Source organism: Aminobacter carboxidus (genome assembly GCF_014863355.1).
In the GTDB taxonomy this organism is placed as follows: domain Bacteria; phylum Pseudomonadota; class Alphaproteobacteria; order Rhizobiales; family Rhizobiaceae; genus Aminobacter; species Aminobacter carboxidus.
The window spans coordinates 278,355-389,974 of the sequence record NZ_JACZEP010000004.1 but is presented as its reverse complement, the minus strand read 5'-3'; the positions used below and the strand labels follow the sequence as shown (position 1 = coordinate 389,974).

Annotated in this window: 112 protein-coding genes (2 of these 112 cut by a window edge); 58 read left to right on the top strand and 54 right to left on the bottom strand. The window is 63.9% G+C overall.

Annotated features, from left to right (window positions below; translation table 11 throughout):
- The 4 genes in view from kdpB to IHE39_RS16170 are tightly spaced (at most 55 nt apart) and all read left to right on the top strand, a layout consistent with a single transcriptional unit that may run on beyond the window.
- Positions 1-1,993, top strand: partial view of a potassium-transporting ATPase subunit KdpB gene (gene kdpB, locus IHE39_RS16185; RefSeq protein ID WP_184770056.1) — the 3' portion only. The gene continues 80 nt to the left of window position 1, outside the view; only the last 1,993 of its 2,073 coding nucleotides appear in the window; the start codon falls outside the window, past its left edge; it ends in the stop codon at positions 1,991-1,993.
- 12 nt (positions 1,994-2,005) lie between these two features.
- On the top strand, positions 2,006-2,575 hold the full coding sequence (gene kdpC, locus IHE39_RS16180; RefSeq protein ID WP_192567151.1) for a potassium-transporting ATPase subunit KdpC: 570 nt from the start codon (positions 2,006-2,008) through the stop codon (positions 2,573-2,575).
- 55 nt (positions 2,576-2,630) lie between these two features.
- Positions 2,631-5,414 carry a DUF4118 domain-containing protein gene (locus IHE39_RS16175; protein WP_192567150.1) on the top strand — a complete coding sequence of 928 codons (2,784 nt, stop codon included), beginning with the start codon at positions 2,631-2,633 and terminating at the stop codon, positions 5,412-5,414.
- Positions 5,411-6,103: a response regulator gene (locus IHE39_RS16170; protein ID WP_184770059.1), complete on the top strand. Its 693-nt coding sequence runs from the start codon at positions 5,411-5,413 to the stop codon at positions 6,101-6,103. Before IHE39_RS16175 ends, IHE39_RS16170 begins: the two co-directional genes overlap by 4 nt.
- Here IHE39_RS16170 and IHE39_RS16165 read toward each other — a convergent pair.
- Together IHE39_RS16165 and gyrB are read right to left on the bottom strand one after the other, a co-directional pair.
- Positions 6,079-6,732, bottom strand: a complete 654-nt coding sequence (locus IHE39_RS16165; protein WP_192567149.1) for a Pr6Pr family membrane protein — start codon at positions 6,730-6,732, stop codon at positions 6,079-6,081. The two genes, IHE39_RS16170 and IHE39_RS16165, sit on opposite strands and share 25 nt — an antisense overlap.
- 270 nt (positions 6,733-7,002) lie before the next feature.
- Positions 7,003-9,447, bottom strand: a complete 2,445-nt coding sequence (gyrB, locus tag IHE39_RS16160) for a DNA topoisomerase (ATP-hydrolyzing) subunit B (RefSeq protein WP_192567148.1) — start codon at positions 9,445-9,447, stop codon at positions 7,003-7,005.
- 502 nt (positions 9,448-9,949) lie between these two features.
- Between gyrB and IHE39_RS16155 the strand changes: the two genes are divergently transcribed.
- Positions 9,950-11,848, top strand: a complete 1,899-nt coding sequence (locus IHE39_RS16155) for a PAS domain-containing sensor histidine kinase (RefSeq protein WP_184770062.1) — start codon at positions 9,950-9,952, stop codon at positions 11,846-11,848.
- 71 nt (positions 11,849-11,919) lie between these two features.
- Here the strand turns inward: IHE39_RS16155 and IHE39_RS16150 are convergent, their stop codons facing one another.
- Both IHE39_RS16150 and IHE39_RS16145 read right to left on the bottom strand, forming a co-directional pair.
- On the bottom strand, positions 11,920-12,366 hold the full coding sequence (locus tag IHE39_RS16150) for a response regulator (RefSeq protein ID WP_192567147.1): 447 nt from the start codon (positions 12,364-12,366) through the stop codon (positions 11,920-11,922).
- A gap of 136 nt (positions 12,367-12,502) precedes the next feature.
- A complete protein-coding gene (locus tag IHE39_RS16145; RefSeq protein ID WP_184770064.1) occupies positions 12,503-13,072 on the bottom strand; it encodes an NADPH-dependent FMN reductase in 570 nt (189 codons plus the stop codon).
- Between the two features lie 262 nt (positions 13,073-13,334).
- Between IHE39_RS16145 and IHE39_RS16140 the strand changes: the two genes are divergently transcribed.
- Both IHE39_RS16140 and IHE39_RS16135 read left to right on the top strand, forming a co-directional pair.
- Positions 13,335-14,705, top strand: a complete 1,371-nt coding sequence (locus IHE39_RS16140) for a cytochrome P450 (RefSeq protein WP_184770065.1) — start codon at positions 13,335-13,337, stop codon at positions 14,703-14,705.
- Positions 14,706-14,826: 121 nt separating this feature from the next.
- Positions 14,827-15,111 carry an acylphosphatase gene (locus tag IHE39_RS16135; RefSeq protein ID WP_184770066.1) on the top strand — a complete coding sequence of 95 codons (285 nt, stop codon included), beginning with the start codon at positions 14,827-14,829 and terminating at the stop codon, positions 15,109-15,111.
- A gap of 41 nt (positions 15,112-15,152) precedes the next feature.
- Here IHE39_RS16135 and IHE39_RS16130 read toward each other — a convergent pair whose 3' ends face one another.
- From IHE39_RS16130 to IHE39_RS16115, 4 genes are all read right to left on the bottom strand, one after another.
- Positions 15,153-15,383, bottom strand: coding sequence for a DUF3297 family protein (locus IHE39_RS16130; protein WP_115729434.1), 231 nt, complete (start codon positions 15,381-15,383; stop codon positions 15,153-15,155).
- A 132-nt stretch (positions 15,384-15,515) separates the two neighbouring features.
- Positions 15,516-15,887, bottom strand: a complete 372-nt coding sequence (locus IHE39_RS16125) for a YraN family protein (RefSeq protein ID WP_192567146.1) — start codon at positions 15,885-15,887, stop codon at positions 15,516-15,518.
- Positions 15,880-16,779 carry a 16S rRNA (cytidine(1402)-2'-O)-methyltransferase gene (gene rsmI, locus IHE39_RS16120; protein WP_192567145.1) on the bottom strand — a complete coding sequence of 300 codons (900 nt, stop codon included), beginning with the start codon at positions 16,777-16,779 and terminating at the stop codon, positions 15,880-15,882. The genes IHE39_RS16125 and rsmI overlap by 8 nt, the downstream gene beginning before the upstream one ends.
- 216 nt (positions 16,780-16,995) lie before the next feature.
- On the bottom strand, positions 16,996-17,397 hold the full coding sequence (locus tag IHE39_RS16115) for an EamA family transporter (RefSeq protein WP_434781321.1): 402 nt from the start codon (positions 17,395-17,397) through the stop codon (positions 16,996-16,998).
- Positions 17,398-17,539: 142 nt separating this feature from the next.
- On the opposite strand from IHE39_RS16115, the gene IHE39_RS16110 reads away from it, so the two are divergent.
- Positions 17,540-18,001, top strand: coding sequence for a GNAT family N-acetyltransferase (locus IHE39_RS16110; RefSeq protein ID WP_246485504.1), 462 nt, complete (start codon positions 17,540-17,542; stop codon positions 17,999-18,001).
- 6 nt (positions 18,002-18,007) lie between these two features.
- On the opposite strand, the gene IHE39_RS16105 is transcribed toward IHE39_RS16110, so the two are convergent.
- From IHE39_RS16105 to rph, 5 genes are read right to left on the bottom strand one after another with little or no spacing between them, the layout of a single operon-like run.
- A complete protein-coding gene (locus tag IHE39_RS16105) occupies positions 18,008-18,328 on the bottom strand; it encodes a low molecular weight protein tyrosine phosphatase family protein (RefSeq protein ID WP_184770070.1) in 321 nt (106 codons plus the stop codon).
- Between the two features lie 12 nt (positions 18,329-18,340).
- Complete coding sequence (gene hemW, locus IHE39_RS16100) at positions 18,341-19,507, bottom strand: radical SAM family heme chaperone HemW (RefSeq protein ID WP_192567144.1); 1,167 nt, start codon at positions 19,505-19,507, stop codon at positions 18,341-18,343.
- Positions 19,507-20,154, bottom strand: a complete 648-nt coding sequence (rdgB, locus tag IHE39_RS16095) for an RdgB/HAM1 family non-canonical purine NTP pyrophosphatase (protein WP_184770072.1) — start codon at positions 20,152-20,154, stop codon at positions 19,507-19,509. Before rdgB ends, hemW begins: the two co-directional genes overlap by 1 nt.
- On the bottom strand, positions 20,154-20,564 hold the full coding sequence (locus tag IHE39_RS16090; RefSeq protein WP_184770073.1) for a VOC family protein: 411 nt from the start codon (positions 20,562-20,564) through the stop codon (positions 20,154-20,156). Before IHE39_RS16090 ends, rdgB begins: the two co-directional genes overlap by 1 nt.
- Before the next feature lie 10 nt (positions 20,565-20,574).
- A complete protein-coding gene (gene rph, locus IHE39_RS16085) occupies positions 20,575-21,291 on the bottom strand; it encodes a ribonuclease PH (RefSeq protein WP_184770074.1) in 717 nt (238 codons plus the stop codon).
- A gap of 148 nt (positions 21,292-21,439) precedes the next feature.
- Here rph and hrcA point away from each other — a divergent pair, with 148 nt between their 5' ends.
- Both hrcA and IHE39_RS16075 read left to right on the top strand, forming a co-directional pair.
- Positions 21,440-22,510, top strand: coding sequence for a heat-inducible transcriptional repressor HrcA (gene hrcA, locus IHE39_RS16080; RefSeq protein WP_192567206.1), 1,071 nt, complete (start codon positions 21,440-21,442; stop codon positions 22,508-22,510).
- Positions 22,511-22,534: 24 nt separating this feature from the next.
- The gene (locus IHE39_RS16075) at positions 22,535-22,732 is read left to right on the top strand and encodes a hypothetical protein (protein ID WP_192567143.1); all 198 of its coding nucleotides are present in this window, start codon (positions 22,535-22,537) and stop codon (positions 22,730-22,732) included.
- Positions 22,733-22,744: 12 nt separating this feature from the next.
- Here IHE39_RS16075 and IHE39_RS16070 read toward each other — a convergent pair whose 3' ends face one another.
- The 3 genes from IHE39_RS16070 to IHE39_RS16060 are packed head-to-tail and all read right to left on the bottom strand — an operon-like array spanning position 22,745 to position 24,999.
- On the bottom strand, positions 22,745-23,542 hold the full coding sequence (locus IHE39_RS16070; RefSeq protein WP_192567142.1) for a YiiX/YebB-like N1pC/P60 family cysteine hydrolase: 798 nt from the start codon (positions 23,540-23,542) through the stop codon (positions 22,745-22,747).
- 51 nt (positions 23,543-23,593) lie between these two features.
- Positions 23,594-24,526: a CHAD domain-containing protein gene (locus IHE39_RS16065; protein ID WP_192567141.1), complete on the bottom strand. Its 933-nt coding sequence runs from the start codon at positions 24,524-24,526 to the stop codon at positions 23,594-23,596.
- A complete protein-coding gene (locus IHE39_RS16060) occupies positions 24,523-24,999 on the bottom strand; it encodes a CYTH domain-containing protein (protein ID WP_192567140.1) in 477 nt (158 codons plus the stop codon). The genes IHE39_RS16065 and IHE39_RS16060 overlap by 4 nt, the downstream gene beginning before the upstream one ends.
- Positions 25,000-25,078: 79 nt before the next feature.
- Here IHE39_RS16060 and IHE39_RS16055 point away from each other — a divergent pair, with 79 nt between their 5' ends.
- The 5 genes from IHE39_RS16055 (at position 25,079) to IHE39_RS16035 (ending at position 29,768) form a co-directional block, all read left to right on the top strand.
- Positions 25,079-25,762, top strand: a complete 684-nt coding sequence (locus tag IHE39_RS16055) for a CerR family C-terminal domain-containing protein (protein WP_184770078.1) — start codon at positions 25,079-25,081, stop codon at positions 25,760-25,762.
- A complete protein-coding gene (locus tag IHE39_RS16050) occupies positions 25,759-26,715 on the top strand; it encodes an HlyD family secretion protein (RefSeq protein WP_192567139.1) in 957 nt (318 codons plus the stop codon). Before IHE39_RS16055 ends, IHE39_RS16050 begins: the two co-directional genes overlap by 4 nt.
- 80 nt (positions 26,716-26,795) lie before the next feature.
- Positions 26,796-27,713 (top strand): ABC transporter ATP-binding protein, encoded by a 918-nt coding sequence (locus tag IHE39_RS16045; RefSeq protein ID WP_192567138.1) that lies wholly within the window; start codon positions 26,796-26,798, stop codon positions 27,711-27,713.
- Positions 27,710-28,858 (top strand): ABC transporter permease, encoded by a 1,149-nt coding sequence (locus tag IHE39_RS16040; protein ID WP_192567137.1) that lies wholly within the window; start codon positions 27,710-27,712, stop codon positions 28,856-28,858. The genes IHE39_RS16045 and IHE39_RS16040 overlap by 4 nt, the downstream gene beginning before the upstream one ends.
- An 88-nt stretch (positions 28,859-28,946) precedes the next feature.
- Complete coding sequence (locus IHE39_RS16035; protein WP_192567136.1) at positions 28,947-29,768, top strand: DUF8605 domain-containing protein; 822 nt, start codon at positions 28,947-28,949, stop codon at positions 29,766-29,768.
- 201 nt (positions 29,769-29,969) lie between these two features.
- Here IHE39_RS16035 and IHE39_RS16030 read toward each other — a convergent pair whose 3' ends face one another.
- Complete coding sequence (locus IHE39_RS16030; protein ID WP_184770083.1) at positions 29,970-30,293, bottom strand: hypothetical protein; 324 nt, start codon at positions 30,291-30,293, stop codon at positions 29,970-29,972.
- A 184-nt stretch (positions 30,294-30,477) separates the two neighbouring features.
- On the opposite strand from IHE39_RS16030, the gene mbfA reads away from it, so the two are divergent.
- Positions 30,478-31,461, top strand: coding sequence for an iron exporter MbfA (gene mbfA / locus IHE39_RS16025; protein WP_184770084.1), 984 nt, complete (start codon positions 30,478-30,480; stop codon positions 31,459-31,461).
- Between the two features lie 176 nt (positions 31,462-31,637).
- Here the strand turns inward: mbfA and IHE39_RS16020 are convergent, their stop codons facing one another.
- The 3 genes from IHE39_RS16020 to IHE39_RS16010 all read right to left on the bottom strand — a co-directional run bounded on the left by IHE39_RS16020 (position 31,638) and on the right by IHE39_RS16010 (position 32,638).
- Entirely contained in the window at positions 31,638-31,982 is a 345-nt protein-coding gene (locus IHE39_RS16020) for an antibiotic biosynthesis monooxygenase family protein (protein ID WP_192567135.1), read from the bottom strand.
- The gene (locus tag IHE39_RS16015) at positions 31,979-32,365 is read right to left on the bottom strand and encodes an NIPSNAP family protein (RefSeq protein WP_184770086.1); all 387 of its coding nucleotides are present in this window, start codon (positions 32,363-32,365) and stop codon (positions 31,979-31,981) included. The genes IHE39_RS16020 and IHE39_RS16015 overlap by 4 nt, the downstream gene beginning before the upstream one ends.
- Positions 32,366-32,434: 69 nt before the next feature.
- Positions 32,435-32,638: a DUF1127 domain-containing protein gene (locus IHE39_RS16010; RefSeq protein WP_184770087.1), complete on the bottom strand. Its 204-nt coding sequence runs from the start codon at positions 32,636-32,638 to the stop codon at positions 32,435-32,437.
- 85 nt (positions 32,639-32,723) lie between these two features.
- Here IHE39_RS16010 and IHE39_RS16005 point away from each other — a divergent pair, with 85 nt between their 5' ends.
- On the top strand, positions 32,724-33,404 hold the full coding sequence (locus tag IHE39_RS16005; RefSeq protein WP_184770088.1) for an ArsR/SmtB family transcription factor: 681 nt from the start codon (positions 32,724-32,726) through the stop codon (positions 33,402-33,404).
- Between the two features lie 287 nt (positions 33,405-33,691).
- On the top strand, positions 33,692-33,844 hold the full coding sequence (locus tag IHE39_RS16000; protein WP_184770089.1) for a hypothetical protein: 153 nt from the start codon (positions 33,692-33,694) through the stop codon (positions 33,842-33,844).
- 233 nt (positions 33,845-34,077) lie between these two features.
- Here IHE39_RS16000 and IHE39_RS15995 read toward each other — a convergent pair whose 3' ends face one another.
- A complete protein-coding gene (locus tag IHE39_RS15995; protein ID WP_192567134.1) occupies positions 34,078-34,698 on the bottom strand; it encodes a glutathione S-transferase family protein in 621 nt (206 codons plus the stop codon).
- A 224-nt stretch (positions 34,699-34,922) separates the two neighbouring features.
- Here IHE39_RS15995 and IHE39_RS15990 point away from each other — a divergent pair, with 224 nt between their 5' ends.
- The gene (locus tag IHE39_RS15990; protein ID WP_184770091.1) at positions 34,923-35,273 is read left to right on the top strand and encodes a YciI family protein; all 351 of its coding nucleotides are present in this window, start codon (positions 34,923-34,925) and stop codon (positions 35,271-35,273) included.
- A 2-nt stretch (positions 35,274-35,275) separates the two neighbouring features.
- The gene (locus tag IHE39_RS15985) at positions 35,276-36,538 is read left to right on the top strand and encodes an RNA polymerase sigma factor (protein WP_192567133.1); all 1,263 of its coding nucleotides are present in this window, start codon (positions 35,276-35,278) and stop codon (positions 36,536-36,538) included.
- On the opposite strand, the gene IHE39_RS15980 is transcribed toward IHE39_RS15985, so the two are convergent.
- The 5 genes from IHE39_RS15980 to IHE39_RS15960 all read right to left on the bottom strand — a co-directional run bounded on the left by IHE39_RS15980 (position 36,528) and on the right by IHE39_RS15960 (position 41,936).
- Complete coding sequence (locus IHE39_RS15980) at positions 36,528-36,902, bottom strand: DUF1850 domain-containing protein (protein ID WP_184770093.1); 375 nt, start codon at positions 36,900-36,902, stop codon at positions 36,528-36,530. The genes IHE39_RS15985 and IHE39_RS15980 overlap by 11 nt on opposite strands.
- Before the next feature lie 2 nt (positions 36,903-36,904).
- Positions 36,905-39,025: a TRAP transporter permease gene (locus IHE39_RS15975; RefSeq protein ID WP_192567132.1), complete on the bottom strand. Its 2,121-nt coding sequence runs from the start codon at positions 39,023-39,025 to the stop codon at positions 36,905-36,907.
- 83 nt (positions 39,026-39,108) lie between these two features.
- Positions 39,109-40,065 (bottom strand): TAXI family TRAP transporter solute-binding subunit, encoded by a 957-nt coding sequence (locus IHE39_RS15970; RefSeq protein ID WP_184770095.1) that lies wholly within the window; start codon positions 40,063-40,065, stop codon positions 39,109-39,111.
- A 118-nt stretch (positions 40,066-40,183) separates the two neighbouring features.
- On the bottom strand, positions 40,184-41,164 hold the full coding sequence (gene cysK, locus IHE39_RS15965; protein WP_184770096.1) for a cysteine synthase A: 981 nt from the start codon (positions 41,162-41,164) through the stop codon (positions 40,184-40,186).
- Between the two features lie 154 nt (positions 41,165-41,318).
- Positions 41,319-41,936, bottom strand: a complete 618-nt coding sequence (locus tag IHE39_RS15960) for a LysE family translocator (protein ID WP_184770097.1) — start codon at positions 41,934-41,936, stop codon at positions 41,319-41,321.
- A 214-nt stretch (positions 41,937-42,150) separates the two neighbouring features.
- Here IHE39_RS15960 and IHE39_RS15955 point away from each other — a divergent pair, with 214 nt between their 5' ends.
- Positions 42,151-43,407, top strand: a complete 1,257-nt coding sequence (locus IHE39_RS15955; protein WP_192567131.1) for an Hsp70 family protein — start codon at positions 42,151-42,153, stop codon at positions 43,405-43,407.
- On the opposite strand, the gene IHE39_RS15950 is transcribed toward IHE39_RS15955, so the two are convergent.
- The 3 genes from IHE39_RS15950 to IHE39_RS15940 form a co-directional block, all read right to left on the bottom strand.
- Positions 43,404-45,131 carry a SulP family inorganic anion transporter gene (locus IHE39_RS15950; protein ID WP_192567130.1) on the bottom strand — a complete coding sequence of 576 codons (1,728 nt, stop codon included), beginning with the start codon at positions 45,129-45,131 and terminating at the stop codon, positions 43,404-43,406. The genes IHE39_RS15955 and IHE39_RS15950 overlap by 4 nt on opposite strands.
- An 81-nt stretch (positions 45,132-45,212) precedes the next feature.
- Positions 45,213-45,458 (bottom strand): helix-turn-helix domain-containing protein, encoded by a 246-nt coding sequence (locus tag IHE39_RS15945; protein WP_192567129.1) that lies wholly within the window; start codon positions 45,456-45,458, stop codon positions 45,213-45,215.
- Positions 45,459-45,536: 78 nt separating this feature from the next.
- A complete protein-coding gene (locus IHE39_RS15940) occupies positions 45,537-46,235 on the bottom strand; it encodes a phosphatase PAP2 family protein (RefSeq protein ID WP_184770101.1) in 699 nt (232 codons plus the stop codon).
- A 245-nt stretch (positions 46,236-46,480) separates the two neighbouring features.
- On the opposite strand from IHE39_RS15940, the gene IHE39_RS15935 reads away from it, so the two are divergent.
- Complete coding sequence (locus IHE39_RS15935) at positions 46,481-48,466, top strand: PhoX family protein (RefSeq protein WP_192567128.1); 1,986 nt, start codon at positions 46,481-46,483, stop codon at positions 48,464-48,466.
- Between the two features lie 49 nt (positions 48,467-48,515).
- Here IHE39_RS15935 and IHE39_RS15930 read toward each other — a convergent pair whose 3' ends face one another.
- The 8 genes from IHE39_RS15930 to IHE39_RS15895 all read right to left on the bottom strand — a co-directional run bounded on the left by IHE39_RS15930 (position 48,516) and on the right by IHE39_RS15895 (position 53,421).
- The gene (locus tag IHE39_RS15930; RefSeq protein ID WP_184770103.1) at positions 48,516-48,854 is read right to left on the bottom strand and encodes a hypothetical protein; all 339 of its coding nucleotides are present in this window, start codon (positions 48,852-48,854) and stop codon (positions 48,516-48,518) included.
- A 163-nt stretch (positions 48,855-49,017) separates the two neighbouring features.
- Positions 49,018-49,323, bottom strand: coding sequence for a hypothetical protein (locus IHE39_RS15925; protein ID WP_192567127.1), 306 nt, complete (start codon positions 49,321-49,323; stop codon positions 49,018-49,020).
- 81 nt (positions 49,324-49,404) lie between these two features.
- Positions 49,405-50,148: a hypothetical protein gene (locus IHE39_RS15920; protein WP_192567126.1), complete on the bottom strand. Its 744-nt coding sequence runs from the start codon at positions 50,146-50,148 to the stop codon at positions 49,405-49,407.
- Between the two features lie 70 nt (positions 50,149-50,218).
- The gene (locus tag IHE39_RS15915) at positions 50,219-50,815 is read right to left on the bottom strand and encodes a GNAT family N-acetyltransferase (RefSeq protein WP_192567125.1); all 597 of its coding nucleotides are present in this window, start codon (positions 50,813-50,815) and stop codon (positions 50,219-50,221) included.
- 99 nt (positions 50,816-50,914) lie between these two features.
- Entirely contained in the window at positions 50,915-51,418 is a 504-nt protein-coding gene (locus tag IHE39_RS15910; RefSeq protein WP_192567124.1) for a DoxX family protein, read from the bottom strand.
- A gap of 16 nt (positions 51,419-51,434) precedes the next feature.
- Positions 51,435-52,181 (bottom strand): HvfC/BufC N-terminal domain-containing protein, encoded by a 747-nt coding sequence (locus tag IHE39_RS15905; RefSeq protein WP_192567123.1) that lies wholly within the window; start codon positions 52,179-52,181, stop codon positions 51,435-51,437.
- Between the two features lie 2 nt (positions 52,182-52,183).
- Positions 52,184-53,071 carry an MNIO family bufferin maturase gene (gene bufB / locus IHE39_RS15900; RefSeq protein ID WP_192567122.1) on the bottom strand — a complete coding sequence of 296 codons (888 nt, stop codon included), beginning with the start codon at positions 53,069-53,071 and terminating at the stop codon, positions 52,184-52,186.
- Positions 53,072-53,133: 62 nt separating this feature from the next.
- Positions 53,134-53,421 (bottom strand): BufA1 family periplasmic bufferin-type metallophore, encoded by a 288-nt coding sequence (locus IHE39_RS15895; RefSeq protein ID WP_184770110.1) that lies wholly within the window; start codon positions 53,419-53,421, stop codon positions 53,134-53,136.
- 192 nt (positions 53,422-53,613) lie between these two features.
- Between IHE39_RS15895 and IHE39_RS15890 the strand changes: the two genes are divergently transcribed.
- From IHE39_RS15890 to lepA, 3 genes are all read left to right on the top strand, one after another.
- Positions 53,614-54,150 carry a sigma-70 family RNA polymerase sigma factor gene (locus tag IHE39_RS15890; protein ID WP_184770111.1) on the top strand — a complete coding sequence of 179 codons (537 nt, stop codon included), beginning with the start codon at positions 53,614-53,616 and terminating at the stop codon, positions 54,148-54,150.
- Between the two features lie 11 nt (positions 54,151-54,161).
- Positions 54,162-54,800, top strand: a complete 639-nt coding sequence (locus IHE39_RS15885; protein ID WP_192567121.1) for an NrsF family protein — start codon at positions 54,162-54,164, stop codon at positions 54,798-54,800.
- Between the two features lie 91 nt (positions 54,801-54,891).
- Positions 54,892-56,700, top strand: a complete 1,809-nt coding sequence (lepA, locus tag IHE39_RS15880; RefSeq protein WP_184770113.1) for a translation elongation factor 4 — start codon at positions 54,892-54,894, stop codon at positions 56,698-56,700.
- 121 nt (positions 56,701-56,821) lie between these two features.
- Here lepA and IHE39_RS15875 read toward each other — a convergent pair whose 3' ends face one another.
- Complete coding sequence (locus tag IHE39_RS15875) at positions 56,822-57,235, bottom strand: hypothetical protein (RefSeq protein WP_246485503.1); 414 nt, start codon at positions 57,233-57,235, stop codon at positions 56,822-56,824.
- A gap of 503 nt (positions 57,236-57,738) precedes the next feature.
- Between IHE39_RS15875 and IHE39_RS15870 the strand changes: the two genes are divergently transcribed.
- A complete protein-coding gene (locus IHE39_RS15870) occupies positions 57,739-59,505 on the top strand; it encodes an FAD-dependent oxidoreductase (RefSeq protein ID WP_210327586.1) in 1,767 nt (588 codons plus the stop codon).
- A 220-nt stretch (positions 59,506-59,725) separates the two neighbouring features.
- On the opposite strand, the gene IHE39_RS15865 is transcribed toward IHE39_RS15870, so the two are convergent.
- The gene (locus tag IHE39_RS15865) at positions 59,726-60,337 is read right to left on the bottom strand and encodes an SLATT domain-containing protein (RefSeq protein WP_192567120.1); all 612 of its coding nucleotides are present in this window, start codon (positions 60,335-60,337) and stop codon (positions 59,726-59,728) included.
- A gap of 111 nt (positions 60,338-60,448) precedes the next feature.
- Here IHE39_RS15865 and IHE39_RS15860 point away from each other — a divergent pair, with 111 nt between their 5' ends.
- A complete protein-coding gene (locus IHE39_RS15860) occupies positions 60,449-62,329 on the top strand; it encodes a reverse transcriptase domain-containing protein (RefSeq protein ID WP_192567119.1) in 1,881 nt (626 codons plus the stop codon).
- Positions 62,330-62,382: 53 nt separating this feature from the next.
- On the opposite strand, the gene IHE39_RS15855 is transcribed toward IHE39_RS15860, so the two are convergent.
- The gene (locus IHE39_RS15855) at positions 62,383-62,847 is read right to left on the bottom strand and encodes a hypothetical protein (RefSeq protein WP_192567118.1); all 465 of its coding nucleotides are present in this window, start codon (positions 62,845-62,847) and stop codon (positions 62,383-62,385) included.
- Between the two features lie 148 nt (positions 62,848-62,995).
- On the opposite strand from IHE39_RS15855, the gene IHE39_RS15850 reads away from it, so the two are divergent.
- From IHE39_RS15850 to trmB, 15 genes are all read left to right on the top strand, one after another.
- Positions 62,996-63,175 carry a hypothetical protein gene (locus tag IHE39_RS15850; RefSeq protein WP_192567117.1) on the top strand — a complete coding sequence of 60 codons (180 nt, stop codon included), beginning with the start codon at positions 62,996-62,998 and terminating at the stop codon, positions 63,173-63,175.
- A gap of 250 nt (positions 63,176-63,425) precedes the next feature.
- Positions 63,426-64,064 carry a CDGSH iron-sulfur domain-containing protein gene (locus tag IHE39_RS15845; RefSeq protein ID WP_192567116.1) on the top strand — a complete coding sequence of 213 codons (639 nt, stop codon included), beginning with the start codon at positions 63,426-63,428 and terminating at the stop codon, positions 64,062-64,064.
- 214 nt (positions 64,065-64,278) lie between these two features.
- Positions 64,279-66,312: a hydantoinase/oxoprolinase N-terminal domain-containing protein gene (locus tag IHE39_RS15840; protein ID WP_192567115.1), complete on the top strand. Its 2,034-nt coding sequence runs from the start codon at positions 64,279-64,281 to the stop codon at positions 66,310-66,312.
- Positions 66,313-66,459: 147 nt separating this feature from the next.
- The gene (locus tag IHE39_RS15835) at positions 66,460-68,622 is read left to right on the top strand and encodes a malate synthase G (protein ID WP_192567114.1); all 2,163 of its coding nucleotides are present in this window, start codon (positions 66,460-66,462) and stop codon (positions 68,620-68,622) included.
- 259 nt (positions 68,623-68,881) lie between these two features.
- A complete protein-coding gene (tsaB, locus tag IHE39_RS15830; protein WP_192567113.1) occupies positions 68,882-69,568 on the top strand; it encodes a tRNA (adenosine(37)-N6)-threonylcarbamoyltransferase complex dimerization subunit type 1 TsaB in 687 nt (228 codons plus the stop codon).
- Entirely contained in the window at positions 69,565-70,053 is a 489-nt protein-coding gene (locus IHE39_RS15825; RefSeq protein ID WP_184773199.1) for a GNAT family N-acetyltransferase, read from the top strand. The genes tsaB and IHE39_RS15825 overlap by 4 nt, the downstream gene beginning before the upstream one ends.
- Before the next feature lie 192 nt (positions 70,054-70,245).
- Positions 70,246-71,046: a lyso-ornithine lipid O-acyltransferase gene (gene olsA, locus IHE39_RS15820; protein WP_192567112.1), complete on the top strand. Its 801-nt coding sequence runs from the start codon at positions 70,246-70,248 to the stop codon at positions 71,044-71,046.
- A gap of 82 nt (positions 71,047-71,128) precedes the next feature.
- Positions 71,129-72,529, top strand: a complete 1,401-nt coding sequence (gene miaB, locus IHE39_RS15815) for a tRNA (N6-isopentenyl adenosine(37)-C2)-methylthiotransferase MiaB (RefSeq protein ID WP_192567111.1) — start codon at positions 71,129-71,131, stop codon at positions 72,527-72,529.
- A 74-nt stretch (positions 72,530-72,603) separates the two neighbouring features.
- The gene (locus IHE39_RS15810) at positions 72,604-73,596 is read left to right on the top strand and encodes a PhoH family protein (RefSeq protein WP_434781320.1); all 993 of its coding nucleotides are present in this window, start codon (positions 72,604-72,606) and stop codon (positions 73,594-73,596) included.
- 18 nt (positions 73,597-73,614) lie between these two features.
- The gene (gene ybeY, locus IHE39_RS15805) at positions 73,615-74,124 is read left to right on the top strand and encodes an rRNA maturation RNase YbeY (protein WP_192567110.1); all 510 of its coding nucleotides are present in this window, start codon (positions 73,615-73,617) and stop codon (positions 74,122-74,124) included.
- A gap of 26 nt (positions 74,125-74,150) precedes the next feature.
- Positions 74,151-75,224, top strand: a complete 1,074-nt coding sequence (locus tag IHE39_RS15800) for a hemolysin family protein (protein ID WP_192567109.1) — start codon at positions 74,151-74,153, stop codon at positions 75,222-75,224.
- 84 nt (positions 75,225-75,308) lie between these two features.
- A complete protein-coding gene (gene lnt, locus IHE39_RS15795) occupies positions 75,309-76,901 on the top strand; it encodes an apolipoprotein N-acyltransferase (RefSeq protein WP_192567108.1) in 1,593 nt (530 codons plus the stop codon).
- Positions 76,902-77,042: 141 nt separating this feature from the next.
- Positions 77,043-77,462, top strand: a complete 420-nt coding sequence (locus IHE39_RS15790; RefSeq protein ID WP_184773211.1) for a helix-turn-helix domain-containing protein — start codon at positions 77,043-77,045, stop codon at positions 77,460-77,462.
- A 213-nt stretch (positions 77,463-77,675) separates the two neighbouring features.
- On the top strand, positions 77,676-78,983 hold the full coding sequence (metK, locus tag IHE39_RS15785) for a methionine adenosyltransferase (protein WP_192567107.1): 1,308 nt from the start codon (positions 77,676-77,678) through the stop codon (positions 78,981-78,983).
- A gap of 16 nt (positions 78,984-78,999) precedes the next feature.
- Entirely contained in the window at positions 79,000-79,701 is a 702-nt protein-coding gene (trmB, locus tag IHE39_RS15780) for a tRNA (guanine(46)-N(7))-methyltransferase TrmB (protein WP_192567106.1), read from the top strand.
- A gap of 589 nt (positions 79,702-80,290) precedes the next feature.
- Here trmB and IHE39_RS15775 read toward each other — a convergent pair.
- Positions 80,291-81,679: a sensor histidine kinase gene (locus IHE39_RS15775; protein ID WP_192567105.1), complete on the bottom strand. Its 1,389-nt coding sequence runs from the start codon at positions 81,677-81,679 to the stop codon at positions 80,291-80,293.
- On the bottom strand, positions 81,679-82,353 hold the full coding sequence (locus IHE39_RS15770; protein ID WP_184773216.1) for a response regulator: 675 nt from the start codon (positions 82,351-82,353) through the stop codon (positions 81,679-81,681). The genes IHE39_RS15775 and IHE39_RS15770 overlap by 1 nt, the downstream gene beginning before the upstream one ends.
- Before the next feature lie 128 nt (positions 82,354-82,481).
- Here IHE39_RS15770 and IHE39_RS15765 point away from each other — a divergent pair, with 128 nt between their 5' ends.
- The 4 genes from IHE39_RS15765 (at position 82,482) to IHE39_RS15750 (ending at position 86,827) form a co-directional block, all read left to right on the top strand.
- Positions 82,482-83,546, top strand: coding sequence for an ABC transporter substrate-binding protein (locus tag IHE39_RS15765; RefSeq protein WP_184773217.1), 1,065 nt, complete (start codon positions 82,482-82,484; stop codon positions 83,544-83,546).
- A gap of 309 nt (positions 83,547-83,855) precedes the next feature.
- Positions 83,856-84,800: a Bug family tripartite tricarboxylate transporter substrate binding protein gene (locus tag IHE39_RS15760; RefSeq protein ID WP_192567104.1), complete on the top strand. Its 945-nt coding sequence runs from the start codon at positions 83,856-83,858 to the stop codon at positions 84,798-84,800.
- Complete coding sequence (locus IHE39_RS15755; RefSeq protein ID WP_184773219.1) at positions 84,797-85,285, top strand: tripartite tricarboxylate transporter TctB family protein; 489 nt, start codon at positions 84,797-84,799, stop codon at positions 85,283-85,285. Before IHE39_RS15760 ends, IHE39_RS15755 begins: the two co-directional genes overlap by 4 nt.
- Before the next feature lie 27 nt (positions 85,286-85,312).
- A complete protein-coding gene (locus IHE39_RS15750; RefSeq protein ID WP_192567103.1) occupies positions 85,313-86,827 on the top strand; it encodes a tripartite tricarboxylate transporter permease in 1,515 nt (504 codons plus the stop codon).
- Between the two features lie 198 nt (positions 86,828-87,025).
- Here IHE39_RS15750 and IHE39_RS15745 read toward each other — a convergent pair whose 3' ends face one another.
- Positions 87,026-87,190, bottom strand: coding sequence for a hypothetical protein (locus IHE39_RS15745; protein WP_184773221.1), 165 nt, complete (start codon positions 87,188-87,190; stop codon positions 87,026-87,028).
- A 273-nt stretch (positions 87,191-87,463) separates the two neighbouring features.
- On the opposite strand from IHE39_RS15745, the gene rimP reads away from it, so the two are divergent.
- From rimP to IHE39_RS15695, 10 genes are all read left to right on the top strand, one after another.
- The gene (gene rimP / locus IHE39_RS15740; RefSeq protein WP_184773222.1) at positions 87,464-88,096 is read left to right on the top strand and encodes a ribosome maturation factor RimP; all 633 of its coding nucleotides are present in this window, start codon (positions 87,464-87,466) and stop codon (positions 88,094-88,096) included.
- 51 nt (positions 88,097-88,147) lie between these two features.
- Positions 88,148-89,740, top strand: coding sequence for a transcription termination factor NusA (gene nusA, locus IHE39_RS15735; protein WP_184773223.1), 1,593 nt, complete (start codon positions 88,148-88,150; stop codon positions 89,738-89,740).
- Between the two features lie 32 nt (positions 89,741-89,772).
- Positions 89,773-90,423 (top strand): RNA-binding protein, encoded by a 651-nt coding sequence (locus IHE39_RS15730; RefSeq protein WP_192567204.1) that lies wholly within the window; start codon positions 89,773-89,775, stop codon positions 90,421-90,423.
- Complete coding sequence (gene infB, locus IHE39_RS15725; RefSeq protein WP_184773225.1) at positions 90,420-93,116, top strand: translation initiation factor IF-2; 2,697 nt, start codon at positions 90,420-90,422, stop codon at positions 93,114-93,116. Before IHE39_RS15730 ends, infB begins: the two co-directional genes overlap by 4 nt.
- A gap of 220 nt (positions 93,117-93,336) precedes the next feature.
- Positions 93,337-93,744 carry a 30S ribosome-binding factor RbfA gene (gene rbfA, locus IHE39_RS15720; RefSeq protein WP_184773227.1) on the top strand — a complete coding sequence of 136 codons (408 nt, stop codon included), beginning with the start codon at positions 93,337-93,339 and terminating at the stop codon, positions 93,742-93,744.
- A 1-nt stretch (position 93,745) separates the two neighbouring features.
- Positions 93,746-94,693: a tRNA pseudouridine(55) synthase TruB gene (truB, locus tag IHE39_RS15715; protein WP_184773229.1), complete on the top strand. Its 948-nt coding sequence runs from the start codon at positions 93,746-93,748 to the stop codon at positions 94,691-94,693.
- 26 nt (positions 94,694-94,719) lie between these two features.
- Complete coding sequence (gene corA / locus IHE39_RS15710; protein ID WP_246485502.1) at positions 94,720-95,847, top strand: magnesium/cobalt transporter CorA; 1,128 nt, start codon at positions 94,720-94,722, stop codon at positions 95,845-95,847.
- A 163-nt stretch (positions 95,848-96,010) separates the two neighbouring features.
- Positions 96,011-96,280, top strand: coding sequence for a 30S ribosomal protein S15 (gene rpsO, locus IHE39_RS15705; protein WP_184773233.1), 270 nt, complete (start codon positions 96,011-96,013; stop codon positions 96,278-96,280).
- Between the two features lie 366 nt (positions 96,281-96,646).
- On the top strand, positions 96,647-98,794 hold the full coding sequence (gene pnp, locus IHE39_RS15700) for a polyribonucleotide nucleotidyltransferase (RefSeq protein ID WP_192567102.1): 2,148 nt from the start codon (positions 96,647-96,649) through the stop codon (positions 98,792-98,794).
- 239 nt (positions 98,795-99,033) lie between these two features.
- Positions 99,034-100,047, top strand: a complete 1,014-nt coding sequence (locus tag IHE39_RS15695) for a class I SAM-dependent methyltransferase (protein ID WP_184773237.1) — start codon at positions 99,034-99,036, stop codon at positions 100,045-100,047.
- A gap of 33 nt (positions 100,048-100,080) precedes the next feature.
- Here IHE39_RS15695 and IHE39_RS15690 read toward each other — a convergent pair whose 3' ends face one another.
- The 4 genes from IHE39_RS15690 to fabA form a co-directional block, all read right to left on the bottom strand.
- On the bottom strand, positions 100,081-101,619 hold the full coding sequence (locus IHE39_RS15690; protein WP_184773240.1) for a putative bifunctional diguanylate cyclase/phosphodiesterase: 1,539 nt from the start codon (positions 101,617-101,619) through the stop codon (positions 100,081-100,083).
- A gap of 91 nt (positions 101,620-101,710) precedes the next feature.
- On the bottom strand, positions 101,711-102,523 hold the full coding sequence (gene fabI, locus IHE39_RS15685) for an enoyl-ACP reductase FabI (RefSeq protein ID WP_184773241.1): 813 nt from the start codon (positions 102,521-102,523) through the stop codon (positions 101,711-101,713).
- 10 nt (positions 102,524-102,533) lie between these two features.
- Complete coding sequence (fabB, locus tag IHE39_RS15680) at positions 102,534-103,757, bottom strand: beta-ketoacyl-ACP synthase I (protein WP_184773242.1); 1,224 nt, start codon at positions 103,755-103,757, stop codon at positions 102,534-102,536.
- 31 nt (positions 103,758-103,788) lie between these two features.
- On the bottom strand, positions 103,789-104,307 hold the full coding sequence (gene fabA / locus IHE39_RS15675) for a 3-hydroxyacyl-[acyl-carrier-protein] dehydratase FabA (RefSeq protein WP_184773243.1): 519 nt from the start codon (positions 104,305-104,307) through the stop codon (positions 103,789-103,791).
- Positions 104,308-104,521: 214 nt separating this feature from the next.
- On the opposite strand from fabA, the gene irrA reads away from it, so the two are divergent.
- Positions 104,522-104,980 (top strand): iron response transcriptional regulator IrrA, encoded by a 459-nt coding sequence (gene irrA / locus IHE39_RS15670; protein ID WP_192567101.1) that lies wholly within the window; start codon positions 104,522-104,524, stop codon positions 104,978-104,980.
- Between the two features lie 36 nt (positions 104,981-105,016).
- Here the strand turns inward: irrA and IHE39_RS15665 are convergent, their stop codons facing one another.
- Complete coding sequence (locus IHE39_RS15665; RefSeq protein ID WP_192567100.1) at positions 105,017-105,574, bottom strand: SH3 domain-containing protein; 558 nt, start codon at positions 105,572-105,574, stop codon at positions 105,017-105,019.
- A gap of 160 nt (positions 105,575-105,734) precedes the next feature.
- On the opposite strand from IHE39_RS15665, the gene IHE39_RS15660 reads away from it, so the two are divergent.
- Positions 105,735-106,736, top strand: coding sequence for a 2-hydroxyacid dehydrogenase (locus IHE39_RS15660; protein WP_115729295.1), 1,002 nt, complete (start codon positions 105,735-105,737; stop codon positions 106,734-106,736).
- Positions 106,737-106,973: 237 nt separating this feature from the next.
- Here the strand turns inward: IHE39_RS15660 and IHE39_RS15655 are convergent, their stop codons facing one another.
- The 6 genes in view from IHE39_RS15655 to dnaN are tightly spaced (at most 52 nt apart) and all read right to left on the bottom strand, a layout consistent with a single transcriptional unit that may run on beyond the window.
- The gene (locus tag IHE39_RS15655) at positions 106,974-107,402 is read right to left on the bottom strand and encodes an aconitase X swivel domain-containing protein (RefSeq protein WP_192567099.1); all 429 of its coding nucleotides are present in this window, start codon (positions 107,400-107,402) and stop codon (positions 106,974-106,976) included.
- A complete protein-coding gene (locus IHE39_RS15650) occupies positions 107,402-108,652 on the bottom strand; it encodes an aconitase X (RefSeq protein ID WP_192567098.1) in 1,251 nt (416 codons plus the stop codon). Before IHE39_RS15650 ends, IHE39_RS15655 begins: the two co-directional genes overlap by 1 nt.
- Complete coding sequence (locus IHE39_RS15645) at positions 108,649-109,131, bottom strand: GNAT family N-acetyltransferase (protein WP_192567097.1); 483 nt, start codon at positions 109,129-109,131, stop codon at positions 108,649-108,651. Before IHE39_RS15645 ends, IHE39_RS15650 begins: the two co-directional genes overlap by 4 nt.
- A 3-nt stretch (positions 109,132-109,134) precedes the next feature.
- The gene (locus tag IHE39_RS15640) at positions 109,135-109,893 is read right to left on the bottom strand and encodes a molybdopterin-synthase adenylyltransferase MoeB (protein WP_192567096.1); all 759 of its coding nucleotides are present in this window, start codon (positions 109,891-109,893) and stop codon (positions 109,135-109,137) included.
- Positions 109,894-109,945: 52 nt separating this feature from the next.
- A complete protein-coding gene (gene recF, locus IHE39_RS15635) occupies positions 109,946-111,097 on the bottom strand; it encodes a DNA replication/repair protein RecF (protein WP_192567203.1) in 1,152 nt (383 codons plus the stop codon).
- Positions 111,098-111,144: 47 nt separating this feature from the next.
- A protein-coding gene (gene dnaN, locus IHE39_RS15630) for a DNA polymerase III subunit beta (protein WP_184773253.1) crosses the window boundary here: on the bottom strand, positions 111,145-111,620 show its 3' end. The gene runs 643 nt beyond the window's last position; only the last 476 of its 1,119 coding nucleotides appear in the window; its start codon lies off the right edge, out of view; it ends in the stop codon at positions 111,145-111,147.

Here is a 111,620-nt window from a genome sequence, read left to right as displayed (position 1 = left end):
CCCGCGCAGCCTGGCCAAGAGCCCCGTGATGTTCGTCGTCGCCGTCGTCACGGCGCTGACATCAGTGCTGTTCGTCAAGGACTTGATCACTGGCGCCGATGGCCTCGGCTTCTCGTTCCAGATCATCCTGTGGCTGTGGTTCACGGTGCTGTTCGCCAATTTCGCCGAAGCCGTCGCCGAAGGCCGCGGCAAGGCTCAGGCCGACTCGCTGCGCAAGGCGCGCACCGAAACGCAGGCCAAGCTGCTCGAAGGCGAAAGCCGCACCGCCTACAAGATGGTGCCGGGCACCAGCCTCAAGGTCGGCCAGGTCGTGCTCGTCGAGGCCGGCGACATCATCCCCTCGGATGGCGAAATCATCGAAGGCGTCGCCTCGGTCAACGAAGCCGCCATCACAGGCGAATCCGCGCCCGTCATCCGTGAATCCGGCGGCGACCGCTCGGCTGTGACCGGCGGCACCCAGGTGCTCTCGGACTGGATCCGCGTCCGCATCACCGCGGCTGCCGGCTCGACCTTCCTCGACCGCATGATCTCGCTGGTCGAGGGGGCCGAGCGCCAGAAGACGCCCAACGAAATCGCGCTCAACATCCTGCTCGCCGGCATGACGCTGATCTTCGTGCTCGCCGTTGCCACCATCCCGAGCTTCGCCACCTATGCCGGCGGCTACATCCCGGTCATCGTGCTGGTGGCGTTGTTCGTCACGCTGATCCCCACCACCATCGGTGCGCTGCTCTCGGCCATCGGCATCGCCGGCATGGATCGTCTGGTGCGCTTCAACGTGCTCGCCATGTCGGGCCGTGCCGTCGAGGCCGCCGGTGACGTCGACACGCTGCTGCTCGACAAGACTGGCACCATCACGCTCGGCAACCGCCAGGCCACCGAGTTCCGCCCAGTCAGGGGCGTCACCGAGCAGGAGCTGGCCGACGCCGCCCAGCTCGCCTCGCTCGCCGACGAAACGCCGGAAGGCCGCTCGATCGTCGTGCTCGCCAAGGAGCGTTACGGCATCCGTGCCCGCGACATGGGCTCGTTGCATGCCCATTTTGTGCCCTTCACCGCCCAGAGCCGGATGAGCGGCGTCGATTTTGACGGCTCCTCGATCCGCAAGGGCGCAGTCGACTCGGTGCTGAACTATGTCAGGTCAGGTGCTGCCTCGGCCTCGGGCACGCGTGTCGACACCGAAGCCATGCGCGGCATCCAGGCGATCTCGGACGAGATCGCCAAGCTCGGCGGCACCCCGCTCGCCGTTGTCCGCGATGCCCGCCTGCTCGGCGTCATCTACCTCAAGGACATCGTCAAGGGCGGCATCAAGGAGCGCTTCACCGAGCTGCGCCGCATGGGCATCCGCACGGTCATGATCACAGGCGACAACCCGATGACGGCGGCCGCCATCGCCGCCGAAGCCGGCGTCGACGACTTCCTCGCCCAGGCAACACCTGAAAACAAGCTCAGCCTGATCCGCGAGGAGCAGGCCAAGGGCAAGCTTGTCGCCATGTGCGGCGACGGCACCAACGATGCCCCAGCGCTTGCCCAGGCCGACGTCGGCGTCGCCATGAACACCGGCACTGTCGCTGCCCGCGAAGCTGGCAACATGGTTGACCTCGACTCTGACCCGACCAAGCTCATCGAGATCGTCGAGATCGGCAAGCAGTTGCTGATGACGCGTGGCGCGCTCACCACCTTCTCGATCGCCAACGACATCGCCAAGTATTTCGCCATCATCCCGGCCATGTTCCTGGCCTTCTACCCGCAGCTCGGCGCACTCAACGTAATGGGGCTTGCGACCCCGCAGAGCGCCATCCTGTCGGCGATCATCTTCAACGCGCTGATCATCGTCGCCCTCATCCCGCTGTCGCTGAAAGGCGTCAAATACCGGCCGATCGGTGCCGGCGCGTTGCTCCGCCGCAACCTGCTCGTCTATGGCCTTGGCGGCATCATCGTGCCCTTCATCGGCATCAAGGCCATCGACATGGCGATCAACGCCATCGGCCTCGTGTAAAGGACATCAATCATGTTGAAGCAACTCAGACCTGCCATCGTCATGATCGCGGCACTCACCGTTATCACCGGCCTAGCCTATCCGCTCGGCATGACCGGCATCGCCCAAGCGCTGTTCCCGCACCAGGCCAATGGCAGCCTGATTGTCAAGGACGGCACGGTGATCGGCTCCGAGCGGATCGGTCAGGCCTTCACCGGCGAGCGCTATTTCCACGGCCGTCCCTCGGCTGCCGGCGACGGCTACAATGCGGCCGCCTCCTCGGGCTCCAATCTCGGGCCGACAAGCGCCAAGCTGATCGACCGCATCAAGACCGAGGCGGACGCGCTCAAGCAGAGCGATCCCGGCGCGCCTGTGCCGATGGAGCTGGTCACCGCTTCAGGCAGCGGCCTTGATCCCCATTTGTCGCCCGAGGCCGCCTACTTCCAGGTGGCGCGCGTCGCCAAGGCCCGCGGTGCCGATGAAGCCTTCGTCCGCAAGCTCGTCGACAGCCATGTCGAGGCGCGAGAACTCGGCTTCATGGGCGAACCGGTGGTCAACGTGCTCAAGCTGAATTTGGCCCTCGACGCAGCGGTTGCGCCCTGACAAGGTCGCGCCGGAGTTCCAGCAGAACTCCGGCGCGCCAGACTGTAAAGAACAGATGCCAGACGATATCAGGGACAAGGAAGGCAGGCCTTCGCCGGACGCGCTGCTTGAGACAGCCGAGCGCGAAGGACGCGGCCGTCTGAAGATCTTCCTCGGAGCTGCCCCCGGCGTCGGCAAGACTTACGAGATGCTGATGTCGGGCCGCGCCCGGCTCGCCGACGGCACCGACGTCGTTATCGGCGTCGTCGAGACCCACGGCCGGCGCGAAACCCAGGCATTGGTCGAAGGCTTCGAGGTCGTGCCGCGCAAGGCGGTCGACTACAAGGGCCGCGCCCTCGACGAGATGGACCTCGACGCCATCATCGCGCGCCGGCCCGCTCTCGCGCTCGTCGACGAGCTCGCCCACACCAACGCGCCGGGCAGCCGCCATCCCAAGCGTTATCTCGACGTCCAGGAACTGCTGACCCAGGGCATCGACGTCTACACCACGCTCAACATCCAGCATGTCGAGAGCCTCAATGACATCGTCGCCCAGATCACCCGCGTTACCGTTCGCGAGACGGTGCCGGATTCCATCATCGACCGCGCCGACGACGTCGAGATCATCGACCTCACGCCAGACGACCTGATCAAGCGCCTGCATGAGGGCAAGGTCTACGTGCCGACCACGGCGCGCCGCGCCATCGAGAACTATTTTTCGCCCGGCAACCTGACCGCCCTGCGCGAGCTGGCGCTGCGCCGCACCGCCCAGCGCGTCGACGAGCAGCTGCTTACCCACATGCAGGCCCACGCCATCGAAGGACCATGGGCGGCCGGTGACCGCGTGCTTGTCGCCGTCGACGAGCATCCGCGCGGCGCTTCGCTGGTTCGTTATGCCCGCCGCCAGGCCGACCGCCTGCGTTGCCCATGGGCAGCACTCCATGTCGAGACATCGCGCTCGGCCAATCTGCCCGACGCCGACAAGGACCGGCTCGCCGCGACCATGCGCCTGGCCGAGCAGCTTGGCGGTGAGGCGATCACCATTCCCGGCCAGTCGGTGGCCGAAGACATAGTCCGCCATGCCGGCACGCATAACTTCACCCACATCGTCGTCGGCAAGCCGGTTAAGTCGCGTTGGCGCGAGTATTTCGAGGGCTCGGTCACCCATGACCTGATCCGCCAGGCCGGCAACATCAGCGTGCATGTGACATCAGGTGCCGATCCGGACGCAGCACTTGCCTCGCAAGGCGTGAAGACGGCGCCCCAGCGCCGTCGCGTCGATCCCTGGCCTTATCTGACCTCGGCACTGCACGTCGTCGGGGCGCTTGTCGTCGGCATGGCGCTGCGGCAGTTCCTCGACGTTCGCAACATCGCGCTGGTCTTTCTGATGGCGGTGTTGAGTTCGGCGGTCACGCTTGGCTTGAGGCCGGCGCTGTTTGCCTCGCTGCTCAGCGCGTTTGCCTACAACTTCTTCTTTCTGCCGCCGCTCTACACGCTGACCATCGCCGATCCTGAAAGCGTGGTCGCGCTGCTGTTTTTCCTCATTGTCGCGGTCATTGCCTCCAACCTGACCGGCCGCGTCCAGCGCCAGGCCGCAGCCGCCCGCGAGCGCGCCCGGATGACCGAGGACCTCTATCTCTTCTCCAAGAAGCTCGCCGGCACCGGCACGCTCGACGATGTCTTGTGGGCGACCGCCTTCCAGATAGCCTCGATGCTCAAGGTCCGCGTCGTGCTGCTCTTGCCGGAAGACGGCAGCATCGCCGTCAAGGCCGGCTATCCGCCCGACGACACGCTTGTCGATGCCGACATCGCCGCCGCCAAGTGGGCCTGGGAGCACAACCGCGCCGCCGGTCGTGGTGCCGACACGCTGCCTGGCGCCAAGCGCCTTTACCTGCCGCTGCGCACCGGGCGAATGGCCGTCGGCGTCGTCGGTCTCGACAACGACCGCCAGGGTCCGCTGCTGACGCCCGAGCAGCAGCGCCTGTTCGATGCACTCGCCGACCAGGCAGCTGTCGCCATCGAGCGCATCCAGCTCGTTGCCGACGTCGACCGTGCCAAGCTTGCCGTCGAAGCCGACAGGTTGCGCTCGGCGCTGCTGACCTCGATCTCGCATGACCTCAAGACCCCGCTCGCCAGCATCATGGGCGCGGCCGGCGCCTTGCGCGAGTTCGGTGTGTCGTTGCCCGAAGAGGGCAGGGCGGAACTGGTCTCGACGGTGCTCGACGAGTCCGAACGGCTCAACCGCTTCATCGCCAACCTGCTCGACATGACCAAGATCGAGTCGGGCGCGATGGAGCCCAATTCGGCGCTGCATTATGTCGGCGACATCGTCGGCTCGGCGCTACGCCGCGCCGCAAAGATCACCGCCAGCCACAAGACCGAGCTCGACATGCCGTCCGACCTGCCGATGCTGAAGCTCGACCCGGTGCTGTTCGAGCAGGTGCTGTTCAACCTGCTCGACAATGCCGCGAAATACGCGCCTGAAGGCTCGACGATCCGTATCCGCGGCTGGGCCGACGGTGCCTCGGTGGCCATCCAGATCATGGACGAAGGCCCGGGCATTCCGCAGGCCGATCTGGAACGGGTATTCGATACCTTCTACCGTGTCCGCAAGGGCGACCATGTCCGCGCCGGCACCGGCCTTGGGCTGTCGATCTGCCGCGGTTTCGTCGAGGCGATGGGCGGCACCATCATTGCCTCCAACCGGGCCGACCGGCCCGGCGCGGTCTTCACCATCACCTTGCCGGTGCCGGCCGAGCGACCAAATCTTGGCGAACCAAATCTTGGCGAACCAAATCTTGGTGAACCAAATCTTGGTGGGCCAAACCTCGACGGACCAAACCTGGACGGAATTGCATGACCAACGCGTCGGTGAAGATCCTGATCGTCGATGACGAGCCGCCGATCCGCAAGCTGCTGCGTGTCGGGCTATCGACGCAAGGCTATGCCATTTCGGAGGCACCGGCGGCCAAGCCAGCGATGGTCATGGTCAAGGCGGAGAAGCCTGACCTGATCCTGCTCGACCTCGGCCTGCCCGACATCGGCGGCCACGACCTGCTTGCCGCTTGGCGGCAGGAGGGCCTCCAGGTGCCTGTCATCATCCTGTCGAGCCGCACCGACGAGGCCGGCATCGTCAAGGCGCTGGAACTCGGCGCCGACGACTATGTCTCAAAGCCCTTCGGCATGAACGAGCTGGCCGCGCGCATCCGCACAGCCCTTCGCCACCGCCTGCAGCAGCAGGGCGAAAAGCCGGTGTTCCAGACCGGCGAGCTGTCGGTCGACCTGGTCAAGCGCATCGTCAGGCTGGGCGGCCAGGAAGTTAAGCTGTCGCCCAAGGAATACGACATCCTGCGCGTGCTGGTGCAGCACGCCGGCAAGGTCCTGACCCACCGTTTCCTGCTCGAGCATGTTTGGGGCGGTTCGGCCGACGTGCAGTATCTCCGCGTCTACGTCCGCCAGCTCAGGCAGAAGATCGAAAAGACCCCCGACGAGCCGCAATACATCACCACCGAAACCGGCGTCGGTTACAGGCTGCGCGAGCCTGACTGACGCACTGCCTCACTGCGGCCGCGCGCCAAGAAGCGGTCGACCGCGACCAGCGTCACTGCGATGACGAGGAAGGCTGCAGTCAGCAGCACGATGCTGGCCGACAGCTGCTTGATGTTCAGCGCTTCGGGGTTGAGAAACCAGTAGGCGTACCAGCCGTCGGCAGCACCCCTGGCAAATGCATAGGCGCAATAGGCCAGCGGCGGTATTGCCGCCCAAAGCGCATCCCGCCATTTGAGCCCGCCATGCTCCCAGGCGAGCCAGGTTACGAAGAACAGCACCGGCGTGGCGTCGTGCAGTGCATGGTCGGCAACCGCCTGCCAGCCGGTCGGCTGCCAGATCGCCCTTAGCGCCACGGAATAGACCAGGCCCCCGAAGACGATCGCTGCCGCCGTCACCAGCCGCGGCCGAGGGCCGGCCACTGCGCTCGATGGCTTTAGGCTCATCGCGCTGGCCACCACTGCCACCATCAGGTTCATGATGATCGTGAAGAAGCCGAAGAACCGCCACACCGCCTCGACGACGGACGCGCCGTTGCCCGTCATCTGTCCAATCAGCAAGACAAGCTGCAGTCCAAGTGCCGCCCAGGCGGCGACGGCGGTGATGAAGGCCATGCTGCGTCGAAGAGACAATGAGGCTTTCCCGCACGGATGATATTCGCCGCCAAGCTACATCAACGCGCCATCAGCGCAATGTGCCCGAACCTTCCCTTCTCCTGTGGGAGAAGGTGCGCGAAGGTGCGGTGAGGCGTGTTGGAAGGAATGAGCGCTGCAGAACAGAACGCAGTCCTTCTCGATCAAATGAGAAGACGCGGTCCTTCCAACATCCCCTCATCCGTCTTGGCGCAACGCGCCAAGACACCTTCTCCCGCAAGGAAAAGGTGTCGTCACTAGGTCGCTGCCTTAGACGTCCAGATTGGCGACGCTGAGCGCGTTTTCCTGGATGAAGTCGCGGCGCGGCTCGACCTCGTCGCCCATCAGGCGCGAGAACAGCGCGTCGGCGTCGGTCGCGTCGTTGACCTTGACCTGCAGCAGCGAGCGCACATTCGGATCGAGTGTGGTTTCCCACAGCTGCTCGGCGTTCATTTCGCCGAGGCCCTTGTAACGCTGCATGGTCAGGCCCTTGCGGCCCGAGGCGAACACCGCGCTCAACAGCGCCAGCGGTCCTGCCAGGGTTTCCGAGCTCTCCTTGCGGCGCAGCACCGGCGGCTGAGCGTAAAGCTCGGTGAGACGGCCGGCAAACCGGTCGAGCGCGCGCGCGTCGGCCGAGTTGATAAGCGCCATGTCGAGATGCACGCTCTCCTTGACGCTGCGCAGCGTGCGTTCGAACACATAGCCGCCGGAGCCGTCATTATCGGTCGAGATGTGGCCGGTCCAGCCGCGCTCGATGTCCTCCGAAATCAAGTCGAGGCGCTGGGCTATCGATTCGGCCATCGCCTTAGCGCGGCCGAGGTCGTTGAAGATGTCGGGGTTGAGCGCCCCGGCGATCGCCGCCTGCTCGACCACCGAGCGCGAATAGCGTGTGTGCAGCCCCTCGATCAGCGTGCGCACGCCAAGTGCGTCGGTCACCGCCGCGCGCAAATCCTGGCCGGTCCGCACTTCGCCCGACGACAGCGTCAGCGAGGCCTCGTCGAGGCCGACGTCGACGAGATATGCCTCGAAGGCGCTTTCGTCCTTGAGGTACTGCGAGCTCTTGCCGCGCGCCACCTTGTAGAGCGGCGGCTGGGCGATATAGAGGTGCCCGCGCTCGATCAAGACAGGCATCTGTCGGAAGAAGAACGTCAACAGCAGCGTACGAATGTGAGCGCCGTCGACGTCGGCGTCGGTCATGATGATGATCTTGTGGTAACGCAGCTTGTCGGCGTTGAATTCGTCCTTGCCGATCGAGGTGCCGAGCGCGGTGATCAGCGTACCGATCATCTCCGACGACAGCATGCGGTCGAAACGCGCGCGCTCGACGTTCAAGATCTTGCCGCGCAAGGGCAGGATCGCCTGGTTCTGGCGCGAGCGCCCGCTCTTGGCGGAGCCGCCTGCCGAGTCACCCTCGACGATGAAGATTTCGGACTTGGCCGGGTCGCGTTCCTGGCAGTCGGCGAGCTTGCCGGGCAGCGAGGTGATGTCGAGCACGCCCTTGCGGCGGGTCAGCTCGCGCGCCTTGCGCGCGGCTTCGCGCGCGGCGGCGGCTTCCACCACCTTGGCGATCAGCGTCTTGCCTTCCGTCGGGTGTTCCTCGAGCCAGGTGCCGAGCGCCTCATTGACCAGGCTTTCCACCACCGGGCGGACTTCCGACGAGACCAGCTTGTCCTTGGTCTGTGACGAGAATTTTGGGTCGGGAACCTTGACCGAAAGCACCGCCGTCAGGCCCTCGCGGGTGTCGTCGGCGGTGATCGAGACCTTTTCCTTCTTGGCGATGCCCGATGAATCGGCATAGCCGGTCACCTGGCGCGTCAGCGCGCCGCGGAAGCCGGCGAGATGGGTGCCGCCGTCGCGCTGCGGGATGTTGTTGGTGAAGGCCAGCACGTTCTCGTGGTAGCTGTCGTTCCACCACATCGCCACTTCGACGGTGATGCCGTCACGTTCTGCCTTGATGGCGATCGGCGCTGTGATCAACGGCTTCTTGGCGCGGTCGAGATATTTCACGAACTCGATCAGGCCGCCGTCATAGAGCAGTTCCTGGCTCTTGATGTCGGCATGGCGCTTGTCGGACAACAGGATGCGCACGCCCGAATTGAGGAAGGCGAGTTCGCGCAGCCGGTGCTCCAGCGTGCCGTAGTCGAAATTGGTCATGGTGAAGGTTTCGGTCGAGGGCAGGAACGTCACCTCGGTGCCGGTCTCGTCGCCGGCAACACCGGTCACCTTCAGCGGCGCATCGGCATTGCCGTGCGTGAAGCTCATCTCGTGGATCTGGCCCTTGCGGCGGATCTTGAGCTTCAGCCACACCGACAGCGCGTTGACAACGGAAACGCCGACGCCGTGCAGGCCACCTGAAACCTTGTAGGAGTTCTGGTCGAACTTACCGCCGGCGTGCAGCTGCGTCATGATGACCTCAGCCGCCGACACGCCCTCTTCGTGCATATCGGTCGGAATGCCGCGTCCGTTGTCGGTCACCGTCACCGAACCGTCGGGATTGAGCGATACGGTCACCAGCGTCGCGTGGCCGGCCAGCGCCTCGTCGATGGCGTTGTCGACCACTTCGTAGACCATATGGTGCAGGCCCGAGCCGTCGTCGGTATCGCCGATATACATGCCAGGGCGCTTGCGGACAGCGTCCAACCCCTTCAAAACCTTGATGGAATCTGCGCCGTACTCGGCTTCTGCGCCGGGAAGGTTCTCGGACTGGTCGCTCATGAAAAACTTTCGTCTGACTGCCGCAGGAGGACGCGGCAAAATCGGCCCCGAATCGCACGCCCGTTGGTACCCAAGATATAGGCGTTAAGTGTGGTTTTTCCAAGTTTTACGGGTCTTTTGCGAGGGGATAACGCCACGCCGAGCGGCGTTGCTTCGCCTCACCCTCCGGCTTGACGATTCGGGCCGTTCGGGGCGCGCCTGCAGCGCACTCCGAAAACCACTACAGGCCGTCTAAGCGAGACAAATGCCGGCCCGCTGCTGCCGGGAACCGGCCGACGGCATCGTCTTGCCGAACTTACCTTGGATGCCGTCGATTGTTGGCAGAGAAGCGAAACCTATGCGATTTTCTCGTCTGTTCATCTAGTCGGAGTTCGGAACAAACGTCGTCCTGACGCATTCAGGCTCATCAATACTGCTGTCTCACTTCCCTTACATGCTATGGGCCTGATTTTTGCTGGCCTACACTTTTCACAACAGCTTTCAGTCGAGAAAATTCTCATCCATGCCAACCACAAGACCATTGAAAGCCGACGACAAGGTTTCCAATCCGATCGTTTCAGGCGAACTCGCCGGGCTCATCGAGGCCCTGGACTGGACCTCTACGCCGATCGGTCCGATCGGTTCCTGGCCGGCAGTCGTGCGCATGACGATCCGCATCATGCTGGCATCGGCGATGCCGATGTGCCTGCTCATCGGCCGCAAGGGCGTGATGATCTACAACGACGCCTACCGCGATATCGCAGGCGCCAGGCATCCGGGTTGCCTCGGCACGTCGGTCTTCGACAGCTGGCCCGAGGTCGCGCAGTTCAACCGTACCGTCATCGACCGCATCTTCGAGGGTGAAACGCTGACCTACGAGGATCAGGAACTCGTGCTGTGGCGCAATGGTGCCGCCGAACGCGTCTGGCTCGAGCTCGACTACAGTCCGTTGCTCGACGACGATGGCGAGGCGGTCGGCGCATTTGCCATCTTGGCTGAAACTACCAAGCGTGTGCGTGCCGAAAAGGCGCTTGCCCGCAGCGAGGAACGGCTGTCCCTGGCGCTCGAGGCGTCGGGCATCGTCGGGGCCTGGGAACTCGATCTGACCAGTCGGATCGTCACCGCCGACGCGCGTTTCGCCGAGATGTTTGGTGTCGGGCTCGCCGACGCCGAACAGGGCATTTCGGCTGAACGTTTCTTTAGGCGCATCCATGCCGCGGACCGCGACTTCGTCGCGCGCAAGACCGACGAGGCAATTGCCAACCGCGGCGGTTTCCGGGCCGAGTATCGCCTCGTCGACGACGATGGCCATATCCGCTGGGTACTTGCCACCGGTAAGTTTTTCGACACAGTCGGCGGCAATCCGCGTCTGCCGGGGGTCGTCATCGACATCACCGAGCGCAAGGCGGTCGAGGCGGCACTGACGGCAAGCGAAGCCGGCTTCCGGACGCTTGCCGACACCATGCCGCAGATGGTTTGGTCGACCCGGCCCGACGGCTTCCATGATTATTACAATGCGCGCTGGTACGAATTCACCGGCATGCCGCTGGGCTCGACGGATGGTGAGGCATGGGCAGGGATGTTTCATCCAGACGACCGGGACCGCGCCTGGGAATTGTGGCGGCATTCGCTTGCCACCGGCGAGCCTTACCAGATCGAGTACCGGCTTCGTCACGCCAGTGGCGAGTACCGCTGGACGCTTGGCCGGGCGCTGGCCATCCGCAACGAGGCCGGCGAGATCATCCGCTGGTTCGGCACCTGTACCGACATCCATGAAACCAAGCAGGTTGCCGAAGAGCGAGAGATCGTCGCGCACGAACTCAGCCACCGCATCAAGAACATCTTTTCGGTGCTTAACGGCATCATCAGCCTATCGGCGCGCTCCTATCCCGACATCAAGCCTTTGGCCGATCAACTCAGGCAGCGCATCAGCGCGATGGGCAAGGCGCATGATTTCGTCCGGCCGCACAGCCAGGCATCGCGGCCGCAGAACAAACAGTCTTCGCTGCGCGCCTTGGTTGAACTTCTGCTCGACCCGCATGTCGGCGACGATTCCAGCCGTTTCGCCTTCAACGGCGACGACGCCACCATCGACGACGGCGCGGCCACTCCGCTTGCGCTGCTGTTCCACGAGCTTGCCACCAATGCGGCGAAGTATGGCGCCTTGGCGGAGGCAGAGGGCCGCGTGGTCGTCGATGCTGTCGTGAACTGCGACACGTACCACATGGTCTGGAAGGAAACAGGCGGCGCGCCGGTGTCGGGGCCCCCTGCAGGCGAAGGTTTTGGCAGCCGGCTGATCACACTTAGCGTCCAGGGCCAGCTTGGCGGTACGCTGCAGCGGCGGTGGAATGAGGCCGGACTTGAAGTGGAACTGACCGTGCCCGTGGCACAACTCAACCGCTCCGTGACGCTCCGGCGCTAGATCGCGGAAACGACAAAGGGCGCAACGGCGTCTGCCGGCGCGCCCTCAAATCTCGAGCAGCCGCGTTTCTGTCAGGCCGTCACGCCAAGCCCATCCTCGCTGTCGTTGCAATTGTCTGCCGCAAACAGCTTCAGCCGAACTGGCGGATCGGCAGGCAAACGGCGTCGGCGCGCCACGGCATATCGCACCGCCTCGCGTAATTCTTCGTCCATCACCGGCTTGGGCAGTACACCGATCGTGCCGGGTATGCCGTCGCCCAGTTGCGAAGGATTGGCGGTCATGAACAGCACTGTCACCCCAAACTGCTCGGCTAGGATCTTGCCCAGCGAAGGCCCGGTCGGGCCGTCCCGCAAGTTGAGGTCGACAAGCGCTATTTCGGCATGCTGCGCCAGGTCGAGCGCGCTCGCCGAGTCCATGGCGATGCCGATCGGGTGGTGCCCGAGCTCTTCCAGCATGCTTTCAATTTCGGTGGCAACGAAGATCTCGTCCTCAACCACCATCACCTTGCAGTTCATCATATCACTCTACACGTGTATTCCCTGTTGGTTGCATGGGACCAAACGTCACCGTCAGGGATAGGTTGCATGCCAAGTGGTTGAAGTTCCACAAAGACAATATTCGTCGCCTCAGCTGTGGTCCTGAGGCGAGGCACCTTCAGCCAGCCCGCAGCGGCTTCAGCGCTTCGCTCCAGCGGAACAGCTCGTTGAGCATCGTCTTGGCGCTGTCGTCGATCAGCGCGTTCGACTTGAACTCGCCATTCTCTTGCAGATGCTGGGTGAAGGCCGGGATGGCGATCGCCTCGGGGATCGGCATGATCTTGACCGAGGTCAGCAGCAGCTTTTCCGACTGCACGGCGCGCAGGCCGGCTGAAACGCCGCCATAGCTCAGGAAGCTTGCCGGCTTGTAGTTCCATTCGCGGGAGAGATAGTCGATGGCGTTCACCAGCGCGGGCGCTGCGAAGTAGTTGTATTCGGGCGTCACGAACACGAAGGCGTCGGCCGGCTTGATCGCTTCCGACCACTGCTTGGTGTGGTCGTTTTCGTACTGGCCAAGCCTGGGGTGCTTGGGTTCGTCGAAGATAGGCAGGCCGAAGGCGTCGATGTCGGTGATGACGGGTTCGAATTTGCCGTGTTCGCGCGCATAGGCCTCGAGCCAGCGGGCGAAGACGGGTCCGACGCGGCCGGGGCGGGTGCTGGCCACGACGATGTTGAGCTGGTGTTTCAAGATTTCAGTCCTTGGTGGCAGGTATCGAAAGGTGACTGGCGGGGAAATAGGCGCTGAAACCCTCCCGTGGCAAGAAGGCACCTTTTGGTGACTGAAGCATGGCCGCCGAAAATCGTTTCCGATTTTCGCAACGGATCATGCATCAATTCAAAGGCTTGCAGCGTTCCTTGCGCCCGGAGCGACGCTGGGCGCGCAAGGTCACATCTGGGTCATCGCGCTCCGGCGCATGGACGCCTGCCTCGGCGGGACCTACATTCAGCCGATGGACACAAGACCGGAACCCTTCGTCCCGCCGGCGCCGATCCCGCGCACGAAGCCGCCATCGACGCTGGAGATGATGCGCATCGTCTACCGCAACCCGCTCGAGCTCTGGGGCGAGCCGTCCTACAACGAACCGTGGATCTCGGTTTCAGGTGTCGGCGGCCCTCTGGTCATCGCCAACGATCCCGGCCTCATCCGCCACGTGCTGGTCGACAACGCCAAGAACTACAAGATGGCGACCGTCCGCCAGATGATCCTGCGGCCGATCCTGCGCGACGGGCTCTTGACCGCCGAGGGCGATGTCTGGAAGCGTTCGCGCAAGGCCATGGCGCCGGTTTTCACCCCGCGCCACATCTTCGGTTTCGCCCAGCCGATGCTGGCCCGCACCCTCGATTTCGTCCAACGCTACAACGACGTGTCAGGCACTGTCGATGTCGCCCAGGACATGACCATGCTGACTTACGAGATCCTGGCCGAGACGCTGTTTTCGGGCGAGATCGCAGGCGAGGCTGGCAGTTTTGCCCACGAGATCGACCGGCTGTTCGAGACCATGGGCCGCGTCGATCCGCTCGACCTGTTGCGCGCGCCCGAGTGGCTGCCGCGCCTCACCCGCATCCGCGGCCGCAAGACCATGGCTTATTTCCGCAAGATCGTCACCGACACGGTGGCGATGCGCAGCGACAAGCTGGCGCGTGATCCCGACGGCGCGCCCGAGGATTTTCTGACCCTGCTCTTACGTGCGGAAGGTCCCGACGGGCTGTCGCGTCAGGAGATCGAAGACAACATCATCACCTTCATAGGCGCCGGCCACGAGACCACAGCGCGGGCGCTCGGCTGGACCATCTATTGCCTCGCCGAAGCCAGTTGGGAGCGCGACCGCGTCGAACAGGAGATCGACGCGGTTCTGGCGCGCGAACCCGACCCGGTGAAATGGCTCGACGCCATGCCCTACACCCGCGCCGCCTTCGAGGAGGCGCTCAGGCTCTACCCGCCGGCGCCGTCGATCAACCGCGAGCCGATCGCCGAGGACGAATATAAAGGCTTCAGGATCCCGCCCAAGGCGCAGGTGCTGGTCATGCCGTGGACGGTGCATCGCCACCGCAAGCTATGGGACCGTCCCAACGCCTTCATGCCCGAGCGTTTCCATCCCGAAAATCGCGACAAGATCGACCGCTACCAGTACCTGCCTTTCGGCGCTGGTCCGCGCGTCTGCATCGGCATGAGCTTTGCCATGCAGGAAGCAATCATCGCGCTCGCCATCCTGCTCTCGCGTTTCCGCTTCGACACGACTGCGGAGACCAAGCCATGGCCGGTACAGAAGCTGACCACCCAGCCGCAGGGCGGGCTGCCAATGCGGGTGACACGGCGGTGAAGCTTCCTTCTCCCCGTTCACGGGGGTCCGAAGGGACGGGCGAGACCCGTGGCTCGCCCCGGGCAGTGCTGGCAGGCGGATGAGGGGCAGCGCTTGCCCCAACCGAATCTGGAGACAGCTGATGCCAGTGGGCCAGAAAACCGTTCGCCTTCGCATCGCCGGTCACGTCCAGGGCGTCAGTTTCCGCGTCTGGACGCAGCGCGAGGCACGCCGCCTTGGCCTGCGCGGCTGGGTCCGCAATGAGCGGGACGGTTCCGTCACCGCCCTGATATCGGGCCCGGACGAAGTGGTCGCATCGATGCTGGAAGCTTTCTGGCAGGGCCCGCCAGGCGCTGACGTCAGAAGCGTGGTGCCGGAGCCGGCCGATGCGGCCGGCGTCCCCGCGGGCTTCGACATTACCGGCTGAGCCAAAGCGCTCGGCCCTGATCGCCTACGCCGCTTACTGGATCAAGGCTTCGGAAAAGCCTCGACAGTGCCCTTGAGCTTGATGGTGATCGGCTCGCCGTAGCGGTCCTTCGACTTGCCGGCTGGCACGCGGACCCAGCCTTCGCTGACGCAATACTCGCTGACGTCCTGGCGTTCTTTGCCGTTGAACAGGATGCCGACGCCGGCCTGCAGCGCCTCGGCGTTGAAAAACGGGCTGCGCGGGTCGTTGCTCAGGCGGTCGGGAAGGGACATTGCCATCTCCAGTAACTCAAGCGCCCTCGGGCGCGAACTTCTAGTGCCCGCGACGCGGGCTTGCGTGGCCTGTTAAGGGCATTGGCCGCGGGCGTAAAGGCCCATCGCGTCGCACGATGCGCCGCTCCATGCTCAGTTCCGGCCCTGGAATGCGTTTTCGACATGCACCGGCCAGCGCCTTGGCAGCACCGCCACCATGTCGAACCGCACCGACAGCTTGCCGTAATCAGGCTGCCGCGCCAGCCACAAATCGGCGGCGCCCTCGATACGCCGTTCCGAGTCGTAGGCCACGGCGTCCATCGCCTCGTTCAGCGTCTTGCGCGCCTTGACCTCGACGATCAGCACCAGGTCGCCGCGCCGGGCGATCAGGTCGATCTCGCCGAGCTTGGTCTTGTAGCGCCGGGCAACGATGCGGTAGCCCTTGAGCATCAGCGCCAATGCCGCCAGCCACTCGCCGCGATGGCCGCGGCGTTGAGCGTACTGGCGGGCGAGGCGGTTAGTCATCCGACCCTTCGCGCAGTTCGAGCAGGCGGCGATAAAGCGCCGGCTTCTGCCCACCGGTCATCCGCGCGGCCTCGGCCGCCGCCTTCGAAGCCGGCATCTCCTTGGCCAGCGACAACAGGAGCTTGTCGACGTCGTCGGCCGTCTCGGTGCGCTCCTCGGGCGGTGCCACGCAGATCACGACTTCGCCCTTGGGTGTATCAGCCTCGGCATAGTGGGCGGCCAGCTCGGCCAAAGTGCCGGTGCGGATTTCCTCGAAGGTCTTGGTCAGTTCGCGGCCGATCGCCGCCTGGCGCGCGCCGAGCACGTCGGCCATGGCTTCAAGCGTGTCGGCGAGCCGGCGCGGCGATTCAAAGAAGATCAGCGTGCCCGGCACGGCTTTCACCTCTTCCAGTCGCGTCCGCTTCTGCCCGTCCTTGACCGGCAGGAAGCCGGCGAAGAAAAACGCATCCGACGGCAGCCCCGAGGCGGTCAGCGCGGCCAGCACCGCCGACGCGCCGGGGATCGGCACGACGCGGATGCCGCGCTCTTGCGCCTGTCCGACGAGGCGAAAACCCGGATCGGAGACCAAAGGCGTGCCGGCGTCCGACACCAGCGCCACGCTGCGCCCGTTCTCCAGCGCCTCGATCAGCCGTGGCCCGGCTTCGGTGGCATTGTGCTCGTGATAGGCGGTCGGGCGCTGGCGGATGCCGTAGCGATCGAGCAAGACGCGCGTCACCCGCGTATCCTCGCAGGCGACGTGATCGGCCGCAGCCAGCGTCTCCAGCGCGCGCAAGGTGATGTCGCCGAGATTGCCGATCGGCGTTGCCACCAGATACAGCGCCGGCACAAGCGGCCGCGCCGCGATCTCGGTCTGGCCGATGACATAGACCCGCTTGTTTTCGTTGTTCTGCACGCCGCCTCTCTTTCACCCTCTCATTGGCATGGCAGGGCCGCGCTTGCAAAAGGATGTGATCGATTCTGCCATGGCTTTGCCACAGTGCGGGAAGCAAATCGCGCCGCGGATCGGAAAGAGAGCGATTCGTGAACAGAGGCAATCGTACCGGCCATGCCCCATCGTTTCGACGCCTTCATCTCCCGCCTTGATGCCGTCACCAAAGCGGCTCCGCCGTCACGCCCTGGTGGCGACCAGCACCGCGCCCGCCGCGATCAGCGCGACGCCGAGCCAGTTCGCCGTGCTAAGTCGCTCGCCAAGGAAAATGACGCCAAACACCGCGACAAGAACGACGCTTAGCTTGTCGATCGGCGCCACCTGCGCCGCATTTCCGAGCTTCAGCGCGCGGAAGTAGCACAGCCACGACGCCCCCGTGGCCAGCCCCGAAAGCACCAGGAACAGATAGGTCTTGCGCGAGATCTCACTGAGCGGCTGGAACTGGCCGGTGGCGGCGATGATCGGGCCCAGCACCAGCAGGATCACCACCGTCCTGATCAGCGTGGCGAAATCCGAATTGATGTTTTCGATGCCGGCCTTGGCGAAGATCGCCGTCAGCGCCGCGAACATGTCCGAGAGGATGGCCCAGAACTGTCAGGATGCGAGGGCGGAATTCATGTCTGGCTCCGTAAAATGGATTTGCTGGCTTTCGAATGGCCGTTTATCAGCGCCGTTTCCGACAGTCGAAAGCATAGCAGTAGGCATGATGTCGAACGGCAGAGACTTGAAATTTTCGATCTCCGATCTTCGCGATCGGCCTGAATTTGCCGAAACAGTCGCCGACCGCATCTGGAATGCATGGTGGCGCGAAGACAATACCGAACTCGACTTCATCGAGGGACTGGTGAACGAGAATTTTGCCTCGACCGGACTGCCCATGGCGCTCGTCGCCCATGATGGCGACAGCTTCCTCGGCACCGCCCACCTGATCGACAGCGATCTTGAATCGCGGCCGCAATATTCGCCGTGGGTGGCGGCGTTGTGGGTCGAGGAAGCCGCACGCAAGTCAGGCGTCGGCGCTGCACTTGTGCGGGCAGGGGCCGAGGCCGCGTTCCAGCAGGGTTTCGAGACCGTCTATCTCTGTGCCAAGCCACGCCTGACTGCCTACTACGAAGGCATGGGCTGGCGGAAGATCGAGGACGATGTCGAAGGAACCAACGTGTTTTCGATGCAGCGAAGCGCCTGATCGGCACTAGCGCAGGTGCTTCGGCACCCGTTCTTCCAGCAGCGCGATCAGTGCCGGGTCCATGAAGGTGTAGTTGTCGGGGATGTCGAGGCAGACGACACGCGCCGTGAGCGCCTCGGCGAACTTCTTCTGCAGCTTGGCGCGGTGGGTCCTCTCCATCACGAAGATGATGTCGGCCCAGGCCACCAGTTCCGCTGTCAGCGGGTTCTCGGCGTCGTTGTTGGTCCCGGCGGAATCGACCTCGATGTCGCGACGGCCGGCAAACACCTGTTCGGCGGTCGGGCTGCGCAACTTGTTCTGGCTGCAGACGAAGAGCACGTTCTTCACCGCAGTCTCGGCCTACCGCGCCAGGTCGGCGACGACCGCATCGAGCACGATCATTCCCTCCGGCGTGGCGCGCAGGCGTGAATTGCCGATCGGCGCCACCAGCCCTTCGTCCTGCAGGATCGACAGCCTCGCCGTCGACAGCGACTTTCCGGACAGCTGCTCGTAGCGGGCGAGGTCGATGCCCTCGACCAGCCGGAGGCCCATCAGCAGGAACTCGTCGGCCTCTTCCGAGCGGTTCAGCGTCTCGCCGCCGACCACCCCGTGGCCGCGCTCCTCGACCAGCTCCACCCAGCGCTCCGGCAACTTCTCGGCGATGGTGACGATGCGCGTGCCCTCCTCGAGGAAGCGGCCATGTGCGCCGGGGCCGACGCCGACATATTCGCCGTAGCGCCAGTAGGTCAGATTGTGCCGGCTCTCAGCACCTGGTCTGGCGTGGTTGGAAATCTCGTAGGCCGGCAGCCCGTGCTCCGCCGTCACCTCTTGCGTGATCGAATACAGCTCGGCGGCATGTTCGCCGTCGGGGATCTCGAACTTGCCGGCATTGTAGAGCTGGAAGAAGCGCGTGCCTTCCTCGATGGTCAGCTGGTACAGCGACAGATGGTCGACGGCATAGCCGATCGCCTGCTTCAGCTCCGCCGCCCAGGCGTCGGGCTGCTGGCCCGGCCGGGCATAGATCAGGTCGAATGACAGGCGCGGAAAAATCTCGCGCGCCAGCCCGATGGCGTGCAACGCCTCCTCGACATTATGCAGCCGGCCAAGGAAGCGCAGGTCCTGGTCGTTGAGCGCCTGCACGCCGAGCGATACCCGGTTGACGCCCGCCGCGCGGTAGCCGCGGAAACGTTCGGCCTCGACCGACGAGGGGTTCGCCTCGAGCGTGATTTCGGCATTGGCAGCGACCGACCAGTTGGCGGCGATCGCCTCGAGCACGGCGCCCACAGTCTCTGGCCGCATCAGCGACGGCGTGCCGCCGCCAAGGAAGATGCTCGTCACCTCGCGCGGACCGGTGCGCGCGCGCATCGTCGCCAGCTCCGTTTCAAAGGCGCGGGCAAAGCGCTCCTGGTCTACCGGCTGGTGGCGGACATGGCTGTTGAAGTCGCAGTAAGGGCACTTGGCCGCGCAGAACGGCCAATGGACATAGACGCCGAAGCCTGGGTCGCGGTTGAGCGACGCAAATGCCATCAGGCCGAACCGAGCATGGCGCGGGCGAATTTCTGGAAGGCGCGCGCCCGGTGCGACAGTGCGTCGGCCTGTCCCGGCTTCCAGCCGTGCTTTTCCTCGGCACTCATCTCGCCAAAGGTCTTGTCGAAGCCTTCAGGCAAGAACACCGGGTCGTAGCCAAAACCCTTTTCGCCGCGCGGCGGCCACACCAGGTTGCCCTCGGCCTCGCCGCGGAAATATTCGGCATGCCCGTCGGGCCAGGCGAGGCAGATGACGGCGACGAAGCGGCCTGTCCGCTGCTCGGCGGCCTTGGCGCCGCGCTCCTGCATGGCGTCTTCGGTGCGCTGCATCGCCATGGCGAAGTCGCGCGTGCCGTCGGGCTTCTCGGCCCAGTTGGCGGTGTAGACGCCCGGCGCGCCGTCGAGCGCATCGACCACAAGCCCTGAATCGTCAGACATCGCCGGCAGGCCGGTCGCGGTCGCCGCTGCCAGCGCCTTGATGTAGGCATTCTCCTCGAAGGTGGTGCCGGTCTCGTCGGGCTCGGGCAGGCCGTATTCCTTGGCCGACTTGGCGCCGATGCCGAACGGCGCCATCAGGTCGGCGAACTCACGCAGCTTGCCGGCATTGTGGCTGGCGATCACGATCTCGTTGTCGGCAAGCTTGCGCATCAAAGGCCCCATAGTTTCGGCTCGGCGATCTCAAGCGAATTGCCTGATGGATCACGGAAATAGATGGAACGGCCGCCATTCGGCCATTCGAAATCGGCTTCGATGGCGATGCCTTCGCCTTCGAGCCTTGTCTTCCATTGCTCGACTTCTTCGGCGGTCGCCGAAAAGCACAGATGTCCCGGTCCCGTCGTGCCATGCGGCGGCACCGGCAGCCTGGCATCGGGCCTCAGTGGCTGGCGCGTCGCGTCCGCGTTGAACAGCAGCAACACGCCCTGGCCGCAGCGGAAGAACACATGCCGCCCCGGCACCTTGGCGATCCTTTCGAGCCCCATCACCCCGCCGTAGAACGCCTCGGCAGTGTCGAGGTCGGTAACGTAGAGCGCGGATTCGAGGATCGCCGACGGCCGCATGGCTTATGCCTCAGCCCACCGCCATCTTCTGCAGGTCGACCAGACGGGTGATGCCCTTGCGGGCGAGGCCCATCAGCTGCAGGAACTCTTCTTCGGAGAACGGGGTGCCTTCGGCGGTGCCCTGGATCTCGACGATGCCGCCCTTGCCGGTCATGACGAAATTGGCGTCGGTGCCGGCCGAGGAATCCTCGAGATAGTCGAGGTCGATGACCGGCTGGCCGTCATGGATGCCGCAGGAAATCGCCGCGACATGGTCCTTCAGCACCTTGTCGACGCTGACCATCTGGCGTGCTTCCATCCAGCGCAGGCAGTCGTAAAGCGCGATCCAGGCGCCGGTGATCGAGGCCGTGCGGGTGCCGCCATCGGCCTGGATGACGTCGCAGTCGACAGTGATCTGGCGTTCGCCGAGCGCGCCCATGTCGACGACGGCGCGCAATGAGCGGCCGATCAGGCGCTGGATCTCCAGCGTGCGTCCGCCCTGCTTGCCGGAAGAGGCTTCGCGGCGCATGCGTTCGCCGGTCGAGCGCGGCAGCATGCCGTATTCAGCCGTCACCCAGCCCTTGCCGGAGTTGCGCATCCAGCCCGGCACCTTCTCTTCCAGGCTTGCGGTGCACAGCACATGGGTGTCGCCGAACTTCACCAGGCACGAACCTTCGGCATGCTTGGACACGTTGCGCTCGAAGGAGATGGCGCGCATTTCGTCGAATTGGCGTTTGGAGGGGCGCATACGGCTACTTTCTATAGCGAAATCGGAATTGTTGCCGGCTTGTAGCTCCATGGCCGGACCAGCGCAAAGGAAAACCGGTTCCGCTGCAGGAGCAGTTGTGTTCGCGCTGCGGGGGTCTATATCATTTTGGACGGAGACCATGAAGCAGATGACCAAAGCGGTGCCCGATCCCAGCCTGCAATCGCTCGACATGCGCTCACGCGACATCTTCCGGCGCATCGTCGATTCCTACCTCAGGGATGGTGAGCCGGTGGGGTCGCGCAACTTGTCGCGCATGCTGCCTTCGTCGCTGTCGCCGGCGACAGTGCGCAACGTGATGAGCGACCTCGAGCATCTCGGCCTCGTCTATGCTCCGCACATCTCCGCCGGCCGCCTGCCGACGCAGAAGGGCCTGCGCTTTTTCGTCGACGCCTTCATGGAGCTGGGCGACCTGTCCGACGACGAGCGCCGCGTCATCGAGGCCCAGGTCAAAGCTTCGGGCGAGGGCGCCACGCTGGAGCACATGCTGACCGAGGCAAGCCAGATGCTGTCGGGCATGTCGCGCGGTGCCGGCCTGGTGCTCGCCGCCAAGAACGAGGTCGCGCTCAAGCACATCGAGTTCATCCAGCTCGAACCGACCAAGGCGCTGGCCGTGCTGGTGTCGCAAAACGGCGACGTCGAAAACCGTGTCGTCGAGCTGCCGCTCGGCGTCACCGTCTCCCAACTGCACGAGGCGTCCAACTTCCTCAACGCCCATATACGCGGCCGCACCCTGGCCGAGGCCCGGATAGAGATCGCCCGCATCAAGGACGAGACCAAGGCCGCCCTCGACACGCTGTCGCAGGACCTTGTCGAAAAGGGTCTTGCCGTCTGGGCCGGTGCGGAGAGCGGCCTGCCGTCGCGCCTCATCGTGCGTGGCCGTGCCAACCTGCTCGAAAACGTCACAGCCCAGGCCGACATCGAACTGCTCAAGCACCTGTTCGAGGACATGGAAACCCAGGACGGGCTGATCCAGCTGCTCGACCTCGCCGAGGAAGGCTCGGGCGTGCGCATCTTCATCGGCTCGGAAAACCGGCTGTTTTCGCTCTCCGGCTCGTCGCTCGTTGTCGCGCCTTATCGCGACAAGGATGCCCGCGTCGTCGGCGCCCTCGGCGTCATCGGGCCGACCCGGCTCAACTATGCCCGCATCGTGCCGATGGTCGACTATACGGCGCAGCTGATTTCGCGCATGCTGAGGTGAACTGCAACCACGGAGGACCGGACCATGGCGCTCGAACAGATCAAGGCCCAGATAGCGGTCCTGCTTCAGGAAATGGTCAACCAGCCAGAGGATTCGCACGAATTGCAGGAGCAGCTGCGCGAGAAGCTGAGCGAGTTGCGCGCCCAAGGCCTGCCGCTGCCCAAGGACCTCGTTGACCTCGAAAAGCGCCTCGACGACGATTTCTCCGAACAGGAAGATTGAGCTCGCGGCCGGTTACGAGCTGTTGCTGGCTTTGTCTTGCTCGCTCCAGGTCACCTGCCGGTAGTCGAAGCCGTATTCCAGCGTTGGTTTGACGATACGGAAATAAGGCGACAGGTCGAAGTCGCGCGGCGTGTACAGCGAGTGGTGGCGGATGTGCATGATCTCTTGCCGCATGTAGGTCGATTGCGCTGAGGCACGGCCGGGCGCGCGCGTGATCTCGGGCAGGATCGGATAGCGGATCTGGCCATAGGCTTCGGCAATCATCGTCGAGCAGATGGCGCGCGTTGGGTCGCCTGAACCGAAGGCCAGCATGCGACGGCGCCAGCGCACCGGCACCGGCGGCCGCGGAATGAAATAACGCAGCATGTCGGTGATGTTCTTGAGGTCGTATTTCAGCCCGAGCCTCTGCACCATGAACCTGACGACATGGTCGCGATCCTCGGGTGACAGGCCGTTGGCCCGGCAGATGCGGGTGTTGTAGGTGCGGTACTTCGACAGCGGCACGGCAACGCAGCCTTCGCCGAGATTGACCTCGATCAACCGCGGCCTCTCCGAGCCGTCCGTCGGCTTCGGTAGCGCGTCGCCTATATAGAGTGCCGAATGCGACCAGGTCGACTGGGTCAGGTACTTGATGACGGCCGAAATCCGCTGGTTGCCTTCGATCAACAGGATGTCGCCCGGTTCGAGCGTCCGCCGCAGCGTGTCGGGGTCCGATGGTGTGTAGGGCTCGTAGCCAGAGGATTCGACCTGCAGCCGGGAGGCTAGCCAGCGGCCGAAACGGTCGAGCAGAGTGTCGGTCTTTTGCGTCATGACGCACAGGACGTAACATGAGCCGGGCCGGCGATGCCAGCGCCGCGGATGCTAGTCGACTTCAGTCTCCGCCATGTTCTCGCCGAGGTCGCTGCGGGCCTTCTTTGCCAGCCTGCGCGCCGTGCGCCTGGGCTTGTCCTCGAACAGTTCGGCGGCATCGGCAAGGCACAGCTTGCGCAGCGCCTTCTCCGAGCGCTTCAGCAGTCTGACCAGATGTTTCGGCTCCGGCCCGTCGAACGGGGCTTCGCCTGCCTCGATCAGCTGGCGCATGACAAACACGTCGTGCAGTTCGCCCAGGCTTTCGCCAAGCGCCTCGGCGCGCTCGCGGCGTGGCTTGACCGGCGAGGGCCACAGCTTGCGCAGCAGGGAAAGGTGGGCGGCATGCCGTTTCACCGCCTTGCGCAGGTCGTGGAAATCATCCGCTTCGCCGCGCTCGCGCGATTGCTGCAGCGCCTTGCGCGCCCGCCTGAGCGTTGCCAGTGCCCCGTCGGCCAACACGTCGGCGGCATTCTCCGGCAGGTCGGGCAGGGCCAGCGTCTGCAGTGCCGCAAAGCCCGCCTGGCATTCGGCGATCGCGGTGTCGAGCACCGCGCTCAAGCCTGTGTCGCCGTGGCCGGCCAGAGCGCGATGGCGCACCAGCATGGTGCGGATCCCGGCCAGGTCGGCATCGGCGGCGTTCTCGGCGAAATCCTCGGCCAGACGGTCGATGGTTTCGATCAGCGCGGTGGCCTGGCGCGGTGCTGCGATCGACACCGAAATGGCGCGGTAGCGGTCGTTCTCAGTGCGGCAGAAGGCCTCGTCGCCCGGCCAGACCAGATGCAGCAGCGCGCGCAGCGCCTTGATGCGCTTGCGGGCCTTGTGCAGCGCCTTGTCGGGATTGTCACGGGCAGTATTCAGATGGGCGGCGATCTTTTCGATCTCTTCGCCGGCAATACGGCGGGTCTCGCCGGTTAGCGCCAGGCGCGGATCGATGCGAAAGCTCATGCAACGGCCTCCGGGACGTCGTCGCTGTGGGCGAGCGACGCGTTATAGTAGCGCGGATCGCTGGTCACCTCGCGGCCGATCCATGCCGGCAGTTCCGATGCCGGAACATCCTCCGGCGTCTCGAGTTCCGCGATGATCAGCCCCCTCAGTTCGCCGCCGAACACATCGATTTCATAGAGACGGCCACGATGGCTAACATGGTGACGTGTCTTCTCGATGACACGGCCGATGGCGAATTCCATCATCTCCTCGGCCTCGGCGAGCGGCACCTGGTATTCGAATTCGTCGCGCTCGCGGCCTCTCAGGCCGAACTTCAGCGTCAGCGTCGCCACCGCGCCATCCGAGATGCGCAGCCGCACCGAGCGGCCTTCATTGGACGCCAGATAGAACTGCCGGATGCGGATCCTGTCTTCGACAAGGCTCCGCCACTCCTGTCCGTTCACCAGGAACTTGCGTTCGATTTCCTTGGCCATAGGCCTCAGTAAAGCGCGGCGCCGCTTGTCGCGCAACACTCCTCTTGACTTTAATCAATCGATTGATTAAATCATCGTCATGAGCAAGACACAGACACCGCAGAATCCCTCCGCCGCCGACGCCACCCGCATGGCCCTGGTGATGGCTGCGCTGAAGCTGTTTGGCCGCCAGGGCTTCGATGGCACCTCGACCCGTGAGATCGCCACCGCCGCCAACGCCAACATCGGCTCCATCGCCTATCACTTCGGCGGCAAGGAGGGTCTCAGGCTCGCCGCCGCCGACCATGTCGTCACCACGATCCAGACGGTCGCCAGGCAAGCACTCGGCAACACCGGGCCGGCCCTGCCGCAGGCTCCCACGCCTGAGGAAGCCGAGGCGCAGATCGAGGCGGCGGTGGAGCGCATGGTCGGCTTCATGGTCGCCCGCCCCGAGGCCGGCGAAATTGTCCAGTTCGTCTTGCGGGAGCTGTCGACGCCGACGGACGCGCTCGACCGCATCTACAGCGGCGTGTTCGAGCCGGTGCATCGCAGGCTGTGCCAGCTCTGGGCAGCCGCCACCGGCGAGGAGGCCGAGAGCGAGCGCGTCAGGATCAGCGTCTTCATGATGATCGGCCAGGTTGTCTACTTCCGCATCGCCCGTGCCGCCGTCATGCGACGCATGGACTGGGCCGACATCGGTCCGGCCGAGGTCGGCAAGGTCATCGGCATCGCCAAGGAAAACGTCGCTGCCATCATTGCGGCGCGAAAGGCAGGAAAGCCATGAGCATCCTTTGTTCCATTCCCTTTGCGGCATCGCTGTTTTCGGCCTGCGCCGCCCCGGCACCGCTCGCCGTCGGCTATGTCGAGGGCGACTATGTCCAGCTCGCCCCGATCGAGGTCGCGCAGGTCGAAACCGTTGCCGTACGTCGCGGCGACCGTGTTGTAGCGGGCAAGCCCGTCGTCACGCTTGAAAGCGGCGACGCCAGGATCGCGGTGACCCAGGCCGAGGCTGCACTTGCCCAGGCCGAGGCACAGCTTGCCGACCTCAAGATCGGCAAGCGGCCCGACGAGATCGCTGCCCTTGAGGCTGCGGTGCGCTCCAGCCAGGCCCAGGCCGACGACGCCCAGCGCAGCCTGACCCGCACGCAGGACCTTGCCCGGCGCACCATCGCCACCCAGGCCCAGCTCGACGATGCGACCACCAAGCTCGAGGTTGCCCAGGCGGCCTTCGGCCAGGCCACCGCCAATCTGGCCGTCGGGCGCCTGCCGGCCCGCAGCGAGGTGATCAAGGCCGCCGAAAAGCAGGTCGAGCAGGCCCGCTCGGCGCTCGGCCAGGCCGAATGGCGCCTGTCCAAGCGCACGCTGACGGCACCCGCCGCCGGGCGCATCGACGACGTCATCCGCAATGCCGGCGACACCGCCGGCCCGTCGTCGCCGGTGCTTTCGGTGCTGCCCGACGGTGCGGTAAAGCTGACGCTGTTCATTCCCGAGTCGGCGTTTTCGTCGGTCCACGTCGGCACCCGGCTCACGGTACGCTGCGATGGCTGCGCCGACGGGCTGACGGCCAAGGTCAGCTACGTCTCGCCCGATCCCGAATTCACCCCGCCGGTCATCTACTCGCTCGAGAACCGGCAGAAGCTCGTCTACCTCGTCGAGGCCCGCCCCGAAGACGCCAACTCGGTGCTGCAGCCGGGGCAGATCGTTGATGTGGCACTTGAGAAGGGAGTAGGGGAGTAAGGCAGTAGGGCAATATATGTCAGGCGCGCCTTTTGCTGCCCTAATGCCCTATTCCCCTGCTGCTTTGCCTACGGCACCCAATGAACGCCATCGAAGTAAAAAACCTGGTCAAGCGCTTCGGCGACAAGACCGTCGTCGACCATGTCACCATGACGGTCGCCGAAGGCGAGATCGTCGGCTTCCTCGGGCCCAACGGCTCGGGCAAGACCACCACCATCCGCATCATGTGCGGCCTGCTCACCCCAGACGAGGGCGAGGGCCAGGTGCTGGGCTACGACCTGCGCACCGACAGCCTCAAGATCAAGCGCGAAGTCGGCTACATGACGCAGAAGTTCTCGTTCTACGAGGACCTGACGATCGGCGAAAACCTCGAATTCGTCGCCCGGCTGTACAAGCTCAAGCCGGTCGAGGAGCATGTCGCCCGAACGCTCGAGGAACTCGGCCTGACCAGCCGCCGCAACCAGCTTGCCGGCACGCTGTCGGGCGGCTGGAAGCAGCGCCTCGCGCTCGCTGCCTGTATCATGCACAAGCCGAAGCTGCTTCTGCTCGACGAACCCACCGCCGGTGTCGACCCCAAGGCGCGGCGCGAGTTCTGGGACGAGATCCACCGGCTGGCGCGCGGCGGGCTGACCGTTCTGGTGTCGACCCACTACATGGACGAAGCCGAGCGCTGCCACCGCATCAGCTACATCTCCTATGGCAAGATGCTGGCGTCGGGCACCGTCGAGGACGTCGTGCGCAACGCCGGGCTTACTACCTTCGTCGTTTCGGGCCCGCGCCTCGATCAGGTTGCCGCGGCCCTTGAGGGCCGCCCCGGCATCGACCAGGTCGCCCCGTTCGGCGCCACACTGCACGTCGTCGGCTCGGACCGCGACAAGCTCGAAGCCGCCCTTGCCGACATCAGCGGCAGCGAGGGCGTGACCGTCGAACCGGGCGAAACCAGCCTGGAGGACGTGTTCATCCAGTTCATGGCCGCATCCAGGGACAACATGTCATGACAAGCCTCACCAACGGCATCTTTTCCTTCGCCCGGCTCGGTGCGCTCCTGACCAAGGAGTTCATCCAGATGCGGCGCGACCGCATCACCTTCGCCATGATGCTCGGCGTGCCGCTGATGCAACTCGTGCTGTTCGGCTTTGCCATCAACAGCGATCCCAAGAGCCTGCCGGCCGCCCTGGTCGCGACGAGCAACGACCAGTACACCCGTGCCATGGTCTCGGCGCTGCAGAACACCAACTACTACCGCTTCGACCACATCGCCGAGACCGCGGCCGAGGCCGAAGAGCTGATGGCCAGCGGCGAGGTCGCCTTCGTCGTCACCATCCCCGCCGATTTCGGCCGCCGGGTCGCCGCTGGCGACGCGCCGCAGATCCTGATCGAGGCCGACGCCACCGATCCCTCGGCGTCCAGCGGAGCCGTATCGACGCTGGGTACTGTGGCCAACCAGGCGCTGCTGCGCGCCCAGGGCATGGAAGCCGCATCCGCCGAGACGGCCAAGGGCCAGCTCGAGGTCGTCGTCCACCGCCGCTACAATCCCGAGGGCATCTCGCAATACAACATCGTGCCCGGCCTGCTCGGCGTCATCCTGCAGATGACGATGGTGATGATGACCTCTATGGCGCTGACGCGCGAAACCGAGCGCGGCACCATGGAAAACCTGCTCGCCATGCCGGCGAGCCCGGCCGAGATCATGCTCGGCAAGGTGCTGCCCTACCTCGTCGTCGGTGCCGTCCAGGTGACGGTCGTGCTCGTCGCCTCGAAGCTGTTGTTCTCCATCCCGTTCATGGGCTCGCTGCCGCTGCTGTTGTCGGCCATCCTGGTCTTCGTACTGGCGCTGGTGCTGCTCGGCTACACCATCTCGACGGTCGCGCGCACCCAGATGCAGGCCATGCAGCTGACCTTCTTCTTCTTTCTGCCGTCGATCCTGCTGTCGGGCTTCATGTTCCCCTATCGCGGCATGCCCGGCTGGGCCCAGGCGCTCGGCGAAATCCTGCCGCTGACGCATTTCCTGCGCATCATCCGTGCCGTCATGCTGAAGGGTGCCGAGTTCCCGGCCATCGCCCCCGAAGTCGCCATACTCGGCCTGTTCGTCGCCGTCTTCGCCGGCCTCGCTCTGTTCCGCTTCCGCCGCACGCTGGACTGAAGCAGCCTTGGCAGCTGCCTGGCGCCGCAAGCTTTTGCGCCGCACCTCGCTCTGCTAGGCTGCAGGCTCCCGGCGGAAGGTGCGGCACATGCTTCGCGGCGGACTACGCAACGCGCTAACAGCTCTCCTGCTGCTCATCGCTGGCCTCGGCCAGGCGAGGGCGGACGACCTCTATACCGTTGGGACGATCACCAGCGGCACCGCGCCCGAGCGCCGCGACATCGGTTTTGCCAATTGCCTGCGCGATGTCGTGGTCCGGGTCACCGGCGACACCAGGCTCCTCAACGAAATGCACCTTGCCGAACAGGCCCGACGCGCCGGCGACCTGATTGCCAGCTACGCCTTTCGCGATCGCATGAGTGGTACGCCGATCCATGACGAGCAGGGCAGTTACGACCGTCCGCACGACCTGACCTGCGTCTTCGACCGGGTAAAACTTGACGCCTTTCTGAAATCAATCGAGCGCGAGCCCTGGCTCAAGCGCCCGCGGCTCGTCGCTGTCATCGGCATCCGCGACATGAAGGGGCGTGCCAGCATGCTTGCCAGCGACAGCCTTGGCCTGCGCGACGACGATATGCGTACAGCGCTGATCAGCGCTGCCGACAAGCTGGCACTGCCGCTTGTGCTGCCGTCGCAACGGCAGTTGATGTTGGCGGGCCTCAGCGCCCCGGTATTGGCAAAGGCCGACCCGGCGCGCATAGGCACTCTGGCTCGAATGGCCGGCGGCGAGAGGGCGCTTGTCGGTACCATCGTCTGGAACAACAAGCCTGCCGGCTGGGTCGCCGAATGGCGCATCGCCGACGCGCCGCCCGCGACGCGCTGGGGCATTTCAGGCGTCGGCTTCGACGACGCCTTCCGCAATGGAGTTTCTGGTGCTGCCCAGGTTCTGTCGGGGCATGAGATGCCGTAGTGGCCGCCTTGTAGAGGCGAGGCGCTCAGGGTCTGCGAGGCTGCGCCTATGAGGTTGGCGATTCCTTTCCCTCACGAAGTGGGGGAGAGGTGGCGGCGTAGCGGCCGGAGAGGGGCGCTTGGCGAAGAAAGAGATTTGGCACTGCGGCCCTCCGCTATGGCTCCGGGCGTTCGTCGTTTCTTGGCCTGCGGCCAACACTCCTCACCCCATCAACGACCGTATCCGCCTCTCGCCGCCGGCCTTGCGCCACGCATTGAACCTGTGCGTCGCGGCGGCAAACGAGATCTTCATCGCCTGGGCCACCGAGTAGCGCGACTTGCCTTCGTCGAACAGGCGGTAGCAGCATTCGACGCCGTCGGGCGTCAGCTTGCCGTCGCAGGTCTTGTTGTGCGGGTTGGCCGGGTCGAATTGTTCCGGCTGCGGTTCGAGCATGCCCTTGAGGCGGGCAAGGTCTGCTTCGATGCTGGCGATCAGCTCGAGCACGGGCTTGGGGTCGATGTGATGCGCGTGCTGCTTGGCCGCCATTGTGCATTCCTTCTATCGGGCCTTCTATCGGGTGAGATTAGGCTATATAGCCACACATTGCCCTATAACAAGGGACGCGAGCATTCTTTGACATGCGGCAAAACGATCACACGCAGCCTGCGCACATTGACCGACAGGCGGCAAATGCCTAGTTTAGAATTATTCTAAACTGGAAGATTCGCAGATGTTGTCCCGTGTCTTCGGCTTCGGCCGCCGCGCTTTCGATTCCTTGTCCGAGCAGGAGATCCTGGCTCTTGCCATTTCGTCGGAGGAGGATGACGGCCGCATCTACCGCGCCTATGCCGACGGGCTGCGTGACGAGTTTCCGCAATCGGCCAAGGTGTTCGAGGACATGGCCGAGGAGGAGGATGGCCATCGCGACCAGCTCATCGAGCAGCACCGCAAGCGCTTTGGCGAACGCATTCCGCTGATCCGGCGCGAGCATGTGCGCGGCTACTACGAGCGCAAGCCCGACTGGCTGGTGCGGCCGCTCGGCATCGACAAGGTGCGCGAGCAGGCCGAGCAGATGGAGCGGCAGGCCTACCGCTTCTATGTCGAGGCGTCCAAGCGCACGGGCGATGCCACGACCCGCAAGCTGCTCGACGATTTAGCACTCGCCGAGCAGAGCCATGAATCGCTCGCCCAGAAGCTTGAAGAAAAGCACGTGCCCGAGCACGTCAGCGAAAAGGAGACGCTCGCCGAGCGGCGCCAGTTCATCCTGACCTATGTCCAGCCGGGCCTCGCCGGGCTGATGGATGGTTCGGTGTCGACGCTGGCGCCGATCTTCGCCGCCGCCTTCGCCACCCACGACACCTGGCAGACCTTTCTCGTCGGGCTCGCCGCGTCGATTGGCGCCGGCATCTCGATGGGCTTCACAGAGGTTGCCTCGGACGACGGCAAGCTGTCGGGGCGCGGTTCGCCGGTCAAGCGCGGCATCACCACCGGCCTGATGACCACGCTCGGCGGTCTTGGCCACGCGCTGCCTTACCTGATCCCACATTTCTGGACAGCGACCACGGTCGCCGCGGTCGTGGTGTTCTTCGAGCTCTGGATCATCGCCTACATCCAGAACCGCTACATGCAGACCCCCTTCCTCCGCGCCGCCTTCCAGGTGGTCCTCGGCGGCGCGCTGGTCTTTGCTGCGGGCGTGTTGATCGGCAACGCTTAGCATGCGCGGCTGGACTGGCCTGCTGGCCATCTCCTCCTCAAGGGAGGAGATCAGCCTTCATCGCGACTTCGCTAGTAGCCAAAGTCGCAGGATGAGGCGCCGTCGGTGACGAGACTAATCTCCCCCCTTGAGGGGGAGATGCCCGAAGAGCAGAGGGGGGCGCGATGGATCGCGACCTAACCGTGCACCTCCCGACTATCCCTCGGCGCCTCCGCCCGCTCGTCCAGCCCGTAATCCCGCACCACCTGTGCTATGCGCAGCCGGTAGCCTGAAAACACCCCGCCGCGCCCTGCCATCTGCGCTTGCCGGTGCTCCTGGCTGTTGCGCCACGCCTTCACCGCCTCCTCGTCGCGCCAGAACGACAGCGACAACAACCGGCCGGGGTTGGCCAGGCTCTGAAACCGCTCGATCGACAGGAAGCCGTCGATGCCATCGAGCAGAGGGCGCAGGTCGGCGGCGATGCCGAGATAGGCGTCGCGCTGGCCTTCAGCCGGCTCGACCTCGAAGATCACCGCGATCATGGCTTGACGCTTTCCTGTTGCATGATCCCTGTCCGAAAAGCCTGCAATTTTTCGGGATCATGCAGGGCCGCATGCGGTCCCGATGCCAGCTTCAGGAAGATGCGGTCTTCCTTGAGGATGAACTTTTCCCGTCGGGCAAACTCGTAGTTCTCGCGGCCCATCGGGTCGGCAGCGAGCCGCGCCCGGTAGGCCTCGTAGGCGGCCAGGCTTTCGATGTTGTAGACGCCGTAGGCGGTCGTCGCCGAGCCTTCGTGCGGGGCGAAATAGCCGAGAAGGTCGGCGCCGCAGCGTGGGATCGCCTGGCCCCAGTTACGGGCATATTGCTCGAAGGCGGCCTTGCCAAACGGGTCGATCTCGTAGCGGATGAAGCAGGTGATGGTCATCTTGGTCTCCGTAAATGTTGAGCACGGTTAGGCCGGCATCGAAGCGTCAGGTCGGGATAGCGTGGCAGGCTAACGCCAGAACGGCTTTGCGCTTTCGCGTTCGGCGTCGCGGCGGCTGATGCCGATGTCGTCGAGCTGTTCGTCGGTCAGTTCGGAAAGGTCGAGCCGTTGCAGATGGCGGTCATAGCCGCCGGCCAGCAACCTCAGCACGCGGCCGAACGCGCCGAGCGGCAGGCGTTCCGGCGCGGTGGCTCGTTCGGTTTTCGTCGTCATAGCGGCCTCCTTTGTTGGGTTGGAGAATACGCATTGCCTGACGAGAATGCTTCGACTACCATCGAACCATGGAGGTAGTCGTGTCATGAAGGAAGGTCCCGATATCGCCCGCATCGCCAGCCTGGTCGGCGACCCGGCGCGTGCCAACATGCTGACCGCGCTGATGGATGGCGGCGCGCTGACGGCGAGCGAACTGGCGCTCGAAGCCGGCGTCTCCCTGCCTACGGCCAGTTCGCATCTCGCCAAGCTGATGGACGGCAAGCTGCTGACGGTGGCGAGCCAGGGCAGGCACCGCTACTACGCGCTGTCGGGCACCGAGGTCGCCAACATGATCGAGGCGATCAGCGGCGTCGCCGCTCATTCCGGCCCCAAGCGGGCCAGGCCCGGCCCGCGCGACAAGTCGATGCGCGAAGCCCGCGTCTGCTACGACCACCTCGCCGGCGACCATGCCGTTGCGATGTTCGACCGTTTCGTCGCCGAGGAGATCATCGTGCGCGACGACGAGGAGATCCGGCTCGGGCCGGTGGGCGCAGGCTTCTTCGCCACGATCGGCATCGACACCTCGACGCTCGGCAATTCGCGCCGGCCGATGTGCCGCGCCTGCCTCGACTGGAGCGTCAGGCGTTCGCATCTGGCGGGATCGCTGGGCACCGCCATCCTCGACAAGATCCTCGCCGAGAAATGGGCGCGCCGTCCCGCCGGCAGCCGCGTCGTCGAATTCACCCCGCCCGGACGCAAGGCGTTCGAGAAACTCTTCCTCGCCTGACGCCAGATCTGCCGCAACGACCCTGCGAATGGCCCGACCCGATGTAACCGAGCCTCGAAACCTGTGGATAGTTTCGCGGCAATTGGCGGTTACATCAGTGGCGCAAAAGACACATCTTAACCAATGCCGCCCGATCAGGCCTAAATGCCCAGAAAAGAACGCAATTCAGCCCTGATCGGGCGCATTTTCACACGAAGATTAACATCGCGTTCACCGAAGATTCACATCCGCCGGCTATGATCGCTTTCACGTTCGGGACGAGCCCCGGGCGGACAGGGATAAGAACAATGGCTATCTGGAACCACCTTACTTTCGCCGCTGTGGCGTTTCGCGAATTCATCGCTCCGACTTATCGCCCCGAACGCCACTATATGCGTGGTCCGGGACCTGCCTGCGCACGTCGCACCAGCACGCTCCAGGCGCGCGTGACGTTCCACTGATCATGACCGTTACCGGACGTCACGAAAGCCGTATCGCGCGGCCGACAAGCGATCACCGCTCGACCACCTTGCGCGGCGAACGCCGGGCGATTTCTGCCACTCGCCTCTAAGGCTTGTCCGCCCTGCCGGCGGCGCAAGCCCGGCTGCTCCAACACAAGATGAAGATCTGGCGCGCCGCCTCTTCGCGGACGCGGACGCCTTGCCGATCGGCCCGTTCGCGCGGTCCGTTCGCCTCACCACATCGTGTGGCTGACGTTGAGCTCCTTCAGCAGTGCATTCTCGCGCAGAACCGCGCAGACGCGCTCGAGGTTTGGCCAGGTCGCGGCGATCTTGGCGGGCTCAGGGTGCCAGTACACCAGCATCAGCAGGTAGACGTCGGCGATCGACATATGCGCGCCGGCCAGCCAGTCGCGCCCTTCGAGTGCTGCGTCGACAACGCTGAAGCTGCGTTCGGCCTCGGCGACGGCAGCTGCCTTCACCGCCTCGATGCCGCCGGCGTCGGTCGTGTAGCGATGGGCGTAATATTCGCGCAGCAGTGCGGGATAGGTCACCGAGGTCAGGAAAGCCATCCAGCGCAGGAAGTCGGCGCGCCCCGGCGCGTCCACTGCGGGCGCCAGCCGCGCATCGGGATGGCGTTCGGCGATCAGCTGGCACATGGCAGCGGATTCGGTCATCGCATGCCCGTCCGGCAGCACCAGCGCCGGCACCTGGCCGAGCGGGCTGATGGTGCGGAACTCGGCGGCGGGTTCGACGCCCTTGACCACCTCGATGCGCTCGAACGGCACGCCCGCCAGTTCGAATGCCGCCTCGACGACGAAGCCGCCGCTGCCGGCGCGCGTATAAAGCCTGTACATTGTTGTTCCCCTGCCGCTCCCCAGCGGTCGGATATGACATGCTGCCGTCCTGTTGCTCAAGCCGTACGGATGCCCGCCAGGGCTGAATTTTCACCGGTCCAGCCCGCCATTTCCATGTGCTAGGCTCAGCTCCGAAAAAGTTTCTGCCGCTTGTCGAAATCCGGCGAAGCCGCGCGACTTCCGTTCAGCCGCGACGATGCGGCCGCAAAAAACAGGAGACGACAATGCAGTACATGCTTCTGCTTCACCACGACGACACGCCCTTCGCCGCGGCAAGCCCGCAGGACCAGGAGACGATGAGCGCGCCCTACATGGCCTACAACGAAGCCTTGATCAAAGCCGGCGCGATGGTCTCGGGCGAGCGCCTGCAGGGTGCGTCGTCGGCCACAACAGTCCGCGTCCGCGACGGCAGGACAGAAGTGCTCGACGGCCCGTTCGCCGCGACCAAGGAGCAACTCGGCGGCTTCTACATCATCGAGGCGCCCGATCTCGATGCCGCGCTCAACTGGGCGGCGCGCTGCCCCAGCGCCAACTATGGCACTGTCGAGGTCCGTCCGATCTGGCCGACCCGCTAGGAATGGCCACAGGCGTCGAACGGGCGCGGGCGGCGGCGGAAGCCGCTGCCCGCCAGAGCTACGGCAGGCTCGTCGCCTATCTTTCGGCGCGCACCCGCGATCTCGCCGGTGCCGAGGACGCGCTCGCCGACGCTTTTGCCGCGGCCTTGTCGAGATGGCCCGAGACGGGTGTGCCGGACCATCCCGAGGCCTGGCTCCTGACAGTTGCGCGTCGGCGTTCCATCGACCAGCAGCGGCGACGCATGACCGGGGAGGCCGGCCAGGCCCATCTCAGGCTGATCGGCGAAGAACTGGAGCAGGAGATGGCGCGCGAGAAGTTTCCCGACGACCGGCTCGGCCTGATCTTCGCCTGCGCCCACCCCGCGATCGAGGCAGGCGTGCGCGCGCCGCTGATCCTGCAGGCCGTGCTCGGCTTCGATGCCGCCACCATCGCCTCCGCCTTCCTGGTCTCGCCTTCGACAATGGGCCAGCGCCTGGTGCGGGCCAAGTCGCGCATCAAGCAAGCCGGCATCCCGTTTCGCATTCCTGAAAAGGCCGAGCTCGGCGAAAGGCTGTCGGCGGTGCTGGAGGCGATCTACGCCGCCTTCTCCGAAGGCTGGACGGACGCCAGCGGTGCCGAATCCCGTCGGCGCAACCTCGCTTCCGAAGCCATCTGGCTCGGCCGGCTGGTTGTCGATCTGCTGCCCGGCGAACCGGAGGCGCTCTGTCTTTTGTCGCTGATGCTGCATGCGGAGGCGCGCCGGCCCGCCCGTCGCGGCCCCTCAGGCGAGTTTGTGCCGCTGAGCGAACAGGACACGCTGTTGTGGGATGCCGGTCTGATCGGCGAGGCCGACGCGCTGCTGCAGCGTGCCGGCGCCCTCGACGGCATCGGCCGCTACCAATTCGAGGCGGCGATCCAGTCGGCGCACGCCGCGCGGCGATTTGCCGGCCGCACCGACTGGGCCGCGATCGCCACCCTTTACGCCGGCCTGATGACACTCTCTGCCTCGCCGGTCGTTGCCGTCAACCATGCGGTGGCTGTGGCCTATGCCGGGGCGCTCGAACAAGGTCTGGCCCTGCTCGACGCCATCGACGATACCAGGCTCAACGAGTACCAACCCTACTGGGCGGCGCGTGCCGAATTGCTGACACTCTCAGGCAACCTCGCTGAAGCCGACAAGGCCTACCAACTCGCCATCGGCCTTGAAACAGACCTGGCCGTGCGCCGGTTCCTCAAGCGCCGCAGGGGCGACGCAGCCTCACGCAGCGGGCAGGTCAGCGGCTGAGTGCGGGGTCGCAGGCGCGCAGTATTACCGCCGCTCCGGCGTCTTCGCCAAGCGTCAGGCAGCCTTCGCTGGAACAGAGCCGCCAGCCGCCGCCGGTGGCGCCCGATGCGGCCAGCACAAGCACTCCCTGTGGGCCGACCTTCGGTGTGTAGCGCCACCAGCCGTTGTCGAAGACAGCGCCTTCAGGCGGGTCCATGCCGGCGCCCGAGCCCTGCACGCGTGCGCCAACGATCTGGAGTTTGCCGTCGCTCACGCGCCAGTCTTCTTCCCAGCGCAGTTTCTCCACCGAATGTGTCCAGCTCAGCGTGAAGGCGGTCACCGCGAGCGCGGCCGCCTTTGAGCCGGCGACGATGCATAAGCCCACGGTCAGGCCTTATTGCTCCCAGCCGCCGCTCCAGCTTCGGGCTGTCCGCGCGTGCGCACCCAGTGAAGCCCCATCACGACGGCCGCAAGCGCGAAACCGATCTCGTCCGTCATCGGCAGGGCGGCGACCAGGGTGAAGGCCGCTGCGGTTGCCAGCAGGCGTTCCCATGCGGCCATGCGCCTGCGCAGGAAGCCGACGACTGCGGCCCCCCACAGAGCGATGGCCAACCCGGTCTTGAAGACGATGTAGGCGACTGCCGGCCAGTAGCCGATCGCGGCTGCCATCGGTCCGCCTTCCTGGAGCATGAGCGAGGGCGTATAAACCGCCATGAACGGAATGACGAAACCTGCTGCCGCGACCTTGATGGCCTCGAGCGAGATCTTCAGTCCGCTCTCGCGCGCGATTGGCGCCGCAGCAAAACAGGCCAGCGCCACCGGTGGCGTCAAGTCGGCCAGGATACCGAAGTAGAACACGAACATGTGGCTGACCAGAAGCGGCACGCCCAGTTCGAGCAGGGCTGGCCCGGCGATTGACGAGGTGATGATGTAGTTCGGGATGGTTGGAATGCCCATGCCAAGCACGATGCAGGTCACCATCGTCAGGACCAGCGACAGGAACAGGCTCGATTCGCCTACCGAAACGATGAACGCGCCGAAGGTTGTCGCGACTCCGGTCAGCGTCATCGTGCCGATGATGACGCCGACGACGGCGCAGGCGACGCCGACCGGCAGCGCCGTCCTGGCGCCTTCCGCAAGGGCGTCGCGGCACGAGATCAGCGTGTCGCGGCCCCCGCTGACGAAGGCGTTGACGGCGATCAGGGCCGCTGCCGCAACAAGGATCGCGCCGATGCCGATGCGAAAGAAGCTCGCTGCCACCAGGCCAAGCCCGATCCAGAAGACCACCCGGATGACCATTGAAGGCAGCCGCAGCGCCACCGAGCCGCCGAGGATCAGCAGAACCGTCATCGCCAGGCCGATGGTTCCGGCATACAGTGGCGTGTACCCGGAAAACAGCAGGTAGATCAGCACCGCCAGCGGCAGGATGAGGAACCAGCCTTCGCGCAGCGCGCGGACCGGCGAGGGCAGGTCCGCCCGCGGCAGCCCGTGTAACCCGTGCTTGCCCGCTTCGAGATGCACCATCCAGAATGCCGAGGCAAAATACAGCAGGGCCGGAATGAGCGCTGCCTTCACCACCTCGTAATACTCCACGCCCAGCGTCTCGGCCATGATGAAGGCCACCGCGCCCATCACCGGCGGCATGATCTGCCCACCCATCGACGCGGTCGCCTCGACGCCGCCGGCAAAGGCAGGGCGGTAGCCGAACCGCTTCATCAGTGGGATCGTGAACTGCCCGGTGGTCACCACGTTGGCCACGCCAGAACCGGAAATCGTGCCCATCATGCCCGAAGCGATGACCGCCACCTTGGCGGCGCCACCGCGCGCGTGCCCGACGCAGCCCAGCGAGATGTCGGTGAACAGCTTGATCATGCCCGCGCGTTCGAGGAACGAGCCGAACAGGATGAACAGGAAGATGTAGGTCGCCGAGACGTAGATAGGAATGCCGTAGATACCCTCGGTGCCGTAGGCCAACTGGTCGATGACTTGCGAGAAGTCGTAGCCGCGATGGTTCAACGGCGACGGCAGGTACTGGCCGAACAACGCGTAAAGAAGGAAGCTTCCCGAAATGATCGGCAATGCCGGTCCCATCATCGCATAGGCAGCGAGGAATACGGTTGCCAGGGCGATCACGCCGAAGACCAGGTCGACCTGGTTCAGGTCGCCGGCCCTCAGGATCAACGGCTCATATTCGATGAACTGGTAGGTCGCGACAGCAACGCCGAGGAAGGCGAGCCCCCAGGCCAGCGCCTTGCCGGTCGCACCGGCGCCGCGCGCTGTCGCCACCAGTGGAAAGGCCAGCAGCAGCAGGAAGGCGACATGGGTCGCCCGCAGGACCTGGCTCGGCACGCTCAGCACATGGGCCGCCGTGGCGATCTGGAACAGCGAGAAGGCAACCGCCGTCCAGAACAGCAGCCGGCCTTCGGGTGTCTTGGCAAAGCCGCTGCCGGTCGGGTCATGGAAATCGGCTGCGGGCGGGGAGACGTCGGGAACGTCGGGTCGCGACATCGCTGGCTCCGGCAAGGGCTATGTTGGAAGTTGGGGCGGCCAGGTGCCGCCCCGCTGGATCAGGTCTGTGCGTGGACCGGGGCCTACATCAAGCCCTTTTCCTTGTAATAGCGTTCCGCGCCCGGATGCAGCGGGATGGGCAGGCCCTTGGCGGCGCTGTCGGCGGAGATCGCCTTCGCCGCGGCATGGGCTGCGGTCATCTGATCGAGATTGTCGAACAACTGCTTGGTCATTTCATAAGCGAGGTCGTCCGACACGTCGGAATTTGTCACCAGGATGTTGGTGATCGCCAGCGTCGGCACGTCGGCCGACTGGCCTTCATAAGTGCCCGCCGGTATCGTGGCGGCCTGGAACGGTGCGCCCAGCTTCTCGGCGATGTCGGCCGGCACCGCCACGACGGTGATCGGCAACGACACCGCAAGGTCTTTGATCGACGCGACGCCAAGTCCGGCAGACTGCAAGGTGGCGTCGAGCTGCCGGTTCTTGATCAACTCGACCGACTCGCCAAACGGCAGGTATTCGGTCTTGGCGAGGTCCTGGTAGCTCATGCCGAGCGCTCCGAAGATGGCGCGAGCATTGAGCTCTGTGCCCGATTTGGGCGCGCCGACGGAAAGGCTTTTGCCTTTCAGGTCGGCGAAGCTGCTGATTCCGGATTCCTTGGCGGCCACGATCTGCACATAGTTTGGATAGATGGCGGCGATCGCCCGCAGCTTGTCGAGCTTCTTGCTGAAGCCTGCCTCGGCGTCGCCTTCCCAGGCCGCCTTGACGGAATCGCCGAGTGCGAAGCCTATTTCGCCCTTGCCCTGCTGCAGAAGGTTCAGGTTCTCCACCGACGCCTTGGTTGCCTGCACCTGGGTGCGCACGTCCTTGATGCTCTTGCCGTAGATTTCCGACAGCGCGACACCGAGCGGATAATACACGCCCGAAGTGCCGCCGGTCAGCACGTTGATGAACTGTTCCGCCTTGGCCGGAACTGCGGCCAGGGCGACACCGATGGCCACGGCGCCGGCAGCAAATAGCTTCGACTTCAGATGCAGCATGTATCTCTCCTCCCATTGACGCGCCCGCGCTCTGATCTGCGCCGACTTGCGGGCATGTTAGCGGGAGGAGGTCAAATGCCAAGCCTCAAATTGTTCGTCGTAAACCTACGCTTCGTCCTCAGCCGCCCAGCCCTTCGAACAGCACCGTCGAGAGATAGCGCTCGGCGAAGGAGGGGATGATGACGACGATGTTCTTGCCGGCGTTTTCCGGGCGCGAGCCGACGATGATGGCGGCCTGAAGTGCCGCACCCGAGGAGATGCCGACCGGCACGCCTTCGAGACGGGCCACCAGGCGCGCGTTCGCCACGGCATCCTCGTTCGAGACCTTGATGATCTCGTCATAGACGGTCGTGTCGAGCACCTTGGGCGCGAAGCCGGCGCCGATGCCCTGGATCTTGTGCGGGCCGGGCTGGCCGCCCGACAGCACCGGCGAGCCCTCGGGCTCGACGGCCACGACATGCAGCGAAGGCTTGCGCTTCTTGATCACCTGGCCGACACCGGTGATCGTGCCGCCGGTGCCGATGCCGGCGACCAGTATGTCGATCGAGCCTTGCGTGTCGTTCCAGATTTCCTCGGCCGTCGTCTCGCGATGGATCTCGGGATTGGCGGGGTTTTCGAACTGCTGCGGAATGATGGCATTGGGGATGGTCTGCACCAGTTCCTCGGCCTTGGCGATGGCACCCTTCATGCCTTTGGCGCCTTCGGTCAGCACCAACTCGGCGCCGAGCAGCGCCAGCATCTTGCGGCGCTCGATCGACATTGTCTCGGGCATGGTCAGGATCAGCTTGTAGCCCTTGGCGGCGGCGGCGAAGGCAAGTGCGATGCCGGTATTGCCCGAGGTCGGCTCGATCAGCGTGCTCTTGCCCGGCTCTATGCGGCCGTCGGCCTCAAGCGCCTCGACCATGGCGACGCCGATGCGGTCCTTGACCGATGCGATCGGGTTGAAGAATTCGAGCTTGGCGATCAGGTTCGCACCGACACCCTTCTCCTTGGCGAACTTGTCGAGCCGCACCAGCGGCGTATCACCGATCGTTTCGGTGATGGAGCCATAGATGCGTCCGCGACCGGGCACGCGCGTGGGGGTAACGGGCTTGTTCATCGATTTCGCTCCCGAAAAAGGCCTGAGATTTGAACTGCGAAGATAGGGGGTCGCAGGGCAAATTCCGAGTGGGTGTCGTGCTGATTAGGCAAGGTTCACGGAAACATGTTTCCGTGAACGCCAATTATGGGGAATGAATTTCCAGCTTGCGAGGTTACTGGCGTACGGCGATGGCCGCGGCCGCACCGACCATGAAACCGGCGGCGGTGCGGTTGAGCAGCTTGAGCGCGCGCGGCGTCTTGAGGAACCAGCGCGCCTGCGAGGCCAACAGCAGATAAGGCACCAGAACGATCATCAGCACGGCGATCGTGATGGCGACCAAAATGCCGTAGTCGCCAAGGGTCAGCGAATGCAGGTCGACCACCGTCGGCGTGATCGCCAGGTAGAAGATCATCGTCTTGGGGTTGCCCAAAGTCACCGTCAGCCCGGCGAGGAAGCTCGAAAACAGCCCGCCCTTGCCCTTCTTCGCCTCGACCGTCTCCGGCGTGATGCCGCTGGTCCAGAAATTGTAGGCGAGGTAGGCGAGATAGGCGACGCCGAGCCACTTGATCGCCAAAAACACCATGCCGAACGACTGTGCGACAAAGGCCAGGCCCAAAACGACGGCGGTGAGATAGGTCAGGTCGCCGACCATCAGCCCGAGCGACATGGCCAGCGACGAGCGGAATCCCGAGCCGAGCGCGCGCGCCACCAGCGCCGTTATGCCCGGTCCCGGAATAGCGGCGGCGATGGCAAGTGCACCGCTATAGGCAAGAAAACCTGTAAGGGTCATGGCGGATACCCGGCACGGTTGAATGGCTGCGATATCGCACGAAAGCGGCATCCAGGGAATGCCACGAGGATTGGGCCAGCGATCACATTTTCCCGGAAAATGCCTTGCAGACATCGACATTTGTCGCCCCGTCGTGTAGGCGCACGGTCCGATTGCGGCCCGGCAGAAGCTTGGGGTCGCCCATTCATTCATGCAGAAAATTCAGGACTAGGTGATGCGACCGGCTTTCGGCGGCATAGACTTCGGCACTTCCAATTCGACCGTCGGCGTTATCGAGAACGGCTGTCCGCGCCTCGTTGCGCTCGAGGGTGAGAACGTCACGCTACCGTCAGCCATCTTCTTCAACTTTGAGGACAATCAGACAGCACTCGGCCGCCGCGCGATCGGCGAATACACCGACGGCGCCGAAGGCCGCCTGATGCGCGCCCTCAAGAGCGTGCTTGGCTCCTCGCTGGTCCACGAAAAGACCCGCATCAAGGCGCGCTACATCGCCTTCACCGACATCGTCGGCATGTTCGTCGGCCATCTCAAGGACCGCCTCGAAAGCCACGTCGGTGAGCCGGTTGAAAACGTCGTGCTCGGCCGTCCGGTGCAGTTCGTCGACGACAATCCCGAAGCCGATGCGGCAGCCCAGAGCGAGCTCGAAAAGGCGGCGCGTGCCCAGGGCTTCAAGCACATCGACTTCCAGTTCGAGCCGATCGCGGCAGCACTCGACTATGAGCGCACGGTAAAGCGCGAAGAGCTGGCGCTGATCGTCGACATGGGCGGCGGCACATCCGACTTTTCCATCGTCCGTGTCTCGCCCGAGCGCGCCGCCTCCGGCGATCGCAAGGCCGACATTCTCGCCAATCGCGGCGTCCATATCGGCGGCACCGATTTCGACCGCCTGCTCTCGATCGCCCACGTCATGCCCGAGCTCGGCTATCTCACCCCGACCAAGGACGGCAAGCGCAACCTGCCGGCGGGTTACTTCATCGACCTCGCGACGTGGCAGCGCATCAACCTGCTTTATACGCCCAAGGCGATGCTTGACCTGCGCCAGATCCGCTTCGAGGCCCAGCGGCCCGATCTCATCGACAGGATGATCGAGGTCGTCGACCAGCGCTTCGGCCATGCTCTGGCGACCAAGGTCGAAAAGGCCAAGATCGAGCTGACCGATGCTGCCGAAACCGCTATCGACGTCAAGCTGCCGGGAGCGAAGTTCACCGCATCGCTGACCAGGCAAGGTCTCGAAGACACCATCCGCACCGCCGTCGAGCGTGTCACCGCGACCGTCGCCGACACGCTTGCCGAAGCGCAGGTTAGCGCCAAGGACATCACCGCCGTGTTCCTGACCGGGGGCTCGACCGCCATTCCGCTGGCGCGCGAAAGCATCCTTGCATTGGTGCCGGGCGCCCAGATCGTCCAGGGCGATGCCTTCGGCTCCGTCGGCCTCGGCCTCGCCCTCGACGCCCAGCGCAAGTTCGCCTAACGCTCCTGGGTGCCGGTCTTCCCAGGTTTGAGCAGGTCGAGTGCGTCCCTAACAGAGGCGGCGTAGCTGACGGCGGGGTGCTTGACGCCGTGGCTTATCAGCATCCGCCGCGTCTGCGGCGATGCTCCTGTGATGAAGAAGCGGACGTCTGCCTGTCGCGCCTTGCGTGCGGCACCTTCAAGCACATTCGCCGCCGTTGAATCGAGAAACGGCACGCCTGAGCAGTCGAGGATGAAGTTCTTGCGCTGGTCGGCGATGCGGTCGAGCACAGCCCCCACCGTCGAGGCCGCACCAAAGAAGAACGCGCCCGAGATACGGTAGATGACGGTGTCGGCATCGCCCGCATCGCTCGCCTCATAGGCGTGGCGGCTGCCATTGGTGGCGTCGGCGACATCCTCCTGCACCAGCGGCTGATCGCTCTCCACCGCAATGCTTTTTGCCATGCGGTCGATGAACAGGATCGAGCCGAGTGCGAAGCCGACGACGATGCCTTCGGTCAGGTCGCGGAACACCACCAGCAGGAATGTGACCATCAGCACTAACGCGTCGCCCCATGACGAGCGGATCAGTGTCGCGAAGGCCTGTTTTTCAACCATGTTCCAGGCCACGACCGCCAGCACGCCGGCCAATGCAGCGAGCGGGATGTAGGAGGCAAGCGGTGCGGCGACCAGCATGAAGGCGAGCAAGAACACCGAATGCAGCATGCCTGATACCGGGCCGTGCGCGCCCGCCCGCACATTGGTTGCCGTTCGGGCAATCGTACCGGTCACGCAGATGCCTCCAAACAGCGCGGCACCGATATTGGCAAAGCCTTGTGCCACCAGTTCGCAGTTCGAGCGATGCCGCCTGCCGGTCATGCCGTCGGCAACGACGGCGGACAGCAGTGACTCGATCGCGCCGAGCAGCGCGAAGGCAAGCGCGTCCGGCAGCACTGCAATCGCCTTGTCTACGCTGAAGACTGGCAGGGCAGGCCAGGGCAGGCTTCGGGGAATGCCGCCAAAGCGTGTGCCGATGGTTTCTACCGGCAGGGCCAGTAGGGCAACGGCCACGGATGCGACGCCGACCGCGATCAGCATGCCCGGCCAGCCGGGGCGCCAGCGTTTGAGCACTAGGATGGTGCTAATGGTCAGCACCGTAATCCCCAGGGCCGCAATGTTGACCGTGCTCATCGCATCAACCAGTGCCATCAACTTCGGCACAAGCGGACCCGGTTCCTTGCCGATGAGCGTCAGTCCGAACATCTCGCTGATCTGGCTGGCGAAGATGATCACGGCGATGCCTGCGGTGAAACCCACTGTCACCGGATAGGGAATGAACTTGATGTAGGTTCCGAGCCTGAGATAGCCGATCGCCGTCAGGCACACCCCAGCCATGGCAGTGGCGAGGATCAGCCCGTCGACGCCTTCGCGCGCCACGGTTGCCGCCACCAGCACGATGAAGGCGCCGGCCGGCCCGCCGATCTGGAAGCGGCTGCCGCCGAGCGCCGAGACGATGAAGCCGCCGATGATCGCGGTGAACAGGCCTTTGTCGGGCGAGACGCCCGAAGCGATGGCGATTGCCATCGACAGCGGCAGCGCCACGATCGCCACCGTCAGCCCGGATATCGCGTCGGCCTTGAAATGGGAGCCGCGGTAGCCCTCTCGCAGGACCGTCACCAGCTTGGGCGTGAACAGCTCGGCGAATGTCGGCTTCTTGTGTCGAGTCAGGCGAGGGTTGGCATCCATGATCCGTTCCGCATTCAGCGGCGGGATCGTCGGCAAAACTGTCGGCGGTCGCCGTCGCGACTATCTCTGCGGATCGTCGGTTCAACCGGCCTTTTTCTTGAGGCGCACGCCCCGGCCACCGGTCTCGTTTTCGCCGATCAGTTCCACCCCGGCATCTTCGATCGCCTGGATGACCTTGGTCAGTGTGTCGATCACGCCGCGCACCACGCCTTCGCTCGCTTCCATGCGCTGGATCGTCGGCACCGAGACGCCGGCCAGTTCGGCGAGCGTCTTCTGGTCGATGCCTGCCAGCGCTCGTGCGGCGCGCATCTGTGCGGCTGTGATCACTTCAGGTTTTCCCGTCTTTATCCGCAGAATGAATGTATCATACATTTATAGTGATATCTCAAGCATTAATGCAGATGCTTAAGATATGCCGTCATGGGCTTCGCCGTCCGATTTCATCAGTTTGCGGCTGACCAGCCAGCACAAGGTCGCCCAGGCAAAGCCGGCGCACCAGCCGGCGAGCACGTCAGACGGCCAGTGCACGCCGAGATAGACCCGGCTAATGCCGACCATCAGTGTCGTCAGCACGGCGATGGCGAACACGAACACCGTCGACGCCCGTCCGGGCAGGAACCGCGCCATCAGTGCGCCCAGCGTCAGATAGGTCACCGCCGACAGCATGGCGTGGCCGCTCGGAAAGCTCATCGTGTGCACCTGCGCCAGATGCGGCACGAGGTCCGGCCGCGGCCGGTCGATGCCGAGCTTGAGCAGGCTCGACAGAACCTGGCCGCCTGCCACCGAGGCGAACACGAACAGCGCAGGCCCCCAGCGTCTGGTGACGCCAAGAAAGATGATGGTGATCGCGGTGAGGTAGATCAGCACCGAGGCGCTGCCGAGTGCTGTGATGTCGCGCATCGCCTCCTCGACCCAGGAGGGGCCGATCGGGTCGGCCGAGTTGCCGGCCTCGCGGAAGAACAGCAATATGTCGGTGTCGAAGGCATGCGGCGCCGCATCTCGGGCGATCTCGGACAGCTCTACGAAGCCCCACAGGCCGCCGGCAATGATGATGCCCGCCGCCAAAAGCGAAAACTCGATCCTGTTCCACAGTTTCTGCTGCATTGCGTCCTGCCGTTTCCGTTCAGCCTTGGGATGGCCGCTTCCGGGCCGGTTCGCAACAGGTGGGGGATGCCTTTCCCAAAGAAAAGGCGTCCATGCAAAAGGTCGCAGCATATCAAGTGCGCGGCCTCGCCAGTCACGCTTTGGCGCGCTGTGGATTTTCGGCCAAATTGTCATGCTGTTGTTATGAGCGGCAACTAGCGGTCTCGGCGAACCCCAAGCCGAACACCCAGCCAGAGGTCGACGCCATGAACCAGCCCCACGATCAGAAGTTCCGCACGAGCATGCTCGAGGAGAATGACGGTCCCGGCCACAACCCGACCGACAACCGCACCATGGGCGACATCATCGCCAGGCGTTTCTCCCGCCGCAGCTTCCTCCAGGGCTCGCTCGCCGTCTCGGCCATCGCGGCAACCGTAAGCCCGATCGCCATCCTGCTCGCCGACGATGCCCGCGCGGCTAGCGCGTCCGCCTTCAGCTTCGACGAGATCGAGGCCGGCATCGACGACAAGCACCATGTCGCCGCAGGCTACGATGCCGAGGTGCTGCTGCGCTGGGGCGATCCGATCTTTGCCGATGCGCCTGAATTCGACCCCACCAACCAGTCGGCGGAAGCGCAAGGCAAGCAGTTCGGCTACAACAACGACTATGTCGGCTATGTCGAGCTCGAAGGCTCGTCCGAGCACGGACTGCTCGTCGTCAACCACGAATACACCAACGAGCACCTGATGTTCCCCGGCATCGTCAAGATCGTCGAGGGCAAGATCGAGGTCGCCCCGGCCGACCAGAAGCGCGTCGACATCGAGATGGCCGCCCATGGCGGTTCGATCGTCGAGATCCGCAAGGAAGCTGGCAAGTGGCAGGTCGTCCGCGACGGCAAGCTCAACCGCCGTATCACCTCGACCACCGAGATGCAGCTGACCGGCCCCGCCGCCGGCCATGATCGCCTGAAGACCAATGCCGATGCGACCGGCACCAAGGTGTTCGGCACGCTCAACAACTGCGCCGGCGGCGTCACGCCCTGGGGCACCTACATCATGGCCGAGGAGAACTTCCACGGCTATTTCGGCGGCGAACTTGCGGCCGACCACCCTGAAGCCGCCAACTACAAGCGCCTCGGCGTGCCCGAAGGCACCTATGAGTGGTTCAAGTTCTACGACCGCTTCGACGTCTCCAAGGAGCCGAATGAGCCCAACCGCTTCGGCTGGGTCGTCGAGGTCGACGTCAACGATCCGAACTCTATGCCGAAGAAGCGCACGGCCCTCGGCCGTTTCAAGCACGAGGGTGCCGAATCCATCGTCGCTGCCGATGGCCGCGTCGTCTTCTATCTCGGCGACGACGAGCGCTTCGACTATGTCTACAAGTTCGTAACCTCGGGCAAGTTCAACCCCAACGACCGCGCCGCCAATCTCGACCTGCTCGACGAAGGCACGCTCTACGTCGCCAAGTTCGCCGAGGATGGCTCGTTCGCCTGGCTGCCGCTGGTCCAGGGCGAGGGCCCGCTGACCGCCGACAATGGCTTCGTCAGCCAGGCCGACGTGGTCATCGAGACGCGCCGCGCCGGCGACCTGCTCGGCGCCACCAAGATGGATCGCCCCGAAGACATCCAGCCCAATGCCGTCAACGGCAAGGTCTATGTCATGCTGACCAACAACACCAAGCGCAAGGCCGACCAGGTCGACGCCGCCAACCCGCGCGCCGAAAACGCCTTTGGCCACATCATCGAGTTGATCGAGGACGGCAGCGACTTCACCGCCACCAAGGGCAAGTGGGAAGTGCTGCTCAAATGCGGCGATCCTTCGGTCGCCGAGGTCGGCGCATCGTTCTCGACCTCGACTACCCAGAACGGCTGGTTCGGCATGCCCGACAACTGCGCCGTCGATTCCGCCGGCCGCCTCTGGGTCTCGACCGACGGCAACTCGCCCAAGGCCACCGGCCGCACCGACGGCCTGTGGGCCGTCGACACCGAAGGCGAGGCGCGCGCTACCTCCAAGCTGTTCTTCCGCGTGCCTGTCGGCGCCGAGATGTGCGGCCCGCTGTTCACGCCCGACGACCAGACCGCTTTCGTTGCCGTCCAGCATCCGGCCGATGGCGGCGAGGATTGGGAAGGCTTCGGCCGCCCGTCCTACTACGAAGACCTGTCGACCCGCTGGCCCGACTTCAAACCCAACATGCCGGTCCGACCGGCCGTCGTCGCCATCACCAAACAGGGCGGCGGCAAGATCGCCGTCTGATCGCTGCTACAGACTGATTAAAGGAGACGGCCGCGATCAGCGGCCGTTTTCATTTTCCGGCCAATGCCGGCCCAAGCGTGATCAGCGCCACCGCGACGACCGCGAGCCCGACGCCGATGCCCTGTATGCCGCTCAGCTTCTCGCCGAAAAAGATGATGGCCACCGCATTGACGGCGATCAACTGGATCACCGCCGACAGCGAAAACGACACCGACATGCCGAAGTCCCGCACTAGGCGCAGCATGATCAGGTTGCCCAGCGAATAGAGGATCAGCGTAACCACCAGCTTGCCGAGCGTCGGCTCGATGCCCCATGTCTTGGCCACCATCGCTGCGATCAGGAAGATGACGGTCGAAAAACCCAGCAGCGAAAGGCCGATGACGGACATTTAGGCAAGCTCCCACGAATGCCCGGCGATTTGCTCCGAATGCCGCCCCAACGTCAAGCAGGCCGGCGACACGCTCCGTCACTATCGCGCCATGCCATGCAAAAACCCTCCCGTCGTGAGACGGGAGGGCGCTTGGCTCAAGTCTTGGGAACCCCTGATGCGATCAGGGATAGGTACACTTGCCCTTCTGCGGTTCGCCCTGCGGGCCCGGCGTGCCGGTCTCTTCCCAGTCGCCGCCATGGCCGGCGCAATAGGCGATCATCAGGTTGCACGACGCCTTGTTGTTGCAGGTCTCGACGTGGCCTTCGGCCTGGCCGCCCGGCGCTGCCTTGAGGCCGAGTTGGTGCGGCGGCGGTGCCGGCACGCGGGCCTTGAGCTGTGCGGCGGAGGCAGCACCGGCAAAAGCCGACATCGAAAGCGCGAGTGTCGCGATCAGCGACGAGCGGATGATGGTGTTGGTTATGTTCATTTCGGTTCTCCTCTGGGACACCTTTGATTTTGCGGCTCGCTGGCCGCCACGATCATGGGTGTCCTGGTGGGAGAAGAAGGTTCACGGCGGATTGGGAAAAAATACTGGTCCCACCGGGATCGTCGCAACCACCCGTCCGGAAAGCGCCAGGTCGTCGTTCGTCGCCATCACCACGAGCGACGTCACCGGCAGCTCGGCCAGCACGCGCCGCCGCCACCGCTCCGCCAGTCCCGCGAGGTCTGCCGTCTCGGCAACAGTCAGCGGCGCTGCAAGATGATAACAGCCGATGACGTAGAAGCGGCTCAGCCGCGCGCCGCACGCACGCTGCACCAGTCCGAACACGTCCTCGCCGTGCTGGCAACAGGGATAGACCGGCAGGTAGATCCGGGCGGTATTGATCCGCCCCAGGAACGGCCCGCCGATGCGCATCGAAACGTCACCCAGCGGTGCGAGCGCTGCAGCGGCAGCCTCGGCGCAGCGCGCGATGTTTTCCTCGGAAAGGCCGCCGACGACGGTCGCATGCAGCTTGCCGGCGCGTTCATTGCCGATGTGCCAGGCGATCTTGTCGCTGAACGAAAACGAGCGAAGCTCCTCTTTGAACTGCCGAAACGTTTCGGATCTAGCCAGTTGCTCGGCATCGACGGGCACGACGAGTGAATGCCTTGGCGTCTCGTACCTCCCGTTGCGATAGTCCGTCCCGTCCTTGGTGCTGATGATCTCGGCATGGCCTGAAGCCACCAGCGGCAGATGGGCGAGCCGATAGGCGTCGTCGAAGGTCAGCGCCTCGCCTTCATCGAAGACTCGGCGCGAGGCGTCATAGGCCATGATAGTGTCGTCACAGAATTTCATTTGGGCAGGGGCTCCGGGCGCGCGCTCATGTCGGGTCAGAAACGCTTCACGGCTTGACCATCAGCACCCAGTTGCCGCCAGCGCCGGTCCAGCCTTCCTTGACCATCGGCTCGGAGGCGATCGCGCGATAGCCGACGCTTTCATAAAGGTGCCGGGCGGCGGTGTTGGCGTCCGAAACGATCAGGCTGGTGCCGGTGCAGCCGGTCGCCTCGGCGATCGTGTCGGCCATGGCCAGCAGCCGCGAGCCGTAGCCGCGCGCCCGTGCCTCGGGCAGCGTTGCCATGACGTTGACGTACCAGCTGCCGACGGCCATCGCCTCGAGCATGTTGAACGGCACGAACATCGCAGGCGTGTCGGGTCCGGGCAGCGAAGGCACGATCGGATAGCCGATCAGGCAGGCAATCACCTTGCCATGCTCCAGCACCACCGCGTTGCGATAGGAAAAGCTGCCTTCCTCGCGTTGTGCCCGCCTGCGGCCGACCTCCCAGGGGTCTTCGCCGTCCTCGGCCATCTTGGTCCAGAGATAGAGCGGCAGCCCGTCGCCGGCCATGTTGACCAGCTTGGCCAGTATGGCTGCGTCCTCCTGGGTGGCGGGCCGCGCCTCGGCTGTCAAACCCTCGTCGCTATACGCCTTTTCGGGCATGACATGCTCCTCCAGTCCACAGCGCGTCCCTCGCTGCGGGCGGTATAGGAGCGTGGGTTCCAGGCGACGTCAACCGCTTTGCGCAAGCTTGACGCCACCTCAGCTTTTGCGCGCGCTGAGGCCCACCAGCCTGTCCAGCGACAGCTGCCCGCCGCCATAGACGGCCAGCGCCAGCGCCATCGCCGCCCAGGGCAGGTGGAAGTTGGCCCAGCCTTCCGGCACCGTCAGCTGGATCACCGCCGTCATCAACAGGATGCCGATTGCGGCAAAGCGCGTGCCCAACCCAAGCACCAAAAGGATGGGCAGCACGATCTCGCCGATGCCGGCCAGTGTCGCCATCAGGATCGGCGCCGGATAAGCATACTGGTTGCCGAAAATGTGCAGCGAAAATTCCTGGGTGAACAGATAGCGCGCGCCGTTGGACAGCGTCAGGAAGCCGTCCCACTTGGTCAGTCCCGACTTGAAGAACGGCACGGCGATGGCAAAGCGCAGCGCCAGCAGCGGCAGCGCCTCCGGGATCGCCGCAATGGTGGCCTCGATGCGCCGGATTGCGCAGCCCAAACCGGCCTTGTGCGCCATAGGCGCGTGGTTGATCTCGGTCATCTCGATGTCTCCTTGATTAGGACGCCAGTCCGGCGAAGGCGCCGAGCGAGGTCAGGCCAACGATGGCGCGGCCGAAGTCGAATGTCGGGTCCGTGCCGAAGGCGGCTGTTGCCGCCTCGCCAATGCTTTCGCCGCGCAGCAGTGCTGCCGCAAACACCGCGTCGGCTTCGGCAATGACATGCACTCTCACGTCGAATTCCGGTCGGGTGATCATGACGCTCTCCGGCGTCATCACCGTCTGCGCGCCGACCTCGTCACCCTGATGGGCCTGCCAGATCATGCCGACCGAATAGGCCGAGCGCACCAGTGCCGCCGCCGGGTGCGGCGCAAGCCTGGCGCCGCCGAGCAGTTCGGGCGCCAGCCCTGCCAGTGCCTCGACGGTCAGCGGGGCAATGTCGGCGGCGTGGTAGGCGCGCGTCCATTGCGCCTCCAGCCGTGCCGTGTCGGCGAGATAGGGCAGGGCCGCCGCCGGGGCGAAACCGGCGACGAAATCGGGAAAAGTGTCGCCATAGGCAAACATCAGCGGGCTGTCTGGCAGGGTCGTTGCGATGTAGGCCCGCGCCATGCCGGCGAAGAAGTCGTCGCCGACCAGTCGCTGCACGACGGGGAAACGCTGGCCCAGCGCCTTGGATAGCGAGACCGCGACGTTGTTGCGGTAGACCGCGAACCTCGCCGCATCGGCCTCGCCGCGCGCGCTGGTCACGCCGCCGGGCACCGGCAACGTTGGATCGAGCAGGGCCGAGGCAAACGCATTCTGGTCCATCGTCATGCCCGCCTGGCAACGCGCACGTCGCGCCAATGCGGGGCCGCGTCGAGCATCTGATTGGCGTGCGTCGCCTCCGCCAGCAGCACCGGAAAGGCCGGCACGTCATTGTCCCATTCGATCAGCGTAGGCACCGGGCCAGTGCGGCCGAGAGTATGCCGGTAGAGCGCAAACACGTCGTCGGCGACGGTCGAATTGTGGGCGTCGATCAGCAACCGGTCGCCGGCACCGTCGACGGTCTCGTCGTAGCCGGCGAGATGGATCTCGCCGACGCGCTCGACCGGAAAGCGGTCGATGTAGGCAAAGGCATCGAGGCGGTGGTTGACCGCCGACACCATCACATTGTTGACGTCGAGCAGCAGGCCGCAGCCGGTGTTTTCGGCAATGGCTTCGAGGAAGTCGATCTCGTCGATCACACTGTCTTCGAACAATATGTAGGTCGAGGGGTTTTCCAGCAGCATGCGCGCCCCGACAGTCTGCTGCACCGCGTCGACATGGGCGCTGACGCGCTCCAGCGTCGCTTTCGTGTAGGGCAGCGGCAGCAGGTCGTTGAGAAAACCGCTCTCATGCGTCGACCAGGCCAGGTGCTCGGAAAAGGACTGCGGCCGGTAGCGCTCGACCAGCGCCTTCAGCCGCGCCAGATGCGCCTTGTCGAGTGGCCGTTCGGCCCCGATCGACAGCCCGACGCCATGCAGCGACAGCGGATAGCGGCTTGTGATCGCAGTCAGCGCGCGGTGCGGCGCCCCGCCATCGCCCATGTAGTTCTCGGCATGGACCTCGAAGAAGCCGACATCGGGCTCGGTCGCGATGATTTCGTCGATGTGCTCGGGCTTGAGGCCAAGGCCCGCGCGGGCGGGCAGGGCCTCGCCGCTTTGTGTGCCGGTGTTCATGCTGGGTGCTCGGATTGGTCGGGCAGGCGAGATGGGGCCCGGCGCGCCGGGCCCCATGCGCATCACATGGCGGTCGGTTCGAGCATGCCCTTGTGGCCGCCGACGTCCATCGTGGTGCAGGTGCCGGCCGGCACGGCCTTCCAGGCGTTGCCCTGGTAGTCCATGGTCGAGGTGCCGGCACAGGTCGTACCTGCTCCGGCGGCGCAATCGTTCTGGCCCTTGAGCGAAATGCCGTAGCACTTTTCCATGCCAACCATCTTCTCGGGGGCCAGCGGAGCGGCATAGGCTGCGGTGGCGAGGGCCGATGCGAGCGAGCCGGCGAGAGCAAGGGCGAGGGTCTGGCGATTCATGACGTACTCCTGATAAAGGATTGACAGGGAAGCGTTCTGCGTCCCATGCCGACGACTTCGCCGGCACCTCGCCATTCGTTACGTCGTGCCGTGAACACGGTTTCGTGAGTAAGAAGGCAGCTGGCGTGATAATATTTCTGCGTCGGCCGAAGTAACAAACGGCTTTTTGAGCCGAAGAGGAGGAAGACAAGCTTGACGAGGACGGATGACGCCGAACTCGCCCGGCTTTTCAGGGCGGCAATAGTCGGCGATGAAGGCGCTTACGCAGTTTTTCTCGACGGCGTGGCGCAATTGGTGCGCGGATACTGCCGCAGGCGTATCGTCCATGGTGGCGTCGATCCGGAGGATGTCGTGCAGGAGGTTCTGCTTGCAATTCATCTGAAGCGTCATACCTGGCGTCAGGATGAAGCAGTGACTCCTTGGGTCTATGCAATCGCCCGCTACAAGCTGATCGATGCCTTCCGCCGCCGCGGCAAGCGCATCGAGGTCGACATATCAGACTTCGCCGATACGCTCGCCGAGCCCGAAAAGGCCGAAGTGGGCGAGCGCGACATCGGCCGTGCGCTCGACGGCCTGGCGCCGGTGCAGCGCAGCGTCGTTGCCTCGGTTTCGGTCGAGGGTGCTTCGATCGGCGAGACGGCCAATGCGCTTGGAATGACGGAGACGGCGGTGCGGGTGGCGCTGCATCGCGGCCTCAAGGCGATCGCGCGTCGCTTCGGACAGGACTGAACGGAACGGAAATGGAAACGAAGGATCTCATCAAGGCGATTTCCAGTGACGCAACAGCGCGCCCTCGCTCGCTTGGCGCGCTGCTGCTGGCCGCTGTTGCCATCGCCAGCGTGATCGCTGCGATCGTCTTTTCCTACCTCGCTGGTCCGCGCGCCGATTTCGCCGCCGCCGCCGAAACCTGGCGCTTCCTCATCAAGTTCGTCGTCACCCTGGCGCTGCTCGCCACATCGGGTGCGCTGGCTCTTACACTCGCCCGTCCCGGTGCGCGGCTCGGCATGCGCGTCGCCTTGCTCGCCGTCGCCCCCGCCATCCTGCTCGGCGCCATTTCGATCGAACTCGCCACCATTCCATCAACTGAATGGGCGACGCGGCTCGTCGGTACCAATGCCCGCGTCTGCCTGACGCTGATCCCGCTCATCGGCCTTGGCCCGCTCGGCATCTTCCTCGCCGCCATGCGCCAGGGCGCACCGACGCGGCCCACGCTCACCGGAGCCGCCTGCGGCCTGCTCGCCGGCGGCCTTGCCGCCACGCTCTATGCCGCGCATTGCTTCGACGACTCGCCGTTCTTCGTCGCCACCTGGTACACGCTGGCCATCGCCATGCTGACCGCCGTCGGCGCGCTTGCCGGCCGTTACGTGCTGCGCTGGTAGCAAGGGTCAGCGCAAAGCCGTGCAGCACTTCCGCGCGGCTTGTTAACCCACCTGCTTGTTAAGCAAAGCCGCCCCTGCTAAAGCGCGGCGCATGACCACACCGCTCGACCACATCCGCAATTTCTCCATCGTTGCCCATATCGATCATGGCAAGTCGACGCTTGCCGACCGGCTGATTCAGTCCACCGGTGGACTGGAACTGCGCGAGATGACCGAACAGGTCCTCGACAACATGGACATCGAGCGCGAGCGCGGCATCACCATCAAGGCCCAGACCGTTCGCCTCAACTACCGTGCCAACAATGGCGAGGATTACATCCTCAACCTGATCGACACGCCCGGCCACGTCGACTTCGCCTATGAAGTGTCGCGTTCGCTGTCGGCCTGCGAGGGTTCGCTGCTCGTCGTCGATGCCTCGCAGGGCGTCGAGGCGCAGACGCTGGCCAATGTCTATCAGGCCATCGACAACAACCACGAGATCGTCGTGGTCCTCAACAAGATCGACCTGCCCGCCGCCGAGCCCGAGCGCATCAAGGAGCAGGTCGAGGAAGTCATCGGCATCGACGCTTCACAGGCCGTCTACATCTCGGCCAAGACAGGCCTCGGCATCCCCGATGTGCTGGAAGCGATCGTCACCCAGCTGCCGCCGCCGCGCGAAGGCGATGTCGACGCGCCGCTCAAGGCGATGCTGGTCGACAGCTGGTACGACACCTATCTCGGCGTCATCGTGCTGGTGCGCATCATCGATGGCAAGCTCAAGAAGGGCCAGACCATCCGCATGATGGAGACCAACGCCAAGTACCTGGTCGAGCGCACCGGTGTCTTCACCCCCAAGATGATCCAGGTCGACGAGCTCGGCCCGGGCGAATTCGGCTTCTTCACCGGCTCGATCAAGGAAGTGGCCGACACCCGCGTCGGCGACACCATCACTGAGGACAAGCGCCCCACCACCAAGGCCCTGCCGGGCTTCAAGCCGGCCCAGCCGGTGGTGTTCTGCGGCCTGTTCCCGGTCGACGCCGCCGACTTCGAGGATCTGCGCGCCGCCATGGGCAAGCTGCGCCTCAACGACGCCAGCTTCTCATTCGAAATGGAAACCTCGGCGGCACTCGGCTTCGGCTTCCGCTGTGGCTTTTTGGGCCTGCTGCATCTCGAGATCATCCAGGAGCGGCTCGAGCGCGAGTTCAACCTCGACCTCATCGCCACAGCACCTTCGGTCGTCTACCGCATGAATCTCAACGACGGCTCGGTCAAGGAACTGCACAACCCCGCCGACATGCCCGACGTGGTCAAGATCGCCGCGATCGAGGAGCCGTGGATCCGCGCCACCATCCTGACGCCCGACGATTATCTCGGCTCGATCCTCAAGCTGTGCCAGGAGCGCCGCGGCATCCAGGCCGACCTCAGCTATGTCGGCAAGCGCGCCATGCTGGTCTACGACCTGCCGCTCAACGAGGTCGTGTTCGACTTCTACGACCGGCTGAAGTCGATCTCCAAGGGATACGCCTCGTTCGACTACCACCTCACCGACTACAAGGAAGGCGATCTCGTCAAGATGTCGATCCTGGTCAACGAGGAGCCGGTCGACGCACTTTCCATGCTGGTCCATCGCACCGCCGCCGAAAAGCGCGGCCGCGTCATGGTCGAGAAGCTGAAGGAACTGATCCCTCAGCACATGTTCAAGATCCCTATCCAGGCGGCGATCGGCGGCAAGGTCATTGCCCGCGAAACGATTTCCGCCCTGCGCAAGGACGTCACCGCCAAGTGCTACGGCGGCGACGTCACCCGTAAGCGCAAGCTGCTCGAGAAGCAGAAAGAGGGCAAGAAGCGCATGCGCCAGTTCGGCAAGGTCGACATCCCGCAGGAAGCCTTCATCCAGGCCCTCAAGATGGGCGACAACTAGCTCTATTTTCCTACTCCCCGCCTGCGAGGAGAAGGTGGCCCCTCAGGGCCGGATGAGGGGCAGCGCCAGCGCTGCAATCCTCCTCTTCCGGCCGGGTGAAGGGGCTTTCGCCCCCGCCCCATCACTTCACGGCAAAATCCACCGTTTCCTTCAACGCATCGTCGACGGCGATCTGTACCTGGTAGGTGCCGACCGGCCAGCCGGCATCCGGCTTGGTCATCGAGGCGTCGACATGGTTTTCGATCATGCCGATCTCGAAGCTGACCTCGTCGATCTTGTAGTTCGCCGGCGCGACACCGCCTGAATCGACCGAAATCCAGCTTACCGTCAGCTTCGATCCCGACGCCACGGCGTCCGTCAGGTCGGCGGAGAGGAAAATCTTCGCCGTATCCGGCGCGAACGTCGCTTGCGTCTCTTCCGCGCCTTCGCTGGCCGACAGCACGATGTTTTCGAACCCTTCGGCCTGCGCGTGCTGCGCCAACGCCCCAGCCACCACCAGGGCGGCTGCCCCCATCATCATCGACCGAATGCGCATGCTCTTCCCCTGATTGAAACCACGGCCCATGCCCGACTCATGCGGGGCGCGCCCGCGGCCGCTTGCGTAGAGCGGAAGGCCCGGGCTTTGTCCATGACGGCGGACCCGCACCTGGCGCCCGCCGTGGTTCTACAGTCTCACCATTGTCGCTCCACTCAACAGTCATCCCGCAGTGCAAACATGTATTGCATTGCAGCGTCGAATTATTCGCCACCGTGCGGCATCGACTGTTCTGTCGATTTACTGACACCGTGAAGATGGCTAGCCTTCCCCGCGCATTCTGCAAGAGGGAACATCATGAACTGGACTGAAAAGGACAAGAAACTGGGTATGGACCGCGCTATTTCAAGGCGCGATTTCATGGATGGCGTGGCGATGGCGATCGGCGGTGCCGTGGCGTTCCGCGCCATGGCCCCCGCCCCAGCTCATGCGCAAGGCGCCTTTGCTACCTATCCCCCGCCGCTGCCGGCCTGCAGGGCCAGACCGACGCTGCCCAGAACGTCATGCACGCCGTCCGCGACGGCACCTACTGGTCCGATGCCGGCCAGGTCACTGATAGCGCCGAAAGCTACGACCTGGTGGTTGTAGGTGCCGGCATTTCGGGCCTTGCCGCCGCTCACAGCTTCCGCAAGCAGGCAGGTCCAGACAAGCGCGTTCTGATCATCGATCCGCTCGAGGATTTTGGCGGCCACGCCAAGCGCAACGAATTCACCGCCTCGAATGGCGCCAAGCTCATCGGCTATGGCGGCAGCCAGTCGATGCAGACGCCGAGCTTTTTCAGCCCCGCCGTCAACGCGCTGCTCGCCGACATCGGCATCGAGCCAAAACGCTTCGAAACCTTCTACGACCAGAAATGGTGCGAGGAGCGCGGCCTGTCGGGCGCCATCTTCTTCTCCAAGGAGCAGTGGGGCGAAGACAAGCTGGTCATCCGCACCGGCAAGACCCCCGACTGGGTGGCTGAGACGCCGCTGAACGACAAGGCCAAGGCCGATCTGATCGCGCTGATCGAGGCGCCCGGCGATTACCTGCCCGGCCTGACCACCGAGCAGCGCCTGGAGAAGCTGTCGGAGATCACCTACAAGGCGTTCCTGCTCGACCACGCAAAGGTGGACCCTCAAGTCGCCGACTACTTCGCCACGTCGACCAATGGCTATTTCGGCGTCGGCATTGATGCCGCCAGCGCGCTCGACGCGCGCGCCAACGGCAATCCGGGCTTCGGCGGCATGGACCTCGGCGAAGCCGTGTCGAAATACAACAGCCCGTCCGGTCGTCTCGCCTTCACCGACCCCGACGACTACATCTACCATTTCCCCGATGGCAACGCCGGCATCGCCCGCGCCCTGGTGCGCACGCTGGTGCCGGGCGCGCTCGCCGGCACGACGATGGAAGAGCTGGTCACCGAAACCGTCGACTATTCAGCCCTCGACAAGGCAGACAATCCCGTCCGCATCAGGCTGAATGCGACAGTCGTCAAGGTCGCCCATGATGGCACAGCCGACAGCGCCAGCTCGGTCAACGTCACCTATGCCAACGCCGCCGGCAAGCCGGTCAGCGTCAAGGCCGACCACGTCGTGTTGGCCTGCTGGCACCGCGTCATCCCCTATCTCACCGACGAGCTGGGCGCCGAGCAGGTCACGGCCCTCAACGACCAGCAGAAGGTGCCGCTGATCTACACCAACGTGCAACTCCGCAACTGGCAGGCCTTCGACAAGCTCAAGATCGACGGCTTCAGGGCGCGCGGCGATTTCTGGAGCGGTGCCGACATCGATTTTCCCGTCTCGATGGGCACCTACAAATTCGCCGACAAGCCAAGCGACCCCGTCGTTCTGCACCTGTCCAAGGTGATGACAAGTTCGGGCCTCGCCCCGCGCGAGCAGGCGCTTGCCGGTCGCCGCGCAATGATGACGCTGAGCTTCGAGGAGATGGAGCGCTCGATCCGCGACCTGCTTTGCCGCGCGCTGTCGGGCGGCGGCTTCGACCCCGCCCGCGACATCGAGGCCATCACCTGCAATCGCTGGTCGCATGGCTACGCCTTCGAATATATGCGCCCGGGCGACCGCTTCTGGCCGGACGGTGAGCTGCCCATCGAAGCGGCGCGCAAGCCCTGGGGTCGCATCGCGATCGCCAATGCCGACAGCAGCGCCTACGCCTACGCCCACTCGGCGATCGACCAGGGCGTCCGCGCGGTGCGTGATTTGCTCGGCACGCCGGAGGGAGCGCCGGATCACGCGCGCTTCCCGGGGCCGCCAGCGGAGAAGATTGGGCTGTGAAGCGGGCGCTCTTCCTTCTCCCCGTTCACGGGGAGAAGGTGGCCCGAAGGGCCGGATGAGGGGCAGCGCGGCCTTTCCCAACTAGGTTCGCCATGAGGGCTGCTGTTATGCCTCGTACCGTCGACAAAGAGCTGGATTTGGCAGGTACCGAGCGGCCAGCCGGCACCGGGTCTGCGCCGGCGGCGGAATGGAAATGCTGCGACTGCTTTTGTCCATTTACTTAGTGGCACAACAGCCAGAGCCCGACTATCAGAGGTGGCGTGATGATGTAGAGAGTGTTTTCTCCAAAAGTACTCCAAAAATATCTTGCTTTTAGCCATTTCGATCGTTCGGAGGAAAGATTGCCTTCTTCGGAAAGGTAGATATCGCGATCGATATCGTCGTGATTGTCTGGGTACTTATTTATAATATCTTGATAAAGTTTTCGGTGCTCGTTGATTTCTTCAGCCGACAGCTCACGAAACTTTACACTTGTGTAGAGGTCGAGGACTTCCCGAGCACAGAAATGCATAAGGGTTGCCTTGACGTCGTATTTTTCAGACGCGACCAAAAGTGAAATGACAATTATGAGTACTGACAGAGCTACTGACAGGAAAGTAAAAAAATTAGCGGTACCGTTCTCCAGAGAGGAAGAATACACAAGAATTCCAACTGAAAAACATATGACATAAAATGACAAAATTGATACAGTATATCCGTTAAAGTAATGTTTCCTAGATAGTCGTTTGTGCGCCGCAAACCGCGCGCCTTTAGTTTTGTGCATTCTCCCCAGTAAAGTTTCTTTGTGCGATTGTTGTCCTGAGGCGTCATTCTCACAAGCGGATTTAGTCATTTTGCCCTTTCGCCGTGTTTGCATGCGGAGGTTGTCAATATTAATCGTTTACGGCTATCAAGCAAGTTGCGGCGCCTGTAGATGATTGCTGGTGTATGTAGGGAGGGAAGGGTGGCGAACGAAATATGGAAGAAGGCTATCTCCATAAAAGGACTTGAGGCAGGTTGGCATCTCACCCGTGCAGAGCTTGCGAACGGCTTCTATGTTGACCAGTTTAGTCAGCAAGCGGTTGCGCAGAACTTGACAGCGCAGATTGCGGAGATACGACGGCAACTGATTACTGATAGTTATCGCTTCCGTCCTTTGCGCCAAGTTCCGATTCCCAAGGGATCGCTTTCCACGCGTCCTGGTTCGCACCTGCCGCTTCGAGATAGGATGGTTCTCTGGTCTGTCGTGCGGGGCCTTGCGCCAGTTTTTGATGGAGCGCTGTCGGATAATGTCTACAGCTACAGGCTGAAGGAGAATCCGAAGCAAGGGGAGCTCTTCAAGGAGGGGGACGCGTTAGAAATACCGTTTCTGAAGCGAAAAAGTATCTTGCAGGAGCTTGATCCTTTTGAGCCTTGGTATGATTCGTGGCCAGATTTCGAAAAAAGGACAAGAGAAGAAATAGGATCTGGTTACAATTATCTATCTGTCGCAGATATATCGGGGTATTTTGAAAACATCAATATCGATATACTGAAAGATCATATTAGTTCTGAATTGAAGAGCGAGCCAATATTGTGTAATTTTGTTCATTCTGGTCTTTCAGAATGGGTAAATGTAACGCAGGGTGGTTTTCGGCCTAAGAGATCCATCCCACAGGGATCTGGTATTTCAAGTTTTTTTGGTAATATATATCTGATACCAATTGATGAGTCATTCGAGGATATAAAGGGGAAATACGACTTTAAATATATTAGATATATGGATGATATTAGAATATTTTCAAGAGATTTGTCGACTGCTCGAATGGTGATATTTCGCCTTGAGAGGCTGGTCAGGGATCTTCATCTCAGTTTGCAAAACTCAAAGACAAAGATTCTAATTGAGACTGCGGGTGACAAGCAGATTACGAACTCGTTGTTCGATGATCGTATCGATCGCATTGCTGAGATGCGAGAGCTGCTAAATGGCCTAAAGATCAGTGAGAAAAATGCAGCCGTTCGATTGCATGCTATCGCGCGATCGACGCCCGCAAATGGTGATTCCAAGCGCCTCTTGGGTGTCAAGGACCCCAAGTCTGGATTGACTGACCGGGCGATGAGAATGTGGATGAACATGTGCATCCATGTTGGGTCTACGGACTATCTGGGGACGCTCAAAAGTCAAGTGTATACAAATCCAGATCAGAGGTTGTCCAAAATTTTCGTAAATTCGTGCATTATGTTCCCACGTATTTCAACGCTTGGGAGTACAGCCGAGGACTTCATCAAGAGTGTGGACAACATACACCCGCATCAAGAGTCAGAGCTGATACATGGTTGCAGATACCTAAGTAATATTCCTGAGGGGATTTGGAAGCGCGCTCTAGGAAATGTAACAAGTGGTACCGCAAATTTTCAGCTACGTACGCAGAGCCTTCTTTTACTTGGAATGAGGAGTCATACGAACGAAATAACAAAAAATATATGGCGCGCGATGAGAAAAGATCATGATGTTGCCAATCACCCGTTTTACATATCGGTGCTTGGGCATTTTTCTGGAGAAGATAGATCTACGTTAAAGAAGTATTATATGCATCATGCAAATCCGCAAAATCAAGAGTTTGGGCTTCTATTAGAGAAGTTCGATAGTGACGACAAGGCGGCCAGAAATTTCCTAGACTTCGCATTTAGCAACGATGTATCTTTGTCTGATTGGCAGGGAATTTTGTTCTATATGTGCGGCGCGAAGAATAAATACATTCGAGATTACTTGCTTAAGTTGGCGCGGCTTCGCATTCGCGGGGGCGGAAGACAAATGCTTGTGGCTCGACTTGCAGCGCTTAGAAATCGCCTCGTACAACAATAGCTCATGTAAATCGAAGGCGATGACGGGGTGAAATACCTGTCTGGGTGATATCCTTACCTCCCAAACCGCATCACCCAGTTCAGCTCCCAGGTCTCGCCGCCATCGACCGACATCGCCTGTTCCCAGCGCGGGCTAAAGCCCGGCGTCCAGATGAACCGCACGCGCACCGGCACGCCGCCCTCGACATCGTCGCCATAAAACTCGCCGCAGCCGTCCGCGAACCGGCCGATCGTCGGCGGAAACAGCCTGAAACTCTTGGTGTCGTTCCAGTAGATCGACCACAGGCCTGTCTCGGGGTTGTAGAGCCTGAGTGTCATCCCGGTGAAACCGCGCTCGGGCACGGTCATCTGGTCGAGATTGCCGCCAAAGGTGCCGTCGGGCGCCTGCATCACCTTTTCGATGTGCGAGAAGGCCGTAAACGTCTCCCACGCGGTCGAGCCGACCAGCCGCTCGCGCAGGCGCTCGTTGGTCACCGTCCAGTCGCCGATCAGGAAATCGAAATCGTCAAAGCCGCTCATGCCGTCCTCCTCCTGGATTTCGCGCAGCATAGCCGATGCCTGCTGACAGGCTGCTGTCAGGAGATGTCAGGGGCGGGTTGACCTTGGCAGCAGTGCAGGCTCATCTGCCGCCGCGATCCCGCCACACCTTGCCCCTAACGCCCGTTCCATGAAACTGCTCGCTGCCCTCCTTGCCCTGGCAATCCTGTCTGCCTGCGCCGCCCGCGCGCCAGTGCCACAGGCGCCTGTCGCCGCCCCTCCAGCGGCAGTGCAGCCCGCCGTCGAACCGCTGCCGGTGGGCGTCAAGCCGCTGACGGTCGAGCAGGACGAGCAGATTTCGCAGGGCTGAGCGGGGGAGAGTTTCTCCACGCTTTCGAGTTTTTCTGCTCGGCATGATTCCGTCGCACCCCCCTCTGGCCTGCCGGCGAGAGGGGGGGCGAAGTAACGTAAGCCCTCAGGACCTGCGTCTCCGAGCCGTGCCTCCGTGAAATCTAAGCGCCCGAACCAGACGTGAAGGGTGGAGGGGATCGCGCAAGCAGCCTTGCCAGCGCACGCCGGAACTATAAGCTCCGCCCATATCCACGGAGGCGGCGAAAGACATGGCCAAGGGCATGGTCGAGGGTGAAAAGATCGATGTCGGCTTTTCCGGTCGCCGCTGCGTCCATTCGCGCAACTGCGTTCTCGCCAATCCGCATGTGTTCGAGCCCAATGCGCCGGGCGAGTGGATTCACCCCGACGCGGCGTCTGTCGAGCAGATCGTGGCGATCGCCGAAAGCTGCCCCTCCGGCGCCATTACCTATCGCCGCAGGGATCGGGGGCCGGATGAGGCGCCGCCTGTGGTCAACACGGTGCGCATCCGCGAGAACGGGCCGCTCGCCGTGCATGCCGAGATCGTCTTCAACGGCGAGACCTTCCACCGCGCCACCTTGTGCCGCTGCGGCGCTTCCCAGAACAAGCCGTTCTGCGACGGCAGCCACCGCAAAACAGGCTTTGCCGCCACCGGCGAACCGGCGCTGAAGGAGAGCCAGTCGCTCGCCGCACGCGATGGCCCGCTGGTCGTCACGCCGCAGGCCAATGGCAACCTCAAGCTCGAGGGCAATGTCGAGATCGTCACCGGCACCGGCCACTCGATCGACCGCGCCACCAAGGTCTGGCTCTGCCGCTGCGGCCAGTCGGCCAACAAGCCTTGGTGCGACAACACCCACAAGAGCGTGTCGTGGTCGACCGAAGGTCGATGACAAGCCAAACGATTTGGCTTGGCAACGACTAAGCGCCCGGAGCCATAGCGGAGGGCAGGCTTCGTTGCATGACGGGTGGACGCTGCACGGGCGAGGCGGATGCGGGAGGAGGTGCCTGGGGCTGCCCCCCTGCTTGGCCGCAACTGGCCAATTTTGCTTTGCCGAGGATATCGGATAAGCGGGACGGAGAACGCCAACTCCGGAACTCCTGCGCATGCACGCCAGCCATCCCCTTTATCCCGGACCGCTCTATCTCGGGATCGACACCGGCGGCACCTATACCGACGCCGTGCTGTGGTCCGAGGCGCATGGCCCGCAGGGCAAGGTGCTGGCCAAGGCCAAATCGCTGACCACCCGCCACGACCTGGCTGTCGGCATTTCGGGCGCGGTCGACGCGGTGCTGGACAAAGCGGGCGTGAACCCCGCCGCCATCAAGCTGGTGTCGATGTCGACAACGCTTGCCACCAACGCGCTGGTCGAAGGCCAGGGCGGGCGCGTGGCACTTGTCATGATCGGCTTTTCCGAGGCCGACCTTGCCCGCGACGGTCTCAAGACAGCGCTCGGCACCGACCCGCTGGTGTTGTGCGAGGGCGGCCATGATGTCCACGGCAATGCCCGCGCGCTTGATCTCGCAGCGCTTGCGGCCACCTTGCCCGAGCTGCAAAAATCCGTCTCGGGCTTCGCCGTCTGCGCCTATTTCGCCACCCGCAACCCGGCCCACGAGATTGCCGCCCGCGACCTCATCCGCGAGGTGACGGGCATGCCAGTCACCACCAGTCACGAACTCTCGGCCAAGCTCGGAGGTCCGCGCCGGGCGCTCACCACCTTGCTCAATGCCCGGCTGATCTCGATGATCGACCGCCTCGTCGCGGCGACCGAGGGTTTTCTCGACAAGCGCAAGGTTTATGCGCCTTTGATGGTGGTGCGCGGCGACGGCGCGCTGGTCTCCGCCCAATTCGCCCGCCAGCGCCCGATCGAGACCATCCTGTCCGGCCCCGCTGCCAGCCTCGTCGGCGCCCGCCACATGACCGGGCTCGACAATGCTGTCGTCTCCGACATCGGCGGCACCACCACCGACGTTGCCGTGCTCGACCACGGCCGTCCCCGCCTCGATCCCGAGGGCGCCACCGTCGGCGGTTTCCGCACCATGGTCGAGGCTGTCGCCATGCGCACCTTCGGCCTCGGTGGCGATTCCGAGGTTTCGCTGGAGGAGGGCGGGCTGAAGCCGAAAATGTCGCTCGGGCCGCGCCGCCTGGTGCCGCTGGCACTCGCCGGCATGGCCCATGGCGAAGCGGTGACAGTGGAGCTGGAGCGGCAGCTGCGCGCGCCCAATCCGGGCCGCATGGATGGCCGTTTTGCCGTCCGCACCGGCGTGCCGGAGCAACTGGCGGCGGGCCTCACCACGCCGGAAGCCAAGCTCTACGACATGATCACCGCGGTGCCGCAGCCGATCGACCGGCTACTCACCTCCAACGCCCAGAACGCCACGCTCAACCGCCTGGTGTCGCGCGGGCTTGTCCATGTCTGTGGCTTCACGCCTTCGGATGCCGCCCATGTGCTTGGCCGCCAGGCCAACTGGGACGAGGCGGCAGCACGGCTTGGCGCCGAGCTGTTCGCCCGCAAGCGCGACGGCCGCGGCCAGCCGATCGCGCCGACGCCGGAAGCTTTGTCGGAGCGCGTGCTGGTGACGCTTACCCGTCTGTCGGCCGAAGTGATCCTGGAAACGGCCTTCGCCGAGGACGGGCTCGACGGTGCTGCCACGGTCGCGCATGCGCTTGTCCAGCGCGCGGTCGACGCTCATCCCGGCATTGCGCGTTTCACTGTCGCGCTTGACCGGCCCGTCATCGGCCTCGGTGCCTCCGCGCCGCTGCATTATGCCGGGCTGCCACAACTTGTCGGCAACGAATGCGTGGTGCCGGAGGATACCGACGTCGCCAATGCGTTGGGTGCGGTGGTCGGTCAGGTCCGCGTCACGGCCGAGGCCCGCGTCAGCCAGCCCAAGGAAGGACTGTTCCGCGTGGCGGTCGGCGAATTGCTGCGCGATTTCACCGACGAGGACTCAGCGATGGCGTTGGCCGAAGCCGAAGCACGTGCCATCGTCGCCGCAAGAGCCCGCGACGCCGGCACCGATGCCGCCGAGATCGAGGTATCAGTCGATCTCAAGGTCTCGACGGTCGAAAGCCAGCGCATGTTCATCGAGGCGCATGTGCTTGCCACGGCCAGCGGCCGGCCCCGGATCGCAGTTTGACGGCTAAATCGATTTGCAGCGGCGATGTCAGTAAATCACTGCTGCCTTGCAACATTCGACGAATTGACCCTGCGCGTTTTGCGTGCCAAACGCCCGAAAACTTTATTTAGTACGCCCCTGCGGCGCCGGAATTCTGGAGCGCATCTTATGACCGATACTGTCTCCCTGCATGGCCTATCTGTCGCGCGTGAGTTGCACGATTTCGTTGGCGAGGCGATTGTCGGCACGGGTGTCGATGCCGATGCGTTCTGGGAGGGCTTTGCCGCGATCGTGCACGATCTCGGGCCGAAGAACCGGGCGCTTGTGGAAAAGCGCGACGACTTCCAGCTCAAGCTCGACGCCTGGTACCGCAAGCATGGCGCCCCGCACGACATGGCGGCCTACAAGGCGTTTTTGAGCGAGATCGGCTATCTCGTGCCGGAAGGCCCGGCCTTTGCGGTCACCACCGACAATGTTGATGCGGAGATCGCCACGGTTGCCGGCCCGCAACTGGTGGTGCCTGTGATGAATGCGCGTTATGCGCTGAACGCCGCCAATGCGCGTTGGGGTTCGCTCTATGACGCGCTTTACGGCACCGATGCGATCTCCGACGCCGATGGTGCCGAAAAGACCAAGGGCTACAATCCCAAGCGTGGCGCCAAGGTCATCGCCTGGGCCAAGGCGTTTCTGGATCAGTCGGCGCCGCTGGCATCTGGCAGCTGGGCGGATGTGACCGGGCTTGCGGTCGAGGGCGGTGCACTGAAACTTGCGACGGCTTCCGGTTCGATCTCGCTGGGCAACGCAAAGCAGTTCGCCGGTTATCGTGGTGAGGCCAAGAATCCTGACGCGGTGCTGCTTGCGAAGAACGGCCTGCATGTCGAGGTCGTGGTCAACCGTGAAAGTGCGATCGGCAAGACCGATCCGGCCGGCATCTCCGACATGGTGCTGGAGTCTGCGCTGACCACCATCCAGGACTGCGAGGATTCGGTCGCCGCTGTCGATGCCGAAGACAAGGTCGTTGTCTACCGCAACTGGCTTGGCCTGATGCGCGGCGACCTGTCCGAGACTTTTGACAAGGGCGGCAAACCGGTCACCCGCAAGCTCAATGGCGACCGCGACTACACCGGCCCCGATGGCGGCACCGTTTCGCTGCCCGGCCGTTCGCTGATGCTGGTGCGCAATGTCGGTCACCTGATGACCAATCCTGCGATCCACGACCGCGACGGCAACGAGGTGCCCGAAGGCATCATGGACGCGGCGATTACCGCACTGATTGCCTTGCACGACGTCGGTGCCAATGGCCGCCGCGCCAATTCCCGTGCCGGCTCGATGTATGTCGTCAAGCCGAAGATGCACGGCCCCGAGGAAGTCGCCTTTGCCGTCGAGATCTTCGATCGCGTCGAGCGCCTCGTCGGCATGCCGCGCAAGACCATCAAGATGGGCATCATGGACGAGGAGCGGCGCACCACTGTTAACCTCAAGGAGTGCATCCGTGCCGCCAAGGAACGCGTGGTGTTCATCAACACCGGCTTCCTCGACCGCACCGGCGACGAAATCCACACTTCGATGGAAGCCGGCCCGATGGTGCGCAAGGGCGACATGAAGCAGGCGCCGTGGATCAATGCCTATGAGGCCTGGAACGTCGACACCGGTCTGGAATGCGGCCTGTCGGGCCATGCCCAGATCGGCAAGGGCATGTGGGCGATGCCGGATCTGATGGCGGCGATGCTGGAGCAGAAGATCGCCCATCCCAAGGCCGGCGCCAACACCGCCTGGGTGCCGTCGCCGACTGCGGCCACGCTTCACGCCACCCACTACCACAAGGTCGACGTGCATCAGGTGCAGGCCGAGCTGAAGAACCGCCCCAAGGCGCGCCTCGACGACATTCTTTCCGTGCCGGTGGTCGTCCGTCCCAACTGGACGCCCGACGAGGTTCAGCGCGAGCTCGACAACAATGCGCAGGGCATCCTGGGCTACGTCGTGCGCTGGATCGACCAGGGTGTCGGCTGCTCGAAGGTGCCCGACATCAACGACGTCGGGCTGATGGAAGACCGCGCCACCTTGCGCATCTCCTCCCAGCACATCGCCAACTGGCTGCGCCACGATGTCTGCTCGCACATCCAGGTGATGGATTCACTTCAGCGCATGGCGGCGATCGTCGACCGGCAGAATGTCGGCGATCCGCTTTACAAGCCGATGGCACCCGAGTTCGACCAGTCGACCGCCTTCCGTGCTGCCTGCGACCTCGTCTTCGAAGGCCGCGCCCAGCCCAACGGCTACACCGAGCCGGTCCTTCACAAGCGCCGGCTCGAACTCAAGGCGAAGGGCTGATGTTTCAAACGGAATGCTAAGCAGTCCGTGGTAGCTTAACACCTATGATAGTGCCCCTTCCCACCCCCCTCTGCCCTGCCGGGCATCTCCCCCGCAAGGGGGGAGATCAGCTGTCACGCAGGCCTTCGCCAATCAGCACGATTGCGGGATCAGTGGGGACGTGGACGCTGCCAATCTCCCCCCTAGCGGGGGAGAGGGCCGGCAGGCCAGAGGGGGGTGCGAAGAAGCACGCCCTGACAAAACCTAGGCGGCCCGCATCATGATCCTCCTCGCCATCGACTGCGCCGCAAGCCTCTGTGCCGCCAGCGTCCATGATGTCGACGCCGGCCGCGAGCTCGGCCGTTCCGTGCGTGATCTGGGCAAGGGCCACGCAGAGCATTTGATGGCCGTCATCGAGGAGGCTTTGACACAGGCCGGCAAGACCTATGCCGATCTTGGCCGCGTCGCCGTCACCACCGGCCCGGGCTCGTTCACCGGCGTGCGTGTCGGCGTTTCAGCGGCGCGCGGTTTTTCGCTGGCGCTGAAGATCCCGGCAGTCGGGGTCACCACGCTTGAAGCGCTGGCATATGAAGCACGCCACGCGCTCGGGCCGATGAAGGTGCTGGCAGCGCTCGATGCGGGGCGCGAGGAGCTTCATGCGGCACTTTACGATGCGGACGGAAAGGCTCTTCGCGAACCTGCCGTCCTGTCGCTGGCCGAGGCCGTTGAGATCGCCTCTTCCACGCCGCTGGCGCTTGCAGGAACCGCAGCCCTGTTGATTGCCAATGCGGTCGGGGTGGACAAGGCATTGCAGCTTGGCCCGATCTCGGCCACCGCCGACATCGGCACCTATGCCCGTCTCGCCGCCGGCAAGCCTGGTGATGGCGAGCGTCCGAAGCCGATTTATCTGAGAGCACCAGATGCCAAGCCGCAGGCTGGCTTCGTGCTGCCTAGGGAACAGAAATGAAACTGCCGTTCTGGCCGCTGAAGCGTGACTACGCCCTCGAACTCCTGACAACAGGCGACAGTGCTGACATCGCCCCGTTGCATCGCGAGGACTTCGTCCGGCCGTGGTCGGGCGATGAGTTTTCGGCGTTGCTCGAGCAGGACACGGTGTTCGGCTTTGCCGCCCGCGAGATCGGCCATGGCGCCGAAGCGCCCGCCGGTTTCGTTTTGGCCCGTCTCGCAGCCGGCGAGGCGGAAATCCTGACCATCGCGGTGTCGCGCTCGCATCGCCGCCATGGCCTGGGCTGGCGGCTGATGGATGCGGTGCTGCGCGAGTTGCACGCCCAGCGCGCCGAGGCGCTGTTCCTCGAGGTCGACGAGACCAATGCGCCGGCGATCGGTCTCTACCGCAAGTTCGGTTTCCACGAGGTCGGCAAGCGCCCCAACTACTACCAGTCGGCGCAAGGGGCCACGGGCGCGCTTGTCATGCGGCTCGATCTTCGCTAGCCAGATGCCCCTGGAGCGCCGTGCGTCCGGTTGGACGCACAAAGGACGCTCTAGATGGTTGAATCGGCGCATCGTGCTTTTCGAAAATCGATTCCGATTTTCGAGCTGATGCGCTGGGCATGATCCCGAAAAGTGGCTACCGGTTTTCGGACAAGATCATGCTCAACAGTTAAAAAGGGCATTGAGCACTACATGATCGGAAAGATCCGTACGGGGCTCGCGCTCTTCTGGATGGTTGCGGCCTCGCTGGTGCTCGTGCCGCTGCAGGTCATCTCGATGAAGACCGGCCTGTGGCCGGAAACCGTGATCCTGAAGATCTGGCACCGCGCCATGCTCAAGGCGCTGGGCATGCGCGTGCATGTCGTCGGCGAGATGGTCAAGACCCGGCCGCTGATGATTGCGTCCAACCACATCTCGTGGACCGACATCATGGCGCTCGGCTCGAGGTTCGATGTCACCTTCATCGCCAAGTCGGAACTCAACGGCTGGCCGATCTTCGGCTTCCTGTCGCGATTGCAGCGCACCGTCTTCATTGAGCGCGAGCGCAAGCGCAAATCGGGCGACCAGGCCAGCGAGATCGCGCGGCGCCTCGCTGCCGGCAACGCCATGGTGCTGTTCGCCGAAGGCAGCACCGGCGACGGCAACATGCTGTTGCCGTTCAAGAGCACGCTGTTTGGCGCGGCGTCGATGGCGATTGCCGAAGGGGCCGCCGAGCACGTCGTCATCCAGCCGGTGTCGATCGCCTATACCCGCATCCATGGCATTCCGCTCGGCCGCCAGCATCGTCCGCTCGCCAGTTGGATCGGCGACATGGACCTGGTGCCGCATGTCGGCCAGTTGCTGGCCGAAGGCGGTCTCGACGTCGAGATCCGCTTCGGCGAGCCGATCGACTTCTCGGCCAAGTCGAGCCGCAAGGAAGCAACGCGACTGATGGAAGAGCGGGTCCGCGAAATGATGCTGCAGTCGCTCGCTCAGCCGGCGCCGGCGCGCTAGAATGCCATGCGGCAGGCAGCTGCCGACGCGTCGGGCCCAAACCGTCTGTTTTTTGCCGCGGAAAGGCGCTAATAGGCGCCGCATGGACATCGACGATATCGCTGAAATCATGCCGGCCGGCACTGCCGCCGCAGCAACTGACGCTGCCAAGAAGGTCTTCATCAAGACCTATGGCTGCCAGATGAACGTCTACGACTCGCAGCGCATGAGCGATGCGCTCGCCGCCGACGGCTATGCCGCGACCGAGACGATCGACGACGCCGACCTCATTTTGCTCAACACCTGCCACATCAGGGAAAAGGCCGCCGAAAAGGTCTATTCGCAGCTCGGGCGTCTGGGCAAGCTCAAGGCCGAGCGGGCGCAGAGCGGCCGCGAACTGATCGTCGGCGTCACCGGCTGCGTCGCCCAGGCCGAGGGTCGCGAAATTCTTCGCCGTGCTTCGGCGGTCGATCTGGTCGTCGGGCCGCAGACCTATCACCGCTTGCCCGAAGTGGTGAAGCGCGCGCGTGGCGGCCAGAAGGTTGTCGAGACCGAATACGCGCTCGAAGACAAGTTCGAGCACCTGCCGCAGCCGCGCAAGGCCGAGGTCGCCAAGCGCGGCGTCACCGCCTTCCTGACTGTCCAGGAAGGTTGCGACAAATTCTGCACCTTCTGCGTAGTGCCCTATACCAGGGGTTCGGAAGTGTCGCGCTCAGTCGCCCAGATCGTCACCGAGGCCGAGCGGCTTGCCGAGGCCGGCGTGCGCGAGGTCACTCTGCTTGGCCAGAACGTCAACGCCTGGCACGGCGAAGGCGCCGACGGCAAGGAATGGGGTTTGGGGCGCCTGCTCTACCGCCTCGCCGAAATCCCCGGCATTGCCCGGTTGCGCTATACCACCAGCCACCCGCGCGACATGGACGACGAGCTGATCGCGGCCCATCGCGATCTCGCGGCACTGATGCCTTACCTGCATCTGCCGGTGCAGTCGGGTTCGGACCGCATCCTCAAGGCGATGAACCGCAGGCATACGGCTGCGGACTATCTCAGGCTGATCGAGCGCATCCGCGCTGCCCGTCCTGATATCGCCATGTCGGGCGATTTCATCGTCGGATTTCCGGGCGAGACGGATGAGGATTTCGAGGCTACGATGGAGATCGTGCGAGCCACCAATTACGCCTCGGCCTATACGTTCAAATATTCGCCGCGTCCTGGCACGCCGGGCGCCGACATGGACGGCCATGTCGAGGAAAAGCTCAAGGACGAGCGCCTGCAGCGGCTGCAAAGGCTGATCACCGAGCAGCAGCACGCCTTCGCCGACGGGCTGGTCGGGCAGACCATATCGACGCTGATCGAAAAGCCCGGCCGCGAGCCCGGACAGATCGTCGGACGTTCGCCTTGGCTGCAGCCGGTTATTGTTGATGAAAAGGCCGGCGAAATCGGTGACATTGTTGATGTGCGAATCACGAAGACAGGCACCAACAGCCTGTTCGCCGAAGCGGTCTGATCGGCCGTACGGCAGATGAGGAGAGACGGTTGAGCGCTGCTGAACTCAAGAACCTGCCCTCCGGGGCGTCTGACATGGCGCACATCGTACTGACCTTCGACAACAACAAGCTAGCCAGTGCGCTATATGGCCAGTTCGACGAGAACCTGGCCCGTCTCGAACAGAAACTCGGCGTCGACATACGCTCGCGCGGCAACCAGCTGACCATCAAGGGCAGCGCCACCGCTGCCGAGCAGGCGCGTCGCGCGCTCGATCATCTTTATGCCATCCTGCAGAAAGGCGGCGAAGTGGCGCAATCCGACGTAGACGGGGCGGTTCGCATTTCGGTTGCTCCCGACGATCAGCTGACGCTGCCGACGCTGGAGCGCAAGGGCAAGATGGCCGCGGCCCAGATATCGACGCGCAAGCGCACCATCTATGCCCGCTCGCTGAACCAGGACGCCTATATGCGGGCGCTGGAGCGTTCGGAGCTGGTGTTCGGTATCGGCCCGGCGGGTACCGGCAAGACCTATCTCGCGGTGGCGCATGCCGCCATGCTGCTCGAACGCGGCATGGTCGAGCGCATCATCTTGTCGCGTCCGGCGGTCGAAGCCGGCGAGCGCTTGGGCTTCCTGCCCGGCGACATGAAGGAAAAGGTCGATCCCTATCTGCGCCCGCTCTATGACGCGCTCTACGACATGATGCCGGCCGACAAGGTCGAGCGCGCCATTGCCGCCGAGGTCATCGAAATCGCGCCGCTGGCCTTCATGCGCGGCCGTACGCTGGCGCATTCGGCCGTCATCCTCGACGAGGCGCAGAACACCACCTCGATGCAGATGAAGATGTTCCTGACGCGTCTCGGCGAGAACTCGCGCATGATCATAACAGGCGATCCGACCCAGATCGACTTGCCGCCCAACACCAAGTCGGGCCTGGTCGAGGCGCTGCGCATTCTCGACGGCGTGCCGGGCGCGGTGACGGTGCGCTTCAACGACACCGACGTGGTCCGCCATCCGCTCGTCGCCGAGATCGTCCGGGCCTATGACCGTGACGGCAAGGTCGCTCGCGGCCTTGGCACCGAGGGTTGATCGGGAACGGTTTTGGTTATGCCTGACAACAAGACAATGGCGTCCGCCGCCGCGGGCGCTCTCGACATCGACCTGATGATCGAGGAAGGCGCCTGGCCAAGCGAGGACGCGCTTCGCGCGCTTGTCGACCGCGCCGTGCCTGTCGCGCTGGCCGAGGCCGAGGTCGAGGTCATCGACGGCGTCGAACTGAGCCTCGTCTTTACCGACGACGACGCCATCCAGAGCCTCAACGCCGAATGGCGCCAGAAGGACAAGCCGACCAACGTGCTGTCGTTCCCGGCCTTTCCGATGGCGCCGGGCGACCCGCTGCCGCCGATGCTCGGCGACATCGTGCTTGCCTATGAGACCGTCGTGCGCGAGGCCGAGCTTGAAGGCAAGCCGCTCGAAAACCACATCACCCACCTCATAATCCACGGACTCCTGCACCTTTTGGGGTATGATCACGAGACCGACGAGGAGGCCGAGGAGATGGAGGCCCTGGAGCGCCAGGCTCTGGCGAGGCTTGCCATTCCCGATCCCTACGCGTAACAGGGACGAACAACGACCGGAAGACGATGAACGACAAGCAAGAGACTGCCGCCACGCCCGATACGGGAACCGCGGCAAGAGCCTCCGACCAGACCGAGGACGGACCTAGTAGCAGTGCGCCGTTACCAGCGACGCACGACCCCCAGGCCGATAGGCCATCCTTCATCGAGCGGCTGACCAGGCTTTTCCGCCACCGCAGCAACGGCACCAATATCCGTGAGGAAATTGTCGACGCGCTGGCCGAAACCGGCAGCGATGCTGATTCGTTTTCGCCCGGCGAACGCGCCATGCTCAACAACATCCTTCGGCTCCGCGAAGTCAGGGTCGAGGACGTCATGGTGCCGCGTGCCGACATCGAGGCGATCGAGCTGTCGACGACACTTGGCGAGCTGCTTGCGGTGTTCGAACAGTCGGGCCATTCGCGCATGCCGGTTTATGTCGAGACGCTCGACGATCCGCGCGGCATGGTCCACATCCGCGACGTGCTCGCCCACATCACCCGCGGCGCCCGCGTCAAGAAGGGCAGGGCGCGCAAGACGCCGCAGCCCGCCGACGTGCAGATCGACCTCGCCCAGGTCGACCTCAAGCGCAACATCGGCGAACTGAACCTGATCCGCACGGTGCTGTTCGTGCCGCCCTCCATGCTGGCGTCGGACCTGATGACCCGCATGCAGGCGACGCGCACCCAGATGGCGTTGGTCATCGACGAATATGGCGGTACCGACGGGCTGGTTTCGCTCGAAGACATCGTCGAGATGGTCGTCGGCGACATCGAAGACGAGCATGACGACGACGAGCCGATGATCACCCAGGCCGGCGACGGCGTTTATGTCGTCGACGGCAAGGCCGAGATCGAGGAAGTCGCCAAGGTCCTCGGTGAGGAATTCTCGCCCGGCGAGCACAGCGAATATGTCGACACCATTGGCGGCATGATCTTCAACGCGCTCGGCCGCGTGCCGGCGCGTGGCGAAGTGGTGCAGGCGATCCCCGGCTTCGAGTTCCATGTGCTCGATGCCGACCCGCGCCGCGTCAAGCGCGTCCGCATCGTCCACAGCGTCAAGAGCGAGCGTCGCCGTCGCGCCAAGGCTGAACAGGCGTGAGCCTGTTTTCGGGCGGTCCGCCATTTGGTGCCGCCTTGCGGTGCTGCTACACCTTCGATCCGTGATTCTGCGACGAGGGCACGGATGGAGCGCCACGCTGGGCGGATAATTCTGCTGTGGGGATGGAAAAGGGCGCTTGTCGCCTTTGTGGCCGGCGCCTTTGCCGTCCTGGGCCAGGCGCCCTATGATTTCTTCGCCGCCTGTTTCGTCTCATTCCCGATCCTGGTCTGGTTGCTCGACGGTGCCGTCGCCGACAGCCCGGCAGGCTTCCTGCGTCGCCTCATGCCGGCCTTCGCCACTGGCTGGTGGTTCGGTTTCGGCTACTTCTTGGCCGGGCTGTGGTGGGTCGGCGGCGCGCTTCTGGTCGAAGCCGAGAGTTTTGCCTGGGCACTGCCCTTTGCCGTTGTCGGCATCCCGCTGATCTTGGCGTTCTTCTATGGCTTTGCCGCCGCGTTGGCGCGGCTGTTGTGGAGCGACGGCATTGGCCGCATCGCGGCTTTAGCCTTCGCCTTCGGCCTGATCGAGTGGCTGCGCACCTTCCTGTTCACCGGCTTTCCGTGGAACCCTCTCGGCTTTGCCGCCATGCCGATGCCGCTGTTCATGCAGAGCGTGACGATAACAGGCGTCACCGGCATGAACGTGCTGGCGGTGTTCGTCTTCGCCATGCCGGCGCTGCTCGCCGATCGCCGCAATCTCAAGCTGGGCTTCGCGCTGGTCGCGGTGCTGGCCGCGGCCCATGCAGGCTATGGCTATTTCAAGCTGTCCAGGCCCGCCCAACCGGTGGAGCGGACCGTCAACGTCCGCATTGTCCAGCCCAATATCGACCTCAGCGAGAAATGGGATGGCCGCGTCCGCGACCGAATCTTTGCCAGCATGCTGCAGCTCTCGGCCGAGGCGCCCAAGGCGGGTGCGAAGAAGCCGGACCTTGTCATCTGGCCTGAGACCTCGGTGCCGTTCCTGTTCACCGAGCGGCCGGATGCGCTGGTGGCGATCGGTGACATGCTGAGCGACGGACAGACGCTGATGGCCGGTACGGTACGCGCCGAAGGCGAATCGGGTGCCGGCGAGGAAGCGCGCTATTACAATTCGGTCGTCAGCATCAACGACAAGGGTGAGATCGTCGACGCCGTCGACAAGGTCCATCTCGTTCCTTTCGGCGAGTACATCCCGTTTGCCGGCCTGATGGAGCGGATCGGGCTGACGCAACTCGTCGCCGGGCCGATGAATTTCTCCGCCGGTGCCAATCGGCGGCCGCTCGACCTGCCCGGCGGGCTCAAGGCATCGGCCTTCATCTGCTACGAAATAATCTTTCCCCGTCTGGTTGCAGTTGACGCAGCGTCAACTGGGATTATTGTGAACGTGACCAACGACGCGTGGTTTGGCGACACTCCGGGTCCGTACCAGCATTTCCGGCAGTCGCAGGTCCGCGCGGTCGAAAACGGGTTGCCGGTCCTGCGCGCGGCCAACACAGGAATTTCCGGCATTATCGACCCAAGCGGGCGAGTTGTGGATGCACTTGCGATGAATGTTCGCGGCACCATCGATGTCTCGCTTCCGGTGGCCGCCATTGGCGCTGCCTCGCCGCCGCTTTCGCGCGTTAACGGTTTCCTGATCATGTTGTTGATTGCCCTTGCGGCAAGTGGCTTGAAGCTCAGACAGAGGCTCAGGGCGAATTGACACTGCGGTTGTTAGAAACTCATATGTCGCCGCGCAGCCAGAAGCTGTGCCAATCAACGTCCACACCCGGGCGTCATAAACTGCCCTGAAATGGGTTACCTGCCCAAATAATAAGCTGGAAAAATCCGGCGAGGAAAGACAGTGGAAAAAGAGAACAAGAAAAAGCCAAATCCGACCGACGTATACGTCGGCGGACGCATTCGCCTGCGACGCAATATGCTAGGGATGAGCCAGGAGAAGCTTGGAGAGAGCCTCGGTATTACTTTTCAGCAGATCCAGAAGTACGAAAAAGGAACCAACCGAGTCGGAGCGAGTCGCCTGCAAGCCATCGCTCAGATCCTGAGCGTTCCGGTCGCCTTCTTCTTCGAGGATGCCCCTGGCGCCGAGGGCAGCGAGCACAAAGGCCTGTCGGAAGACTCGTCCACGTCTTTTGTGGTCGATTTTCTCTCGAGCGCCGAAGGGCTTCAGCTCAACCGCGCCTTTGCCCGGATTTCCAACCCCAAGGTTCGGCGCAAGGTAATCGAGTTGGCTAAGGTCCTGGCCGACGACGAAGACCAGTAGAATCGGGGCGCCGGGCGTCCGACCGGATGCGCAAGCGGCGCCCCGACTACCTAAACAGTGCAGCGTGCTTTCTGAAAATCGGTTCTGATCTTCGGGCCGGTGCGCGAGTGCGACGGCGATGCGCCGTCGCCACTCCCTCGCATTAACAGTGCTTCCGCGACGAAAGCCTGCTTGACGAGGTCTGGCACGCTTCGCTAACACGTGTCGCGCCAAATGATCGGCATCGCGCCGGTCGCTTTCCAGAGGGGACATCCCGTGCAGCGGCAGAATTATCTCTTCACTTCCGAGTCCGTATCCGAAGGTCACCCCGACAAGGTGTGCGACCGCATTTCCGATGAGATCGTCGATCTCGTCTACCGTGAAGCCAAAAAGACCGGCATGGATCCGTGGAAGGTCCGCGTTGCCTGCGAAACTCTGGCAACCACCAACCGCGTCGTGATCGCCGGCGAAGTTCGCGTGCCGGACACGCTGCTGAAGAAAGACAAGAACGGCCAGATCGTGAAGGACGCCGCCGGCCATCCGGTCGTCAACCCGTCCAAGTTCAAGTCGGTGGCCCGCAAGGCCATCCGCGCCATCGGCTACGAGCAGGCCGGCTTCCACTGGAAGACCGCCCGCATTGACGTGCTGCTGCACGGCCAGTCGCCCGACATCGGCCAGGGCGTCGACAGCGCTTCCGACCGCCAGGGCGAAGAAGGTGCCGGCGACCAGGGCATCATGTTCGGCTATGCCTGCCGTGAGACGCCTGATTTGATGCCGGCGCCGATCTACTACAGCCACAAGATACTGGAACTGCTTGCCACTGCCCGCCACGAAAACAAGGGCGATGCCGGCAAGCTCGGTCCTGACGCCAAGAGCCAGGTCACCGTGCGCTACCAGGACGGCAAGGCCCACGAAGTCACGCAGATCGTGCTTTCGACCCAGCACCTCGACGGCAGCTGGGATTCGGGCAAGGTCCGCAAGGTCGTCGAGCCTTACATCCGCGAAGCCCTTGGCGAACTCGAGATCGCCAATGACTGCAACTGGTACATCAACCCGACCGGCAAGTTCGTCATCGGCGGTCCAGACGGCGATGCCGGCCTGACCGGCCGCAAGATCATCGTCGACACCTACGGTGGCGCAGCTCCGCATGGCGGCGGCGCGTTCTCCGGCAAGGACACTACCAAGGTCGACCGTTCGGCAGCCTATGCCGCGCGCTACCTCGCAAAGAACGTCGTTGCTGCCAAGCTTGCCGAGCGCTGCACCATCCAGCTATCCTACGCCATCGGCGTTGCCCAGCCGCTGTCGGTCTATGTCGACCTGCACGGCACCGGCAAGGTCGATGAGGCGGTGCTGGAAGACGCGCTGCGCCAGGTCATGGACCTGTCGCCGTCGGGCATCCGCCGTCACCTCGACCTCAACAAGCCGATCTACGCCAAGACCTCGTCCTACGGCCATTTCGGCCGCAAGGCTGGTCGCGACGGTTCTTTCTCGTGGGAAAAGACCGACCTGGTGAAGGCTCTCAAGGATGCGGTCGCCGCCTGAGGCGACCGTAGTTTTCATGGAACAAGAACCGCGCCGCACTCGCACCAGCGAAGCCTTTTTCGGGCGTCGGCGCGGTAAGGCCATCCGCCCGTATCAGGCGGATGCGCTTGAAACTGGATTGGCCCGCCTTGGCATCGACCTTGGCGTGGCCGCTCCCGCCGATCTCCGCACCATGTTCGAAGCCGAGGTTTCGAAAGTCCGGCTCGAGATCGGTTTCGGCGGCGGCGAGCATCTTCGCCATCTCGCCGCGAACAATCCCGGTGACGGCTTCATCGGCATCGAGCCCTTCGTCAACGGCATGGCCAAGATGGCGGCAGCGCTCCATGAAAAGCCGCTCGCCAATATCCGCCTCTATGACGAAGACGCTACCCAACTGCTCGACTGGCTGCCGGAGGCCTCGCTCGACGGCATCGACCTGCTTTATCCCGACCCGTGGCGCAAGAAGAAGCACTGGAAGCGACGCTTCGTCAGCCCGGTCAATCTCGACCGCTTCGCCCGCGTGCTGAAGGCCGGCGCGAAGTTCCGCTTTGCCTCCGACATCGACACCTATGTGAACTGGACGCTGCAGCACTGCCGCGCCCATCCTGCCTTCGACTGGCAGGCCGCCGACGCCGCCGACTGGCACACGCCCTACGAGGGCTGGACCCGCACCCGTTACGAAGCCAAGGCGATCCGCGAAAACCGCACCCCGGCGTATCTGACGTTCATCAGGGTTTAGGCGGCGGCACCCCTTCTCCCTCGTGGGGTGAGGAGTGGTGGCCAATGGCGAGGAAAGCCAACGATTGCCTTTTCCTACGACGAGCGCCCGGAGCCATAGCGAGCGCCGGGTGGTGCACCGAAGGGGAGGGTTAAGGTGTTGGACGGGGCAGGAAGCCCGGCCGTAAGGCTGGGACCGACAGTGCTTGTCTTCCGCGTCACGGCATGGATTCCCGACACTCTCCGCTCGTTTCACTCGCTCACGAGGTCGGGAATGACGGAATTGTGGGAGACCCCTCAGCAAATGTCCAATCGCTGCGTTTGGCATAAGCAGATCGACGGTGTGCATATGCGCGAGGTTGACTGGCAATCGCCGAAACGCAAGCGTTGGAGATTAGCGTTGAAGACACATGAAGCCCGTCATTCCCGATCTCGTGAGCGAGTGAAACGAGCGGAGAGTGTCGGGAATCCATGCCGCAATGGCTGTAGACTAGCGTAGCGACGGCACCGATTGGACAAAAACCCTAGTCGAGGCATTTGCAGGGCAAGCGCGTCTCGCCAAACACTGATTTCCCTCGCCGGGTAGGCCTCCAAAAGGGCGGTAGGAGCCTTCACCCCTCCGCCTTGCCGAATGCCACCCGCACCCTGAGCCCGCGTCCGTCCGCGCCTGGCAAAAGCTCCAGCCGTCCGCCAAACAGTGAGGCGATCTCCTCGACGATCGGCAGGCCGAGGCCGGCACCGGGCTTGTCGCCCTCGCGCCCGCGCACGAAGCGCTGGCGCACGCTTTCGAGTTCTGACGCCGGAATGCCCGGTCCGGTGTCTTCGACCTCCAGCACCACGTCGGTGCCGCCGTCGAGCACCTTGACGGTCGCCTCGGCGCCGCTGCCGGCATATGACAGCGCGTTTTCGATCAGGTTGCGGATCATCTCGCTGAGCAGCATCGGTTCGCCGCGCAGGTAGAGCGCCTCTTCGCCCTCGAAGCCGAGGTCGATGCCGGCGGCGTGGGCCTGGGTGACGCGGTCGGCGGTGAGCTGCCGGGCAAGCTCGGTCAGGTCGACCGCGCCGAGGTTCTTCAGCCTGTCGGTTGCCGCCTCGTCGACCTTGGCGAGCAGCAGCAACTGGGCGATGACGCGCTCGGCATGCGCCACCGCCTCGTCGCCGATGCGGGCGGCGCGGCGCGCTTCCTCGAGTGAGTGGGCACGCGAGGCGAGCGCCAGCTGGGTGCGGATGATGGTCAGCGGCGTGCGCAGCTGATGACTGGCATTGCCGGTGAAATGCCGCATCGCGCCAAGTGCTGAACCGAGCCGGCCCATGAAGGAATTGACCGTGTCGACAAGGCCGCGCACCTCCTTGGGCACCGATTGCTCGATCGGGTGGAGATCGTCGGGATTGCGCTCGGCAATGGCGTCGCGCAGCCGGTAGAGCGGGCGAAGCGAGAAGGTAACGGCAAACCAGACGATGGCTGCCGCACTGCCGATCAGGATGGCGAGCCGCAGTGCCGAGCGCAGCAGGATGGTCTGCGCCAGCTGGGTGCGGGCGATCGTCGTTTCGGCGATGGTGACCACGAAAGGGATCGAGGTTGCGCCCGTCGAGGCGGCGCGCGACAGCGAGGTCAGGCGGATCGGCTCGCCGCGGAAACTGGCGTCGGCATAGCCGCTTTCCTCCTGGTCGAGGCCCTCGATCACCGGCAGCGTCTGGTAGCCGGTGATGAAGCCGTCAGGCCCGTCGACGCGGTAGAAGACGCGGTCCTGCGCCGCAGAGGTCAGCATTTCGAGCGCGACGTAGGGGATATCCACCTCGAGCGCGCCATCCTCTGCCACCACCACGCGTTCGGCGATGGCCAGCGCCGAGCCGGCGAGCACGCGGTCGGAGACGGCATTCGCCGTATCGACAGCCTCGCGGTAGGTGTCGGCGAGCGCGATCAGGCCGATGGTGACGAGTGGCACCAGCAGCCACAACAGCAGCCGGCGGCGGAGCGAATAGAGCCTCGTCCGCGGCATCAGGGGCTTTGGATCTTTTCGAGATAATAGCCGATGCCGCGTGCTGTCCGCACCGTCAGGCCGTAAGGGGCGAGGCGCTTGCGCAGGCGGCTGACATATTGCTCGATGGCGTTGGCGCTCAGGTCCTCGTCGAAGCCAGCGAGCGATTCGATGATCGCCTGCTTGGCGACGACCTTGCCGGCGCGCATGAACAGGGTTTCGAGCAGCGCCAGTTCCCGCGCCGGAATGTCGATGGCAGCGCCCCGCGACGAGAAGCTGCGCGTGTTGAGGTCGAGCGCGACCTCGCCGAAGGTGACTGTCGCTGCTTTGAGCCCGGCGCGGCGACGCAACAGCGTGCGCACCCGGGCCTCCAACTCGCCGACGTCGAACGGTTTGACCATGTAGTCGTCGGCACCGAGGTCGAGCCCCTTGACCCGCTCGTCGAGCGAGTGGCGCGCTGACAGGATCAGCACTGCCGCATCGTGCTGGCGCCCGCGCATGGTGCGCAGCACGTCCAGGCCGTCCATCTCGGGAAGGTTGAGGTCGAGGATGACGAGGTCGAAGCGCTCGGTGGCCAGAACCGCCACCGCGGACGCGCCGTCGCCGACGACGTCGACGGCATAGCCGCTGCCCTTGAGCACCGCCGCCAGCCCCCCGGCCAGCGTCGCGTTGTCCTCCACCACCAGAATGCGCACCCGTATGCTCCTTGCCCGCCCCGTCAGGACGATGCCCATTCGCCGATCAAAGGTCCAGAGCCTGCGATGTGCATCGTCAGTGCTTCGCCGTTGTGCGGCGGGCTCTGCTGTTGCATGGTCCGGCGATCATGCGCCTGGCCATCTTCACCGCCCTTCTTTGCCTCTCGGTGCCCGCACGGGCCGAAGTCACCGTCTTTCCGGCACTCAATGGCGCTTCGGACGCGCGCACGCTCGTCGTTTATTCCTCGCTCGACGCACCATTGGCCAAGCCGATGATCGAAGGCTTCCAGAAAGCCAATCCCGGTGTCGCCGTCAGGTACGAGGATCTCCAGACCGTTGACATCTACGACCGCGTCGTCGCCGAGACCGACACCGGCAAGGGCACCGCCGACATCGCCTTTTCCTCGGCCATGGACCTCCAGGTCAAGCTCGCCAATGATGGTTACGCCCAGGAAAGCCGGCTGCCTTTGTCCGAGCGCTGGCCGCGCTGGGCCAACTGGCGCGATACCGCCTATGCGCTGACCTACGAGCCGGCAGTTTTCGTCTACCACAAGCCGAGCTTCAGGGACGCCCCGCCGCCGGCGACGCGCGGGCAGTTTGTCGACTTTCTCAAGACCCAGGGCGACAAGGTCTATGGCCGCATAGCCACCTACGACATCGAGCGCTCCGGCGTCGGCTTCATGTTCATGGCACGCGACCAGGAGCAGTATCCCGACATCTGGTCGGTGATCCGCGCCATGGGGGCGGCGGGGGTGAAGCTCTACTCGACCAGCGGGGCGATCCTCGAACGCATCGCCGACGGCCGCTTCGTGCTCGGCTACAACATATTGGGCTCCTATGCCGCCGACTGGGCGGCGCGCAATCCCGATGTCGGCATCGTCCTGCCCAAGGACTACACGGTGGTCATGTCGCGCATCGGCCTGGTGCCGGCCGCCGCCAAGTCGCCCGACCTTGGCCGCCGCTATCTCGAATACTTCATGTCGGCCGAGGGTCAGACGGTGATGGCGCGCGAATTGCAGATCGCTGCCGTCAACCCGGAGGTTTCGGGTGAAAACACTGCCAACCGGATGCAGGAGGTGCTGGGCGGGCAATTGCGCCCGGTGCCGGTCAGTCCCGGCCTGATGGTCTATCTCGACCAGGTCAAGCGTTCGCGCGTCATCGAGCACTGGAACGAGGCCCTGCGCAGTCCTTGACGGCAGGTTGTTCCCAAGCTGTTGCATCGGTGTCAGTCTGATGTCAGGTTGCTGCGATAGGGAAGTTTTGGCCCATCCGTTGGAGGCGGCGAGGCTCGGAAAGTTCGGGAGGACTTCGAACACGTTTCCGCTAAGGCTACCCGACGGCGGTTCTCACCGCCGCGCAGAGGGGCCGGGAAACGCTGCTGTCATGGCAGGCCCTTAGGCCGGCCAGTTCCTTCTCCCCAGGTTCCGGGACGCTGCCTCAGGCGCGGGCTTCGAAACTGAAAAGCATTTTGCCCCGCGCATGCGGGCAAGGGAGGAACAGCAATGAAGCAGTTCGTATTGGCATCCATCATCGCGGGCGCGATTGCCCTGCCGGCCGCCGCCGCCGACTACAAGATCATGGCACCGGCAGCGCCTGGCGGCGGCTGGGACCAGACCGCGCGTTCGATGCAGACCGCGCTCCAGGATGAGAAGATCTCCAACTCGGTCCAGGTCAACAACGTCCCGGGCGCCGGTGGCACCATCGGTCTCGCCCAGTTCGTCAACCAGGCAAATGGCGATCCGGCACAGCTGATCGTCGGCGGCTACGTCATGGTCGGCGCCATCCTCACCAACGCCTCGCCCGTCACGCTCGACCAGGTCACCCCGATCGCGCGACTGACCGGCGAATTCGAAGCGCTGGTTGTTCCGGCCGCGTCCGACATCAAGGACATGGCGGGCCTCATTGCCAAGCTGAAGGCTGATCCAGGCGCGGTGTCCTGGGGCGGCGGTTCGGCCGGCGGCACCGACCACATCACGGCCGGCCTGATTGCCAAGGCAGCCGGCGTCGACCCGACCAAGGTCAACTACATCGCCTATTCCGGCGGTGGCGAGGCTCTTGCTGCCATCCTCGGCGGCCAGGTGACCGTCGGCATTTCCGGCTACGGCGAGTTCGCCGAGCAGATCAAGGCCGGCACGCTGCGCATCATCGGCATCTCGTCCGACGCCAAGGTCGAAGGCATCGATGCCCCGACCTTTAAGGAAGGCGGCGTTGACGTCTCGATCCAGAACTGGCGCATGGTCGCTGCTGCTCCCGGCATCTCGGCCGAGCAGAAGGCTGCCGTTCTCGCCGACGTCGAGAAGATGGTGACCTCGGCCTCGTGGACGAAGATTCTCGCTGACAAGGGCTGGGCCAACACCTACCTCGCCGGCGACGACTTCACGGCCCAGCTGAAGAAGGACACCGAGGCGACGTCCGCGATCCTGAAAGACATCGGCCTGGTGAAATGAGCCTGGACAGCCAGCAACAAGAAAGGCGCCGCCCCGATTGGGCGGCGCTTGCCATCGCCGCCCTTTTGATGGCGGTGTCTGTGGTCATCGCCTGGAGTACCGCCAGCCATGGCGCCGGCGCCAGCTATGCCCGCGTCGGTCCGACGACGTTTCCCTATGTGATCGCTGTGGCCTTCTTCGGCCTGTCGATCTGGACGGTTTTCGAAGCTTTTCGCGGAGATTTTCCCGAGCGCGAGAAACAGGAGATCAGCCCGATCCTGTGGATCGTTGGTGGACTTGCAGCGCAGATGCTGCTGCTCAAGGCAGCCGGCTTCTCGATCGCCACCGCATTGCTCTTCGCAGCGACGGCGCGCGCCTTCGGACGCGGCCCGCTGTGGAAGACGATTCCCATCGGCATCGTGCTTTCTTTCGTCGTCTGGGTCATTTTCGCCAAGGGACTGCAGCTCTCGCTGCCCGCCGGCCCGCTCGAACACCTGCTGTTCTGAGCGATTATCAAGGGAGCTCGGCTCTAAATGGATACCTTTGGTCTGCTCGCGCAGGGACTGCTCACGGCACTTGAGCCGATGAACATGCTCTATGCGCTGATCGGCGTGACGCTCGGCACGGCTGTCGGCGTGCTTCCCGGCATCGGCCCGGCACTGACCGTCGCCCTGCTTTTGCCCGTCACCTACAAGCTTGATCCCGCAGGTTCGCTGATCATGTTTGCCGGCATCTATTACGGCGGCATGTATGGCGGCTCGACGACGTCGATCCTGCTCAATACGCCGGGTGAAAGTGCCTCTATCGTCACCGCACTCGAAGGCAACAAGATGGCGCGCGCCGGGCGCGGCGGCCCGGCACTGGCGACTGCCGCCATCGGCTCTTTCGTTGCCGGACTACTTGCCACCATCGGCCTTGCCTTCATCGCGCCGACAGTCGTCAAGATGGCGCTGTCTTTCGGCCCGGCCGAATATTTCGCGCTGATGATCCTGGCCTTCATGACCGTCTCCGCCGCCTTCGGCGACTCGACGCTGCGCGGACTGACCGCGCTGTTCATCGGTCTTGGACTCGGGCTGATCGGCATCGACCTGCAGACCGGCCAGGCGCGCCTGGCCTTCGGCATCCCCGACCTGCTCGACGGCATCGAGGTGACGACACTTGCGGTTGCGCTCTTCGCCGTCGGCGAAGCGCTTAGCGTTGCCGCCAGCAAGGGCGGCGATTCGACCATCCAGGCGATCAAGGGTTCGGTGTGGATGACGCGCGAGGACTGGAGCCGGTCGTGGAAACCGTGGCTGCGCGGCACCGCAATCGGTTTCCCGATCGGCGCGATGCCGGCAGGCGGCGCTGAAATCGGCACCTTCCTGTCCTATTCTGTGGAAAAGAACCTGGCCAAGAAGCCTGAAGAGTTTGGCCATGGCGCCATCGAAGGCGTTGCTGGTCCGGAAGCGGCCAACAATGCCTCGGCTGCCGGTACGCTGGTGCCGTTGCTGACGCTCGGCCTGCCGACGACGGCGACTGCCGCGATCATGCTCGCCGGCTTCCAGCAGTTCGGCTTGCAGCCGGGCCCATTGCTGTTTGCCACCAACCCGCAGCTCGTCTGGGGCTTGATCGCCTCGCTGCTGGTCGCAAACCTGATGCTCTTGGTGCTCAATCTGCCGCTGATCGGCGTCTGGGTCCGGCTGCTGACGATCCCGCTGCCCTGGCTCTACTCGGGCATTCTTCTGTTTGCGACGCTCGGCACCATTGGCGCCAACCCCTCGACGTTCGAGCTCGGCATGCTTTTGGCATTCGGCCTGCTCGGCTATGGCCTGCGCCGCTTCGGCTATCCGATTGCGCCCGTGGTCGTGGGCTTGATCCTTGGACCGATGGCGGAGCAGCAACTGCGCCGCGCGCTGGCGATCAGCCAGGGCGACCCGACGATCCTGGTGCATTCGCCGATTGCGATCGTGCTTCTGCTGCTGGCTGCGACGGCCGTGCTGCTGCCGCTCTACCTGCGCGCCCGTGGCCGCGGCAAGGTGCTGGCCCAGCTCGGCGCCAACGAAGACTGAGACCGTTCGGTCGAAAAAAAGCCGAGGTCCGGAATACCGGCCTCGGCTTTTTGCTTGCCTCGACAGCGAGGCGGAAGACCCAGGGACAGAGCGACGGTCAAGATAACCGGCCGCTCCGGAGCACTGCCCGGCTGGTCACATCTCGGCAATCGCCAATGACGCGTCCAGCGGTGCGCTCTCTACCCTGAATGCCTGTATTCAGTATTTGCGAATGCGGTCGTAGTGGAGCGGGTCGATGCCGAGCATCACCAGGTCCTGGTTTGTTGGGCGATGACCGCGTTCGACGGCTGCTGCGGCAGCGACGGCGCTACCAAAGGTGCGGACCAGTTCGCCAATGCGGCCAAGGGGCTTGCGGGTGTTCATCTCTTTATCCTGTTTTGCATCGCATCATCATTTCTTGTGCAACGCAGCAAATATAGGTGACGCAAAGGGAAGCGGTAGGGGTGTCTGCGCATGTTTGCCATGCAGCTGGCGCAATGGTCGGCTAAACAGGTGGCAGTGGACGCTGCCGGCCACAGGACTTGAAAGGCGCGCCGCCTTCGGCTATATCAGCCTCAAATTCTTGGTCGGTATGACGAAGAGTGGGTCCACCCGGTCCCGCTCTTTTTTGTTACCTGCCGACCGTCTGGAGATTCTATGACCGAAAACGCAGTCGAACAGACAGGCGATGACCGCATCATCCGCGAGACCGGCATCGACGCCCGCATCGCTCTGATCGTTCAGCCCGTCCTTCGCGCGATCGGCTTCCGCCTCGTTCGCATCCGCCTGTCGGGGCAGAGCGGGCTGACGCTGCAGATCATGACCGAGCGCGAAGACGGCACCATGACCGTCCAGGATTGCGAAGAAGTGAGCCGCGCGGTTTCGCCTGCTCTCGATGTCGATGATCCGATCGAAAAGGCGTATCATCTCGAAGTTTCGTCGCCGGGCATCGACCGGCCGCTGGTCCGCAAGTCGGATTTCGGCAACTGGATCGGTCACATCGTCAAGATGGAGACCTCGGTCATGGTTGCCGACCGCAAGCGCTTCCGCGGCAAGATCGCCGAGGTCGACGAAGAAGGTGTCCTGATCCAGCGTGACCAGGCTGCCTATGGCGAGGAGCCGACCGTGCGTGTGCCTTTCGAGGCAATTTCCGAGGCACGGCTGATCCTCACCGACGATCTCATTCGCGATGCCCTGAGCAAGGACAATCAGGCGCGCAAGGAAGCACGGAAGCGTCGCGGCGAACCCGAAGATGCGCCGGAAGACGAAGAAACCGAAACGGAAGATTGATAGAGCCCAACGGCTGGACCTGATCCGGCCGGACGCTCCGGGAGAAAGACAATGGTTGTAAGCGCCAACAGGCTCGAACTGCTGCAGATCGCCGATGCGGTCGCCCGCGAGAAGTCGATCGACAAGTCGATCGTCATCGCCGCCATGGCCGACGCGATCCAGAAGGCAGCGCGCTCGCGCTATGGTCAAGAGACCAACATCCGCGCCGACATCAACCCGAACACGGGCGAGATGAAGCTGCAGCGCTTGATGGAAGTCGTCGAGAAGGTCGATGACTACGCCATCCAGATCGCGCTGAGCTCGGCACGCGAACGCAATCCCGATGCGCAGCTCGGCGACTTCATCGCCGAACAGCTGCCGCCGATGGATTTCGGCCGCATCGCCGCCCAGTCGGCGAAGCAGGTCATCGTCCAGAAGGTGCGTGAAGCCGAGCGCGACCGCCAGTACGACGAATACAAGGATCGCATCGGCGAGATCGTCAACGGCACGGTCAAGCGCGTCGAATACGGCAACGTCATCGTCGATCTCGGCCGTGGCGAAGCGATCATCCGCCGCGACGAGCTGATCCCCCGCGAAAACTACAAATACGGCGACCGCGTCCGCGCTTACGTCTACGACGTGCGCCGCGAGCAGCGCGGTCCGCAGATCTTCCTGTCGCGTACCCATCCACAGTTCATGGCGAAGCTGTTCACCATGGAAGTGCCTGAAATCTATGACGGCATCATCGAGATCAAGTCGGTTGCCCGCGATCCCGGTTCGCGCGCCAAGATCGCCGTCATCTCGCGTGACAGCTCGATCGACCCGGTCGGCGCCTGCGTTGGTATGCGTGGCTCGCGCGTCCAGGCCGTCGTCGGCGAGTTGCAGGGCGAAAAGATCGACATCATTCCATGGTCGCCTTCGGCTGCCTCGTTCATCGTCAACGCGTTGCAGCCGGCTGAAGTCGCCAAGGTCGTTCTCGACGAAGACGCAGAGCGCATCGAAGTCGTGGTTCCTGACGATCAGCTATCGCTGGCCATCGGCCGTCGCGGCCAGAACGTGCGTCTGGCTTCGCAGCTGACCGGCTGGGACATCGACATCCTCACCGAGCAGGAAGAGTCGGAGCGCCGCCAGAAGGAATTCGTCGAGCGTTCGACCCTGTTCATGGAATCGCTCGATGTCGACGAGATGGTCGGCCAGGTGCTGGCATCGGAAGGCTTCAGCTCGGTTGAGGAAGTCGCCTACGTCGATGCCGACGAAATCGCATCGATCGACGGCTTCGACGAGGACACCGCCTCCGAGATCCAGACCCGCGCCCGCGAATATCTCGGCAAGATCGAAGCCGAGCACGACGAGAAGCGTCAGGCGCTCGGCGTCCAGGACGAGCTGCGCGAGATCCCCGGCATCACCACTGCAATGCTGGTGGCGCTCGGCAATGATGGTGTGAAGACGGTCGAGGACTTCGCCGGCTATGCCGCCGACGATCTCGTCGGCTGGAAGGAACGCAAGGACGGAGAGACCAAGTTCTTCCCAGGCGTGCTTGCCGACTACGGCGTGTCGCGCACCGATGCAGAACAGATGGTCGTTGCTGCCCGACGCATGGTTGGTTGGATTTCCGAGGACGAGATTGCGTCCGAGGAAGAGCCAGCCGACGTCGCCGGTGAGTGACGTGAGGCCGGCCGGAGAACCCCTTGGACGAGATGAACGATCGCACCTGCATCGTCACGCGCAAGAGCGCCGAACCGGATAATCTTATCCGTTTCGTCGTCGGCCCGGATTCGACCGTTTTTCCGGACCTCAAGAGAAATCTGCCCGGCCGCGGTTGCTGGGTGACGGCCGACCGCCTACATATCGACAAGGCCGAGGCCAAGGGCATGTTTGCCCGCGCCTTCAAGGCGCAGGTCGTCGTGCCGCCCGATTTGGGCGCCATGGTGGACAACCTGCTCGTCAGGTCAGCACTTGGCGCGCTCGGGCTTGCCCGAAAGGCCGGTCTGGTGGCACTAGGTGCAGCCAAGGTCGACTCGACGGTCCGCGCCGGCAAGGCGCTTTTAGTACTCCATGCTTACGAGGGCGCCGAGGACGGCGTCCGCAAGATTACCCAGGCCCGCAAGGCCACAGTGCATATCGGCGGGCCTGCAACGCCTGCCTATAAACTTTTTTCGGAAGCCGAATTGGGTTTGGCATTGGGGGCAACAAATGTGATACATGCTGCCGTCCTCGCGGGAGAAGCGGGCAAGGCGGTCGCGAAGCGCATGGTTGCGCTTGACCGATATCGGGGCGGATCCCCGGATGATCTGGCAATGATTGCGGCGATTGCCTACGACGATGATGCCGCAGAGGATATGGAATGAGCGACACTAAATCGGGCGATGACAACACGTTGAGCGTCACTCCGAAGAAGACCTTGACGCTGAAGCGCCCGGGATCGGAGCAGGGAACGGTACGCCAGAACTTCTCGCACGGCCGCACAAAGCAGGTCGTCGTGGAGACGAAGAAGCGCAAGTTCTCCATGCCCGGCGACAAGCACGAGCCGACGCCGACGGCAGCGACGGTGTTTGCGCCCAAGCCTCAGCCAGCAGCAGCGCCCGCTCCGGTAGCGGCGCCGGTTGCGCCTGTGGCGGCGGCGCCGGTTGTTTCGACGCCAGTCGCGGCGGCTCCTGCTCCCCGGCCGACACCTGCGCCAGCTCCCGCTCCTGCGCCCGTTGCGAAAGAAGCATCGCGGCCTGCGCCGCGCCAGCCCGAGCGCTCGGGCATGGTGCTGAACTCATTGTCGCGCAGCGAGATGGATGCGCGTCGTCGCGCGCTCGAAGGCTCGGTCGTGCGTGAACAGGAAGATCGTGCCCGCGCTGCCGAAGACGCGCGCCGCCGCGCCGAAGAAGACGAGCGCCGCCGCAAGGAGCGCGAGGATTCGGCTCGCCGCCAGGCCGAGGAAGAAGCCCGTCTCAAGACCGAGGCCGAATCCCGCCGCCGCGCCGAGGACGAAGCGCGCCGCCGTGCGCCTGCCGCAGCACTCGAGGCCAATGTGCCCGACGAAGTGGAAGCCAAGCCGAAGGGTCGCGTTGGCCCCGGTTCGGCAGCAGCTTCGCCGATCCGCCGCATTGCTACCCCCGAGGTTGCCCGTCCGGCCAAGACCAAGACGGAAGAAGACCGTCGTCGCGGCAAGCTAACGCTCAATACGGCACTGACTTCGGGGGATGGCGACGCCCGTTCGCGTTCGCTGTCGGCGATGCGTCGTCGTCAGGAGAAGTTCAAGCGTGCGATGCACAACGAGCCGCGCGAGAAGATCGTGCGTGAGGTCATCCTTCCTGAGACGATCACCATCCAGGAACTGGCTCAGCGCATGTCCGAACGTGCCGTCGATGTCGTGAAGTTCTTCATGAAGCAAGGCCAGATGCTGAAGCCGGGCGACGTCATCGACGCCGATACGGCTGAGTTGATCGCTTCCGAATTTGGCCACACGGTTCGCCGCGTCGCCGAGTCCGACATCGAAGAAGGCCTGTTCGACATCGCCGATCACAGCGAGACGCTGGTTACGCGTCCGCCTGTCGTCACCATCATGGGCCACGTCGACCACGGCAAGACCTCGCTGCTCGACGCGATCCGTCAGGCCAACGTCGTTTCGGGCGAAGCCGGTGGTATCACCCAGCACATCGGTGCCTATCAGGTCGAGAAGAACGGTCAGAAGATCACCTTCATCGACACTCCCGGCCACGCCGCCTTCACGGCGATGCGTGCCCGTGGTGCCCAGGCGACCGACATCGCGATCCTGGTGGTTGCGGCCGACGATTCCGTCATGCCGCAGACCATCGAGTCGATCAGCCATGCCAAGGCTGCCGGCGTGCCGATCATTGTTGCCATCAACAAGATCGACAAGCCGTCGGCTGATGCGCAGAAGGTGCGTACCGAACTGCTGCGCCACGAAGTCTTCGTGGAATCGATGGGCGGTGAAGTGCTCGACGTCGAGGTTTCGGCGAAGAACGGCACCAATCTCGACAAGCTGCTCGAAGCGATCCTGCTGCAGGCCGAAGTTCTCGACCTCAAGGCCAACCCCGACCGTACGGCCGAGGGTGTGGTCATCGAAGCCAAGCTCGACAAGGGCCGCGGCCCGGTTGCGACCGTGCTGGTCCAGACCGGTACGCTGCTGCCAGGCGACATTCTCGTCGCCGGCGACCAGTGGGGCCGCGTCCGCGCTCTGGTCGACGATCGTGGCAACCGTCTCGAAGAGGCTCCGCCGGCGATGCCGGTTGAGATTCTCGGCCTCCAGGGCACGCCTCAGGCTGGCGACCGCTTCGCGGTGGTCAACAACGAAGCCCGTGCCCGCGAGATCACCGAGTACCGCCAGCGTCTGGCCCGTGACAAGGCTGTCGCCAAGCACGCCACCCAGCGCGGCTCGCTCGAGCAGATGATGTCGCAGCTGCAGTCGTCCGGCCTCAAGGAATTCCCGCTCATCATCAAAGGTGACGTGCAGGGTTCGGTCGAAGCGATCATCGCAGCACTCGACAAGCTCGGTACCGACGAGGTGCGCGCCCGCATCGTCCATTCCGGCGCCGGCGCCATCACCGAAAGCGACGTCACGCTCGCCGAGACGTCGGGTGCGGCAATCATCGGCTTCAACGTCCGCGCCAATGCGCAGGCGCGCCACGCCGCTGAGCAGCAGGGCATCGAGATCCGCTACTACAACATCATCTACAACCTCGTGGATGACGTTAAGGATGCGATGTCGGGCCTGCTGTCGCCGGAACGCCGCGAAACCTTCATCGGCAACGCCGAGATCCTCGAAGTCTTCAATATCACGAAGACCGGCAAGGTCGCGGGCTGCCGTGTCACCGAAGGCAAGGTCGAACGCGGTGCGGGTGTCCGCCTGATCCGCGACAACGTCGTCATCCACGAAGGCACGCTCAAGACGCTCAAGCGCTTCAAGGACGAAGTCTCCGAAGTGCCGGTCGGCCAGGAATGCGGTATGGCCTTCCAGAACTACGAAGACATGCGCGCTGGCGATGTCATCGAGTGCTTCCGCGTGGAGATGGTGACCCGGAGGCTCTAAAAGCCTCTGGCATTTGCCTAATCGCCTAGAGCGCCGCGCGTCCATTTGGACGCGCAAAGGACGCTCTAGAACTTTGTGCCGGCACATCGTGCTTTCCGAAAATCGAAATCCGATTTTCGGGCCGATGTGCTAGACGGTGGCCGTTCGGCCGCCGTCCGTTTTCGTGCAGCAGGAAGCGCGGTCCCATTCCGCCTCCTGCGACATATGGATTTTCAGGACCATGTCGCGTATTCAGAGTTCAGGCCCATCACAGCGCCAGCTTCGCGTCGGCGAACAGGTGCGCCATGCGCTTTCCGAAATGCTCCCGCGCGGAGAAATCATCGACCCGGTGATCGAAACGGCTGTTATTTCGATCACCGAGGTGCGCATGTCGCCTGACCTCAAGATCGCCACCGCCTTCGTGTCGCCGATTGGCGCCAAGGATACTGATGCGGTCATCGACGCGCTCAACAAATACGCCAAGTTCATCCGTGGCCGCGTTTCCTTTGCCTTGCGGCAGATGAAATACATGCCGGAATTCCGTTTCCGGCTGGACACCAGTTACGACAATTTCGCCAAGATCAACGATCTGCTGCGCTCGCCCGAAGTGGCGCGCGACCTCGACGGCGAAGAAGACAAGGAAGACTGACATGTCGCGTCGCGGCAAGAAGAAAGGCCGGCCCGTCTCCGGCTGGCTGGTGCTGGACAAACCAGTGGGCATGGGCTCGACCGAGGCCGTTTCCAAGATCAAGTGGCTGTTCAATGCCGAAAAGGCTGGGCATGCCGGAACGCTCGACCCGCTCGCCTCCGGCATGCTGCCGATCGCGCTCGGCGAAGCCACCAAGACCGTGCCTTACGTCATGGATGGCGCCAAGGTCTACCGCTTCACCGTCTCATGGGGCGAAGAGCGTTCGACCGACGACCTCGAGGGTCCGGTGACCAAGACCTCGGACAAGCGCCCGTCCGAAGAAGAGATCCGCGCGGTCATGCCGAATTATACCGGCGTCATCATGCAAACGCCGCCGCAGTTCTCGGCGATCAAGATCGCCGGCGAGCGCGCCTACGACCTCGCCCGTGAAGGCGAGACTGTCGACATCCCGGCGCGCGAGGTCGAAATCGGCCGCCTCGAGATCATCGAAAACAGTGCCGATCGCACCGTTTTCGAGATCGATTGCGGCAAGGGCACCTATGTCCGGTCACTTGCCCGCGACATGGGGCGCGATCTCGGCTGCTTCGGCCATATCTCCGAGCTTCGCCGCACCGAGGTCGACCCGTTCACATCAGAAGACTTCGTCACCATCGCCGAACTCGAAGCTGCTCGCACCGCCGGCCAGCCGGACGGTGAAGAGGGCAAGTGGGACTTCACCGCGATCGACGAATTCGTCGTCGACACCTCGGCGGCACTCGACTGCCTGCCGCAGGTTGCGGTGACCGACGAGGCCGCGACCAAGATCAGGCTCGGCAACCCGGTCATCGTGCGCGGCCGCGATGCACCGGTCGAGGCTGAAGAGGCCTGCGCCACCGCGCGCGGCAAGCTCGTCGCCATCGGCGCCATCGAGCAGGGCATGTTCAAGCCCAAGCGGGTGTTCACTGCCTGACACTTGTATGCCGGTGCCGTTTCCGATTGGATCGCAGACATGATTCCGCGGGCAAGACGCAATGGCACTGGCTGAAACCACCGGCAGTCGCGGTCATCACCAGCGCGCGCCCGCCGGTCGGCGCGTCACCCGGCACGCTGATCGCCGACCCGTCCGCGCGCCAGTCGGCGCTCAACCTGACGCTGATTTCGCCCGAAACCTGCGAATTCGTCGATGATGCCAGCCTCGACGACGTCGAGGCGGCTTGCAACAATTGGCCATTGATCTGGCTCGATTGCGTCGGTCTCGCCAATGTCGGCCTGATCGAAGAGATCGGCAGGATTTTCGGCCTCCATACGCTGGCGCTGGAGGACGTGGTCAACACCGGCCAGCGCTCCAAGGCCGACTTCTTCGACGATCACGCCTTCTTCGTGCTCTCGATGATCGACGACGCCAAGACCAGCCGCTACGAGCAGATCTCGTTTTTTTTCGGCGACAAGTTCGTCGTCACCTTCCAGGAGCGTGAGGGCGACCCGTTCGAGCCGGTGCGTCAGCGCATCCGCACCTCCAACCCGAGCCGCCTGCGCCATCGCAAGGCCGACTACCTTGCTTATGCGCTGATCGACGCGGTGGTCGACAGCTACTTCCCGATCGTCGATGCGACGGGCGACAAGGTCGACGCCATCGAGGACGAGTTGCTGGCGGCCCCCAGGAAGCAGCACATCAGCCAGTTGCATGGCCTGCGCCGGGCAACCAGCCAGCTCAAGCGCACGATCATGCCGGTGCGCGATGCGCTGACCACGCTGATCCGCTCCGACGCAGCCTTCATCTCGGCTGAAACAAAGGTTTATTTCAACGACACGCTCGACCATTCGATCAGGCTGGCTGAAACGGTAGAATCCCAGCGTGAAACGATGATCGGCCTGATCGAGATGCAGCTGTCGCTGTCACAATCGCGCACCAACGAGATCATCGGCGTGCTGACGATCGTCTCGGCGATCTTCATCCCGCTGACCTTTCTCGCCGGCATCTGGGGCATGAATTTCGACCCCGCGAGTTCGCCCTGGAACATGCCCGAGTTGCTGTGGCCCTACGGCTATCCCGCCGCCCTTGGCTTCATGGCCCTGGTCGCGTTCTCGCTGGTGCTGTTTTTCCGCTGGCGCAAATGGCTCTGAACGGCGGCTCCGAGCCGGCTTGCGAATGGGACTGGCTTTTGTTGCCAATTTCCACTATATGCGCCGCAACATCGCGCTTTTAAGCGCCTTGTTTCATTGGCCCCAGCTGGACGACATCCCGGCCGTGGGCGTCCCGTTTCCTCCAGATTGAAAGGAAAACACGATGTCGATTACTGCCGAGCGCAAGTCGGAATTGATGACTGAATTTGCAACCGCCAAGGGCGACACCGGTTCGCCGGAAGTCCAGGTTGCGATCCTCTCCGAGCGCATCAAGAACCTGACCGAGCACTTCAAGGACCACAAGAAGGACAACCACTCCCGTCGTGGCCTTCTGGCTCTGGTCTCTCTGCGTCGCTCGCTGCTTGACTACCTCAAGCGCAAGGACGACGCACGCTATCAGACGCTGATCGAGAAGCTCGGTCTGCGCCGCTGATGAATTGGTCGGCGGGTTCTCCCAGCGAGAGCCCGCCGTTCGCGCATTCGGGCCATCCTTTCTGATGGTCCATTGGTCCGATCTCGCCACAGGGGCGTGGTCGCGCTGAAAAAGGTTCCGGAGCGCCGCAGCGACGCGCCCGAACCGCCCATGGACGGTCATGGGGCAGGATTGCAGGACGTTCGGTCGCCGCTTTGCGGCTTATATATCCACCGAGCTTCTTGTTGTCTTGCCCGTGGCTGGCCAAACCGAAGCCAAGGCGCGTGCGGAAGACCATCCGGTTTTCCTGAAAGGGCGCGCCGAACAAGCCAGGGAATTGGCGCGCCGGAATGCGGCGTGGGCCGTTCCCGCCACGAAGGACAGAATATGTTCAATCACCACAAAGTTGAAATCGAATGGGGCGGCCGTCCGCTCATCCTCGAGACCGGCAAGATCGCCCGTCAGGCCGATGCCGCCGTGCTCGCCACCTACGGCGAAACCGTCGTGCTCGCCACCGTCGTTTCGGCCAAGGAGCCGAAGCCGGGCTTCGACTTCTTCCCGCTGACGGTCAACTACCAGGAAAAGACCTACGCAGCCGGCAAGATCCCCGGCGGCTACTTCAAGCGTGAAGGCCGCCCGAGCGAGAAGGAGACGCTGGTCTCCCGTCTTATCGACCGCCCGATCCGCCCGCTCTTCGCAGCCGGCTACAAGAATGACACTCAGGTCGTCATCACCGTTGTCCAGCACGACCTCGAAAACGATCCGGACATCCTGTCGATCGTTGCCACCTCGGCTGCCCTGACGCTTTCGGGCGTGCCTTTCATGGGCCCGATCGGCGGCGCGCGCGTCGGCTACATCAACGGCGAATACGTGCTCAACCCGCACATCGACGAGATGCAGGAGTCCAAGCTCGACCTCGTCGTCGCCGGCACCGATGCCGCCGTGCTGATGGTCGAGTCGGAAGCCAAGGAACTGGCTGAAGACATCATGCTCGGCGCCGTCATGTTCGGTCACCGCGGCTTCCAGCCGGTCATCGACGCGATCATCAAGCTGGCCGAAGTGGCTGCCAAGGACCCGCGCGACTTCACCGCGCCGGATTATTCCGAGCTTGAAGCAGAGATGCTGAAGATCGTCGAAGGCGAGTTGCGCGACGCTTACAAGAACATCGACAAGCAGGCTCGCTATGCCGCTGTCGACGCGGTCAAGGCCAAGGTCAAGGCAGCGTTTGCCGCTGAAGGCGACGAAGCTCCGAAGTGGTCGGCCGACAAGGTCGCCACCGTGTTCAAGGAACTCCAGGCCAAGATCGTGCGCTGGAACATCCTCGACACCGGTTCGCGCATCGACGGCCGCGATCTCTCGACCGTTCGCCAGATCGTCTCCGAAGTCGGCGTCCTGCCGCGGACCCATGGTTCGTCGCTGTTCACCCGCGGCGAGACCCAGGCGCTGGTCGTTGCCACGCTCGGCACCGGCGAAGACGAGCAGTATGTCGACTCGCTGACCGGCATGTACAAGGAGAAGTTCCTCCTTCACTACAACTTCCCGCCCTACTCGGTTGGTGAAACCGGCCGCATGGGTTCGCCCGGCCGCCGCGAAATCGGCCACGGCAAGCTCGCCTGGCGCGCAGTGCGCCCGATGCTGCCGGCTGCCGACCAGTTCCCCTACACGCTGCGCGTCGTCTCCGAGATCACCGAGTCGAACGGCTCGTCCTCGATGGCTACCGTTTGCGGGACTTCGCTGGCGCTGATGGATGCTGGCGTTCCGCTGCAGAAGCCGGTCGCCGGCATCGCCATGGGCCTGATCAAGGAAGGCGAGCGTTTCGCAGTCCTGTCAGACATCCTCGGCGATGAAGATCACCTCGGCGACATGGACTTCAAGGTTGCCGGCACGACCAACGGCATCACCGCGCTGCAGATGGACATCAAGATCGACGGCATCACCGAAGAGATCATGAACATCGCTCTCGGCCAGGCCAAGGACGGTCGTCTGCACATCCTCGGCGAAATGTCGAAGGCTCTGTCGGAAGGCCGCTCGGAGCTGGGCGAATTCGCTCCGCGCATCGAGGTCATGCACATCCCGACCGACAAGATCCGTGAAGTCATCGGCTCGGGCGGCAAGGTCATCCGCGAGATCGTCGAAAAGACCGGTGCCAAGATCAACATCGAGGACGACGGCACGGTCAAGATCGCTTCGTCGAACGCCAAGGAGATCGAGGCGGCCAAGAAGTGGATCCACACCATCGTGGCTGAGCCGGAAGTCGGCGAGATCTACGAAGGCACGGTCGTCAAGACCGCCGACTTCGGCGCATTCGTCAACTTCTTCGGCCCGCGCGACGGCCTCGTCCACATCTCGCAGCTTGCCAACGACCGCGTTGCCAAGACCTCGGATGTGGTCAAGGAAGGCGACAAGGTCTGGGTCAAGCTGATGGGCTTCGACGAGCGCGGCAAGGTCCGCCTGTCGATGAAGGTCGTCGACCAGGAAACGGGCAAGGAAATTGCTCGCGACAAGAAGGCTGAAGGCGAAGAATCAGCCGCCTGATAATCAGGTCTCCTGATATGAAGCGGGCGCGCCGGAAGGTCGCGCCCGTTTTCGTTTGTCGTGCGTCCTTCGAGGCTTGCTTCGCTCGCACCTCAGGATGAGGTAGGTAGCGCTCTGTGGTTGCTGCATGACAGGCTCGTTGAGCCACGACATCTCTGGTTGGCATGGCGCCGACCGCCCTCATCCTGAGGTGCTCGCCCGGAGGGCGAGCCTCGAAGGACGCACTGTTAGGATCTGCAATGCGCGACGCCCTGAAAACCCTTTTCTATCCCTTCGAGGCCGAGCTGCTGGCGCTGCCGGGGCAGGGCACGCGTGCCTTGTTCATTGGGGCGGAGCCGGGCTTCAGGAAGCCGCAGGGCTTCGACGCCAGTCTGTCGCTGGTGCAAGGCTTCCGGCCTCATGTGTTGGCCCTGGCGGCCGCTGGGCACGATGTTACGCCGCGTGCCGAGGAAGACGGGTTCGACATCACCCTGGTTCTGGCCGGGCGTCATCGCGGGCTGAACGAGCTGCGCGTCGCCGAGGCGATCGAGCGCGTCGCCCCGGGCGGGCTGGTCATCGTTGCCGGTGGCAAGGAGGATGGCATCGCCAGCCTGCGCAAGCGGCTGGGCGGTTTGCTCGAGATCGAGGACCATCTGCCGAAGTATCACGGCACGGCACTTTGGTTCCGCCGCAGCGCCAAGGTCGATGCCGCCGCAGCAATCTTGCGGGCCGACAATCCGGAGATGCTGGTCGAAGGCCGTTTCCGTACTGCGCCCGGCATGTTCTCGTTCGAACGCATCGACGCGGGTTCGCGCCTACTGGTCGACAACCTGCCTTCAGACATCAAGGGCAAGGTCGCCGACTTCTGCGCCGGTTGGGGTTATGTCGCTGCCGAGGTTGTCACGCGTGCGAAAGAGCTCAAGGCGCTCGACCTGTTCGAGGCCGATTTTGATGCGCTGGAGGCGGCCAAGGCCAACGTGCCTGCCACGCCTGTCCAGCCCGGGTTCCACTGGCAGGATCTCGCCAAGGAGCCGGTCGAGCGACGCTACGACGTGGTGGTGATGAACCCGCCGTTCCACCAGGATCGTGACGCCGATCCCGAGATCGGCCAGCGCATGATCAAGGCGGCAGCGGCAGCTCTCAAGCCGGGCGGGCGCCTGTTCATGGTCGCCAACCGCCATCTGCCCTATGCGCCTGTTTTGGCACAGTCCTTCTCGTCGGTCGCAGAAATCGCCGTCGACAGCGCCTTCAGGGTCTATTCCGCCAAGCGCTGATGCTTGTATCAGCCAAGCGTCCTGACGCCTATATCAGTGGACGCTGGCGATGCCTTCGGTGCCCTGGGTCAAAGCCGGGTCACCGAGGCTGAGTGGTGCCGGGCGGCCGTAGAAATAGCCCTGGACTTCCTGGCAACCGGCGGCCCTGAGCAGGGTCGCCTGGTTCTCCGTCTCTACGCCTTCGGCAATGGTACGCACGCCGAGTGCGCGCGACAGGCCGACGATCGTCGACACCACGGCGCCCGAATTGCTGTCGGTTTCCATGCGGCTGACGAAGGAACGGTCGATCTTGAGCTTGTGGAACGAGAAGTCGATCAGATAGGCGAGGTTCGAGTAGCCGGTGCCGAAATCGTCGACCGCCACCGAGATGCCCATCGCCGTCAGCTGCTTGAGGATCAGGGCAGCGCGGTCCCGATCCTGCATCATCGCCGATTCGGTCAGTTCGAGTTCCAGGCGCTTCGGCTCGATGCCGGTTTCCTTGATGATCCGCTCGACAATGCCGACGAAATCGCGGGTCATGAACTGCACCGGTGAAATATTGACCGCAACGAAGCAGTCTTCCGGCAGCAGGCGGGCATCGGTGCAGGCCTTGCGCAGCACCCATTCGCCGATCGGCGCGATCATGCCGGTCTCTTCGGCGACCGAGATGAACTCGACCGGGGGGATCATGCCGCGCTCTGGATGGCGCCAGCGGATCAGTGCCTCGTAGCCAACGACGCGGCCTGACGTCAGGTCGAGCTGCGGCTGGTAGTGCAGGTCGAAGTCGCCGCGCTCGAAGGCGACATGCAGTTCCGATTCGACCCATTGGCGATGATCGGCGACCTTGCCCATTTCGGCCTGGAAGACGGCCCAGTCGCCGATACCGCTGGCGCGTGCATTCTGCAGCGCGAGGTTCGAGCGACGGAGCAGCACGACCGGGTCATAGCCGTCCTTGGGCATGGCGACGACGCCAACCGAGACGTTGACCGACTGCAGGTGCGATGGCAGCTGGTAAGGACGCATCAGGTCGTGGATGAGGCGTTCGATGAGCGTGTCGAGCGAGCAGCGCAGCATCTGGTCGGGATAAAGAATGGCGAATTCGCCAGCACCGATGCGGCCGATGACCATGTCGCGGGGCAGGGCGGCCTTGAGGCGGGCGGTGAAGGCGCGGATCAGCGCGTCGCCATTGCTGTAGCCGATGGCGTCGTTGATCTGCTTGAAGCGGTCGATGTCGATGTCGATCAGGAACATCGGCTTGCCGGTGCGAGCCGTGGCGGACGCAGCTTCGGCGATCTTGCCGACCATCGCCGGCCGCGCCAGAAGGCCCGTCAGCTTGTCGTAGAAGGTCTCGTTGAAGACGAAGTCGGCCGATTCATCGACACCGGCGAAGAATGACATCGCAGCGATCGAGGCGGCGAGCGCACAAAGCGCTGCGATGACAGCGCTGATCGTATCGCCGGACATGCCGCCGACATTGTCGCCAAGGCCGAGCCGCAGTGCCCACATGCCCAGCACGAAGCTGCCCATGCCTGAGGAGGCGATGGTGATCAGCCGAAATGTTGGGCTTCGACGGGGATTCCTGACGGCAGGCATGCTGATTTTCCTAACTTGCGTGGCATTTCTACCGATTCGCTCGTTAAGATCGATTGTGGCGATTGTCTACAATTTTACCAGCAGGCGATTTTTAGTCGCGGCCGCCATCCATCTGCTTGAGTTCGTCCAGCGTCGGCATCGAGACGATATGATAGCCGGAGTCGACGTAGTGGATCTCGCCGGTGACACCCGACGACAGGTCCGACAGCAGATACAGCGCCGAGCCGCCGACCTCGTCGAGGGTCACGGTGCGGCGCAGCGGCGAGTTGCGCTGCTGGTAGGTGAACATGTGGCGCGCATCGGCGATGCCCGCGCCCGCAAGCGTGCGCACCGGGCCGGCTGAAATGCCGTTGATGCGGATGCCGCGCGGGCCATAGTCGTTGGCGAGGTAGCGCACGCTCGCCTCGAGGCCTGCCTTGGCAACGCCCATGACGTTGTAGTTCGGCATGACGCGCACCGAGCCGGCATAAGTCAGCGTGATCATCGAGCCGCCATCGTTCATCAGCGCCGCAGCGTGCTTGGCGACCTCGGTGAAGGAGAAGCACGAGATCACCATGGTGCGCACGAAGTTCTCGCGCGTGGTGTCGGCGTAGAGGCCCTTGAGCTCGTTCTTGTCGGAGAAGCCGATGGCATGCACCAGAAAATCGATGCCGCCCCACTTTTCCTTCAGCGTCTCGAAGGTCTGGGCCACCGAGGCGCTGTCTTCGACATCGCACGGCACCAGTATCGAGGCACCGATCTTCTCGGCCAACGGCTTGACGCGGCGGCCGAAGGCCTCGCCCTGATAGGTGAAGGCGAGTTCGGCACCATGCTCGGCCAGCTTCTGGGCAATGCCCCAGGCAATCGAGTGGTCGTTCGCGACGCCCATGATGAGCCCGCGCTTGCCCTTCATCAATCCGTCCATGTCGGGGTCCCTATGCGGAGAGGCGCTGGAAAACGAGCGTGGCGTTGGTGCCGCCGAAGCCGAAGGAGTTGGACAGCACGGTATCGATCTTGGCGTTGTCGATGCGCTTGCGCACGATCGGCATGCCTTCGAATTCCGGGTCCAGCTCTTCGATATGGGCGCTTTCGCCGATGAATCCGCCCTGCATCATCAGGATCGAATAGATCGATTCCTGCACACCCGCCGCACCCAGCGAGTGGCCGGTCAGCGACTTGGTCGAGGTGATGTTGGGCAGGTTGGCGGCGAACACTTCGCGGATGGCGCCCATTTCCTTGGAATCGCCCACCGGCGTCGAGGTGCCGTGGGTGTTGATGTAGTCGACCGGGGCATTCACTGTTGCCAATGCCTGGCGCATACAGCGCATGGCGCCTTCGCCCGATGGTGCGACCATGTCGTAGCCGTCGGAGGTGGCACCGTAGCCGACCAGTTCGCAATAGATCTTGGCGCCGCGGGCCTTCGCATGCTCGAGCTCTTCGAGCACCAGCACCCCCGCGCCGCCGGCGATGACGAAGCCGTCGCGGTTGACGTCATAGGCGCGGGAGGCGACCGAGGCGCGGTCGTTGTACTTGGACGACATCGCGCCCATCGCGTCGAACAGGTTTGACATCGTCCAGTCGAGGTCTTCGTGGCCGCCGGCGAACATGATGTCCTGCTTGCCCCACTGGATCATCTCCGCGGCATTGCCGATGCAATGCGCCGAGGTCGAGCAGGCCGACGAGATCGAGTAGTTGACGCCGTGAATCTTGAACCAGGTGGCGAGCGTCGCCGACGCCGTCGACGACATCGCCTTCGGCACCGCGAACGGTCCGATGCGCTTGGGGCTGTTGTTCTTGAGCGTGATCTCGGCGGCTTCGACGATCGTGCGCGTCGACGGGCCGCCCGAGCCCATGATGATGCCGGTGCGTTCGTTGCCCGACACGTCGCTCTCTTCGAGGCCGCTGTCGGCGATCGCCTGCTTCATGGCAACGTGGTTCCACATGCCGCCTTGCGACAGGAAACGGGAGGCGCGGCGGTCGACGAGATCGCTCGTGTCGAGGTTGGGCGAACCCCAGACCTGACACTTGAAGCCATGCTCGGCGAAAGATTCGGAGAAGCTGATGCCCGACTTGGCGTCACGCAGCGAGGCTTGCACTTCGGAAGCGTTGTTGCCGATGGACGACACGATTCCAAGGCCAGTTACGACGACCCGTCTCATTCAGATTTCCTTTCAGAATGTCCGCCAGCCCTTAGGCCGCGGCTTCCTGCTTCGAGAGCCCGACCTTGAGGTCGAGGGCCTTGTAGATAGGTTCGCCGTCGGCCTTCAACCAGCCATCGGCGATACCAAGGACCAGGCGGCCGCGCATGACGCGCTTGAAATCGATGCCATACTCGACCTTCTTGACCGAAGGCGTGACCATGCCCTTGAACTTCACTTCGCCCGTCGAGAGCGCCATACCCTTGCCCTGTTCGCCGAGCCAGCCGAGGTAAAAGCCGGTCAGCTGCCACATGGCGTCGAGGCCGAGGCAGCCAGGCATGATCGGGTTACCGATGAAGTGACAGGGGAAGAACCAGAGGTCCGGCCTGATGTCGAATTCGGCGCGGACGAAGCCCTTGTCGAACTCGCCGCCGGTTTCACTGATCTCGGTGATGCGATCGAACATCAGCATCGGCGGAGCAGGCAGTTGGGCATTGCCGGGTCCGAACAGCTCGCCGCGGGCGCAGGCCAGCAATTCCTCGTAGCCGTAGCTGGATTTCTGATCGGCCATGAACACCTTCCCCGTCAACGTTTCGGGCGGTGCCACGCCCTTCTTGTGTGCTCTCACTAGCACAGACTGTTTGCAGCCGGAAACCGGCGATTGCGATTAACGTGCCCGTCCGCGTGGGTCAATGCGCGCTATTGATCGCATTTGAGCTACAGAATATATGTCAGGCATAGCTTGCCGGCTGCCGATCCGATTTTGGCGCGCCAGCAGGTTGAAAATGGGGCGAAGGCAGACTTCGACGAGGCAACGAGTGGATTCCCACAAGGCGAGCATTGCTGTGGAAATGCGGGTTCGCGATGCGGGGCTCAGGCCGACGCGTCAGCGTATCGCTTTGGCCGAACTGCTGTTCGCCAAGGGTGACCGTCATCTGTCGGCTGAAGAGCTGCATGAGGAAGCCTTGTCGGCCGGCGTGCCGGTGTCGTTGGCGACCGTCTACAACGCGTTGCACCAGTTCACCGAGTCGGGGCTCTTGCGCATCCTGGCTGTCGAAGGCTCGAAGACCTACTTCGACACCAACACATCAGACCATCACCACTTCTTCATCGAAGGCGAAAACCGGGTGTTCGATATCGAATCGGGTCCCGTGACCGTCACCAACCTGCCGGAGCCTCCGGAAGGCATGGAAATCGCCAATGTCGATATCGTGGTGAGGCTCAGGCCCAAGCGCTCGGCCTGAGATCGGCGATCCCGGCTGCGGCAGCCGGGAGACAGATCAGTTCTCGATGCTTTCGCCGGGGTATGCGCCCCAGACCTGCGACTGGTTCAACCAGCCGCTCGTGCCGGAAAAGCTCATCTCGCACCAGCTGCCATTACACTGCTTGATCGAGCCGACGACGCCCGGGTCGATGATGGCGACGGTGCGCGCCCCGCTTTCGGGCTTGGCGAGCAGGTTGAGCTGTGCCGGCTTGCCGCGCTGCCACGGTGCGGTCATCGCCGTGCGGTGACCCGACAGCAGCGACTGGTTGATCCAGCCCTCTGCACCTTCAGAATCGCGCACGCGGCGCCAGTTGTCATATTCCTGGATGATTTCCATCGGCAGGCCCGGCTTCAGGTAGAGCCAGTCGACTGGATAATTGACGCCGGGGCCGATGCGCGAATTGACCTTGCCCGACTTGAGGCTGACGAATCGCGGCAGCGGCAGGCCGCTCGGACCGAGCGTCCCGTTCTGGGCGGCCGCGGCCGGACCGACGAAACCGGCATCGGGCGAAACGAAAGCAAGGCCGATCAGTGCAGCGCTGAGGGCCAGACGGAACGACGCGAAACCAGACACTTCCGTAACCTCTGTTTGAACTTGGCGCCCTTTTGGCGGACACCCTTTTTCTTTGTCATCGGCGGCACTGCTTGTTACACAGATTACCGCTCATGGATCGGATTGCAGTTTCGCCGGTCTTGGTTAAAGAGGTCTCAACGAGATCTTCGTCGAGGATAGAATGGCCGGTCGAAAAAAGCCTCTCGTCGTCATTACGCGCAAGCTGCCCGACCAGGTCGAGACGCGCATGCGCGAACTCTTCGACGCGCGGCTGAATGTCGACGACAGGCCGATGAGCCAGCCGGAGCTGGTCGCGGCGGTCAAGGAAGCCGACGTTCTGGTGCCGACGGTGACCGACACCATCGATGCCGCACTGATCGAACAGGCCGGGCCCAACCTCAAGCTGATCGCCAATTTCGGCAATGGCGTCGACAAGATCGATGTTACAGCTGCCGCCAAGCGCGGCATCACGGTTACCAATACGCCGAACGTACTGACCGAAGACACCGCCGACATGGCCATGGCGCTGATGCTCGCCGTGCCGCGCCGCCTGACCGAAGGCGCCAGCGTGCTCACCGGTGACAAGAAATGGGCTGGCTGGTCGCCGACATGGATGCTCGGCCGCCGCATCGGCGGCAAGCGCCTCGGCATCGTCGGCATGGGCCGCATCGGCACTGCAGTTGCCCGCCGCGCCAAGGCGTTCGGCCTGTCGATCCACTATCACAACCGCCACCGCGTGCTGCAGTCGGTCGAAGACGAGTTGGAGGCGACCTACTGGGAGAGCCTCGACCAGATGCTCGCCCGCATGGACATCATCTCGATCAACTGCCCGTCGACGCCGGCGACCTTCCACCTGCTGTCGGGCCGCAGGCTGGCGCTGATGCAGCCGCACGCCTATCTCGTCAACATCGCCCGCGGCGACATCATCGACGAGGACGCGCTGGTCAAGATGCTGCAGGACGGCAAGCTTGCCGGCGCTGCCCTCGACGTCTTCGAGCATGAGCCGGCGGTCAACCACAAGCTGCTCAAGCTCGCCGCCAAGGGCAAGGTGGTGCTGATGCCGCATATGGGTTCGGCGACCATCGAGGGCCGCATCGACATGGGCGAAAAGGTCATCATCAACATCCGTGCCCATGTCGACGGGCACCGCCCGCCGGACCGGGTGTTGCCGCTGAGGACGTGATCAGGCGCTGAGCGACTTCGCTGCGTCCTTCGAGGCTCGCCCTTTGGGCGAGCACCAGGACGAGAACGGTTGGCGCGTTTCAGGGTGACGGACGGTGACGCTTTCGGGTTGAGGGACGGCTAGCGTTGTTCGTCGCTCCGGAAAGGCTCCGCCCCAGCTTAGCCGTGCAGCACTCCCGCGATTCTCATTTTGAGGTGCGAGCCCGAAGGGCGGAGCCTCGAAGGACGCCTGACAAAATCAGGCCGCGCTGTCGGTACCCAGAATCGCAACCTCGCCATCCCCTCCGACCCGCACTTGCTTGCCGGTGAAGAAGCCGAACGCGTCGCGACTAAGCTTCATCGCCACCGGCGTTTCCCAGCCCATCTCGCGCGCCACGATCAGCCCGAGCAGCAGGATGGCGTCGGGCTCGTGGAGCACAAGGGCTACCGGCGCATGGCCGGCATGGACAAGCTCCATCAGCACCGACGACGCCGACGACGACCCGATCGTGCCGGGCAAGAACAGCACCTTGCCTGATAGGCTCTGGCCGCATTGGGGATGGCGCACATCGGCGATGCGTCCGGATTTCGGATCGACACCGCCCCAGAAGCTGATCGGTGCCGACAACACCAATGCGGGGCCTTCGCCTGAGGCTCCCGGAACGAGGATTTCGGCGCGCGTGCCCATCAGCCGAGCCTCGTAAACACCGGGCGCCCGGAAACGGCGCTTTCGACGCAATCGGCGAGCGAGCCATAAAGCACGGCGTAGCCGGTGTTGCCCGGTGCGTACTGCGCAAACTTTCCCGAATTGGTCATCAGGACGCCATCCACCCGCTCGGGCAGGATCGGCGTCACCACCACGCAGGTGTCGGCTATGACCACCACGCCCAGCGCCTCCAGTGCCTTGCGCCGGCCGTCGCGGTCGAGCTCGACGAGTACATGCCGGCCGGTGCAGGCATGGATTGGCACGCTGAGCCGCCGCCCCGCCAGTAGCCGCTCGAGCGTATCAAACTCGGCCAGCGACAGATGCGGGCTGCCGATGGCGACGGCGTCGATATGGTCGGTGCTTTCAGCCGTCGACAGCCGTGCCTGCGCTTGCCGCGCCATTTCAGGCGTTACCCGGATCGTGACTTCGGCCTCCACGCCGCCCAACGCCATCTCGGCATCGGGTGCTTCCGGCGTCACGCCCGCGATGTGGAACAGCCCGACCGCCCCCGACGACGCAGCTGCCGCGCCGAACGCCTTGAGTGCGTCCTCACCGGGGTTTTTCTCGACGCCCGTCACCACGCCGACGGCGTTGCCGACCTCGCGGCCATAGAGGCTGCCGAGCACCGGCCAGGCGATCTCGGAGGCGAGGAACGGCCGGGGCAGGGCGGAGACGTCGAACACCAGGCTCGCCCGCCGATTCGCCTGAAGATGCAGGCCGAAGTCGGGTGCGCGGCCCGAAATCGCGCAGGCGATGTCGAGGAAGTCGCCGTAGCGGTTGGTGCGGGCACCTAGCACCGAATTGCAGAACACCACCGCATTCGATTCGCCCCAGGCGACGTCACTGCCGAAAGCGGGTCGGTGGCCGGCCTGGTAGGGCGCGCAGGTCCAGCTCTGTTCGCAGCCGAGCTTGCGGTAGGCTTCCATCATCCGCCGGGCCATGGAGCGTTGCGGCTCTTCGAGGCGCACGCGCGAGCAGCCCATGAGATCGAGCGCGCCGACATTGAGCGTCGAGCGCACGGCAACGCGTGCGCCGCCCTCGACCAACCTTTCGGCGAACAGCGTGCCCGAATCGCCGTGATAGAGCGCACCGTCGATATGCGCCGAGGCGATCGGGATCAGCCTGGGCGCGCCGAGCAGGGCGGCACTTTCGGCGACGATGCGCATCGCCATGCCAGCTCCATCGCTGCCGCCGGCGATATGCCGCTCGTCGCTGGCGAGATCGAGGCTCACCGAAGCGTCTTCCGAAAGGTGATCGAGGTCGGGCGGTCGAAGCCGTCATGCGCGGTGCGCCCGAACTCGCCGAACCCCAGCCGCGCAAAAGTGGCGTGATTGGCCGCGAGCTCGATTCGGGTCTGCAGTTCGAGAATAGGCTTGCCTTGCTCGATGGCATGGCGCTCGGCCGCCTGCATCAGCGCGCGGCCGATTCCGATGCCGCGAACGCTGTCGTCGACGGCCAGCTTGCCGACATAAAAGATGTCCGCCCGTTCGGCCATGAAGATGCAGCCGGTGAGCCGTCCGTTCACTGTCGCGATGAAGCACACTTCGTCCTTGGCCTTCTCGCGCAGATTGGCCGGTGTCAGCCGGTGCGCCGAGGATGGCGGGTCGATGACGCCGTCCATATAGGCGAAGGCGCGCATGATCAGGCCGAGCAACTCGTCCCAGCGCTCGAAATCCCGGGGCAGGCGGTGAACGGTCAGCTCAGGTGTCATCGTTCAGGAGGCTTTGTAACGCACGGTGTCGAAACGCGCTGAGAGCGCATCGTAGAGCAAGAGCCGGCCGACAAGCGGCTCGCCTATGCCGGTGATCAGCTTGATCGCCTCCATTGCCTGCAAGGTCCCCATGACACCGGTCAAGGCACCGAGTACGCCGGCTTGCGCGCAAGACGGCACCAGCCCCGCCGGTGGCGGTTCGGGGAACAGGTCGCGGTAGGAGGGGTTTTTGCGGCCGTCGGCATTGGTCTCGAACGGCTTCAACACGGTGATCGAGCCGTCGAAACGTCCGACCGCGGCATGCACCAGCGCCCGTTTCACCGCGGCGGCTGCATCAGCTACGGCATAACGCGTCTCGAAATTGTCGGAGCCGTCGATCACCAGGTCATAGCTTGAGATCAGCTCCGCAGCGTTATCGGTCGTCAGCCTGAGCTTGTGCAGCTCGACCGTCACATGCGGGTTGATGCGGGCAATGGTTGCGGCGGCACTTTCCGCCTTGGAGACGCCGACCGAGTCCGTAGCGTGGATGACCTGGCGCTGCAAATTGGACAGCGAGACGTGGTCGTCGTCGACGATACCGAGCGTCCCGACGCCAGCGGCGGCGAGATACTCCAGCACTGGTGCGCCGAGCCCGCCGGCGCCGATCACCAGCACCCGCGCCCGCTTCAGCTTCTGCTGGCCCGGCCCGCCGATCTCCGGCAGCACGATGTGGCGTGCATAGCGTTCGAGTTCTTCGGGAGAGAGGGGGGCTGCCTGGTTCATGGGCCAACCATATCGCCGCAAGGTCTGCTTGTCAGTCGGGTAGCGCGGCGATCTATCGGGCCAGGCTGTCCGGCAAGGCGGTGGTGCTGACGCTGCCGTGGTCGACGCTCAGGAACTGGGCCCGGCCGACAAGGCTCGAAAACAGGTTCGCTTCCGTCCCGGTCATGAAGGCCTGGCAATTGAGGTCCTCCAGGATTTCAAACAGCGCCGCGCGCCGTCCGGCGTCGAGATGGGCGGCGATCTCGTCGAGCAGCAGGATCGGTGCAGCACCGGCCATCTCGCCGGTGAGGCGGGCATGCGAAATCACGATGCCGACCAGCAGGGCCTTCTGCTCGCCGGTCGAGCACAGCTCCGCCGGCATCGATTTCGGCTTGTGGCGCACGACGAGATCGGAACGGTGCGGGCCTTCGAGCGTGCGTCCCGACGCACGGTCGCGCTCGCGTCCATTGGCCAGCGCCTGGCGGAAGCGCTCCTCCAGCTCCACCGCCGGCATCTCACCGATGCTCTGTTCGAGCGTGCCGGCCAGGCTGAGCTCGGCCTGCGGGAAGGGCCCGGTCTCCGGCATTCGCCCTATCATCGCTGTCAGCAGCCGCACCATCTCGACGCGGGCGGCGGCGATCGCAGCGCCCGTCTCGGCCATCTGGATCTCGATCGCATCGAACCAGGCGTTGTCGCGTCGGTCCTCGGCGAGCAGGCGGTTGCGGCCGCGCATTGCTTTTTCGTAGTCGAGCGCACGCTGGCCGTGCGCCGGGTCGATCGCCAGCACCAGCCGGTCGAGGAAGCGCCTGCGGTCGCCGGCGGGGCCGGTGAACAGCGCGTCCATCGACGGTGTCAGCCATACCACGCGCAGCCATTCGAGCATGTCGTCGGCCTTGGCGTTGGCGCCGTTGATGCGCACGCGCCGTCCTGCTTCGCCCAAGGCTTCCGGCGCTGTTCCAGTACCGATCTCGGCGTCGCCGAACGGCCCTTCCACGGTGCTGTGCACCGCAAATGCACCGGCGCTGCCTTCGCGGGCGACGTCAGGGTAAGGCGCGCGGCGCAAGCCGCGCCCCGGGGTCAGGAAGGAGATGGCTTCGAGCAGGTTGGTCTTGCCGGCGCCGTTCTCGCCGGTGAACACCACCGCGCCCGGCCTGAGGTCGAGCGAAAGCGAGCTGTAATTGCGGAAGTCAGTAAGCTGAAGCTTACTGATATACGTCGGGGGGATGCGTTTCCGCGTCTCCCCCGTATTTGGCTCTAGCACCGGCGTATGCGCTAAACGCGCATCGGCATCAGCACGTAGAGAGCGTTCTCGTCGGCTGTGTCATGGATGAGCGTGGGCGAGCCGGCATCGGCCAGCATGAAGCGGGCTTCGCTGCCCTTCAGCTGGGCTGCGACGTCGAGCAGGTACTTGGCGTTGAAGCCGATCTCGATCGGGTCCGACGAATAGTCGGCAGCGAGTTCTTCGACAGCACTGCCCGAATCGGGGTTGTTGACGGCGAGCGTCACCAGCCCGTCGGCAATCGACAGCTTCACCGCGCGGCCACGCTCGGACGAGATCGTCGACACGCGGTCGACGGCGGCGGCAAAGCTCTGGCGGTCGATGACAAGCTTCTTGTCGTTGCCGCTCGGAATGACGCGCTGGTAGTCCGGGAAGGTGCCATCGATCAGCTTCGAGGTCAGGATCACGCCACCGATGGTCAGGCGCATCTTGGTGTCGGAGATCTCGGTGGTCACGGCGACATCCGGAT

Excerpts from the sequence above, each read along its gene's own strand:
- kdpC (WP_192567151.1), top strand. The coding sequence starts at position 2,006 with ATGTTGAAGCAACTCAGACCTGCCATCGTCATGATCGCGGCACTCACC.
- IHE39_RS16175 (WP_192567150.1), top strand. The coding sequence starts at position 2,631 with ATGCCAGACGATATCAGGGACAAGGAAGGCAGGCCTTCGCCGGACGCG.
- IHE39_RS16170 (WP_184770059.1), top strand. The coding sequence starts at position 5,411 with ATGACCAACGCGTCGGTGAAGATCCTGATCGTCGATGACGAGCCGCCG.
- gyrB (WP_192567148.1), bottom strand. The coding sequence starts at position 9,447 with ATGAGCGACCAGTCCGAGAACCTTCCCGGCGCAGAAGCCGAGTACGGC.
- IHE39_RS16155 (WP_184770062.1), top strand. The coding sequence starts at position 9,950 with ATGCCAACCACAAGACCATTGAAAGCCGACGACAAGGTTTCCAATCCG.
- IHE39_RS16150 (WP_192567147.1), bottom strand. The coding sequence starts at position 12,366 with ATGATGAACTGCAAGGTGATGGTGGTTGAGGACGAGATCTTCGTTGCC.
- IHE39_RS16140 (WP_184770065.1), top strand. The coding sequence starts at position 13,335 with ATGGACACAAGACCGGAACCCTTCGTCCCGCCGGCGCCGATCCCGCGC.
- IHE39_RS16135 (WP_184770066.1), top strand. The coding sequence starts at position 14,827 with ATGCCAGTGGGCCAGAAAACCGTTCGCCTTCGCATCGCCGGTCACGTC.
- IHE39_RS16130 (WP_115729434.1), bottom strand. The coding sequence starts at position 15,383 with ATGTCCCTTCCCGACCGCCTGAGCAACGACCCGCGCAGCCCGTTTTTC.
- IHE39_RS16125 (WP_192567146.1), bottom strand. The coding sequence starts at position 15,887 with ATGACTAACCGCCTCGCCCGCCAGTACGCTCAACGCCGCGGCCATCGC.
- hemW (WP_192567144.1), bottom strand. The coding sequence starts at position 19,507 with ATGGCATTTGCGTCGCTCAACCGCGACCCAGGCTTCGGCGTCTATGTC.
- rdgB (WP_184770072.1), bottom strand. The coding sequence starts at position 20,154 with ATGCGCAAGCTTGCCGACAACGAGATCGTGATCGCCAGCCACAATGCC.
- IHE39_RS16090 (WP_184770073.1), bottom strand. The coding sequence starts at position 20,564 with ATGCGGCCGTCGGCGATCCTCGAATCCGCGCTCTACGTTACCGACCTC.
- rph (WP_184770074.1), bottom strand. The coding sequence starts at position 21,291 with ATGCGCCCCTCCAAACGCCAATTCGACGAAATGCGCGCCATCTCCTTC.
- hrcA (WP_192567206.1), top strand. The coding sequence starts at position 21,440 with ATGACCAAAGCGGTGCCCGATCCCAGCCTGCAATCGCTCGACATGCGC.
- IHE39_RS16075 (WP_192567143.1), top strand. The coding sequence starts at position 22,535 with ATGGCGCTCGAACAGATCAAGGCCCAGATAGCGGTCCTGCTTCAGGAA.
- IHE39_RS16070 (WP_192567142.1), bottom strand. The coding sequence starts at position 23,542 with ATGACGCAAAAGACCGACACTCTGCTCGACCGTTTCGGCCGCTGGCTA.
- IHE39_RS16065 (WP_192567141.1), bottom strand. The coding sequence starts at position 24,526 with ATGAGCTTTCGCATCGATCCGCGCCTGGCGCTAACCGGCGAGACCCGC.
- IHE39_RS16060 (WP_192567140.1), bottom strand. The coding sequence starts at position 24,999 with ATGGCCAAGGAAATCGAACGCAAGTTCCTGGTGAACGGACAGGAGTGG.
- IHE39_RS16055 (WP_184770078.1), top strand. The coding sequence starts at position 25,079 with ATGAGCAAGACACAGACACCGCAGAATCCCTCCGCCGCCGACGCCACC.
- IHE39_RS16050 (WP_192567139.1), top strand. The coding sequence starts at position 25,759 with ATGAGCATCCTTTGTTCCATTCCCTTTGCGGCATCGCTGTTTTCGGCC.
- IHE39_RS16045 (WP_192567138.1), top strand. The coding sequence starts at position 26,796 with ATGAACGCCATCGAAGTAAAAAACCTGGTCAAGCGCTTCGGCGACAAG.
- IHE39_RS16040 (WP_192567137.1), top strand. The coding sequence starts at position 27,710 with ATGACAAGCCTCACCAACGGCATCTTTTCCTTCGCCCGGCTCGGTGCG.
- IHE39_RS16035 (WP_192567136.1), top strand. The coding sequence starts at position 28,947 with ATGCTTCGCGGCGGACTACGCAACGCGCTAACAGCTCTCCTGCTGCTC.
- IHE39_RS16030 (WP_184770083.1), bottom strand. The coding sequence starts at position 30,293 with ATGGCGGCCAAGCAGCACGCGCATCACATCGACCCCAAGCCCGTGCTC.
- mbfA (WP_184770084.1), top strand. The coding sequence starts at position 30,478 with ATGTTGTCCCGTGTCTTCGGCTTCGGCCGCCGCGCTTTCGATTCCTTG.
- IHE39_RS16020 (WP_192567135.1), bottom strand. The coding sequence starts at position 31,982 with ATGATCGCGGTGATCTTCGAGGTCGAGCCGGCTGAAGGCCAGCGCGAC.
- IHE39_RS16015 (WP_184770086.1), bottom strand. The coding sequence starts at position 32,365 with ATGACCATCACCTGCTTCATCCGCTACGAGATCGACCCGTTTGGCAAG.
- IHE39_RS16010 (WP_184770087.1), bottom strand. The coding sequence starts at position 32,638 with ATGACGACGAAAACCGAACGAGCCACCGCGCCGGAACGCCTGCCGCTC.
- IHE39_RS16005 (WP_184770088.1), top strand. The coding sequence starts at position 32,724 with ATGAAGGAAGGTCCCGATATCGCCCGCATCGCCAGCCTGGTCGGCGAC.
- IHE39_RS16000 (WP_184770089.1), top strand. The coding sequence starts at position 33,692 with ATGGCTATCTGGAACCACCTTACTTTCGCCGCTGTGGCGTTTCGCGAA.
- IHE39_RS15995 (WP_192567134.1), bottom strand. The coding sequence starts at position 34,698 with ATGTACAGGCTTTATACGCGCGCCGGCAGCGGCGGCTTCGTCGTCGAG.
- IHE39_RS15990 (WP_184770091.1), top strand. The coding sequence starts at position 34,923 with ATGCAGTACATGCTTCTGCTTCACCACGACGACACGCCCTTCGCCGCG.
- IHE39_RS15985 (WP_192567133.1), top strand. The coding sequence starts at position 35,276 with ATGGCCACAGGCGTCGAACGGGCGCGGGCGGCGGCGGAAGCCGCTGCC.
- IHE39_RS15975 (WP_192567132.1), bottom strand. The coding sequence starts at position 39,025 with ATGTCGCGACCCGACGTTCCCGACGTCTCCCCGCCCGCAGCCGATTTC.
- IHE39_RS15970 (WP_184770095.1), bottom strand. The coding sequence starts at position 40,065 with ATGCTGCATCTGAAGTCGAAGCTATTTGCTGCCGGCGCCGTGGCCATC.
- cysK (WP_184770096.1), bottom strand. The coding sequence starts at position 41,164 with ATGAACAAGCCCGTTACCCCCACGCGCGTGCCCGGTCGCGGACGCATC.
- IHE39_RS15960 (WP_184770097.1), bottom strand. The coding sequence starts at position 41,936 with ATGACCCTTACAGGTTTTCTTGCCTATAGCGGTGCACTTGCCATCGCC.
- IHE39_RS15955 (WP_192567131.1), top strand. The coding sequence starts at position 42,151 with ATGCGACCGGCTTTCGGCGGCATAGACTTCGGCACTTCCAATTCGACC.
- IHE39_RS15950 (WP_192567130.1), bottom strand. The coding sequence starts at position 45,131 with ATGGATGCCAACCCTCGCCTGACTCGACACAAGAAGCCGACATTCGCC.
- IHE39_RS15940 (WP_184770101.1), bottom strand. The coding sequence starts at position 46,235 with ATGCAGCAGAAACTGTGGAACAGGATCGAGTTTTCGCTTTTGGCGGCG.
- IHE39_RS15935 (WP_192567128.1), top strand. The coding sequence starts at position 46,481 with ATGAACCAGCCCCACGATCAGAAGTTCCGCACGAGCATGCTCGAGGAG.
- IHE39_RS15930 (WP_184770103.1), bottom strand. The coding sequence starts at position 48,854 with ATGTCCGTCATCGGCCTTTCGCTGCTGGGTTTTTCGACCGTCATCTTC.
- IHE39_RS15925 (WP_192567127.1), bottom strand. The coding sequence starts at position 49,323 with ATGAACATAACCAACACCATCATCCGCTCGTCGCTGATCGCGACACTC.
- IHE39_RS15920 (WP_192567126.1), bottom strand. The coding sequence starts at position 50,148 with ATGGCCTATGACGCCTCGCGCCGAGTCTTCGATGAAGGCGAGGCGCTG.
- IHE39_RS15915 (WP_192567125.1), bottom strand. The coding sequence starts at position 50,815 with ATGCCCGAAAAGGCGTATAGCGACGAGGGTTTGACAGCCGAGGCGCGG.
- IHE39_RS15910 (WP_192567124.1), bottom strand. The coding sequence starts at position 51,418 with ATGACCGAGATCAACCACGCGCCTATGGCGCACAAGGCCGGTTTGGGC.
- IHE39_RS15905 (WP_192567123.1), bottom strand. The coding sequence starts at position 52,181 with ATGGACCAGAATGCGTTTGCCTCGGCCCTGCTCGATCCAACGTTGCCG.
- bufB (WP_192567122.1), bottom strand. The coding sequence starts at position 53,071 with ATGAACACCGGCACACAAAGCGGCGAGGCCCTGCCCGCCCGCGCGGGC.
- IHE39_RS15895 (WP_184770110.1), bottom strand. The coding sequence starts at position 53,421 with ATGAATCGCCAGACCCTCGCCCTTGCTCTCGCCGGCTCGCTCGCATCG.
- IHE39_RS15885 (WP_192567121.1), top strand. The coding sequence starts at position 54,162 with ATGGAAACGAAGGATCTCATCAAGGCGATTTCCAGTGACGCAACAGCG.
- lepA (WP_184770113.1), top strand. The coding sequence starts at position 54,892 with ATGACCACACCGCTCGACCACATCCGCAATTTCTCCATCGTTGCCCAT.
- IHE39_RS15875 (WP_246485503.1), bottom strand. The coding sequence starts at position 57,235 with ATGCGCATTCGGTCGATGATGATGGGGGCAGCCGCCCTGGTGGTGGCT.
- IHE39_RS15870 (WP_210327586.1), top strand. The coding sequence starts at position 57,739 with ATGCACGCCGTCCGCGACGGCACCTACTGGTCCGATGCCGGCCAGGTC.
- IHE39_RS15865 (WP_192567120.1), bottom strand. The coding sequence starts at position 60,337 with ATGACTAAATCCGCTTGTGAGAATGACGCCTCAGGACAACAATCGCAC.
- IHE39_RS15855 (WP_192567118.1), bottom strand. The coding sequence starts at position 62,847 with ATGAGCGGCTTTGACGATTTCGATTTCCTGATCGGCGACTGGACGGTG.
- IHE39_RS15850 (WP_192567117.1), top strand. The coding sequence starts at position 62,996 with ATGAAACTGCTCGCTGCCCTCCTTGCCCTGGCAATCCTGTCTGCCTGC.
- IHE39_RS15845 (WP_192567116.1), top strand. The coding sequence starts at position 63,426 with ATGGCCAAGGGCATGGTCGAGGGTGAAAAGATCGATGTCGGCTTTTCC.
- IHE39_RS15840 (WP_192567115.1), top strand. The coding sequence starts at position 64,279 with ATGCACGCCAGCCATCCCCTTTATCCCGGACCGCTCTATCTCGGGATC.
- IHE39_RS15835 (WP_192567114.1), top strand. The coding sequence starts at position 66,460 with ATGACCGATACTGTCTCCCTGCATGGCCTATCTGTCGCGCGTGAGTTG.
- tsaB (WP_192567113.1), top strand. The coding sequence starts at position 68,882 with ATGATCCTCCTCGCCATCGACTGCGCCGCAAGCCTCTGTGCCGCCAGC.
- IHE39_RS15825 (WP_184773199.1), top strand. The coding sequence starts at position 69,565 with ATGAAACTGCCGTTCTGGCCGCTGAAGCGTGACTACGCCCTCGAACTC.
- olsA (WP_192567112.1), top strand. The coding sequence starts at position 70,246 with ATGATCGGAAAGATCCGTACGGGGCTCGCGCTCTTCTGGATGGTTGCG.
- miaB (WP_192567111.1), top strand. The coding sequence starts at position 71,129 with ATGGACATCGACGATATCGCTGAAATCATGCCGGCCGGCACTGCCGCC.
- IHE39_RS15810 (WP_434781320.1), top strand. The coding sequence starts at position 72,604 with ATGGCGCACATCGTACTGACCTTCGACAACAACAAGCTAGCCAGTGCG.
- ybeY (WP_192567110.1), top strand. The coding sequence starts at position 73,615 with ATGCCTGACAACAAGACAATGGCGTCCGCCGCCGCGGGCGCTCTCGAC.
- IHE39_RS15800 (WP_192567109.1), top strand. The coding sequence starts at position 74,151 with ATGAACGACAAGCAAGAGACTGCCGCCACGCCCGATACGGGAACCGCG.
- lnt (WP_192567108.1), top strand. The coding sequence starts at position 75,309 with ATGGAGCGCCACGCTGGGCGGATAATTCTGCTGTGGGGATGGAAAAGG.
- metK (WP_192567107.1), top strand. The coding sequence starts at position 77,676 with ATGATCGGCATCGCGCCGGTCGCTTTCCAGAGGGGACATCCCGTGCAG.
- trmB (WP_192567106.1), top strand. The coding sequence starts at position 79,000 with ATGGAACAAGAACCGCGCCGCACTCGCACCAGCGAAGCCTTTTTCGGG.
- IHE39_RS15775 (WP_192567105.1), bottom strand. The coding sequence starts at position 81,679 with ATGCCGCGGACGAGGCTCTATTCGCTCCGCCGCCGGCTGCTGTTGTGG.
- IHE39_RS15765 (WP_184773217.1), top strand. The coding sequence starts at position 82,482 with ATGCGCCTGGCCATCTTCACCGCCCTTCTTTGCCTCTCGGTGCCCGCA.
- IHE39_RS15760 (WP_192567104.1), top strand. The coding sequence starts at position 83,856 with ATGAAGCAGTTCGTATTGGCATCCATCATCGCGGGCGCGATTGCCCTG.
- IHE39_RS15755 (WP_184773219.1), top strand. The coding sequence starts at position 84,797 with ATGAGCCTGGACAGCCAGCAACAAGAAAGGCGCCGCCCCGATTGGGCG.
- IHE39_RS15750 (WP_192567103.1), top strand. The coding sequence starts at position 85,313 with ATGGATACCTTTGGTCTGCTCGCGCAGGGACTGCTCACGGCACTTGAG.
- IHE39_RS15745 (WP_184773221.1), bottom strand. The coding sequence starts at position 87,190 with ATGAACACCCGCAAGCCCCTTGGCCGCATTGGCGAACTGGTCCGCACC.
- rimP (WP_184773222.1), top strand. The coding sequence starts at position 87,464 with ATGACCGAAAACGCAGTCGAACAGACAGGCGATGACCGCATCATCCGC.
- nusA (WP_184773223.1), top strand. The coding sequence starts at position 88,148 with ATGGTTGTAAGCGCCAACAGGCTCGAACTGCTGCAGATCGCCGATGCG.
- IHE39_RS15730 (WP_192567204.1), top strand. The coding sequence starts at position 89,773 with ATGAACGATCGCACCTGCATCGTCACGCGCAAGAGCGCCGAACCGGAT.
- infB (WP_184773225.1), top strand. The coding sequence starts at position 90,420 with ATGAGCGACACTAAATCGGGCGATGACAACACGTTGAGCGTCACTCCG.
- rbfA (WP_184773227.1), top strand. The coding sequence starts at position 93,337 with ATGTCGCGTATTCAGAGTTCAGGCCCATCACAGCGCCAGCTTCGCGTC.
- truB (WP_184773229.1), top strand. The coding sequence starts at position 93,746 with ATGTCGCGTCGCGGCAAGAAGAAAGGCCGGCCCGTCTCCGGCTGGCTG.
- rpsO (WP_184773233.1), top strand. The coding sequence starts at position 96,011 with ATGTCGATTACTGCCGAGCGCAAGTCGGAATTGATGACTGAATTTGCA.
- pnp (WP_192567102.1), top strand. The coding sequence starts at position 96,647 with ATGTTCAATCACCACAAAGTTGAAATCGAATGGGGCGGCCGTCCGCTC.
- IHE39_RS15695 (WP_184773237.1), top strand. The coding sequence starts at position 99,034 with ATGCGCGACGCCCTGAAAACCCTTTTCTATCCCTTCGAGGCCGAGCTG.
- IHE39_RS15690 (WP_184773240.1), bottom strand. The coding sequence starts at position 101,619 with ATGCCTGCCGTCAGGAATCCCCGTCGAAGCCCAACATTTCGGCTGATC.
- fabI (WP_184773241.1), bottom strand. The coding sequence starts at position 102,523 with ATGGACGGATTGATGAAGGGCAAGCGCGGGCTCATCATGGGCGTCGCG.
- fabB (WP_184773242.1), bottom strand. The coding sequence starts at position 103,757 with ATGAGACGGGTCGTCGTAACTGGCCTTGGAATCGTGTCGTCCATCGGC.
- fabA (WP_184773243.1), bottom strand. The coding sequence starts at position 104,307 with ATGGCCGATCAGAAATCCAGCTACGGCTACGAGGAATTGCTGGCCTGC.
- irrA (WP_192567101.1), top strand. The coding sequence starts at position 104,522 with ATGGGGCGAAGGCAGACTTCGACGAGGCAACGAGTGGATTCCCACAAG.
- IHE39_RS15660 (WP_115729295.1), top strand. The coding sequence starts at position 105,735 with ATGGCCGGTCGAAAAAAGCCTCTCGTCGTCATTACGCGCAAGCTGCCC.
- IHE39_RS15655 (WP_192567099.1), bottom strand. The coding sequence starts at position 107,402 with ATGGGCACGCGCGCCGAAATCCTCGTTCCGGGAGCCTCAGGCGAAGGC.
- IHE39_RS15645 (WP_192567097.1), bottom strand. The coding sequence starts at position 109,131 with ATGACACCTGAGCTGACCGTTCACCGCCTGCCCCGGGATTTCGAGCGC.
- IHE39_RS15640 (WP_192567096.1), bottom strand. The coding sequence starts at position 109,893 with ATGAACCAGGCAGCCCCCCTCTCTCCCGAAGAACTCGAACGCTATGCA.